Source organism: Brevibacterium sp. Z349TD_9 (assembly GCF_056173565.1).
The window spans coordinates 3,428,523-3,542,167 of sequence record NZ_CM149680.1 but is presented as its reverse complement, the minus strand read 5'-3'; the positions used below and the strand labels follow the sequence as shown (position 1 = coordinate 3,542,167).

Below are 113,645 nucleotides of genomic sequence, written 5' to 3'. Positions count from 1 at the left end.
GAGGACGAGCCCGCCCGCATACCCCATGCCCCAGCCGAATCCGGAGACCTTCCCGACGTTGTCCGGGGTGCTGATGCGGACCATGATGCCGTTGTAGGCCACCTCGGCGAACTCGAAGAAGACGCTGCCCACGGCGATGAGGAGGAGGCCCAGCCAGAGGTAGGCGGGGGAGTCGCGGACGAAGAAGAGGCCGAACATCGTCGCGACGACGATCGCGGTGTGGACGCCGAGCCACAGCTTGTGTCGGCCGCCGGCGTCGGCACGGGTGCCGACGGCGGGGGCGACGAGGGCGATGACGAGGCCCGCCGCGGCCAGCGACCAGCCGAGCGCGGACGATCCGGCCTCCTCCGTCGCGGCCACTCCCTTCGTCAGATACGGGGTGAAGACGAATGTGATGATCACGGCATTGAACGACGCCGAACCCCAGTCCCACAGGGCCCAGCTGAAGACGCCTCGGCGTGAGCTGGACGGGGATCTCGGGTATGCGCGCATGACGTCACTGTACTGAACCGAACGGTCGGTTCATGGTCGCCACATGGGAATTCGGTTGATGTTTGCCCAGGATTACGGCAAGGTGGAAAGTCGTTTGGACGCACCCGATACGAAGGACCACATGACTGATTCCCAGGCGGACACGACAGATTCGGCGGGCACTCCGCCGGGTGACGAGGAGCAGAACCACTATCTCTTCGGGGCACCCGATCCCGTCAGACTCCACCTGCCCGACAAGCTCCACATCGGCGAGGACGACTCGGACGAGGCGATCACGGAGAAGCTGCGCCGGCAGGGCGTGAAGATCGGCCGCGGCATGATCGCGCCGCGCGTCTTCTGGCCGGCGCTCATCGTCATCGTCGCCGTCGCCGTGCTCTCGATCGTCTTCCCGACCGGTGCCGGTGAGACCATCCTCGGCATCCAGTCGTGGATCGTCGCCGACCTCGGCTGGTACTACATGCTCGTCGTCGGAGCTTTCGTCGCCTTCGCGATCGTCGTCGGCGTGTCCAAGTACGGCAGGATCAAGCTCGGCAAGGACGACGACGAACCCGAGTTCGGCATCCTCTCGTGGTTCGCGATGCTCTTCGCCGCGGGCATGGGCATCGGCCTCGTCTTCTACGGCGTCGCCGAACCGCTCACCTTCGCCACCACCGGCGGCAAGCCCGGCTGGCCCGGCGGCGAAGTCGAGAACGCGCAGCTGGGCATGGCCCAGACCTTCGTCCACTGGGGACTGCACCCGTGGGCGCTCTACGCGGTGCTCGGCATGGCACTCGCCTACGCGATCCACCGCCGTGGTCGCCCGCTGTCCATCCGCTGGGCGCTCGAACCGCTGCTCGGCCGCTACGTCAAGGGCTGGGCCGGCGACCTCATCGACATCATCGCGATCTTCGGCACGGTCTTCGGCATCGCCACCTCGCTCGGCCTCGGCGTGCAGCAGATCTCCGCGGGACTCGCCCACATCGGCCTCGTCGGGGAGTACGACAACCTCTTCCTCGTCATCCTCATCGTCATCATCACCCTGCTCGCCACGTTCTCCGTGGTCTCGGGTGTGGGTGCCGGCATCAAGTGGCTCTCGAACATCAACCTCTCGCTGGCGGGCCTCCTGCTCGTCACCGTGCTCGTGCTCGGTCCCACGCTCTTCCTCTTCCAGAACTTCGTCGAGTCCCTCGGCGTCTACCTCGCCAATGTGCTCGGCATGACCTTCGACATCGGCGCCTACACCGGTGAGGAGGGTGCCGCGTGGAACGCCTCGTGGACCCTGTTCTACTGGGGCTGGTGGATCTCGTGGGCACCGTTCGTCGGCGTCTTCATCGCCCGCATCTCGCGCGGCCGCACGGTCCGTGAGTTCATCGCCGGTGTCCTCCTCGTGCCTTCGCTCGTCGGATTCTTCTGGTTCTCCGTCATGGGCGGAGCCGGCATCTACCGGCAGCTCTTCGGCGCGGGCGACCTCGTCGATCCCGAGGAGGGCGTCGTCGCCGAGCGTGTGCTCTTCGACGTCCTCGGCGGACTGCCGCTGGGCTCGGTGCTCTCGGTCATCGCGATCATCCTCGTGGCGATCTTCTTCATCACGTCCTCGGACTCGGGTTCGCTCGTCGTCGACATGCTCGCCTCGGGCGGTCACCCGAATCCGCCGATCTGGTCGCGTGTGCTCTGGGCTCTGCTCGAAGGTGCGCTGGCGATCGCCCTGCTCACCGCGGGCGGTCTCACGGCGCTGCAGGCGGGCTCGCTCATCACGGCGCTGCCGTTCAGCATCGTGCTCATCCTCGTCTGCGTCTCGACGCTCAAGGCGTTCGGCAAGGAGGCGAAGCGCACGGCTGCGATCGAGCGCGCCGCCGCCTACCGTGCGGTGGGCGAGCACCTCGCCGACGACTTCGACCAGTACCTCGGCGACATCGTCGACGAGCGCATCGACTACCAGATCACGCGCAGCCGCGGCCTCATCGAGCGCCAGCGCGACAAGGCAGCCCGTGGTGGTCGCGACGGCCGTGACAGCGGACCGGGTCGGGACCGTCACGACGGCGGGCCGGGCCGAGACGGATCGCACCGGGACGGCTCAGGGCGCCGGGACGGCAAGGAGGGCAAGGGCCTCCGCGACGCCGCCTGGAAGCTCAACCCGCGCAAGGACTCCGATTCCCGTCGGGACTCCGAGGACCGCAAGGATCGGTAGGGTCCCCGCCCGCGGGCGGTGAGCACAGCCCGCTCCCAGCGCCGGCGGCCGCGTGGATTCGTCCACGCGGCCGTCGGCGTCTCTGGTTGCTCGGGTCCCTCGGTCGCTCGGGTCCCTCGGCCGCTCGGGTCCCCAGTCCTTCGGCTCCCTCGGCCCCCGAGGAGGATCCAATCCGAAACCGGCGCCGATGTCGAACCGGTTCCTCCGCGGGAGGGCCCGGGCGGTCGGCCGACCGGAAGGCTGCGACCGCCTCGGCGGGGGTGCCCTAACTCGGCGAGGACGGGGCGGAAGCGGCCCCAAGCCGTGACCGGGGCGGGAGTGACCGAGTAGGCTGGAGGCACCTGACCGCGATCGCATCGACCAAGGAGCCCATATGCCCATTGCCAGCCCCGAAGTGTATGCCGAGATGATCGACCGGGCGAAGTCCCAGGGCTTCGCGTACCCGGCGATCAACTGCACGTCCTCGCAGACGATCAACGCCGCGATCCGCGGATTCGCCGAGGCGGGGTCGGACGGCATCGTCCAGCTCTCGACGGGTGGCGCCGAGTACATCTCCGGCCCGACGATCAAGGACCGGGTGCGCGGAGCGATCGCGTTCTCCGCCTTCGCCACCGAGGTGGCCAAGAGCTACGACGTCAACATCGCCCTCCACACCGACCACGCCCCCAAGGACGCCGTCGAGGCCTGGGTCAAGCCGCTGCTCGCGGCCTCGACCGAGCGCGTGAAGTCCGGCGGCCAGCCGTACTTCCAGTCGCACATGTGGGACGGTTCGGCCGTGCCGCTCGACGAGAACCTCGTCCTCGCCGAGGAGCTCCTCGAGCTCGCGGCCGCCGCGAACGCGATCCTCGAGATCGAGGTGGGCGTCGTCGGCGGCGAGGAGGACGGCGTCGAGAACGAGATCAACGAGCAGCTCTACACGACCGTCGAGGACGGACTCGCGACCGTCCGCGCGCTCGGCACCGGGGAGAAGGGCCGCTACCTCACAGCGCTGACCTTCGGCAACGTCCACGGCGTCTACAAGCCCGGCAACGTCAAGCTCCGTCCCGAGCTGCTCGGCGAGATCCAGGCCGCCGTCGGCAAGGAGGTCGGCAAGGACAAGCCCTTCGACCTCGTCTTCCACGGCGGTTCGGGATCGAGTGCCGAGGAGATCGCCGAGGCGGTCCGCCACGGCGTCGTGAAGATGAACGTCGACACCGACACCCAGTACGCGTTCACCCGCCCCGTCGCCGACCACATGTTCCGTCACTACGACGGCGTGCTCAAGGTCGACGGCGAGGTGGGCAACAAGAAGGAGTACGACCCGCGCTCCTACGGCAAGGCCGCCGAGGCGGGCATGGCCGCGCGCGTCGTCGAAGCCTGCGAGAACCTCGGCTCGGCGGGCACGAGCGTGAAGTGATCGCCCGGCACTGAGCCTCGACGGGCCCCGCACTGCAGATGAGCAGTGCGGGGCCCATCGGCGTTCGGGGGGGTGCGCGCAGGTGCGGCCGGAGCGCTGAGAGTCGCGGCCACCGGGACCCCGAACGCATGCGGAGACGACACGAGGTCCGGGACGCCGTTGTCCCGGACCTCGCTGGCTCTGTGCGGATCAGCCCTGCGGTACGCTCTCGCCGGCCTTCAGCCTCGCCCAGCGCTCCTCCCAGAACGTCGCATTCTTGATGCCGACGGCCTTGGGGTCGAACTCGGGGTCGAGGCCGAGCTTCTGCTGCCGCTCGAAGTCGCGGAGCAGCTTGAACGCCGGCTGCTGGAGGATGAGGATGCCCACGATGTTCAGCCACGCCATGGCACCGACGCCGATGTCGCCGAGCGCCCACGCATCGCTGGGGTTGTCGTTCATCACGCCGATGGCGACGGCGATGAGGATGAGCACCTGCAGCGCTCGCGTGCCGATCGTGAGGAAGACGGGGTTCTTGAACTTCCCGAGCAGGTAGACGAGGTTCGTCTCCGCCATGTAGTAGTACGCGACGATCGTCGTCAGTGCGAAGAGGAAGATCGAGACCGCGATGAAGCTCGCGCCGATGCCCGGGAGCATCGTGTCGAGGCCCGACTGCGGCCAGCCCTCGCCCGGAGTCGTCTCGAGGGCCTCGACGAGCTGCCCGCGACCGGAGCCGATGATCTCGCCCTCGGGGCTGAGCACCCGGTACATGCCGGTGGAGAGGATCATGAAGGCCGTGGCCGAGCACACGAAGAGCGTGTCGATGTAGACCGAACCGGCCTGGACGAGGCCCTGCTTGGTCGGGTGGGACACCTCGGCGGCGGCAGCGGCGTGAGGACCGGTGCCCTGACCGGCCTCGTTCGAGTAGATGCCGCGCTGGACGCCCCACTGGACGGCGAGGCCGATGATGCCGCCGAAGGCCGCATCGGGGGCCGAGTCGATGCCGAAGGCGGAGGTGAAGATGAGCTGGATGACGGGCACGATCTGGTCGGCGTTGATGAAGGTCACCGCGATCGCCGCGAGGATGTAGATGACGGCCATGAACGGCACGGCCAGCGACGCGAAGTGGGCGATGCGCTTGACGCCGCCGATGACGATGAAGGCCATGATGACGACGAGGGCGAGAGCCGTGACCCAGGTCGGCAGGTTCCACGCGTTCGTCACCGCACCGCCGATGGCGCGCGACTGGACGCCGGGCAGGAGGAAGGACATCGCGAGGACGGTGACGGCGGCGAAGACGAAGCCGTAGACCTTGAAGAACTTGCCGAAGCGTGTGAACTCGTACGCCTTCTCGAGGTAGAACGCCGGACCGCCGCGGTACTCACCGGTCTTCGGGTCCTTCTCCTTGTACGTCTGGCCCAGGGTCGACTCGACGTAGGAGGTCGAGGCGCCGAGGAGGGCGGAGATCCACATCCACACGACGGCACCGGGTCCGCCGAAGCCGATCGCCGTGGCGACGCCGGCGATGTTGCCGACGCCGACGCGTCCGGCCAGTGACATCGAGAGCGCCTGGAACGAGGAGACGCCGTCCTCGGAGCTCTTGCCGCGGAACATCTGGGTGAAGATGGTCTTGACCTTGCGGATCTGCACGGCGCGGGAGCGGATCGTGAAGTACACCCCAGCGCCGAGGCAGAGGTAGACAAGCCACGAGGACCAGATGATCCCGTTGATCCATTCGATGACTGCGGACACGTTCTTCCAATCGTTGATGCGTGGGTGGGTGCTGGCTGCGCGAGTCGGGCTCCCGACTCGAAGCGCTCACTTCGAAAGAAGGTTGTGGCTTCGCTGTGAGCCACCTCATAAGTGAAGCCCATTGTGAGCTGGGACGCAAATTGGCCGGTGAGGCCCGACAATCCGGGAAACTCTTGGTTGCGAAACGGTCTCAGTATCCCTCTCCGCGAGGCCGTTGGTTCACTATCTGGGACGGAATCCGTATGATGTGACGCGGATCTCTCCGAGCAAAGACGACACGGAGAGCACATGTGACAGAACAGGATCACAATGAAACGTCGAACCGGCATCAAGGTCGCTGCCATCGCTGCGGCCGGCGCCCTGCTTCTCTCGGCATGCTCGACCTCGACCACCGGCGGTGGAGGCGGCGGCGAGGACGGCGGCGTCCTCACGGTGGGCACGACGGACAAGGTCACCGTCCTCGACCCGGCCGGAGCGTATGACAACGGCACCTCTCTCGTCGAGCAGCAGGTCTACCCGTTCCTCCTCGCCTACAAGCCCGGCACCGCCGAGCTCAACCCGTCGATCGCGGAGTCGGCGGACTTCACGGATCCGAAGAAGTACGAGGTCAAGCTCAAGGACGGCCTCAAGTTCGCCAACGGCAACGAACTCACCTCCTCGGATGTGAAGTTCTCCTTCGACCGGCAGATCAAGATCCAGGACCCCAACGGACCGTCGTCCCTCCTCGGCGGACTCGAATCGGTCGAGACCCCCGACGACAAGACCGTCGTCTTCAACCTCAAGCGCGACAACGACCAGACCTGGCCGGGCGTCCTCGCCTCGGCGGCGGGACCGATCGTCGACGAGGACGTCTTCTCGCCCACCGAGCTCACCCCTGACCAGGAGATCGTCGACGGCAAGGCCTTCTCAGGCCCTTACGTCATCGACGGCTTCAAGTTCAACGAGCTCATCACGTACAAGGCGTACCCGGACTATCAGGGCTACCTCGAGCCGGCGAAGACCGACACCGTGCAGATGAAGTACTACTCGGACGCGAACAACATGAAGCTCGACGTCGAGAAGGGCACGATCGACGTCGCGTGGCGCTCGCTGTCTGCCACCGACATCGAGGATCTCGGCAAGAACGACGACCTCACCGTCCACAAGGGACCCGGCGGCGAGATCCGCTACATCGTCTACAACATGGACACGATGCCCTTCGGTAAGAAGACCGACGACACCGACGAGAAGAAGGCGCTGGCCGTGCGCCAGGCGATGGCCGACTCGATCGACCGTCAGGCCGTGGCCAGCCAGGTCTACAAGGACACCTACACCCCGCTCTACTCCTACGTCCCCGAAGGACTGCCGGGCGCGAACGAATCGCTCAAGTCCGCCTACGGCGACGGCAAGGGCGGCGCGGACGTCGAGAAGGCGAAGAAGACGCTCGAGGACGCCGGCGTGACAACCCCGGTCGAACTCAACCTCCAGTACAACCCCGACCACTACGGTCCCTCCTCGGGCGACGAGTACGCCCTGATCAAGGATCAGCTCGACAAGACCGGCCTGTTCAAGGTCAACCTCCAGTCGACGGAATGGGTCCAGTACTCAGAGGACCGCACGGCCGACGTCTATCCGATGTACCAGCTCGGGTGGTTCCCCGACTACTCGGATGCCGACAACTACCTCGTGCCGTTCTTCTACGACACGGATGAGACCCCGAGCTTCCTCGCCAACCACTACCGCAACGAGGAGATCAACAAGGAGCTCACCGATCAGGCGTCGATCGCCGACAAGGGCGAACGCGCCAAGGCGATCGAGGACATCCAGAACCAGCTCGCCGAGGAGCTGCCGACGCTGCCGTTGCTCCAGGGCAACCAGATCGCTGTCTCCGGCAAGGACGTGAAGGGCGTCGAGGACACCCTCGATCCCGCCTTCCAGTTCCGCTTGGCTCTGCTGAGCAAGTGAGCACTCCGACGCTCCGACCCGTGGCCGCCGGCAGGCGGCACGGGACCGAGCAGCGACGATCAGCCGGCTGACCGTCCCCGAGGTGCAGGTGTGACCCACCTGCACCTCGTGGCGCGTCCGCACCGAAAGACGAATCCCAAAGGAACCATGTCTGCAGCCATCAGCCAACCCGAGGCGGCCGAACCGACCGCAGCGGTGAAGAAGTCCTCCGGGACCGGACTGGGACGCTACGTCCTCATCCGCTTCCTCCTCATCATTCCGACGATCTTCATCCTCACCACCCTGGTGTTCTTCCTCATGCGGATCACCGGTGATCCGATCACCGCGGCCCTCGGCGGCCGCCTCACCCAGGACCAGCTGGCCGAACGCGTCGCCGCCGCCGGCTACGACCGCCCCATTCTCGTCCAGTACTTCGAGTACATGGGCAACCTGCTCCGCGGGGATTTCGGGACGACGATCTCCGACGGCCGCCCGGTCACCGAGATCCTCCTCACCTACGGTGCGGCCACCGTCGAACTCGTCTTCTACGCGCTCATCGTCGCCTTCATCATCGGCATTCCACTCGGCATGCTCGCCGCCTACAAGCGGGACAAGGCCCCCGACGCCGCGCTGCGCATCCTCGCGATCCTCGGTTACGCCACCCCCGTGTTCTTCGCCGGCATGATCCTCAAGCTCATCTTCGGCGTCTACTTCCCGATCCTGCCGGTGGCCGGTCGCGGCACGACGGAGACCGAGTACATCATGTCCGGAGTCGTCGGACCGACCGGCTTCTACATCATCGATGCGCTGCGGATCGGCAACTTCGAGGTCCTCGGCGACGTCCTCGCCCACGCTGTGCTGCCCGCGCTCGCGCTCGGCATCCTCACCGCCGGCGTCTTCCTCCGGCTCGTGCGCACGAACCTCATCGGCACCCTCGGCCAGCAGTACATCGACTCCGGACGCTCCCGCGGCATCTCCGAGTTCCGCCTGGTCACCAAGCACGCCTACCGGCCCGCGCTCATCCCGATCGTCACGGTCATGGGCATGCAGATCGCGCTCATGCTCGCCGGCGCCGTGCTCACCGAGACGACGTTCGAATGGAAGGGCATCGGCTTCAAGCTCGCCGAGTACCTCACGGCCCGCGACTTCGTCGCCGTCCAGGGCATCGTCGTCATGCTCGCCGTCATCGTGGCGTTCACGAACTTCATCGTCGACGTCATCGCCGCCTTCATCGACCCCCGAGTGAGGTACTGATGTCTGAGAACACAGAGAAGTTCGCCGAGGCGGCCCCCGGTTCCGGTGTCCCTGCCGTCGTCCTCGACGAGAAGGCGAAGAAGTCGTGGTGGACCCGTCTGCCCATCGTCTCCCACCTGCGGCAGTCCGTCGGACTGCAGCGGGGCATGCTCATCACCGGTCTCGTGCTCTGCGGGATCGTCCTCATCTGCGCGATCTTCGCGCCTCTCATCGCCCCCTACGGCTTCAACCAGCTCGGCACTGCGGAAGGGAACTTCGGGGCCACCCAGCCGCCGAGTCCTGAGCACATCTGGGGCACGACCGTCGGCGGCTACGATGTCTTCTCCCGGGTCGTCTGGGGTGCCCAGACCGCGGTCGCCGTCATTGTCGTCGCCGTCGCCGCCTCGCTCTTCGCCGGGGTCATCCTGGGGCTGATCTCCGGGTACCTCGGCGGGTGGCTCGACCGGATCCTCGTCGTCATCGCCGACGCCGTCTACGCATTCCCGACCCTGCTGCTCGCCCTCGTCATGGCGATCGCGATCTCCGGCGGGCAGTCGAGCGCGTGGGGCGGCATCGCTGCGGCGGCGCTGTCGATCACCGTCGTCTTCATCCCGCAGTACTTCCGCGTCGTCCGCGCGGAGACCCTGCGACTCAAGGCCGAACCGTTCGTCGAATCGGCGATCGTCCTCGGCGCGTCGAAGACGCGGATCATCGGCAAGCACATCTTCCGGAATGCGACGCGGACGCTGCCGCTCATCTTCACACTCAACTCGTCCGAGGCGATCCTCACCCTCGCTGGGCTCGGGTTCCTCGGATTCGGCATCGAACCCACCTCGGCGGCGGAATGGGGATACGACCTCAACAAGGCCCTGCCGGACGTCACCAGCGGTGTGTGGTGGACCTCGGTGTTCCCAGGTCTGGCGATCGTGCTCACCGTCCTCGGGATCACGCTCGTCGGGGAGTCGATGAACGACCTCAACGATCCGCGTCTGCGCGTGCGCAGGAAGGCGAAGACGAAGGCCGGTGCCGCCGGCGCCCGCGACTGGAAGGCGGAGGCCCGCGCATGAGCGGCAACGACAGGATGATGAAGACCCTCGACGGCGCTGACGGCGCGATCGAGACGCCCGGAAGCGCCCGCACCGTCGACGGCGGACAGCCCATCCTCGACGTCGATCACCTCGACGTCACCTTCTCCACCGACGCCGGCGACGTCCATGCGGTCAAGGACGTGTCCCTGGCCGTGAGCCCGGGCGAAGTGCTCGCGATCGTCGGAGAGTCCGGTTCAGGCAAGACGGTCACCGCACGGTCCATCCTCGGCCTCCTTCCGGAGACGGCGCAGCGGTCTGGGGCCGTCGTGCTCTCGGGCAGCGATGTGCTCGCCGTCAGCGCCGAGGAGCTGCGAGAGATGCGCGGGTCCGATGTCGCGATGGTCTTCCAGGAGCCGTCGACGGCGCTCAACCCCGTCTTCACGGTCGGATGGCAGATCGCCGAGGGACTGCGCGCCCACCACCGAAAGGCGAGCCGGGCCGAGCTCAAGGCGAAGGTCGTCGCAGCGATGGAGCAGGTGGGCATCCCCGACGCCGAGCACCGCTTCGACTACTATCCGCACCAGTTCTCAGGCGGACAGAAGCAGCGCATCGTCATCGCGATGGCGCTCGCCCTCGGTGCCAAGCTCATCGTCGCCGACGAGCCGACCACGGCTCTCGACGTCACGGTCCAGGCCGAGATCCTCGACCTGCTCCGCGAGCTGCGCGATGAGACGGGCACAGCGATCGTCCTCATCACCCACAACATGGGCGTCGTCGCCGACCTCGCCGACCGCGTGGCCGTGATGTACCGCGGCGACCTCATCGAGGTCTCGCCCGTGAAGACGCTCTTCAGCGACCCCAAGGAGCAGTACACCCGCGACCTGCTCGCGGCCGTGCCGAAGCTCGGCTCGACCGTCGTCGGCAGCCGCAAGGCCGCCGCGGCCGACCGGGACGCAGGAGACGGCCGGGACGCGGCGGACGACCGGGACGCCGTGGTTGACCGGGAACCGGGACCTGCGGCAGAGGAGGGGAGCTTCGGCACAACCGCCTCGGCGAGGAAGCGGGAACGGACGGCCGCCTCGGCGGGGGATTCCGTCGTCGTCGCAAACGGACTCGACATCGTCTATCCGGGTGGGCTGGGACGGCCGGACTTCCACGCGGTGAAGTCGGTGAGCTTCGAGATCCGCGCGGGCGAGGTCTACGGGCTCGTCGGCGAATCGGGGTCGGGCAAGACGACGATCGGGCGCGCGATCGCGGGTCTGACCAGGGCGAGCGGAGGCAGCCTTTCGGTGCTCGGGCATGAGATGGTCGGGTTCAGGGAGCGGTCGTTCCGGTCGATCCGCAAGCGCATCGGGTTCGTCTTCCAGGACCCGGCGGCCTCGTTCAACCCGCATCTGACGATCGGGGAGTGCATCGCGGAGCCGTTCGCGATCCACCGGCCGGAGTTGAGCGTGCGCGATCGCGGGGCCAGGGTGCTCGAACTCCTCGATTCGGTGCAGCTGCCGGCGGACTATGCCGGGCGCTACCCGCACGAGCTCTCGGGCGGTCAGCGGCAGCGGGCCTCGCTCGCGCGCGGTCTCGCGCTCGATCCCGAGCTGCTCATCGCCGACGAGCCGACCTCGGCCCTCGACGTGTCCGTGCAGGCGAAGGTGCTCGAGCTCTTCGTCGAGCTGCAGAACCGCTTCGACTTCGCGGCACTGTTCATCAGCCACGACCTCGCGGTCGTCGACATGCTCTCGGATCGCATCGGCGTGCTCTACCATGGCCGGCTGCTCGAGGAGGGCACGGGCGAGCAGGTGCTCGGGTCACCGAGCAACGACTACACGAAGCGGCTCATCGCCTCCCTGCCGGTGCCCGACCCGGTCGAGCAGGCGCAGCGGCGCGAAGCCGCCCGGCAGCTGCGGGCCGCGGCGGGGGCGTAGGCGTCCGGCAGTCCTTCGCGCGTTCGGCCACCCTGCGCGGGGTGGCCGAACGTCCGGAGGGGTGCCGCGGTGGAAACGCGCGAACCGGAGGGTTGCTGCCTGCCGCTACTTGCTCTCGGCGATGAAGTCGAGCATGCCCGCCTCGTTGACGGGCAGGGCGAGGAGGCGGTCGAGTTCGGCCTCATCGGCGTCGATGCCGACGATGCGCATCGCGTAGAGCGTGAATTCGCGTTCGATCTGGTCGGACTCGAGGCCGCCGCCGGGGCGGAACCAGATCGAGAGCGAATTGCAGATCGAGAGGATCGCCCGGGTCGCGAGCTGGGCGTGGCTGACGCGGAACTGGCCTGAGGCGATGCCCGCCTCGATGATGTCACCGAGCACCGCCCGCGCCTCGCGCTGCAGGGTCTTGATCCGGGCGGCGTTCTCGCCGTCGAGGCGCTCGGTGTCGCGCAGAAGCACGGTGGAGACGGAGACGTTGGCCATCCGGTAGCGGGAGAGGTAGCGGACCGAGACGGCGAGCTGGTCGACAGGGTCGTCGCCCACCTCGGCGACGACAGCACGTGAGTGGTCGATGTACCACGTGTAGGCGGTGTGGACGAGCTCGTACAGGGCTTCCTGCTTGGACGGGAAGTAGTAGTAGAGGGCGGAGAGACTCAGCCCCGCCGCCTGCGCGATGTCGCGGATCGATGCTCCGTCGAAGCCCTTCGTGGCGAACGTGTCGCGAGCCGAGCGGAGGATGTTGTTGCGGCCGTTCGTTGCTCTCACGGGACCTCGCTCCTCAATCATCGACGATCGAACAATCTTTCATGTGCCCCTCGACAATACCGCAGATCGACCCGCCTGCCGCGGTAGTCCCCGGGCAATCCGCGGCATCGGGCGCAACCCGCTCGCGGCCGCACCCTGCCCCCAACTCCACCCCGCACCCAACCGCACTCCGCCTTACCCGCACCCCGTCACCAACTGCGCAGTGACGAGGCTCACACCCTGGTCGCGGAATGATGCAAATTTCAACGACGTTGGGCATGGATGTGCCGCCCGAGTGCGGCACACCGATCGATCTGGGGCCGACCATCGGCCCTCCACCCGGTCGGTTCGGCTCAGCCGCGCACCACCGACCCGACAGCGAAGGACGTCCATGCTCACAATCGCCATCATCCCCGGAACCACCCGTCCCGGAGCCCTCAACCCGCAGGTCGTCCAGTGGGTCAGCGACCAGCTCGCCGGTCGCGACGACGTGACCGCCGAGGTCGTCGACTTCGGCGCCTTCGACCTCCCGCTCCTCGATAAGGTCATCCCGGCCGGTGCGAAGCGCTACGAGAACGCCCACACCAAGGCCTGGGGTGCGAAGCTCGACGAGTTCGACGCCTTCATCTTCGTCACTCCCGAGTACAACCACTCGATCTCCGGTTCCATGAAGAACGCCCTCGACTTCGTCGCCACCGAGTTCAACCACAAGGTCGCCGGCATCGTCAACTACGGCGCCGACAAGGGTGTGCGCGCCGCCGAGCACCTGCGCCACATCCTCGCGAACTACAAGGTCGCCGTCGTCCGCGACCAGGCCTCCTTCAGCATCTTCACCGACGTCGCCGACGGCACCTTCGCCCCGACCGAGGTCTCCGCGGCGCCGTTCGCCTCGATGGTCGACGACCTCGTCGCGTGGGGCGGTGCCCTCAAGGGCGTGCGCGAGGCACGCCAGTCGCTCACCGTCTGAGATCGATCGGCACCCTCGCCGAGGCGGCCGACCACGGTCGAGCGCCGCGTTCCGTCAGCGTGACGGCGGTCGTCGACCACGACCCGCAGCCCGTCTGCCCTCCCGGCAGGCGGGCTGCGCCGTCCTCCCGGCCTGGCCGGGGCCCATGCGCCCACCCCACCGTGACCTGGGCGACACCGCTGGGATACAGTCGAGCCAGTGAACGATCGCTCAGGTGCGATTTCGCCTGGGCGCCGCCCCCCCGCAGCGAAGGACACCCATGGAACTCACCGACACCGTCGCCCTCGTCACCGGCGGAGCCTCCGGGCTCGGCCGCGCCACCACCGAACGCCTGCTCGCCGCCGGTGCCCAGGTCGTCATGGTCGACCTCAACGCCGAGGTGGGGGAGCAGGTCGCGAACGAACTCGGCGACCGTGCCCACTTCGTCGCAGCCGACGTCACCGATGAGGCGCAGGTCCAGGCGGCCGTCGACACGGCGACCGGACTCGGATCGCTGCGCGTCGTCGTCAACTGCGCGGGCGTCGCGACCCCGGGCAAGCTCGTGTCGAAGAAGGGCCCGCTGCCCCTCGAGGCGTTCTCCAAGGTCATGGCCATCAACGTCGTCGGCACCATCAACGTCTGCCGCCTCGCCGCCGCCGCAATGCAGCAGGAGGAGCCCGTCGGCGAGGAGCGCGGCGTCATCGTCAACACCGCCTCGGTCGCGGCCTTCGATGGGCAGATCGGCCAGATCGCCTACTCCGCGTCGAAGGGAGCCGTCGCAGCGGTCACCCTCCCCATGGCCCGTGAGCTCGCCGCCTCCCTCATCCGCGTGGTGACGATCGCCCCGGGCATCTTCGAGACCCCGATGATGGCAGGCCTGCCCGCCGAGGCGCAGGAATCCCTCGGCAAGTCCGTGCCCCATCCCGCCCGGCTGGGCAGGCCCGCCGAGTACGCACAGCTCGTCGAGTCGATCGTGGAGAATCCCATGCTCAACGGGGAGATGATCCGCCTCGACGGCGCGATCCGCATGGCTCCGAAGTGAGCTGAGCCGACTCACGGCACCGAGCAGCGCGAGGCCGTCCCACGCACCGTGGGGCGGCCTCGGCGCATCTGCGCCCGGTCAGCGTGATTCGTTGACGAGGAGGGCGAGCTGCACCCGGGTGCTCACCTCGAGCTTGTCGAAGATGCGGGCCAGATGCGTCTTCACCGTCGCCGTGGAGACGAAGAGCGACCTGGCCACCTGCGCATTCGTCATCCCCTGGGCGACCGCCTCGGCGATCTCACGCTCCCTGGCGGTGAGCACGGCAAGGGGATCCGGACGCCGTTCACCGTCGTCTCCCCAGGTAAGGCCTCCCGTCGAGGCGGAGGATCCCGAGCGGTCGAGCAGGGAGTCGATGACACCGGGGGAGAGCGCCCGAGTGCCGCCGGCGGCCGCGCGGACGGCGTGGATGAGTTCGTCGGGCGGAGTGTCCTTGAGGAGGTAGCCGGCCGCGCCGGCGCTCAGCGCCCGGAGCACGAAGTCGTCGGTGCCGAAGGCGGTGAGGACGAGGACCTCGGGATGTGTTGCCTGCGCGAGGAGCGTGCGCGTGGCCTCGAGACCGTCCATGACGGGCATCCGCAGGTCCATGAGGATGAGATCGGGTGAGAATTCCCTGGCCAGGGCGATGGCCTCTTCGCCGTTGGCCGCCTCGGCGACGATGTCGATGTCCGGTGCGGCGCCGAGGAGGAGGCGCAGGCCCGAGCGCATGAGCGACTCGTCGTCGGCGATGATGATCCTGATCGTCACGGGCGCTCCTCGCCGGTCGATTCTGTGGGTGCGTCCTCGGGGGTCTGGGTATGCGTAGGAGTGCCGGACGGGCCGACGGCAGGCTGCGCCGATGGTTCGACCTCGGCGGGAGTAGCAAGCCCCGTTGCTGGGAGTGTCGCGCGGAGGACGAAGTCGTCTCCTCTGCTCACGGTCAGAGTCCCACCCATCGCCTCCATCCTCTCGCGCAGACCGAGCAGACCCAGCCCGGACCCGGTCACCAGTGATGACGGTTTCGCTGCTCCGGCCTCCGCCGCGGCTGCTCGGCGCGGGTTGCTCGCCGTGAGGACAAGCGTCTCGGGGTTCTCATCTGCGGCGACGGTGATCCGCAGGCGTTCGCCGGGGGCGTGCTTGACGGCATTGGTGATCGCCTCCTGGACGAAGCGGTAGATCGTCGTGCGCTCGAGGGCACCGAGCCCCTGCAGTGCGGCGGCGGACAGCGGCGGTCGGTAGTCGAGGGTGACGGTGTCCGCGCGGGTGCGGACGAGGCGGTCGAGGTCGGGGTCGACGACGGTGCCCTGGTCATCCCCGCGCAGCATCGTGAGCACTTCGCGGAGTTCGACGCCGGACCGGCGGGCGCTGCCGGCGATGAGGCGCGCACTCTCGCGCACGGAGTCGGCGTCGAGGTCTTCGCGCACGGACAGAGCGCCGGCGTACATCGCGATGACGCTGAGGTGGTGCGAGAGCGAATCGTGCATGTCGCGGGCGATGCCCCGACGCACCTCGGCGATCGCTCGCTGCTGCCGAGCCTGTCCACGCAGCAAGGTCTGGGCGGCGGAGTCGATGAAGCCCTGCTCTCGCGCCCCGCGGATGACGCCGATGACGACGATGATGGACAGTGACGAGAGGTTGAAGAGATAGACGGGCAGCTGGAAGCCGCCGAGTGCGACAGGCGTGATGACGTAGGCGCTCGTCAGCGCCGCAATCGACACGAGAAGTGTCGAGATTGTGAGCAGCCAGCTGCGCCGTGCGCACAACGTGATCATGAGAAGCCCCGACGAGGCGATGCCGAGGACGCCGATCGTCCCGAAAGCGACCCCGATAAGGCCGAGGGTGACGGCAATCCATCCTCCGGTGCGTCGTTGCAGCGATTCAACCGAACCATCCCGGTCGAGGAACTTCTCGCCGCCGCGTCCGCTCGCCGCCAGGAAGTCCCGCAGCTTCTCGGCTGCGAGGACTTTGGGCCGCAATGTCGAGCGCGGAACGGTCCGCCCGTCGAGCCAGAGGACGACGGGCAGACACGCGACGGAGATCGCCCCGAAAACGATGTGGATGGCGATCTCGACGTTCCGGCTGGCCTCGTCGACGTCGGGATCGTTCGGGTTGGACCAGTTGGCCGCAATGAGGCCGGCGACGATGAGCGCACCGATGACGAAGCAGATCGCCGTCCAGACGACGACGCGGATGACGCGATTGCGGCGATTGGTCAGGGGCACTCTTCGACGATACCTGGGCGACCACCTCGGCGGGGTCGGCCGAAAGGATGAAAGCGTTCATCCCGGCGGACGACTGTCGGAGCCGTTGGCGGCCGGAAGACTGACGGACATGAACCCTTCCTCCGCCCTGTCTCTGTCTCCGACGTACGTCCGTCAGCTGCATGATCTCCCGGGACACCGCTGGTACAAGCCGCTGCTCCTCACCCTCCTCGCCGCCGTGTACTACCTCATCCTCGTCGTCGCGGTCTTCCTCGCGTTCGGGATCTGGTGGGGGATCGGGGGCGCGGGTGACCTCGACGCCGTGAGCGACATGAACACGGTGACGGGTCTCGTCATCGTCCTCGTCTCCGTCATCCTCATGTGGCCGGCCCTCGAGCTCGCCATGCTCAGCATCTACCAGCGCTGGTTCTTCCCGCTCGCCTCCGTGCGCGTGAGCGCGAACCGAGAAGAGGCGGCGCCGATCGCAGCGGAGCCCGGCGGCATGCGGTGGCATCTGCTCGGCCGCTTCCTGCTGCTCGCGCTGCCGGTGTGGGCGGCCGGAGTCGTCGTCCTCGGCATCGTCTCTCCCGAGTCGGTCGCCCTCGACCCCGGCACCTCGTGGGACAGTCGACTCGCGCTCATGCTGGTCCTTGTGCTCCTCCTCGCGCCCATTCAGTCGATGAGCGAGGAGCTCGTCTTCCGTGGCCTGGCGATGAACGTCATCGGCAGCTGGCTGCGCAGCCCGTGGTGGGCGGTCCTCATCCCGGTGCCGTTCTTCGTCTTCGGCCACATCTACGATGTGCCCGGCCTCATCAGCATCGGGGTCTTCTCCGTCGTCATGGGTCTCCTCACCCTGTGGACGAGCGGCCTCGAGGCGGCGATCGCCTTCCACACGGTCAACAACCTCTTCGCCTTCGCTCTCGCCATCCTCACCGGTGCCGATCTCAACGCCACCGACGCTCCGCCGGCACAGGTCGCGGTCGCGATTGCAGCCCCGATCGTCTTCGCTCTCGTCGTCATCCTCGACGGCAGGCGCCGCGGACCCGGGTGGCGAGCACCCCGCGGGCAGCGCCGCTCACGCCGTGAAGCGGACTCCGGTGAAGTCCTTCCGCCACGCGGCGACGTCGTCGGCGATCTCCCGGAGGACCACCTCGGCGGGGGTGTCTGAGATCGATCCGGGATCCGCGGGAGTCCGGGCGGTGTCGAGGGCTCGGGCGATGTATCCGGCCAGCCGCGGCATGTCGGACACCGTCATGCCGCGCCGGACGATCTCCGGGGTGCCGAGGCGAATGCCGTTCTGATCGCCGGGCACCTCGGGGACGGGCAGGCCGATGCCCGAGGTGAGGATGCCGGCCTTCTCGAGCACCCGCGCACCCCGGGTGCCGCCGCCGAACGGTGCGGCCAGCAGGGCGAACTGGTGGGAGTCGGTGAACCCGCGTTCGCACTGGAAGGGGACGGCTCCCGCCTCGGCGAGGGCGTCGGCCAGGGCGCCCGCGCACGCCCGCATCTGCGAGGCGTAGTCGGTGCCGGTCGCGATCCAGTCGGCGAGGGTGACCCCGAGAGCCGCGACGGCCGCGGCATCGAAGTTCGCGGTCATGCCGGGGAAGGCGATGGCGTCGATGCGTTCGGACAGCTCCGCGTCGTTGCTGAGCAGGAGGCCGTGGGTCGGTCCGCCGAGGCTCTTGTACGTGCTCATCGACATGAGGTGCGCGCCTTCGTCGAGGGGGTTCGCCCATTGCCCGCCGGCGATCATCCCGCACAGGTGCGCGGCGTCGAAGAGGACGCGGGCGCCGACCTCGTCGGCGATCTCCCGGATCGTCGCGACGGGGTGCTCGAAGAGGTTGAGCGAACCGCCGATCGTGATGAGCGACGGCCGCACCTCGCGGGCGAGTGCTGCCAGCGCATCGACGTCGTAGCTGTAGTGGGCGACGTCGACGGGAGCCCCGACCGTGGTGAGGCCGTAGAGTCCCGCGGCCCCGGCGGCGTGATGGGTGACATGGCCGCCGATCGTCGCCGGGGAGGCGATGATCGTATTGCCTGGTGAGGAGGTCGCCATGAAGGCAAAGAGGTTGGCCATCGCTCCGCTGGGCACCCGCACCTCGGCGAAGTCGGCGTGGAAGAGGCAGGCGGCGAGCTCGGCGGTGATGACCTCGACCTGTTCGATGTGCTCGAGTCCCATCTCGTACTTCGCGCCCGCGTACCCGAGCGAGGTCCTCGACGCCGATCCTCCCGCCAGCAGTGCCGCCGCCCTGGGGTTGAGCACGTTCGACGCGGGATTGAGGTTGAACGCCTCCTCGTCGTGGAGGCGCTCGGAGGCCGCCATGAGGTCCTCGATCGTCTTCACGACCGTGGGCATTTGAGCGGCGCCGCCCTCGCCGAGGCGGTCGCCGGCGATCTCCTCGATGCGCGCACGGCTCTCGGTGGGGAGCCATGGGCGGGTCGTCTGGTGCACGGTGGGACTCCTTCGTCTCTGTGGTCCGGGGTTGCCGGCGGGGCCGCCCGCCGCGGCGCTGCGGCCTCGAGATCGATCCTAATGATCGCGGCGCACGCTAGGACCGGCCGATCGCTGAGAGTCCCGATAACGTATCTGTGCGAGAAATCGAACGATCATGGGCGGGCGGTGAGCACGCGACCCAGCGCGGCGGCCCCGCGCCCGCGACTTGAGGACGCGCAGTGTCGATCTGTGAGCCCAGAATCGACACTGAGGGTCCTCGACTCGACGGTGAGCCGCTTCGTTGCCGTGCGCTGAAGGCTCCTCATTGAGTGGAGTGCAGGAGGAGTGCCTGAGTGACATACTCGGATCATGGCGAGGACGTGGTTGTCCGTGGCGGTCGAACTCCTCGGCGGAAGAGGTCACGAGTTGTGGCCGCCGCCGGGTCGAACGTTCGCGGTCGGCCCGGCGCATACCTTCGATGACCTCGCCGACGCCATCAACACCGCTTTCGCGAGGTGGGATCGCGGACACCTCTCGCTGTTCGACCTCGCCGACGGGAACATCGTCACCGATGTCGAGTCGGGGATCGAGCTGGCCGATTCCACTGCGGGACCGACGAGCCGGGCATTCGACAGCGCCAGGGCGAAGGTGACAAAGCTCCTCAAGCCCGGAGACGTTTGCAGGTTCACCTTCGATCTGGGCGACCGATGGGTCCATCAGTGCACCGTGCACTCGCCCAAGATCGACCCCGCGATCACCCTCGGAATCGTCCCTGCGGCGCCGTTGCCCTACTGGGGGTGGGGCACCATTCCGGACCAGTACGGCCGGAGGACCGCGGACGACGACGGTTCAGGGAAGGTCCGTGAGCGGCCGAATCACCGACATCCCATGCTCGACTTCGCATGGCCGCACCACGAGGATCGTCCCCGCTGAGCCCGGACGCTCGACTTTTGGACCCCCAGTGTCGATCGGTGAGCTCAGAATCGACACTGCGCGTCCTCGACTCGACGGCGAACTCGGTATCTACCGGGCGACTCGGCCGCGGAGGCGCGTCCGGTGCCTACCGTGCGAAGCGGGTGCCGAGCTGCTTGACGATCGTCTCCGCCGAGCCCGGCACGGCCCACCGGTAGCCGGTGCCCGCCCAGAGGTGAAGGAGGTTCGGGTCACCCGAAGCCTTCGCCTCGGCGCGCAGGCCCTTCGTGAGGTGGTGCACGGCTGGGTAGGCGTCGAGGGCGACTTCGTCGAATTCGCGGACGAAGTCGTTGACGAGCGCACGAGCCGGGCGACCCGTGAACGCCCTGGTCAGGCCGGTCTCCGAGTACTTCTCCGCATCCTGGAGCGCGGCCCGATGCGGCGCCGAAGTGCCCGCCTCGTCGGCGAGGAGCAGCAGGGTCCCGACGACGACCGCGCTCGCCCCCGCATCGAGGAGCTCCCCGACCGCCTCGGCCCCGTCGACACCGCCGCCGGCCGCAATGGGCAGGTCCACCTCGGCGAGGATCTCCCGGACGAGATCAGCAGTCGGCCGATCCTCGATCTCGCGCGTCGGATCCGCGGTGCCCGAATGCCCGCCCGCACGCGGACCCTGGACGATGAGGGCGTCGACGCCGCGAGCAGCGGCCTCGCGGGCTTCGCCCACCGTCGTCACGGTGGCGACGACCTGGGTGCCGACCGCGTGGAGGCGGTCGACCACCTCGGCGGTGGGGAGGTTGAAGGTCATCGAGACCAAGGGCACGGGATGGGCGACGAGCCAGTCGACCTTCGCGTCATAGTGGTCATCGTCGTCGACGGGCTCGGTCTCGAGGGTGACTCCGTGCTCGGCGGCGAGAGGTTCGAGGGCGGTGGCGAAGCGGTCGAAGGCGGCGCGGTCGAGCGGCACCGGGTTCGGGGCGAAGAGGTTGACCCCGAAGGTCTCGGAGGTCTCGCGCATCCGCTCGACGAGCGGGGCGAGCGCCTCGGCGGTGAGGTAGCCGCCGGCGACGAAGGGGAAGCCGCCCGCAGCGGCGACGGCCGCGCTGAGTTCGGGGGTCGTCGTCCCGCCGGCCATAGGGGCGCCGATGATCGGCAACGGCGTTGTCTCGAAGGCGATGGTCATGGTGTCGACTCCTGACGTCGGGTGATGCCATCGTCTCATCCGAGCTGCCCCGCCGCAGGAATGGCCACCGGCCGGGACGGCTTCGGTTCAGTGTGGACGCTGGGGCGGGAAGAACGCCCGCGGAACTCAGCGTTCGACGAGTCGGGCGAGCGCCTCGGTGACGGTGCCCCATCCTTCGAAGAATCCGAGCTCCTCATGCAGGGCGCGCTGCTCGGGGCTGGCATGCCGGACGATGGCACGGTAGTCGGTTCCGAACTCGCTGTCGCCGAGGATGATCTCCGTCGTCATCGTCACGGGAGCGGGCTGCGCGGGATGCCAGGAGCTGTCGACAGCATTGGTGAAGACGAGACGCGAGTCCTCCTCGATGCGGAGGAAGACCGCGTCGACGTGCGAGGTGAAGGTCTGCCCGTCCTCGCTCATCCGGGTGACGAACGCGCCGCCGGGGCGGAGGTCGAGCGCGTCGACGCGGAGGACGAGTGGGGAGGGGATCCACCACTGGACGAGCTGCGCCGGATCGGTCCACGCGGACCAGACGGCCTGGCGCGGGGCGCGGATGATGCGTTCGATCAAGAGGTCGCGGTCGGGGTCGATGCCGGTGTCGAAGTCGGTATCGGGGCCGAGGCCGAAGTCAGGGGTCGAGGTCATGGCGTCTCCTTGGGGTGTGGGTGAGTGGTCGGGGAAGAGCGGTCGGCCGTGGAGGCAGGGTGGTCGGATGAGGCCGTTCGAGTAGATGAGTCGGGCGTCGAGATCCCGGTGACGAAGGCGTCGAGTCGGTCGGTGGCGGCCTCCCAGCTGCGTCTCTGGGTCTCCAGCCATCGGTCGACGACGGCGAGTCGGTTCTCGTTGAGCACACAGGTGCGTACCCGCCCGGTCTTGCGGGTCGTGATGAGCCCGCACGATTCGAGGGTGCGGACATGTTTGAGGAACGACGGCATCGACATGCTCAGTGGTTCGGCGAGTTCGCTGATGCTCGCCGGGCCGTGGCCGAGTCTGGCGACGACGGCGCGTCGGGTGGGATCGGCGAGTGCGGTGAACACCTCGTCGAGTTCCTCCGAATGATTAACCATGTGGCTAAGTATTGCACGGCGCGCAGGGAATGGGAAGGGCTGGGTCCACGAGTGGGCGCACCGCCTCGGTGAGGCGGATTCGCTGACCTCCCGATCCTCGGCTCGCTGTCGCTCCGCGGTGTGAAGCGGAACCCGTATGACGGTTCGTGACGGGAGAAGTCGCACACATGACGCTCGGTGACCTCACGGGACGCGGTCGGCTCCTCGCGCACCGTCGTCGACACAGACTGGTGGGACTTCGGCAGCCGCGTCGAAGGTCATCAGAGAGGAAGGATCTGCCGTGAGCTCACTCGACCGCAGCTCGACAGACCGCAGCGGAGTCTCGACCCGCTCGGTGCACGCCGGCGCCGCCCCGGAATCGCACACCGGTTCCGTCGTCGCCCCGATCTTCCAGACCTCGACCTTCGAGATGGACGTCCCGGGCGTGCCCCGGGCCGGCTTCGACTACGCGCGCACGGGCACCCCGAACCGCAGCGACCTCGAAGAGGTGCTGTGCAACCTCGAAGGGGCGGCGTACGCGGCGGCCGTGAACTCGGGAACGTCGGCCGAGGTCGCCGTGTTCTCCGCTCTGCTCGGTCCCGGCGACGAGATCATCATCCCCCGCGACGTCTACGGCGGAACGTATCGGCTGCTCAAGAATGAGTACGAGCGCTGGGGCGTCGTCATCCGCACCGTCGACCTCACCGACGCCGAGGCGCTGGAAACGGCGATCACCGACCGCACCGCGATCGTCTGGGCCGAGACCCCGAGCAACCCCGGCCTCGACGTCATCGACATCGTCGAGACCGCGCGCATCGCCCACGCCCACAATGCTCTCCTCGCCGTCGATTCGACGTTCGCGACCCCGTACCTGCAGCGTCCGATCGAGCTCGGCGCCGACCTCGTCATCCATTCGACGACGAAGTTCATCAACGGCCATTCCGATGTCATCGGCGGGGCCGTGCTCGCCGGTGACGGGCAGACCTGTCCCCGCGCCGCCGAGGTGATCGACCGTCTCACCAGCCACTTCGCATCCGTGGGGCTGGGGATCTCCCCCTTCGACGCGTGGCTGACCAGGCGCGGAATCAAGACCCTGCCCGTGCGCATGGCCGCGCACTGCGCGAACGCGCAGGCCGTGGCCGAATGGCTCGAGAACCGACCGGAGATCGCCGAGGTGTTCTACCCAGGACTGCCCTCACACCCGGGCCACGAGATCGCGAAGAAACAGATGAGCGGGTTCGGGGGAGTGGTCTCCTTCTCCACCGACACCGAGGAGCGGGCGCTCAAGCTCGTGCAGAGCACCGAGCTCATCACCCTTGCCGAGTCGCTCGGCGGGGTCGAGTCCCTCATCGACCACCCGGCGACGATGACGCATCTCGCCGTCGCCGACTGCGAGCTCAGCGTCTCCGGCCGCTTCATCCGCCTGTCGGTGGGCATCGAGGACATCGAGGACATCCTCGCCGACCTCGACGCGGCGCTGGCCAAGACGAACGCGTTCGCGGCGTCTGGCGAAGACGCCGCCAGCCGGTCGAAAGCGCAGGCGAAGACAGCTCCGGCCCCCGCACTCCAGATCGTCTAGCCGCCCGCCGGAGAGTCTGCGCCGCAATGCCGTCCGCGCCCGGCTCACCATCGCGAGCGCCGGTGCCCTGACGCCGGCCCCACGCACCCCACACCACGAGCGTCACGTCCTACGTCTGCACACGTAGGACATGGCGCTCGATGGATGAGGTGAATTGCTCAGGGTTGTGTGTGACGCTCCGGCGGCGAAGTGGCGCTCCAGGGAGGGCGTGATGTTCCAGGGGTCATTCGGAGTGGAGAGTGTGAGGCGGCCTGAACGCGCTCGACTTCAGGTCGATCTGGACAGGAAATCGCGTCGATTCTCTGCCCATTTCGCCCAGGAGACGCCGTAAGGGGTGGCGCGGAACGAAGGCCCAAGGAGCGGAAGCGCTCCAGCCCGGGGGAAAACCCGACTCGGTCGCGGCGGTCAACGTGCTGTCGCCCGGACACCCGCCCGCGTAGCGTATTCGGTATGAGTGAAAAGACCCCCGAGCATCCGCAGGAACCGGAGTCGACCGGCTCCACGCCTGCAGAAGCTCAGCACCCCCACGGCGACAGTGCGCCACAGGCCACCGAAGCCGGGCAGTTCCGCACCACCCCGCTCGACCTCGAGGTTCCCTTCACCACCCCGCGGCCCGGTTGGACCCACCCCGCCGAGGCGGCCGACGGTTCCGCGGACAGCGCTGAGTCACCGACTCGGGAGTACCCTCACACTCAGGCCTACGGTCCGTCGCGATCCTCCGTCGATGGCACCGGGCCGACTGCTCAGTATCCGCAGACCCAGGTGTTCGGCGGCAGCGCCGGCCTCGGCAACGATGTCAGCACCGGCGAAACCATGGGCGCCGGCAGTGCGGCAGGGACCGACTCAGCCGACCTCGCCTCTGGCGCTGAACCCACCCAGGTCTACGGGACGCCCGCGCAGACCTACATCAGCGCAGGGCACCACCCTGTCGAACCCGCACAGCCGATGCCGACACATCCGATGCCCGCCCGGCCGATGCCTCCGCGCGTCGAGCACGCGCGTCCTGACGCCGGCCGGCCTGGGTCGCGGTTCACGCAGTACGACAACGCCCCGCGCGGTGAGCATCCGGGCCAGCGCGGGCCCCATTCCGGCCCCAACCGCGGACCCCGCCGCGCCTCGGACCCCGGACCCTACGCGGCCCCCTTCCCCGGCCCGCACCCGGGGCAGGTCCGGCTCCAACCGCCGCGACCGCCTCGGCGGAAGAAGCCCCGACCGAACGACCTCGTCATGGTCCCGGTCACCGGACCCATGCCGCTGACCCGTACCGATGTCACCGACATCCCTCCGGAGGGCCCGATCGACTGGCCGAAGCGGCCGGTCGGCGTTGTCGGCGTCGCGAACCTCTTCCTCTCCGCGGTCATGGCCATCCTCTGGGCGTGGATCCCCGTCGGCCTCCTCATCACCGGCATCGGCGGCATCTTCGCCCTCGGCCTCGGCGTCCTCGCGCTCATCCTCTGGGTGCTCGTCCAGCAGGTCGCCAACGTCTTCGAACGCTACCGCGCCGAACTCGTCTACGACGACAGAATCCCGGTGCCGACGGTCCCGCGCAGCACCCGCGAATCCGGGTTCGCCCGCTTCCTCCACAACCGGTGGCTGCTCGTGTCCTCGGGCTCGTTCTGGCGCTCGACCGCCCACCACTACGTCAAGATGCTCCTCGGCCTCGCCGTCGTCGGCGGCACGATCACCGGCATCTGCGGCGGCATCCTCGGAGTCTTCTCGGCGATCAACCCCGACGGGATCCCCGGCCTCTTCTTCGGCGGCGGTGAGAGCGGCCTCGGCCGGGTCGGCGTTGCGATCGGCTCGCTCATCATCCTCGCCAGCTCGCTCGCCATCCTCTGGTTCGCCCCGTACCTCGACCGTGCGCTCGACCGCAGCCTTCTGCCGCCGGCCCGCACCGCCGCCCTCCAGGCCGAGGTCTCCGAGCTCGACCGCGCCCGCATGGCCGGGATCGATGCGGCCGCCGCTGAGCGTCTGCGCATCGAACGCGACCTCCACGACGGCGCCCAGCCCCGCCTCGTCGCCCTGACGATGACCCTGGGCCTGGCGAAGTCGAAGATCGACTCCGACCCGGAACGTGCCAAAGAGCTCGTCGCCGAAGCCCACGCCGAGGCGAAGGGCATCGTCAACGAACTCCGCCAGCTCGCCCGCGGAATCCATCCCGCCGTTCTCACCGACCGCGGTCTCGACGCTGCGGTCTCCGCGCTCGCCGGCCGCTCACCGATCCCCGTCGAGGTCGACGTCCGCCTCGGCGGTCGGATCGAACGCGAAGCCGAAGCCGTCGCCTACTTCGTCGTCGCCGAGTGCCTGACGAACATCGCCAAGCACTCCGGTGCCACCCAGGCCAAGGTCGTCATCGCCCCCACCGAGGCGGGAGTCGAGATCGTCGTCACCGACAACGGTCACGGCGGGGCCCGGATCGACCGGTCGGGTCGGCACACCGGCATCGCCGGTCTCGTCGACCGGGTCGAGGCCGCCCGTGGGACACTGAACCTGACCAGCCCCGCAGGTGGGCCGACTACCATCGTTGTGGAGGTGCCATGCGCATCGTGATCGCCGAAGACTCAGCCATCCTCAGGGCCGGACTCGAACGACTCCTCGTCGACGCCGGACATGAGGTCATCGCGGCCGTGCCCGATGCCAATGAGCTGCTGGCGACCGTGAATACGATGCCCCCAGACCTCGCCGTCATCGACGTGCGCATGCCGCCGACGTTCACCGACGAGGGCATCCGCGCCGCGGTCCTCATCCGCAAGCAGAACCCGGACGTCAAGGTCCTCGTCTTCAGCCAGTACGTCGAGGAGCAGTACGCCTCCGAACTCATCGCCGAGAACACCGGCGGGTTCGGCTACCTGCTCAAGGACCGCGTCGCCGATGTCGAGGACTTCCTCTCCGCCGTCGACGAGGTCGCCAAGGGCGGCACCGTCCTCGACCCCGAGGTCGTCTCCCAGATCCTCGTGCGCACCCGCAAGACCGACGGGCTCTCGACGCTCAGCCCCCGTGAGCTCGAGGTCCTCCAGCTCATGGCCGAGGGCAAGTCGAACGCCGCGATCGCCGGCACCCTCTTCCTCAGCGCCGGAGCCGTCGAGAAGCACATCAGCTCGATCTTCACCAAGTTCGGACTCACGGCGGACACCTCGGACAACCGTCGTGTCCTCGCAGTCCTCACATTCCTCGGAGCATAGAATGCCTGCCACCGTCCTCGTCAACCAGTCGGCCCGCACCGGACTGCGCGCCGTCCTCGTCATCGCCGCAGCGATCGTCCTGCTCATTCCGATCGCGATCAGCGTCGCCCACGGTGCCTCCCGGCTCGACTACACGAAGGTCGAGTCGAGTGAGCAGCTGGCCGCCTCGGCGAGAGACGTCCGCTTCTCCCTCGACACGGGAGCCTCGATCACGGTGAGGACGACCGATGCGGACACGGCGACGGTGACGATGACCGGGGTGGGTCCGCGCGATGACGTCCCGCAGCTGCGTGTCGAGGAGACCAACGGCGAATCGGTGGTCACCGTCGACGACAGGAAGGTCTTCGAGAACGCCCGCATCGACGTCGCCATCCCTAAGGCGACGTCGAAGGACACCAACCTCACGTTCGCCGGCGGCCTCGGCGAAGTCGACGTCCGGGGGGAGTTCAATGACGTCAAGGCCGACACCGACGCCGGGTCGGTCTCGCTCGAGGGCGACTTCGAGAAGGTGCAGACGACGACCGACTGGGGTCAGACCCGGTTCAAGGGCAGCTTCGGATCGATCGAGGCGAAGTCCGACGTCGGCACCCTCGAAGGCACCGACCTCAAGGTCCGCGACCGCGTCGACGCGACGACCTCGACGGGGTCGATCGACCTCGACTTCTCCAATGAGATGGTCCCGACCTCGGGAATCACGGTCAAGGCCGACGAAGGCAAGATCGATCTCCGTCTGCCCCGCCTCGACCTCGTCAAAGAGCATATGAGCGCCGAGGCGGCCGGCCCCGACGACGGGCGTGACGGTTCCGCCGATGACGGTGCCGAGGTCAAGGACCTCTTCTACCGGATCAACGCGACATCGAACCAGGGCAGCGTCGACCTCGCGAAGGACCTCGAGAAGTACGACGCGTCGAAGGATCCGAAGGACGCCGAAGGCAAAGCGGTCATCCCTGTCTCCGTCACCGCGGACACGGGCGCGATCACGATCGACCAGAACTGACTGAGCGGCGCGGCGGGCCACCGTTTTCGGCTCGACGACCGCAGCGCACGGTGCGACATCCGCCGCGCCCTGCTCGCCGGGCCACCGAAGGGAAGACAATGCAGGTCACGGTCTACGGAGCTACGGGAACCTTCGGCAGCCGACTCGTCACCCGGCTGCGGGCGATGGGGCATTCCGTGATCGCCGCCCACCGCGGGATCGGCGTCGACACGTACACCGGCGACGGGGTCACAGAGGCGGCGGTCGGCAGCGATGTCCTCGTCGACTGCGTCAACCTCCTGACGAACAACCGGCACCGGGCGCTCGACTTCTTCTCCCGCAGTGCGCGCTCGATCGCGTTGGCCGCGGCGGAGAATCCCGGTGCGGCGATGGTATGCCTGTCGATCGCCTTCAAACCCGCGGTCGCCGGATCCGCACTCTTCGGCTACTACCAGGGCAAGAACATGCAGGAGCGGGTCTACCGCAGGCTCGTGCCCGCCGACCAGCTCCTCATGTTCCGCTCGACCCAATGGTACGAACTCGCCGCGACGGCATCGGTGTCCGTCGGCCCGGTCGTCTTCGCCCCGAAGATGCGGGTGCGCGCCCTCGCCGCCGACGAAGCAGCCCGGATGATGGCAGAGGCGATCGAAGCCGGAGAGCGCGGCACCGTCGAGGTCGCCGGCCCCGAGATCAGCGACCTCGCCGCGATCGCCCGAGTCGTCGCCGAAGCGGAGGCGGGCCGCACCGGAGAACGGACCCAGGGCTCCGGCGTGAGGCGTCGGGGACGGACGCGGGCCCGCAAGGTCGTGCCCGTGCCGATTCCCGGACCGACGGCGGACGACGGCCTCATCCCCGAGTCGCCGAGGCTCTCGACCGTCACAGTCGACGAATGGCTTCGCACCCGGTGAGGTGATTCAGACGTACGGACCGATGAGGTGCCCGAGGACAGAGCCGTCGGGAACAGTGCCGTACTTGTAGCTGAGCTTCTGCAGAGGTGCGACGGCGGCGATGTCGGTGAGCGTACCCGGTCGCCAGGGCTGCATCATCGCCAGCTGGAGCAGATGCGCCGAGGTGGCCGAGAGCACCGGTGCTGCGTTCCACTGGCCGCGGGCTTCGGGCACGAGCACCTGGAGGACTTCGAAGATCCGGTGGTAGAGGAAGTAGTCGGGCAGGTCGTCGAAGTGGGTCCACCACTCATCGAGAGCGCGCCTCTGCAGGCCCAGCAGAACCGACTCCTTCTGCGAGGCGATGAACCAGTTCGCGATGGACAGCTTCGTCCACCGGGGGAAGATCGTTCCCGCACGGAGATAGCGGCGCTGCAGGTCATCGTCGAAGTTGTGTCCGACCCATGCCGTGGCGTCGAACCAGACGCCTCCATGCTCTTCGAGAATGCGGGTGCGGACGTAGTCGGAGAAGTGGGCCGGGCGCGAGTCCTCGAGGACCGCAGCGATCCGGTCGGGAACGTCGATGAGTTCACGGACCGATTCTCCGTCGAGCACACGCAGCGCGGGATACGATTCCCTGATGTTCGCCAGGCACGCCTGGACGAGCGGTGGGGCCGTGTCGATCGGAGTGTTCCAGTAGGTGAACACACGGTCGGAGGGCACCGGCATTCCGCGGTACCGACGCCGTGCGGAGGTGCGAGCGCGGGCGGCTGCGAAGATCGGCGGGTCGGCGGGCAGTCCGACACTGCGGCGCAGTTCTGGCAGGCGCGGCTGGAGCAGTCGGATGAGGCGCTCGTAGGTCTGCAGAGCCGCCACCGGATCGATCGTCGAGGCGAACTGCGAGGAGCGCTCGATCTGCGCCTGCAGCCCCGCCAGCACCTTCTCGGGCGTCGGGTCCTTCGTCAGTCTCATACCATCCTGCTTCCGCACATCGACCGTGGCCGACAAGGGCTGTTGTCCGGTCTGCTCTCTTCTCACCCTAGAGCAGGAGAGGCGTCTCCAGCCGGAATCGGCGGGTGAGGGGCGCGGGATCTCCGCCTCCCGCCGAGTAGGATGCGGTCGGGAGGTGGCCTGCATGGAATGGCACGAATACGGACTCGACGGTGTCGACGCCCTGCGCGTCGTCGTCTCCTGCGTCGTCTTCTACTTCGGCATCATCATCGTCGTCCGTCTCTTCGGGCAACGCGCCCTGGCGAGTCTCTCGAGCTTCGACCTGGCCGCGATCATCGCCCTCGGAGCCGTCGTGGGACGGGCGATCCTCGGCGACACCCCCACTCTCGTCGCCGGTGTCCTCGCCGTCGGGACGCTGCTCATCCTCCAGGCGGTGACCGGGCAGGCGCGGCGGAGCGCCCGCATCGAGGGCATCGTCAACAGTCCCGCGATCGTCCTCATGGCGGGAGAGGAGTTTCTCACCGACAACATGGCCCGCGCCCATGTCGATCGCGTCGAAGTGGTCTCGAAGCTGCGGATGGCAGGCATCCGAGAGCTCTCCGAGGTCGCGTGCGTCATCCTCGAACCCACCGGCCAGATCAGTGTGATCAAGCGCGGCAGGCCGATCGACCCGGCGCTGCTCGATGGTGTCGTCGGGGCGGAGCGCATCCCCCGATCGGACATCGGCTGAGACGACGACACCAGCCCGTCTGACCAGGCTCACTCTTCAGTTCTCGCGTCGTCGCCAGCGACCACCTCCTCGTCCTCCTCGAGCCCGAGCAGCCTGGCCCCGTTCTCCCAGAGCACCGCGCGCATCCAGTCGTCGCCGAGGTCGAGGCCGGCGAGCCCCGAGAGCTGATCGGCGTACGGGTAGGGGATGTTCGGGAAGTCCGAGCCGAGGACGACCTTGTCCTGGAGCGCCAGGAGTCGCTCACGGAAGGCGGGGGCCACCTCGGCGGGGTGGTTGAAGAACCCGGAGACGTACATCGTCGTATCGAGGTGGACCCCGCTGTGGGCCTCGGCGAGATCGGCGAACGCGTCGTACTCGGGCATGCCCATGTGGGCGATGACGAAGTTGAGGGCGGGAAAGCGTTCGAGCACCCGTGCCACCGCCTCGGGGCCGGTGAACTCGCCGGGCAGCGGCTTCGAACCGGCGTGGATGACGATCGGCACCTGCGCCTCCGACAGCGCCGCCCACGCGGGATCGAGGACACGGTCATCAGGAGCGAAGCCGCCGACCTGCACGTGGACCTTGAACAGCCGTGCCCCGGCCTCGAGGGCTGCGGGCACGTACTCGGCGGACTCCGGTTCGGCGTAGAGCGTTCCGCAGTGGACGACGTCCGGGTGGGCTGCGGCGAACTCCCTGTTCCAGTCGTTGAGCCACGCGGCCATACCCGGTCGGTGGGGGTAGGTGAGTGCCGGGATCCGGTGGAGGCCCCAGTCGCGGAGGATCCGCAGCCGGGTGTCGGTGTCGTGACGGTAGTGGATCGGCCACGGTCGACCGTAATGCGCCTCGGCGTCGTCGAAGTAGGACCAGACCTTGTCGAGCACATTCTGCGGGAGGAAATGGACATGGATGTCGGCCAGCCCCGGCAGATCGAGCGCCTCGACATACCCCGGGATCTCCGCATCGGTGCGGGGAGGAGCGATCATGGTCCCACCCTACGTCCCGGTACGGACACAGCCGGGCAGCGACGCGGATCCGTCCCACAGGCTGCGTCCAAACACCCGCCTTAGACTGCGGGAATGGAGTACACCGACCCGTTCGCGCTCGCCGTCCCGTCGCAGGCGCGGTCTCTCGGTCAGCCCCCGTTCTGGACGCCGGGTCAGGCCGTGACCTGGACGTACAGGCGCTTCGACTTCGATCGCGACCATATCGAGGTGCTCCGGCCGATGCGGGTCATCGAGGACGGACCCGACGGCGCGGCTCTGTGGATGCCCGGGGGCACCGAGGTCACCGACACCCGGATCGTCGGATGGGAGGGCTTCAACGCCCACGACGTCCCCCTCGACGTCCGCTTCCGCCCACCCGCCGAGGCACCCCGCCGGACCATGGTGCCCACCCGCTGGCAGGGGCACGGGGTCCTCAAGCTCGCCCCGCCGAACGTCCCGTTCTCCGTGTGGGTGCTCGTCAAACCCGCCGAGGCGGCCGACCCGTCCGCCGATCCCGTCCGGATCGAGTGGTACATCAACCTCGAGAGCACCCACCTGCGCACCGCCGAGGCGGTGTTCACCAGCGATCTCATCCTCGACATCACCTTCCCCGTCGCCGAGGAGCCGCTGCACCTCCCCGGTGGCCGTCTCAATGCGCGCGGAGCCGTCTTCAAGGACGTCCACGAGATCGCCGCGGCCGCGCAGTACGGCTACTGGCCGCCCGAATGGTCGGACATCGTCCGCGGCAACGGCAGCCTCGTCCTTGACCGGCTCGAGGACCACCGATGGGCGTTCGATCCCCGGTGGGCCGGCGTCGCCCGCGACCTCGCCGGGTTCGAACCGGGGGAGAAGCCGCGGTCCGGAACGGGGGAGAAGCCGCGGCTCGGCCCGACCACCTCGGCGGACACAATTTCTCCAGGTCAGCGGGAACATCGACGCATTCCCGCGGGTTGTTACGTAAGACCGGACCACCGCTGAGAGGACATCGCTATGGCCACGAATCACCGTATCCGCCTCAACTCGCGTCCCGTGGGGATGCCGACGGCTGAGAACTTCCTCCACGACGAGGTCCCCGTCGAATCCCCGGGTGAGGGGCAGGTTCTCCTGCGCACCCTCTACCTCTCCCTCGATCCGTACATGCGGGGGAGGATGTCGGACGCGAAGTCCTACGCGCGGCCGACGGAGATCGGCGAGGTGATGGTCGGAGCGACGGTGTCCGAGGTCGTCGAGTCGCGATCTCCGGAGTTCTCTCCCGGTGACATCGTCCTCGGCTACGGCGGGTGGCAGGAGTACTCGATCGAGGACGCCTCGCAGCTGCGCCGCCTCGACCCGGAGATCGCGCCCGTGAGCACGGCGCTCGGTGTGCTCGGGATGCCGGGGTTCACCGCGTACGCAGGGCTGCTCGAGATCGGCATGCCCAAGCCGGGTGAGACCGTCGTCGTCGCCGCGGCGACCGGTCCGGTCGGCTCGGTCGTCGGGCAGATCGCGAAGATCGTCGGGGCGCGGGCCGTCGGCATCGCCGGTGGGCCGGACAAGGTCGCCCACCTCAAGGAGCTCGGGTTCGACGTCGCCCTCGACCACCGCTCCCCGAACTTCAGGCAGGAGCTCGCCGAGGCGGTTCCCGAAGGCATCGACGTCTACTTCGAGAACGTCGGCGGTAAGGTCTTCGAAGCGGTCCTGCCGCTGCTCAACACGTTCGCCCGTGTGCCCGTGTGTGGTCTCGTCTCGAGCTACAACCTCACCGAACTGCCGCCCGGACCCGACCGCACGGGACTGCTCATGTCGACGATCCTGCGGCAGTCGCTCACGGTGCGCGGCTTCATCCAGAGCGAGTTCGTCGACCGCCTGGGCGAGCAGTTCCTGTCCGACATGCGCTCGTGGATCCAGGAAGGAAAGATTCGCTACCGCGAGGACATCCGCACAGGTCTCGATCGTGCACCGGAGTACTTCAACGAACTCCTCACCGGCGGGAACTTCGGGAAGATGGTCGTCGCCGTCGGCGAGCAGAGCCAGCGTTAGTCACGGGGTCCGGGACGGCTATGGAGCCGTCCCGGACACGGGGCGGGTTGTCTGCTGCGATCTCGACGAACGGCGTGGACATTGTGTTGGGAGCCCGGATTCGGCCGGAGATATCGAGGTGTGTACTCGTTCGGCCGCGAATGGGAGACTGAGACTATGGAACCGGCAATCAGATTCGACGAAGCCGCGATTGCGCGGATCTGCGCAGCTCGCGGAGTCGAGCGATTGCGCGTCTTCGGCTCCGCAGTCTCCGACCGGTTCGATCCAGAGTCGAGCGACCTCGACTTCATCGTGGATTTCGTTCCTGGGCGTGACAGCATGTTCGATGATTATTTCGGTCTGCTCGAAGATCTCTCAGCTCTCTTCGACCGGGAGGTGGAGCTGGTGGTCGGCCGAGCACTGAAGAATCCCTACTTCCGCGAATCAGCCCTGAGCGGCGCGCAGGAACTCTATGCGGCGTGAAACCTCTGCCTGGCTGTGGGATGCCCGCGAAGCGATCGATGCCATCGGCAGTTTTGTCGATGGCGTCGATGAAAGCGAGTTCACGCACAGTCTGCTCATCCGGTCTGCGGTCGAGCGGCAGCTCGAAGTGCTGGGTGAGGCGCTCAATCGGGTGCGCAGTGCAGATCCCGAAACGGCTGCATTGATCGCAGACATCCACCGGATCATCGCTATGAGAAACGTCATCGCTCATCAGTACGGTGAGATCGACTATGCGATCGTTTGGTCAGCCGTCAACGATCGCGTTCCGCAGCTCAGGTCGACGATTGCGGCTCTGCTCTCCGACTGAACCGTCTCACCGGAAGCGGGCGAACACCTCGGCGGGGTCGAGGCCGTAACTCAGCGCGAGGGTCAGCGCGATCCGCGCCTTCCTCGCATCGAGGATCCCGGCCGGGATGAGCCCGCCCTCGAGCAGGCCGATCTCCCCGCCGACGTAACCGTACGTGCGGGTCAGGCTCGCTCCCGACCCAGGTCGGGAGGCGAGGATGACCGGCATCTGCTCGCCGAGGCGGAGGACCGCGGGCACAAGATCCTCGGGGACGTGTCCGCCGCCGACTCCGGCGAGGACGAGGCCGGCGAAGCCTGCCTCACCGAGGCGGTCGAACGTCTCCGCCGGTTCCCCCAGTCCCACCTCGGCGAGGGCGACCGCCGCGAACGCGTCGGGTCGGGGGAGTCCTGCGAACGGCGAGGCCGCCGTGCGAGGGTGCGGCGCGTGGGGGAGACGGACGACGTCCTCACTGATCCACCCGATGGCGCCGAGCACCGGACCCGAGGAGAAGGCCGCCGTCGAGGACACGTGCGCCTTGCGGACATGATGCGGATCGTGGATCTCGTCGTTGAAGACGAGGGTGGCCGGCAGGTGCCGAGCCGACGGCGAGAGCGCGGTGAGCGCGGCGGCGCGGACGTTGGCGGGGCCGTCGGCGCCGGGCAGCGTCGGATTGCGCATCGCTCCGGTCACGGCGATCGGCGTGCCCGAGTCATTGAGCAGTGAGAGCGCGAAGGCCGACTCCTCGAGGGTGTCCGTGCCCTGGGTGAGCACGATGCCGTCCGCGTCGGTCCGCCGCGCGAGGTCGACGACATCGTGGAGCATGTCGAGGGTGACGTTCGCACTCGAGACCTGGGCGACCTGGGTGAAGTCGGCCTGGAGGTCAGGCCAGATCCGGTCGAGACCAGCGGCTGCGGCGATCTCGGCTCCGCTGAGCGCCGGAGCGACCCCACCGCTGCCGTCGGCGGTCGAGGCGATGGTTCCGCCGAGCGCGGCGACGAGCAGATGGAGTGGCGTATCAGGCATGACCCCGAGTCTAGCGAGGTGACGGAGGAGATCGGGATGCTGTGTCAGTCCCCGCTGTTAGCATCCACACATGGATCCGGACACCGTGCTCAGGCTCGCCCACGAGCAGGCGATGCAGTACCCGTCCGTCGTCGTCGACCACCCGTTCGGACCCGAGTACGCCGTATACAAGGTGCGGGGGAAGATGTTCATGATGCAGTACGAGCTGCGGGGCGTGCCGAGCATCAATCTCAAGATCGACCCTCTCGACGGTGAGGTCCTCCGTGACGCCTATGCGGAGATCGCACCCGGATACCACATGAGCAAGAAGCATTGGATCACCGTCGCCGGACGAGGCGATCCCGGCGAACAGGGCGAGACCAGCGAACAGGGCGAGACGGAGTCGAACTTCGACGCCGACCTTCTCCACGACCTCGTCCTCGAGTCCTATTGCCTGGTGGTGGCGAAGCTGCCGGTCAGGGACCGCCCGGTCGATCCGATGACCTTCGGAGGGCGAAACCAGGACTGAGATGTGGGACCTGTGATCTGGGACCCCGGATTGGCGTGCATTCGCGGCGGCCCGGACAATGGAGGTCATGTCTGCCCTGAGTTCCGCACTCGCCTACAAGCGACTGCTCGAGTCCGATGAGACTCTGCGCATGCTCCGGGCCGACCACCTTCCCGTGATGGCAGTGACCCTCGATGCCCACCTCGGCCGGCCGGGCACGCGTATGATCACCGAGGACCTCCATGAGAGCATCGACTCCGACCTCGAGGATCTGCGCGACCACTTCCCGCTCGGCACCCGCACCGCGAAGGCCTACTGCGACGACTGGCGGCGCGCGGGCATCCTCGTGCGGCGGCCGGCCACCTCGGCGCGCGGGGAGACCTACGAGCTCTCCGCCGCGGGCTTCGATGCGATCCGGATGCTCGAACAGCTGCGCACCCCACCGCAGACGGCGACCGAATCCCGGCTGGTCAGCCTCGCCCAGGCGGTGCGGCAGCTCGCGATCGACACCGACCCCGACAGCGCCCGCCGACTCGCCGCGCTCCACGCCGAACGCGACCGCATCGACGCCGAGATCGCCCGCGTCCGCCGCGGCGACCCCCGCTCGATCGTGCTCGACCGGCGCCGCGCCAACGAGCGCGTCGCCGACATCCTCCAGCAGGCCCAGGGCATGCCCGCCGACTTCGCGCGCGTGCGCGCCCGGTTCGAAGAGCTCAACCAGGACCTGCGGCTCTCGATCCTCTCCGCCGAGGACTCCCAGTCGAAGGTCCTCGACGAGGTCTTCCGCGGCGTCGACCTCATCGAATCCTCCGACGAAGGTCGGACGTTCGCCGCATTCTCCGCCCTCGTCCGCGACCCCGAGCAGGCAGCGGCCTTCGACGAGGACATCGCAGCGATCCTCGACCGCGACTTCTCCGCAGCCCTCACCCCCGAGACCCGCCGGTCCCTGCGCACCCTGATGCGGCAGATGAAGGACGGCTCCCGCGAGGTCTCCGACATCCTCACCGAATTCGCCCGCGGCCTGCGTCGCTACGTCCACTCCCACGAATTCCAACGCGACCGCTTCATGCGCTCCCTCCTCCAGGACGCGCTCGCCACCGCCGCCCCGGTCGCCGCCGTGCGGCGGCCCTACGACGACGTCGGCGTCGAACTCGAGCTCTCGAGCGTTCCCCTCGGCAGCCTCGGCGAGGTCATCCTCCACGATCCCGCCGAGTTCGACGCCGGAGACGAACTCGCCGAGGCGGGGGAGGCCGACGTCGACTTCGCCGAGCTCATCGCCATCGCCCGCGAGTCCGAGATCGACTTCGCCGAGCTCACCGACAACATCAACCGCGCCATCGCCGGGACCGACTCGGTCACCGTCGCCGAGGTGCTCGAGACCTACCCGGCCACGCAGGGCCTGGCCAGCGTCGTCGGCCTTCTCTCGCTCGCGAGCACCTACGGCACCGTCGATCCCGAGGCCAGGGAGAGGATCACCTGGTCCGGCGTCGACGGCGTCGACCGCCACGCCATCATCCGCCGCCACCGTTTCACCGAAGGCATCCGACTATGACAGACACCCCCGACACCCGCCTCGACGCCGACCGGCAGGCGACCGACAGCCCCGACGGACTGTGGACCGGGGACACGGGAACGCTCGGTGAGAACACCCGCCGAGTCCTCCTCGAACTCCTCAAGGGCCCCTACGTCTCGGGCACGCAGAGCCCGCAGCTGTGGTCCGCCCTCGTCACCGACGAGGCCCTCGTCCGTTCCCGCCTCCACGAGCTCTTCCTCGACCTTGTCATCGACAAGGTCGACGAGTTCGCCTTCACCCGCAAGGTCGTCACCGACGAACTCGACGTCCCGGCCGCCGTGCGCAGCGAACGCCTGACCTTCCTCGACACCGCGATGCTCCTCGTCCTGCGCCAGCTCCTCCTCGCCGCCCCCGGAGAACGCCGGGTCATCGTCGACCGCGACGAGGTCTACGAGCGCCTCGCGATCTACCGCACCGGCGACGAGTCGACCTTCCAGCGCAACCTCAACGGCGCGTGGGGACGGATGAGCAACCGCCTGCGCGTCCTCCACAAGGTCGGCGACGACCGCTTCGAGATCTCGCCGATGGTGAGGTTCCTCATCGACGAGGACCGCGTCCGCGAGCTCATCGACGTCTACGAACGCATCGCCGGCACCGGGGAGGCCGGCACCGCCGACACAGATACCGATGACCCCGCCGAGGCGGTCGCTGACACCCGGAACGCAGGCACCGGCGACCCCGCCACGAATGTCGCCCACGGAAAGGTCGACGCATGACCGAGGCCCTCTTCCCGCTCGACGCCGCCCTCATCGCCGACCAGGCCCGCGCCCGCGGGGCGCACCGGCCCGACGTCGGCAGCCAGTGGCGGCTCTCGGAGATCCAGATCGCGAACTGGGGCACCTTCGACTCCGACATCCACCGGATCCCCGTCTCCCACCGCGGCCATCTCATCACTGGACCCTCCGGCTCCGGGAAGTCCTCCCTCCTCGACGGCATCGCCGCCGTCCTCACCCCCGACAAGTGGCTGCGCTTCAACGTCGCCGCCCAGACCGCCGGCAGCCGCGTCGACCAGCGCAGCCTCGTCAGCTACGTCCGCGGGGCCTGGACGCGGACCGCGGACTCCGACGAGGACCGAGTGGTGAGCAAGTACCTGCGGCCCCGTGCCACGTGGAGCGGCATCGTGCTGCGCTACGACAACGGCTCCGACCGTCCGCTCACCCTGGCCCGGCTCTTCTTCCTCAAGGGATCGAGCACGACCGCGGCCGACCTCGCCGACGTGTGCCTGCTCGAACGCGCCGGCCTCGACCTCGCCGACCTCCAGCAGTACGCGCGCACCGGACTCGAGACCCGCAGACTCAAGGCCGATCACCCCGAGGCGGTCATCACCTCGAACGGCATGCACGCGAAGTTCTACGCCCGGATGCGCAAGGTCTTCGGCATGGCCAGCGATGCCGCCCTCCAGCTGCTCCACAAGACGCAGTCGGCGAAGAGCCTCGACAGCCTCGACCGACTCTTCCGCGACCACATGCTCGAGGTCCCCAACACCTTCGCCCTCGCCGACACGGCGGTGAGCGAATTCGGTGACCTCAAGGACGCCCACGACCACGTCGTCGAACTCCGTCGCCAACGCGACCACCTCCTCCAGCTGCGCGACGCCGCGACACGCTACGACTCGGCCCACGAGGCCGAAGCCCAGGCCGTCGCCCTCAACGACGCCCTCCTGCCGTTCCAGAAGCGCCGCGAGCTCGACGTCCTGCGCACCGAGCTGAGCGCCCGCAGCCGCGACCTCGTCGAACTCGAGGTTGCCGCCGATCGCGCCAAACGCGACTACGACACCGCCGTCGACGACTACGACCTCGCCCGCCGGGCCACCCTCGAACTCGGCGGCGCCGAAGCCGAGCACCTCCAGCAGCGCATCGCCACCGCCGAGACCGAACGGCGCGCCGTCGCCGACCGCTGGGCCGGCCTCGAACGCCGACTCGAACAGGCGGGCATCGACCACGCACCCACCTCGGCGGCCGAGTTCGCCGCACTCCAGGAGCAGATCGCCGCCGCCCTCGACGACGACTCCGAGAGCGGACCCAGCCACGCCGATCACGACCGCTTCTCGACGGCACGCCGTCGGGTCAGGGACCTCGAGGCCGAGATCGACTCGCTGCGGAAGTCCGGGTCGACCGTGCCCGGCAGCCTCCTCGAGATCCGCCGCGAACTCGCCGAGGGCACCGGCCTGAGCGAGAAGGCGCTGCCGTTCGCCGCCGAGCTCATCGAAGTCGACCCCGCCCACGCGCAGTGGACGGGAGCGATCGAACGCGTGCTCCGACCCTTCGCGCTCACCGTCCTCGTCCGGCAGGAGAACCTCGGCGCCGTCCGCTCCTGGGTCGACGCCCACCGGGTCAGGGGACGTCTCGTCTTCGAGGAGATCCCGGCCAAGGCTCCCAAGCCGCGACCCGCGAGCAGCGAGAAGTCCCTGGTCAACAAGATCGACGTCGCCGAATCGGGATTCGGCGAATGGGTCCGCTCGGCCCTGTCCGAACGCTTCGACGTCGTCTGCGTCGACCGTCCGGACGACCTCGACGACTACGCCCGCGCCGTCACCCTGGCCGGTCAGATCAAGTCCTCACGCACCCGATACGAGAAGGACGACCGGCGCCGCATCGACGACCGCAGCAACTGGGTGCTCGGCAACCGGGACGCCAAGCTCGACGCGCTCATCGACTCCCTCCGCGACGCGCAGACGGAGCTGGCTGCAGCCGAGGAGATCGTCCGCGCCGCGACCGCGGAGACCGCCCTGGCCAACCGCCGCAAGGGCATCCTCGCCGGCATCCGCGAACAGTCGTGGCGTGACATCGACACTGCCGGCGCCGAGGCGGCGATCACGGCGCTCGAGAAGCAGCTGAGCGACCTCGAGGCCGCCGACGGCGACCTCCAGCAGGCGATCGGCGCCGAACGTCGGGCCCGTGCGGCCAAAGAGTCCGCCGAGGCGCAGACCCGTGACGCCGACTATGCGCTGCGGCGGGCGAACGAGCAGATCAGCGACCTGCGTGCCGACATCGACCGCCTCACCGAGGACATCGACGCCGGCCGCATCCTCGAGGTCGACCCCGCCCTCGCCGACGCCCTCGATGCCCGCTTCGGGAAGGTCGAGGGCAGCATCGGCCGGGAGACCCTCGCCGAGGCGGGCCAGCAGGTGTCCCAGACCCTGCAGGCAGAGAAGGACCGCGCGCAGGCGGCGGCGAGCGAGGCCGGTCAGGCCGTGACCCGGTTGGCCGCGGAGTTCAAGGCGGCCTGGCCGTCGGTGGCCGTCCAGCTCACGGCCGAGGTCGCTGACCGCCACGACTACCTCGTCATGCTCGACGAGATCGAAGCCCACGGTCTGCCCGACCACGAGAACCGGTTTCGCGACCTCCTGCGCGAGCGCTCCCGCGACCTCATCGGGGAGCTCCTCAACGAGATCTACGCCGCCTCGCACGAGATCGAGGACCGGGTCGCCCCGATCAACTCCTCCCTCCTGCGCTCCCGATTCGACGAAGGCCGCTACCTCCGGCTCAAGGTCAAGACCCGCCGCAGCGAGACCGTCAACGCCTTCATCGCCGACCTCCGCCGGATCGTCGGCGGCGGCTGGAACGAAGACGACAGCGAGACTGCGGAAGAGAGGTACGCGACCCTCGCCGAGGTGATGCGCCGCTTCGCCTCGAGCGAGCACGTCGATCGGGTATGGCGGACCCAGTGCCTCGACACCCGACTGCACGTGAGCTTCCTCGCCGAGGAGATCGACGACCACGGCCGCGCGCACGCGACTTACGACTCGGGAGCGGCGATGTCCGGCGGACAGCAGCAGAAGCTCGTCATCTTCTGCCTCGCCGCCGCCCTGCGCTACCAGCTCGCCGACCCCGACGAGGCGATCTCGAAGTACGGCACGATCATCCTCGACGAGGCCTTCGACAAGGCCGATGCCCGGTACACGCGGATGGCGCTCGACGTCTTCCTCGAATTCGGCTTCCACATGGTGCTCGCGACCCCGCAGAAGCTGCTCCAGACGATCGAACCCTACGTCGGTGCTGCGACCTCGATCGAGAACCCGAGCCGGCAGAAGACCCTGGCCTCGACGATGGTGTGGGAGACCGGCGACGGTATCGGTGATGACTGAGGTGAGCGGCCGGTGACGATGGTATCCGTCGCCGAGGCGAAGGCGAAGGCCCGCAAGCGACTGCCGCCACGAAGAAGGACACCCCAGAATGAGCTCCACCATGAAGATCGGCATCGTCGGATTCGGGCTGCGAGCGGGACTGTGGCGCTACGCGCACTCGCCCGCGGACGGACACGAGGTGACGATCATCTGTGACATCAGCGAACGCGGTCGCAGAGACGCCGCAGACCGGATCCCCACGGCTGCGATCACCGACGACCTCGGCGACGTCCTCTCCGCCGGACTCGACGCCGTCCTCGTCCTCACCCCCGATCACGCGCACGCTCCGGTCGCGATCGCCTGCCTCGAGGCGGGGATCCCGACCTTCTGCGAGAAGCCGCTGGCGACGACGATCGAGGACGCCGACGCGATCCTCACCGCCGCCGCGAGGAACCGCGCGCGCCTCTACGTCGGCCACAACATGCGGCACATGCCGGCGATGCGGACGATGAAGGACATCATCGACTCCGGACGGATCGGCGAGGTCAAAGCGGTGTGGTGCCGCCATTTCGTCGGCCACGGCGGCGACTACTACTTCAAGGACTGGCACGCGGACAGGCGGAAGTCGACGGGACTGCTCCTGCAGAAGGGCGCCCACGACATCGACATCATCCACTGGCTGGCCGGTTCGTACACCCGTGTGACGGCGGCGATGGGCGCGCTCACGGTCTACGGGGACGTCGGCGATCGCGCCGACAACTCCGACAAGCGGATGGGGGACTGGTTCGACCTCGGCACCTGGCCCCCGGAGGAGCAGACAGGGCTCAACGAGACCATCGACGTCGAGGACATCTCGCAGGTGAACATGACCCTGCGCAGCGGGGCGCTGGCGAGCTACGAACAGTGTCACTTCACTCCCGACTACTGGCGCAACTACACGGTCATCGGCACCCGCGGCCGGATCGAGAACTTCGGCGACGGTGACGGCGACGAAATCGGCATCTGGGACCGTCGGCACTACGGCTCGGCACCCCCGGACGAGACGGTCGTTGTCTCCGGCGGCGACGGCGGGCACGGGGGCGCGGACCCGCTCCTCATCGCCGAGTTCCTCCGCTTCGCCCGCGAGGGCGGACCCACGGAGACCTCACCCGTGGCGGCCCGGGAAGCCGTCGCCGTCGGCTGTCAGGCGACCGCTTCCCTGCGTAAGTGCGGATCGGCGCTGCCCGTTCCGCCTCTCGACCCCGAGGTCGCCGACTACTTCGCGCGCGGGCAGGTCTGAGCACCGCCTCGGCGAGGGGCCGTCGAGCCGCGTTTGAATTCCTCTGAACTTCCTGTGAACATGAGGTGTCTGGTTCATGAATAGAAGGGGAATCCGTGGGAGCGCGACTGGGATCTGGTCTGGGGTAGCTGGCAGCGCCGAGCCCGGCACCGCGGCTTTCTGAGAACGAGGTCGCCCGCCGCTATCCTCGCCTCCGGGCGCAGGTGTTCATGGGGATCTTCGTCGGCTATGCGGGCTTCTACCTCATCCGCAACAACGTGCCGCTGGTGGGCAGCCTGCTCATCGATGAAGGCCGGATGAACTCCGTCGGGCTGGGGATCATCGCCAACGCCGCCCTCATCGCCTACGGGTTCTCGAAGTTCTTCTCCGCGATCGTCTCCGACCGCTCCAATGCCCGCCTCTTCCTCCCCATCGGCCTCGCTCTCTCGGCGGTCGCGAACCTCCTCATCGCCTGGGTGCCCTGGCTGTCGTCATCGATCGCGGTGTTCGCGATCGTCATGTTCGTCAACGGCTGGGTGCAGGGCATGGGGTGGCCTCCCAGCGGGCGCGTCCTCGTGCACTGGTTCTCCACGAGCGAGCGCGGCATCAAGACCTCGATCTGGAACGTCGCCCACAACGTCGGCGGATTCTTCGTCGGCGTCCTCGCCGCTCTCGGGCTCCAGCTCACCGGCGACGACTGGCGTTCTGTGTTCTGGTTGCCGGCGCTCGTCGCCCTCGTCGTCGCGCTCTTCGCCTTCCTCATGATCCGCGACACCCCGGAATCGCAGGGCCTGCCGCCGATCGAGGAGTACCGGGACGACCCGGCGAAGGTCGAGGCCGCCGCCGAGGAGCGCGAATCCCTGAGCACGTGGCAGACGATCGAGAAGTACGTGCTGCGCAACCGGACGATGGTCCTCCTCGCCCTGGCCAACGTCTGTGTCTACGCGCTGCGTTACGGCATCCTCACCTGGACGCCGGTCTATCTCTCCGAAGTCCGCAATGCCAGCCTCACCGGAGGCATCGCCGGCTTCTCGCTGTTCGAACTCGCGGGCATCGTCGGCACGATCCTCTGCGGGTGGCTCTCCGACAGGGTCCTCCGCGGCAACCGCTCGATCACGGGCATCGTGTTCATGCTCGCAGTCGCCGCCGCGACTGCCGTGTACTGGCTGGCCCCTGCCGATGCACCCCTGTGGATCCCGTTGGCGACGGTGACGGTCATCGGCGGCCTCATCTACGGCCCGGTCATGCTCATCGGACTCCAGGCCCTCGACCTCTCCCCGCGGCACGTCGCCGGAACGGCGGCCGGGTTCACCGGACTCTTCGGGTACGTCCTCGGGGCGACGATGGCCTCGAGCGGGGTGGGACTCGTCGTCCATCACTTCGGATGGAACCTCACATTCGCGCTCCTCATCGCGCTCTGCCTCATCGCGGTCGTGTTCCTCGCGATCATCAACCGGGACGAGAAGCAGTCGATCGCCGAGCGCGAGGCGCACACGATGAGCGCCTGACAGCCTCGGCGGGATAACGCCCCCTGACAGCCTCGGCGGAACGGGGGAGTCAGCCCCACCTCGGCGGGCACGCATTCCCACCTCGCCGCGGCAGCCCCTCTCTCGCACCTCGAACCCAGCACAGCGGTGGCAATGAACCTTGCCGCTGTCGCGGTGTGACCGACGGAACTCTCCCTGCCGCAGAGCGAGGTCTAGACTGGCACCAGCAGTCCATGCCTCACACCGGGGCGCAGACCAGGGCTCCGGTGGCCGTGTCCCAACCGAAGGAGCACCATGCCCACCGTCGCCAGGAACATCGTCGACACGCTCGTCGCGAGCGGGGTCAAGCGAGTCTATGGGATCCCCGGGGACTCGCTCAACGGATTCACCGACGCCCTGCGGGTCAACCCCGAACTCGAATGGGTCCACGTCCGCCACGAAGAGGGCGCGGCATTCGCCGCCAGCGGTGAAGCGGCGCTGACCGGCGAGCTCGCCGTGTGCGCCGGCAGCTGCGGACCCGGCAACCTCCACCTCATCAACGGCCTCTACGACGCCCAGCGCTCCCGGGTGCCAGTGCTCGCGATCGCCGCGCACATCCCCAGCGAGGAGATCGGGTCGAACTACTTCCAGGAGACCCACCCGACGGAGATCTTCCGGGAGTGCAGCGTCTACGCCGAGCACGTCGCCCACCCCTCGCAGATGCCCCGCCTCCTGCGCATCGCGATGCGCGAGGCGATCGAGAAGCGCGGCGTGGCCGTGCTCGTCATCCCCGGCGACGTCGGTCTCGCCGACATCGACGCCGAGGCGGAGGAGATCTCCTTCTATCCCTCCCGCGTCATCCCGGCTGAGACCCTCATCGAGGACGCCGCGGCAGCGCTGAACAGCAGCAGGAAGGTGACGATCCTCGCCGGTGCCGGCACCGAGGGCGCCCATTCCGAACTCATCGCTATCGCCGACGCCCTTCAGGCTCCGATCGTCCATTCGATGCGGGGCAAGGAGTTCGTCGAGTACGACAACCCCTTCGACGTCGGCATGACCGGCCTGCTCGGGTTCTCCTCGGGCTACCATGCGCTGAAGTCGTGCGACACCCTCCTCATGCTCGGCACCGACCTGCCCTATCAGCAGTTCTATCCCGACGAGGCGACCGTCATCCAGGTCGATGTGCGCGGATCCCAGATCGGCAAGCGGACGAAGGTCGACATCGCGCTGACCGGAACCGTCGCCGATACGGTCAACGCCCTGCTCCCGCTCATCCGGACCGGACGCAGCAGCTCGTTCCTCAAGACCGCGACGAAGCACTACGCGAAGACCCGCAAGGAGCTCGATGAGCTCGCGACCCCGTCGAAGCGGACCATCCACCCGCAGTACCTGACGAAGCTCATCGACGAGGCGGCCACCGACGACGCGGTCTTCATCCCCGATGTCGGCTCACCAGTCGTATGGGCGGCGCGGTACCTGACGATGAACGGCAGGCGCCGCCTCATCGGCTCCTTCAGCCACGGATCGATGGCCAACGCCCTGTCCCAGAGCGTCGGAGCGCAGGCTGCCTATCCGGGCCGTCAGGTCATCGCGCTCGCCGGCGACGGTGGGCTCGCGATGTTGCTCGGCGAACTCATCACACTCACCCAGAACGACCTGCCCGTCAAGGTCGTTGTCTACAACAACTCCTCGCTCAACTTCGTCGAGCTCGAGATGAAGGCGGCCGGATTCGTCACCTTCGGCACCGACCTCGAGAACCCGAACTTCGCGACGATCGCCGAGGCGGTCGGCATCAAGGGCTACCGCGTCGAGAAGTCGAAGGACCTGCCAGCGGTCGTCACCGAGTTCCTCAACCACGACGGGCCCGCGGTCCTCGACGTCACCACCGAGCGCCAGGAGCTCTCGATGCCGCCGTCGATCACCGTCGAGCAGGCCAAGGGCTTCGCGCTCTACGCGATCCGCACCGTGCTCTCGGGCAAGGGCGACGAGCTCATCGACCTCGCAAGGACCAACGTCCGCCAGCTCTTCTGAGCCGGGGCGAGCGTGGCCTGCGTGCGGGGCGCGTCGAGCCCACGAGTCGAGGACGCTGAGTGTCGATTTCAGCGTCACGAATCGACACCGGGCGTCCATAACTCGGTTGGGCAGAACTCGGTTGGGAAGCACGTTCGTGGGGGCGGTGCCGTCGCGGAGGAGAGTCACCTGCGTGCGGGTGGCGCTCCAGGTGCGGAGCGCCCGCGAGCCCGCGAGTCGAGGACGCTGAGTGTCGATTTCAGCGTCGCGAATCGACACTGAGCGTCCTCGACTCTGTCTGTTCCCCGCGCCGCCTCGCCGCCTCGCCGCCTCGTCGCCTCGCCGCCCCTCGCCGCCTCGCCGCGGCGCGGACGGCCCCTCGCCGCGCGGACCCTCAGCCCAGCGGGTAGTCCTTCAGCGCCGAGGCGGTCGCCAGGGCCGCGGTCATCGCCTCGTGGCCCTTGTCTTCGCGTGAGCCCGGGAGTCCTGCGCGGTCGCGGGCCTGCTCATCGTTGTCGCAGGTGAGCACGCCGAACCCGACAGGCTTGCCGGAGTCGAGGGCGACGCGGTTGAGGCCGTCGGTGGCGGCCGAGCACACATAGTCGAAGTGGGGTGTGCCCCCGCGGATGACGACGCCGAGCGCGACGACGGCATCGAAGTGCTTCGCGACCCGGGCCGCGGCGACCGCGAGTTCGAAGCTGCCGGGCACGCGGATGAGCGTCGTCTGCGCGCCGGCGTCGGCAGCAGCGCGCTCGGCACCTGCGATGAGGCCGTCCATGACCTCGGTGTGCCAGGAGGCGGCGATGATCGCGACGGTGAAGTCACCTGCGGTCACGGTGATGTCGGGTGCGCCGGAGTGCGCCATGGGTGAGTCTCCTCTGTGAGTGTGAGTGTGAGTGTGGGTGTGCGTGTGATGGTCGGGAGGTTCAGCCGGAAGCGTCCGCCTGCCGGTCGCGTCCGCCCGCCTGCCCCGCGCGGTGCGGGGCAGCCCGGGCGGTCGCGTTCAGCCGGCCAGATGCAGGGTGTGGTGCATCCGCGTCTGCTTCGTCGCGAGGTACTTCGCGTTCTCTGGCCGTGCTGGGATCTCGAGCGGCACAACCTCCTCGACGGTGATCCCGAGCGCCTCGAGCGCCTGGGTCTTCGTCGGATTGTTCGTGAGCAGGCGGATCCGTGTCAGGCCCATCGCGGTGAGGATCGCTGCCGCCGCCCGGTAGTCGCGGGCGTCGTCGCTCAGGCCCAGGCGCAGGTTCGCATCGACGGTGTCGAGGCCGGAGTCCTGGAGCGCGTACGCGCGGATCTTGTTGCTCAGCCCGATCCCGCGCCCCTCGTGTCCGGTGAGATAGACGACGGCGCCGCCCTCTTCAGCGATCGTGCGCATCGCCAGATCGAGCTGCTCCCCGCAGTCGCAGCGGTGCGAACCGAAGACGTCCCCGGTCATGCACTCCGAATGGACCCGCACAAGGGGAGCCTGATCGTCGCCCAGCTCCGTGTACACGCCGAGGTGGTCCTGACCGTCGACGGTGAACGCGCGGGCCGTGAAGCTGCCGTACCTCGTCGGCAGCGGCACCTCGTCGGACGCGTCTGCGGCGAGCATCTCCGCGGGCCGCAGCATGGCCGGGGCCCCGGTGAGGGCGGCGTCCGCGAGCGGAAGATCGTCCGCCGCGCCATCGCTCTCCTTCGCCTCGACCTCGCCGAGGTGGTCGATGAGCTGTTCGATCGAGACCATGACGAGCCCGTTCTCGGTCGCGAACTTCCGCAGGGCGTCGAAGCGCATCATCGCCCCGTCGTCGTGGACGACCTCGGCGATCATCGACACCGGGCGGGCGCCGGCGAGACGCGCGAACTCGACTCCGGCCTCGGTGTGGCCGGGACGTTCGCGCACACCGCCGTCCTTCGCGATGAGAGGGAACACGTGACCGGGGCGGGAGATCGTCTCCGGGTCCGGGTCGGCGGCGGCGAGCACTCGCCCGGTGAGCGCCCGCTCCTCGGCGCTGATGCCGGTGGTCACGCCGACGGCGTCGCAGCTGATCGTGTAGGCCGTGCCCTTGGGATCCTCGTTGTCGGTGACCATGGGCGGCAGGCGCAGCGCCTCGGCGCGGGCAGCGGTCATCGGTGCGCAGACGACGCCCGAGCTGTGGCGGACGATGAAGCCCATCGTCGCTGAGTCGGCGAACTCGGCGGCGATGATGAGGTCGCCTTCGTTCTCCCTGTCCTCATCGTCGACGACGACGATCGGACGGCCCGCTGCGATCGCGGCGACCGCCTCGGGGATCGTGTCGAGGAGTCCGGCGCCCGGAGCGCCGCCTGCGCCCGGAGCGCCCCCGGTGTTTCGCACGCTCCCGGTGCGCGGCGATGGCCCTGCGGCCTGAGCCGCAGCGGTGGTCGGTGAGGTCTCAGTCATGATCGACTCCTCGGTCGGTGGTGGGTGCTGTCGCCGGGGCGAACGAAAGCAGCCGGGCGGTGTACTTGGCGATGACGTCGACCTCGACGTTGACGGGGTCGCCAGTGCGGATGCCGCCGAAGGTCGTGTGTGTGAGCGTCGCGGGGATGAGGCCGACCTCGACCCACGCCTCGGCGAGGCTGGGCTCCGAGACGGCGGTGAGGGTGAGGGAGACGCCGTTGAGGGCGATCGAGCCCTTGACCGCGGTGAACGGGGCGAGCCGGGCGGGGATCCCGATCCGCAGGGTCGTCCACTCCGCGTGGTCGGTGCGCGCGATGACCTCACCGAGGCCGTCGACGTGGCCTTGGACGACATGGCCGTCGAGGCGACCGCCGGCGACGGTGCACCGTTCGAGGTTGACGGGGTCACCGGGGGTCAGGGCGCCGAGGCCGGTCAGCCGCAGGGTCTCACCCATGACCTCGGCGACGAAGCGGCCGGTCTCGGCGGCCGTGCCGTTCTCGTCCTCGACGATCGAGGTGAGGCAGACGCCGTCGACGGCGAGCGATCCGCCGGGGCCGAGGTCGGCGACGACGTCGCCGGCGTCGATCGTGAGGACGGCCGAGTCCTCGTGGCGCGCCACGTCAACGACGGTGCCGAGTCCTTCGATGATTCCGGTGAACACTGATGCCTCCTGTGCGTGAGGTGGGTCGATGGTGATGGGGGCGAGGAGGCTCATCGGCCTCCCGTCGTGAAGTGGAGGAGGACGTCGGGGCCGAGCCGGGCGACCGCGGGGATGTCGGTGTCGTCGGGGACGAGGCCGACCGCCTCGGCGAGGGTCGCGATGTCGAGGCCGGCGATGCTCGGCAGGCCGGGACCGAGGAGGACGGGAGCCTGATAGCAGAGCACCTCGTCGACGGCGTCGGCGGCGAAGAAGGCTCCGAGCACACGCGGCCCGCCCTCGACGAGGAGGTGGCGGACACCGCGGTCGTGGAGCTCGCGCAGGGCAGCGGCGACGTCGTGGGTGCGCAGGTGCACGGTCGCGGGATTGGCTGCCAGCGTCGAGCCTGCGGGCAGGTCGCTGAAGCCGAGGACGACGGGCACGGGTTGGGAGTCGAGGAGCTCCCCGTCCTCACCGCGCGCGCTCAGGCGCGGATCGTCATCGCTGACCGTGCCGGTGCCAATGAGGATCGCGTCGACCTCGCCGCGCAGACTGTGGGCATGGATGCGCGAGGCCGCCGAGGTGATCCACTGACTCGTCCGGTCCGCGGCCGCGACCTTCCCGTCGAGGCTCTGCGCGATCTTCGCCGTGACGAAGGGACGGCGCTCGGCGGTGGCGCGGTGCCAGCGGGCGTTGAGCTCAGCCGATTCCTCGGCTCGCAGTCCCGAGCGGACCCGGACCCCCGCCTCGGCGAGGATCTGCCCGCCGCCACCGACCTCCGTCGTGTCGGGGAGGGCGAAGACGACCTCGGGGATCCCGGCGTCGCGGATCGCCTCCGTGCACGGTCCGGTCCGGCCCGTGTGCGAGCAGGGTTCGAGGGTGACGAAGAGCGTCGACGTCGTGAGATCGAGGCCCGCGCCCCGGGCGGCGGCGATCGCGTCGACCTCGGCGTGAGCGGTCCCCGCGCCGAGGTGGCGACCGGTCACCGTTCGTCCCTCGGCTGCGCGGATGGTCGCTCCCACGAGGGGATTGGCTCCACGGCGGCCGTCGCGTGCGGCCGTGAGCGCAGCGGCCATCGCCGCGTCATCGGTGGGCGGTGCGCCCATAAGAAAACCTCCCGAGCCTTGGCCGGGAGGGAGGAGCGTGGTCGCCGATCACGGGTGTCGGTCTCGAGCGCTCTCACGCACGGACACGACGACCGCGGTCGTCCTGTTCCTCCCATCCAGACTTTTACTGTCGGTCTCGGAATTCCACCGAGTCGGCCGATCGCACTGCTGCGCTCGGGTCGCGGACTGTCACCGCCGGCACGGAATTTCACCGTCCCCGGAACATGTTGCGATCAGGCTAGCACGCCGGGGCTCGCGACGTCTGTGATGTCCGTCATGTGGCCGACGCCCCCGCCGAGGTGGGTGCGGGGTGAGGTGGCAGGCGCGGTGAGGTGGGTGCGGGGAGAGGGGGCGAGCCGGGACCGTGCGTGGTACGCGGTTGCATAGTTACATAACCAAGGTATATAAACGAGTTATGGAAGATGTGGATCCGGAGAAGATCGTCCGCGGACTGGTCGTCGTCTCCTCGCGGCTGACCAGGGCGTTCCGACGGCTCATCGGCAACGAGAGCGAGCTCGTCACCCTGCGAGCCCTCGCCGTCGTCGAGCAGTATCAGCCCGTGCGGGTCGGTCACTTCGCGCAGGGCTACCTGTCCTCGCAGCCGGCCGCGACGAAGCTCCTCGGACGGTTGGAGAGCGAAGGGCTCGTCGTGCGTGAGGCGAGTGACACGGACAGGCGGGCGTCTCAGTTCTCGCTCACCGAGGCGGGACGGACACGCCTGGCGACGAACCGTCAGATCATGACCGATCAGATGGTCCCCTACTTCGAGTCGCTCACCGCCGAGGAGCGCATGAGCGTCTATCGGGCCCTCGAACTCGTCGGCGACTACCTCCGCAACGAGCACCCCGTGGGCACCGACGACTCCGCCGAGGCCGACGGCGGGGGTGAGGCCGACGACCCTGTCGGACCGGACCCGGGTAGCGCCTCGGCGGGGAATCCGGACCCGGGAACCGCCTCGGCGGGGGACCCGGACTCCAGAGCCGCCTCGGCGGGGGAGTCCCACGAATGACGCCGCACGCACGTGCAGGCGGACGGGCGGACGGCTCCCCGATCCTCCATCGACCAGACAGCGAACACCGAACGAAAGGACGAACGGGCGAAACGATGAGCGCGACGAACGAAACCAAGCAGGACAGCGAGACGGCGTCGATACTGCGGCAGCCGAAGGCGGTGTGGGCGGTGATCTTCGCCTGCGTCATCGCCTTCATGGGCATCGGGCTCGTCGACCCGATCCTCCCCGCGATCTCCCGTGAGCTCAACGCGACGCCGGCGCAGTCGATGCTGCTGTTCACGAGCTACCTGCTCATCACCGGCGGGGTCATGTTCTTCACGAGCTTCGCCTCCTCCCGCATCGGGACGAAGACCACTCTCATCATCGGGCTCGTGCTCATCATCGCGTTCTCGGCACTCGCCGGCCTCTCCGGCAGCGTCGACCAGATCATCGGCTTCCGGGCCGGATGGGGACTCGGCAACGCCCTGTTCCTGTCGACGGCTCTGGCGGCTGTCGTCGGCGCAGCCGCCGGCGGCGCGGACAAGGCGATCATCCTCTACGAGGCGGCTCTCGGACTGGGGATCGCGACCGGTCCGCTCATCGGCGGCCTGCTCGGCGGCATCTCATGGCGCGGCCCGTTCTTCGGCACCACGGCGCTCATGGCCATCGGACTCATCGCGATCATCGTGCTCCTGCCGAACCCGAAGTCGGAGGGGTCGGCGATCAAGGACGATGCGGTACCGGTTCATCTCAGCGCCACGTTCCGCGCCCTTGCCCATCCCGGGATCCTCGTCATCGCGATCTCGTCTCTGCTCTACAACTTCGCGTTCTTCATCCTCCTCGCCTACAGCCCCTTCCCGGTCGAGGCGGCGGCTGAGCGGATGGGCGTCGAGAACTTCGGAGCGATGGGACTCGGCTACGTCTTCTTCGGCTGGGGAATCTGCCTCGCGATCACCTCGGTGTTCGGCGCACCGGTGCTCACCCGGCACTTCAAGCGGCGCGCGACTCTCATCATGGTGCTCGTCGTCATGGCGGCGCTACTGGTCGCCATGTGCTTCCTCGTGACCTCGTTCGTCGGGCTCATCATCTGCGTCGTCGCCGCCGGCCTCGTGCTCGGCCTCCTCAACACCGTGTTCACGGAATCGGCGATGGAGGTCAGCGAGCTGCCGCGACCGGTCGCATCAGGTGCGTATTCGGGCGTGCGATTCATCGGCGGAGCGATGGCGCCGATCGTGGCAGGCACGGTCTCGGAGAGCATCGGGGCCGGAGCGCCTTACCTCTTCGGTGCCGCCTCCGTGGTGCTGGCGATCCTCGTCATCGCCTTCGGATGGAAGGCGCTGAGGCGCATCGACGGACACCTCGAGGAATCACCGGTCGACGAGGCTTACGCTCTCACCGGAGGCGATGCCTGAACCTGCGTCGGCGGACGGGGCGCGCTCCCGCGTTCACGGTCTGACCTGGGACTTCGGCTCTCGAGAGGAGACTCTCGGGGGCCGAATCCGTCTGCGGCCGACGACGGCGGTGGTCTGCTGTGGCAGATTCGGAACACTTCCTTGTGCTCATCCTGAGTGTCAGGTGCAAGAATGGTGTTCGCAGAGACCGCGCGGATCGATCCCGAACCGTGCGGCCCACCCCTCAACCAGGAAGCCATCATGACTTACGACGCGAACAGCGCATACGGTTCCGGAAGCCCTCTGAGCTCGGACCTCGACGGCGCCAAGAGCCCCGATGACCTCTCCCGTCCCCTCTACGGTGCGACCTTCGGCCAGGCCGTGCGCCGCTTCTTCAAGAAGTTCTCCGTCTTCTCCGGACGCGCGTCCCGCAGCGAGTACTGGTTCGCCTACCTCTTCACGGCGCTCCTCATGCTCGTGCCGACCGTCCTCTACGTCATCGGCATCTCGATGGTGACGGCCACGGCGGCATCGTCGTCGTACTCGCCCTACGGCACGCCGACCGCGGAGCCCTCGGCCGGTGGCGCGACGCTCGCACTCATCGGCGGCATCCTCATGATCATCGTCATGCTCGCCCTCATCGTGCCGACGCTGGCCATCAGCTGGCGCCGACTCCACGATGCGAACCTCGCCGGACCGTTCTGGTTCCTCAGCTTCATCCCCGGCGTCGGCGGCCTCATCGTGCTCGCCCTCATGCTTATGCCCTCGAAGCCGGAGGGTCGTCGCTTCGACGTCTGAGCCACCGGCTGACGCAGTCGCGATCCGTCGCTGACTGCGCGGCGACGACCGGCCTCCGCGGAGACTTCCGCGGAGGCCGGTCGTCTGTCGTCTGCCCCGGGTGCGGTGGCGGCTCGTCTCACGAAGCACCGGCGGCCTGCCATCGGACCCCTCGCGTCACGACCTTTGGACCACGGCAAGCCGTTCGAGCCGCGCCACGCCCCTCGCGTCATCGTGCGCCGTTCGCGGCACGCCGCACCCTTCGCGTCACGACGCACCGGTAGCGCCGAATCATCCTTGCCGCTTCGCACGCCACCCCCGCAGCGTCACGTCCTCCGCTGGCACCGGTGCGACGAAGCGCTGCGGGTGTGGGATGCGTTTCCGCGCCGACGGAGAGGCCGCCTCACTGGCTGCGTGCGGCGTCTGTGCGGAGGCGGCGGTGCGAGTGTCGAGGCGGCAATGTGGGATTGGAGACATCTGCGTCGATTCCGGGTCGATTCTCAGACTCGCGTCGTATAGTTACCTATGAGTAATTTGACGATTTCGAGCCGCAGCCGCGTCAAGGCCCCATGTTTGCCGTAATGTGCAGATGACCGGAACGGCATCCGCGGAGCACTGGGGGCGGAGGCCGGAACGGCGGGACGCGGATCCGAGCGTTCGCGACAGTCGGCCGCCCGTCCGGGTGGCCGCGAGCAAGTGACCAGCCACAACGGAGCCGGGCCGCAACAGCAGCGGCCGACCGCAGAAGAGACCGACCACGACGGCAGAGCCGCACCATGGACCGGCGGTGCGGCAGGGGAGTCGGACCAGCGCCCGCGGAGAGGTGAGGGAGCACAGACATGCAGAGCGATTCGCACACGCTCGCCGAGGAGACGGACACCGGCACTGCGGCCGTGCGCCTGCACGACTGGGGGATGTCGGGCAAGCGCGGACCCGTCTTCTCCGACATCGACCTCGTCGTCCCACCCGGGTCGCTCGCGATCATCCGCGGTGCGGCCGGCTCGGGCAAGACCTCGCTGCTCCTTTCGATCGCCGGACGGATGCGCGTCGACGAGGGCGAGGGCTTCGTCTTCGACCTCGACATCCGCAAGCAGGCGAGAGCCGTGCGCGGGAAGGTCTCGATCGGCCACGTCGCCGGCCTGACCGATCTCGAGAACGACTTCACCGTCGCCCAGCACATCGCCGAGCGCCTCATCATGCTCCAGCCCTGGTACAAGCCGTGGGTGTCGAAGAAGTCCCTGCGAGAGGTCATCGACCTCATCAAGGAGACCTTCGACTCCGCCACCGAGGTGATCGGCCGCCTCCCCGCCGACACGTTCACCTCCAGCGACGCCAAGAGCGCGGACTTCCTCGTCGACGACGACGGCGACACGTTCGTCTCCGAGCTCAGCGAGCTCCAGAAGTTCCTCCTCGAGTTCGGACTCGCCTCCCTGGCGCAGGCCCCGGTGATCGTCGTTGACAACATCGACTTCCTGCGCGAGCGCGAGGATCGTGCCCGGGCGTGGGCGGCTCTCCTCATCTACCAGGAGCTGCGCCGCAAACGCGACCCCGAGAAGCCGCTCACGCTCATCGTCACCTGCGAGGACTCCGCGGAGATCGACCTCGCCTTCGACCAGCTCTCGACCGAGGTGCACCCCACCTCGGTGACCGAACTCAACCTGACCCCTTAGCACCTCCGCCGTCGCGGACTCGGATCCGCGAAGCACCGACGGCACACGGATTCTCTTGAAGGTGATTCTTCGATGTTCTCTCTTCCATGGCTCGAGCTCACACGGTTCAAACGACACACGATCACGCGCCTGGCGATGATCGTCGTCGCCGTCATCCCCGCGATCTACGGCGGCCTCTACCTCGCCTCGAACTGGGACCCCACCAACCACCTCGACCGCCTGCAGGCGGCCGTGGTCAACGAGGACACCGGCGCCGAGAAGCCGAACTCCGATGGCGAGCGGCTCAATGCCGGCGACGAACTCGTCGACAAGATCACCCCGAAAGGCGAGGGCGGCTTCGACTGGCAGGAGACGTCCGCGCAGGAGGCCAAGGACGGCCTCGCCGAGGGCAAGTACTTCGCGATCCTCGAGATCCCCTCGAACTTCTCCAAGCGCCTCGTCTCCACCGGCGGCGACGATCCGGAGCAGGCGGGGCTCGAGCTGCGCACCGACGATGCGCACAGCTTCATCGTCGGTCAGCTCTCCGGCACCGTGCTCGCCGAGATCAAGGCGGGTCTCAACGAGACGACGACCTCGGAGTACGTCTCCCAGGTCTACGTCGGCTTCAATGACATCCACTCGTCGATTCAGAAGGCAGCCGACGGCGCCTCCGACCTCCACGACGGTGCCGTCGAACTCCATGACGGATCGGGCAAGCTCGCAAAGGGCGCCCACGACCTCGACAAGGGCGTCGGGGATCTGCAGAAGGGCATCGGCGACCTCGACGACGGGGCAGGGAAGCTCGCCAAGGGCAGCGGTGACCTCGCGACCGGCGCGGACACGCTCGCGAAGGGCACCGGCGATGCCGAATCCGGTGCGAAGAAGCTCGCGAAGGGAGCCGGTCAGGTCGCCGAGGGCACCGGGCAGCTGCGCGACGTCGCCGATGGCGCGACCGACAAGGCCGAGAGCCTGAAGAAGAAGGCCGATGACCTCACCGAGAGCGCACGGCCGAAGCTCGACCAGGCCGAAGAGGACCTCGACTCCGCGCACTCGAAGGTCAGCGGCAGCGTCGACGATCGGATCGAACAGCTGCAGAGGGACTACCCGGACGACCCGAACGTCGAGAAGCTCGCCGAGGAGGTCGGTGCCCTCGGTGACGACCTCGACTCGGCGCATGAGCGGGCCTCGAAGGCCGCCGACGAAGCGCGGGGACTCGAGAAGCCGGTCAAGAACGCCGTCGACGATGTCATGGACAAGATCCGCGAGGCCGACAAGAAGATCGGTCAGCTCGACGACGGCGCCCAGCAGGTCGCCGACGGGGCGAACGACCTCCACTCAGGACTGGTCAAGCTCGACAAGGGCGCGAACGACCTCGCGAAGGGCGCAGGCGACCTCCATGACGGTGCCGTCGCCCTCAAGGACGGCACGGCGAAGGCGAAGGACGGCGTCGGCCAGCTCAAGGACGGCTCATCGCAGCTGGCCAAGGGGGCCACTGACCTCGATGAGGGCGCGGGCAAGCTCGACGAGGGCTCGGGTGAGCTCTCCGACAAACTCGCCGAGGGCGTCAAGCAGATCCCGACGTATGACAAGGACGATCGGGAGAAGCGCTCCGACGTCGTCGCCGTCCCCGTCGACGCGGAGAAGGTGAAGAACAACGCCGTGAGCACCTACGGGGAAGGACTTGCCGCCTTCTTCATCTCGCTGGCACTGTGGATCGGCGGCATGATCACCTATATGGTGCTCAACGCCATCCCTTACCGTGCGCTCGCCTCGACGGCGAAGTCGAACCGGATCGCGTGGGCGGGATACGTGCCGGGACTGCTCTTCGGCATCGCCCAGGTCGCGGTGCTCTACGGTGTGCTCTGGTTCGCCCTCGACTTCTCCGCCGGCGCGTGGCTGGGGACCCTGGTCTTCTCCATCCTCGTCGCCGCATGCTTCCACTCGGTCCATCAGCTGTGCGTGGCCGCACTCGGAGGCGTCGGCAGGCTCATCGCGCTTGTCCTGCTGATGATCCAGATCGCCTCGGCAGGAGGCACCTATCCGGTGCAGACCGCGCCGGAGATCTTCCAGATCATCTCGCCGTTCCTGCCGATGACGTACGCGGTGACCGGTCTGCGCACGCTCATCGCCGGCGGCGACCTGTTCATCGCCGTGCAGGCGGCTGGAGTGCTGCTGCTCATGACGGTGATCTGTCTGCTCGCAACCGTGCTCGTGTGCAGCCGCAAGCGCATGGTGACGCTCACGCAGCTCCACCCGAGCCTGTCGCTCTAGGCGCATGGCGGCGCGGAACCGTCGCCAGGCTCAGCCTCACCCGGTTCCGTGACACCTCACTCCTCGTCGAAGTATCGGGTGTAGCGCCGCGGGTCGTCGAGGAATCGCCGCCAATGGGCGACCATGTCGAGGTCGTCCCACGTCGAGTCCCGGATTCCCCACTCGCCGAGCTCGACGACGCGGGCCCCCTCGGCGCTCGCGAGCACGGGGGAGTGTGTCGCCATGACCGTTTGCAACCCGGCGCGTTCGCGCTCGCGGATGAGCTGCAGGAGGGTGAGCGACGCTGTGAAGGAGAGTGCGCTCTCGGGCTCGTCGAGGATCCACAGGCCGAATTCAGTGAATCTGCCGGTGAGCAGGTCGACGAACATCTCTCCGTGAGACCGACGCGCCATCTCGTATCCGCGCATCGCGCCGATTTCCATGAGGTGGGCCATGCTCTCGTGCATCGTCTCCGCGCGGAGGAAGAATCCGGTGCGGTTGGTCGTCGCGCCTTTGACGACCTGCAGATGCTCGGTGAGCGCGGGAGCCTCCTCGGCGTGCTCGCGCACCTCCCACGCGGTGCCGCCGCCGTGGGGGAGGTCGAGTGCCGTCGCGATCGCCTCGATGATCGTCGACTTCCCCGACCCGTTCTCACCGACGAGGATAGTCGTCGCCTCGAACTCGAAGCCGCCAAGCAGATCGCGCACCGCGGGAATGGCCGCCAACCAGGCCGGCAGGTCCGGCGGGGAGTGGGCATGGGCGGCGACCGACCGCAGGGGGAGACCGACTCGGGGATCCATGACACCGAGGTTAGCGTCGAGGACTGACACGGCCCCCACCTCGGCGCCTCGGCGCCCGGCTGGCAAAGCGGCAGGTGTCTTCCGGAGGCGGATCCGGTTCGAAAAGCGACGCCGATTCGCACCGGATCCTCCTCGGGAGCGACCCCGCGCCGCCATCCCACCTCGGCGGGGTCCCGCCCCTACCCGAGCGCCAGCCGCACGGCGAGGGACCACCGCCCCTACCCGAGTGCGAGCCGCACGGCGAGGATGACGAGGACGACGGCGATGACGACGTCGAGGACCTGCCACACCCGGGGACGGGCGAGGTGGGTCGAGGCCGACCGAGCGCCGAGCCCGATGCCGAGGAACCACGTCACCGACCCGAGCATCGCGCCCAGAGTGAACGGCAGCACCCCGCCGGGACCCTGCTGGTTGGCGAGATTGCCGAGCATGACGACGGTGTCGAGGTAGACGCCGGGGTTGAGGAACGTCAGCGCGAGCGTCGTGGCGATGACTCCGCGCAGACTCCGCGCCTCGGCATCGGCCTTGAGCCCACCGGCCTTCCGCGCCGAGCGCAGGCTCGTGAACGCGAACCACAGCAGGTACGCGACCCCGAGCCACCGGAGGACCTCGAGCGCCCAGGGGGCGAGGAGGACGATCGCCCCGATCCCCACCGCGCCGGCGCCGATGAGGAGGATGTCGGCGACGATGCAGATCGTGAGCACGGCGCCGAGGTGCTCGCGCCGGATCCCCTGTCGGAGCACGAGCGCATTCTGCGGCCCGACTGCGATGATGAGCGACCAGCCCGCGAGGAGACCGGTGAGGAGATGGGTGAGCATGATGCCAGACTAGGACGCTCTCCATGTGAAGAAAAGCAAGTTTATCTGCACTTGATGCAGAATAGCTTCATGAACATCGAGCATGTCCGCGCCCTCGCCGCCGCCGTCGACGAAGGCACCGTCGAAGGGGCCGCATTCGTCCTTCGGATCACTCCCTCGGCGGCGAGTCAGCGCATCCGGGCCCTCGAGTCCCGCCTCGGCCAGGTCCTCATCCGGCGGACGAATCCCATCACCGTCACCGAGGCGGGCACCGCGGTCCTCCGGTACGCCCGCCAGGTCGAGCTCCTCGAATCCGAGGCCATGGACCGCCTCCACGGGATCGCCGCCGACGCCGACCCGCGGGCGCCCGGCGTCCTGCGCGAGCCGACAGTGCTGCGGATCGGGCTCAACGCCGATTCCCTGGCGACGTGGTTCCGTCCTGTCTTCGCCGAGGTGGCCGCCTGGGACGATGTCGTCATCCGCCTCGATGTCGCCGACCAGGACAAGGTCATGCCGCTGCTCACCTCCGGTGAGGTGCTCGGCGCGATCGCCTCGACCGGGGCGCGCACGTACGGCACGCGCGTCCAGCGACTCGGCGCGATGCGCTACGTCGCCGTCGCCGCTCCCGCACTCCTCGACAGGCACGGCTGGACGCAGCGCGAGGGGTCGTCAGGTCCCTTCGCCGAGGTGGACCTCGCGTCCCTGCCCATGGTCAACTTCGGCAGGGACGACGACCTCCAGCTCGCCTTCCTCAAACGCAACGGCATCAGGCAGGTGCCGCCGATGTCGGTCGTGCCGAGCTCGACCGAATTCGCGACCGCCGTCGTCGCCGGCGTCGGCTGGGGGATGATCCCCGTCCTCCAGCTTGCCGACATCGACGCCGAACTCGTCCCGATCACTGCGGATCCGAGCGTCGACGTCCCCCTCTACTGGCACCACTGGAAGCTCGCCTCGGACAAGCTCTCCCGCCTCACCGAGGCGCTCACGAGGGCCGCCGCGCACATGCGGTGAGGGAGGGCCGCCCCACATGTGTTGCGGGGTCGGTCGCCTCGGCGGGGAACCGCATCCGACCAATCGTGGACCACGCATGACCGGCCGACGGCCGCCCCGCCTCGGCGGGGGACAGCGTCAGTCGAGGATCTTGGCGATCGTCCACCTGACGGTGTCATGGACGGTCTCGACGGTCATGCGTTCGGGCGTGATGATCGAGTGCAGGGCCATGCCGTCGATGGCGGTGAAGAGGAGCGTCGCACTCGGGGCCACCTCGGCGGGGTCGATGTGCCCTTCGTCGGCGAGGATGCCCAGCCAGCGGTGAAGGCTGTCGTAGGTGATCTCGTGGCCGTATCGAAGGAGTTCGTGGGACCCTTCGCGGGGATCGGGCCCGAGCGCGTTGAGGTGCATCTTGAACCACGTCTCGAGCTGGATGTCCCTGAGTTCGTCGTTGATGAGGAACTGCGCGCAGACCTCGTAGAGGCGCTCGGCGGGATCGATGCTCGAGTCGGTGATCGCGAAGTCCTGGACGACCGTCTGCATCGAGCGCCGTGCGACCTCCTGGTAGAGGGCGTTCTGGGTGGGGAAGTAGTGCCGCAGGGTCGAGGCTCCGATGCCCGCCTCCTTGGCGATCGTGCGCACGCTCAGTTTCGCCTCGCCAGGCGGAGCGGACTCCGCGAGGCGGATCGCCGCCTCGATGATCTCATCGCGTCGGGACATCGGCTCTCCTCTCCACGGCGTCGTCGCTCCGCTCATCCTATGTATAGTACAGTGTACTAGTACAGCGTACTACAGACGATTCGACCGACCGCGCCGCAGATGCGGAACCGCACAGATGGGAGCTTCACCATGATCGAGAACATCCAGAGCTTCGCCGACTCGTTCCCCGACTGGCTGCAGTGGCTGGGGGTGATGATCGTCTCGGCGATCCCGTTCGTCGAGTCGTACTTCGGTTCTGTCATCGGGGTCGCGATCGGACTGGGTCCGGTCGTCGCGATCCTCGTCGCCGTCATCGGCAACGTCATCTCGATGCTCGCGTTCGTCTACGGTGCCGGAGCCCTTCGCGACAAGGCGACGAAGAACCGGGAGAAGGAGACCTCGCCGAGGCGGCAGCGCATCAAGCGCATGTTCGACCGGTTCGGCGTCCCCGGGGTCTCCCTGCTCGGCCAGACCGTCCTGCCCTCGCAGATCACCTCGATGGCGATGGTGAGCTTCGGAGCGAATCGCAACACCGTCGCCGTCTGGCAGATCATCTCGATCATCCTCTGGGGCGTGCTCTTCGGAGTCCTCGCCACCCTCGGAGTCAACGTCGCCCTCCGGTGAGAGTCCCCCCGTCGCCCGAAGTCCGGCGTTCCCGGCCCGGAAGCGCCGAGGCGGGGGCCGTGTCAGTGCCCCCGCCTAGACTGGGCGCATGACGGAGAACAGCCTGCTCACCGACTTCGACGCCGACGCACGGACCGTGCTCGCCGAACTCACGGGCAACCCGAACGCCGAGTTCCGCGACGGTCAGCTCGAGGCGATCCGCGACCTCGTCGTCGGCCGCAGGCGCGTCCTCGTCGTCCAACGCACCGGCTGGGGCAAGTCCGCCGTCTACTTCGTCGCCACCCGCCTCCTCCGTGCCGCCGGCGGGGGTCCGAGTCTCATCATCTCCCCGCTGCTCGCCCTCATGCGCGACCAGATCGCCGCCGCCGAGCGGGCCGGGGTCCGGGCGGCGACGCTGAATTCCTCGAACGTCACCGAATGGGACGACGTCCTCGACGAACTGCGCGCCGGCAGCCTCGACGTCCTCCTCATCTCCCCGGAACGGCTGAACAACCCGCAGTTCCGCGACGAGGTGCTGCCCCAGCTCATGCGCTTCCTCGGCCTCATCGTCGTCGACGAAGCCCACTGCATCTCCGACTGGGGGCACGACTTCCGCCCCGACTATCGACGGATCGGCCACATCCTCTCAGAGCTCCTCGGGGACACCCCTGTGCTCGCGACGACGGCGACGGCGAACTCCCGCGTCGTCACCGACGTCGCCGAACAGCTCGGTGACGACACGACCGTCGTCCGCGGGGAGCTCGCCCGCGACTCCCTGCGCCTCGGCGTCCAACCCGGCCTCGACCCCAGCGCGCGGATCGCGTGGCTGGCCTCCCACCTCGGCGACTTCACCGGATCGGGCATCGTCTACACGCTCACGGTCTCCGCGGCCGAGGACATCACCCGGATCCTGCGCGACCAAGGCCACGAAGTGCGCGCCTACACGGGGCGGACGGACGCAGAGGAGCGGGCCGAACTCGAGCAGATGCTCAAGGACAACCGGCTCAAGGCGCTCATCGCCACCTCGGCGCTGGGGATGGGATTCGACAAACCCGACCTCGGATTCGTCGTCCATGTCGGCGCGCCCTCCTCGGCCGTCGCCTACTACCAGCAGGTCGGTCGCGCCGGTCGCGCCACCGAATCCGCCGACGTCCTCCTCCTGCCCGGGGCCGAGGACACGGAGATCTGGGAGTACTTCGCGACCGCGTCGATGCCGAGCCAGTCCGATGCGAACGCCGTCCTCACCGCCCTCGCCGAGGCGGACGGCCCCCTGTCCGTCGCCCGCTTGGAGACGCTCGTGGGGACGAAGCGGACCCGACTGCAGCTGCTGCTCAAGACCCTCGAGGTCGAGGACGCCGTCGAGAAGGTCCGCGGCGGGTACGTCTCCACCGGCCGAGGCTGGACCTATGACCAGGAGCGCTACGAGAAGGTCGCCGAGGTGCGCGGCGCCGAGGCGCAGGCGATGCTCGACTACGAGTCGACCGGTGCCTGTCGGATGGAGTTCCTCATCCGCCAGCTCGACGACCCGGATCCGCGCCCGTGCGGACGCTGCGACAACTGCGCCGGGGTGTGGTGGTCGACGGAGATCACGGAAGCCAGCCGCCAGGACGCGGCCGGGACGCTCCACCGGATCGGGCTGCCGATCGAAGCGCGGAGCACGTGGCCGTCGGGGATGGCGAACATCGGGGTCTCCCTCAAGGGCCGGATTCCCGCCGACGAGCTCGCCGAGGAGGGACGCGTCATCGCGCGCCTGAGCGATCTCGGCCAGGGGCAGGTGCTGCGGGAGTTCCTCGCCCCCGATGCTCCCGATGCCGAGGTTCCGTCGCAGATCGGGAAGTGGTGCCTGCAGGTGCTCGGCGAATGGGACTGGGCGGTCCGCCCCGAGGTCGTCGTGTCGATCCCGAGCGCGCGGCGCCCGGTCACGGTGCGCTCACTCGCGGCGAACCTCGCCTCGGCGGGACGGCTGATCGACGGCGGTGAGCTGCTCCAGGTCCACGACCACGGCACTCCCGACGTCAACAGTGCCTTCCGCGTCAAAGACCTCCATGACGCGTTCGTCGTTCCCCCTGAGGTCGCCGAGGCGGTCGCCGGCAAGGCGGTCCTCCTCGTCGACGACGAGATCGTCTCCCGGTGGACGATGGCGATCGCCGCCCGTCAGCTGCGACTGGCCGGTGCTGCCGCGGTGCTCCCGTTCGCCCTGGCGATGCGAGGGTGAACGGGAGCACCGCGCACTGAGCCCTCTGTGGCGTGCGCTGAGCCCAGTGCTGTGGGCTTCTCGCTCAGAGGTCCTGGTGCAGCTGGAACGTCGCGCCCTCGGGATCGGCGACGGTCGCGATGCGGCCGAACTCCGAATCCTCGGGCCCGTCGAGCACCTTGCCGCCGAGTTCGACGATCTTCGCCGTCGCGGCATCGACGTCGGCGACGTTGAAGTACGTGCGCCAGTACGAGTTCGAGACCCACTGGCTGGCGTCGCAGATGCCGGCGACTGCCTTCTCGTTGCCGCCGTTCGTCGCGTACTTGATGTCCTGGCCCTCCATCTCGATGAGTTCGAAGTCGAAGGCGTCGACGTAGAACTCGCAGGCGGCGTCGTAGTTCGTCGTCATGAGTTCGAACCACACGGGCGTACCAGGAACGAGCGGAGTCTCGAAGCCGGTGAACTCATCCGCCTGCCACATGCCGATCGGTGCCCCCGTGGGGTCGACGACGACGGCCATCTGCCCGAGCGGTCCGACCGCCATCGGCCCGACGACCTCGTGTGCGCCGTCGTTGACGGCCTTCTTGAAGGTGTGGTCAATGTTCTTCGTGTTGAGATACGTCGACCATGCGGTCGGCATCGACGGCTCCGGGGTGCCGTCCATGTTCATCGCGCGCATGAACCCGGCGACGTCGACTCCGTCCTTGCGGGCAATATGGTAGTGACCGAAGTCAGGACCCTGGTCGACGATCTCCCAGCCGAAGAGCTCCTCATAGAAGCGCTTCATCCCGTCGAAGTCCTGACAGACGTAGTCGATCCAACAGGGCTGACCTTCGCGTGCATTCTCAGGCATAGCATCTCCTCGTTGTGGTGCTGCGGGTGGTTGAAGGGGCGGTGCGTTCTGGGGTGGCGACGGATCACCGTCGCCGAGGTGGGGGATCAGTGCCAGGCCCGCGTGACCTCGGCGAACTGCGGGCGCAGGGCCGCCTGGAGCAGCGGGCCGAAGGACACGCGCTTGACGCCGATCTCGGTGAGCTGGGCGAGACCGAGTCCGTCGGGAATCGCCCCGTCGACCGGCTTCGCGGTGACGTTGAGCGGTAGGGGCACCTCGGCGACGACGCGCTTGAGGGTCTCGGTGTCGGGCATCGCGACGGGGTAGACGGAGTCCGCACCCGCCTCGGCGCACAGCTGGAGGCGACGGATCACCTCGGCGGTGGGGTCGTCGAATCCCTCTGGGGACTTGAAGACGTCGGTGCGGGCGTTGATGACGACGTGGACGCGCTGGGCGTCGGCGGCCCGGCGGAGGTCGCCGATGTACTCGGCATGCTCCTCGGCGGTGCGGAGACGACCGGCGCTGTGGACGGAGTCCTCGATGTTGACGCCGACGGCACCGGCCTCGAGGAGACCGGCGATGAGATCGGGTGCAGGCGTGTCATAGCCGGATTCGAGGTCGGCGCTGACGGGGACGTCGACGGAGGCGGTGATCCGGGCGATCCCTGCGAGCGCGTCCTCGAGGCGCATGTTCTCCCCGTCCGCCAAGCCGAGGGAGTCGGCGAGTGGGTGGGAGCCGACGGTCAGGGCGGTGAACCCGGCGTCGACCATGGCGTTCGCCGACCAGGCGTCCCACACGGTGGGCAGGACGACGGGTTTCGCCTGGTGGTGGGCGTCGAGAAGGGCGGCGGCGCGGTCCGCGAGCACAGAGAGGTCTGTCATGGTCCCCACTGTTGCACCACTTGCCCTGAACGCGCCAGCACTATCACCCATTCACCCGAAGAATTCAGAATCACCCGAGGTGGGAGGGAAGACCCCGCGACTTGAGGACCCGCAGTGTCGATCTTCGCGCGCATAATCGACACTCCGGGTCCTCAAGTCGAGGGCAACGGGGGCAGCAGGGCGCCCGCCTCCTCGCGGCGGGTGCTGGTCACTCTGGACAGGGTTCCGGCCCGAAGATCTGCCTGAAGTGACCAGTGCCCGTGGGTGGTCAGAGACGCGGGGTGCGCGGGGGGACCTCGCGGCGGTCGCCGGTGGCCTCGAAGGCGGCGGCGAGGGCGATGAGCGCCGAGTCGTCCCAGCCGCGGCCCGCGATCGTCAGCCCGACGGGGATGCCGGTGTCGGCCATCGTGCCCATCGGCACCGTCACCGACGGGATCCCGAGATGCCTGGGCACGAGGTTGCCGTTGGCCACCCACGTGCCGTTGCGCCAGCCGAGGTCGGCGGAGTCCTCGTCGACGTCCATGTCGGCGGGTCCGACGTCGGCCATCGCGGGGAAGATCACTGCGTCGAGGCCGTTCTCATCCATCCACGCCTCGAGGTCGACCCGCCGGCTGAGTTCGAGGCCGTGGACACCCTCCTCGAGGTGCGGGATGTCCGTCATCGCGGCATACGGGTGCTCCCGCACCTGTGCCGGGTATTCGGCGATGTCGTCGTCGAAGCCGGTGTAGCGGTCGGGCAGCGCACCCTCGGGGTGGGGGAAGATGAGGGCCCCGTCCACCTCGGCGAGCGAGCTGAGGTTCGGGTCCCCGTTGGCTCCGAGGAAGTCGTCCCACGCCCATGCGGAGAGGTCGACGATCTCCCGCTGCAGGTACTCGGGGCTCACCAGGCCGCGGGTTGCGATCGTCGGGGCCCCGGGGCGGTCGCCCTCGTAGTTGCTCACGACGGGGAAGTCGGTCTCGACGACCTCGGCGCCGGCGGCCTCGAGGTCACGCCGTGCCGCCTCCCACAGGGCGATGACCGAATCGCGGGTGACGACGCGCTCACCCGTGGGTCCGCCGATGCCGCCGTCCGGGTTCGTCCCGGCCTCAGGGTCGGCGTTGATGTACATTGTCGGCACGCCGAGGCGCTTGCCGTGAAGCGTCGACTCCGCGGCTGCGCGGTCGGTGGGCAGCAGCGAGGCATACGAGTCGGGGCGGACCGCGGAGGCCGCGGGGATCTCCACCCACGGCTGCACCCGCCAGAAGTCCCCGCGGGTCTGCTCGTCGTCGGCGACGATGACGTCGAGGACTTCGGCGAGGTCGGCCATCGTGCGGGTGTGGGGGACGACGACGTCCATCGTCGGCACGAGCGGCCAGTTCCCGCGCACCGAGATCACCCCGCGCGACGGCGTGTAGGCGATGAGCGCGTTGTGCGAGGCCGGCGCCCGACCCGAGGACCAGGTCTCCTCCCCGAGGCCGAACGCCCCGAAGCTCGCCGTCGTCGCCGTCCCCGACCCGTTCGACGACCCCGAGGCGAAGGCGCTGGTCAGCCAGTCGGCGTTGTAGGGGCTCTCGGCGCGGCCGTAGAGTCCGCGCTGCATGCCGCCGTTGGCCATGGGCGGCATGTTCGTCAGGCCGAGGCAGATCGCCCCGCCCGCGCGCAGCCGCTCGATCGTGAACGCATCCTTCTGGGCGATGAGATCGGCGAAGGCCGGGGAGCCCGAGGCGACCGTGAGCCCGGTGACCATGTAGCTGTCCTTGGCCGTGTACGGGATCCCGTCGAGGGGGCCGAGCGTCTCCCCGCGGGCGCGCCGCTCGTCGGAGGCGACCGCCTCGGCGCGGGCCTCGGGGTTGGCGACGATGACGGAGTTGAGCTTGGTCTCGGTGTCGGGTCCGTCGTACGCGGCGATCCGCTCGAGGTAGGCGTCGACCAGGTCCGCCGAGGTGGTCTCCCCGGACTCGAGCGCCTCGCGCAGGGTCGCGATGGAGGCCTCGACCACGTCGAACTTCGTCATTCTCGTGCTCCTTCGGTGGGTGGGACGGTGACCGCCCGGTGGGTGGGACGGTGACCGCCCGAATGGGTGGGCAGCGGCCGCCTAAGGTGCGGGCAGCGGCCGCCACACGTGCGGGCGATGGGTGCCCCACCAGTATCGCCCACGCACGCCGAGGCGGGCCTACGATTTCCGTCGCCACTGATCCCGAGGCTGCAAGAGAACCTGTCAGAACGACGTCGGGCGGATCGGGACCGCCGAACGGATCAGGACCCCCGAACGGGCCGGGACGTAGGATCGCACTATGTCTCTGCGCGCCATCATCCTCACCGGAGGTCGCTCGAGCCGCTTCGCCGGAGTGCACAAACCCGGGGTCGAGCTCGCCGGCCGGACTGTCATCTCCCGCATCCTGGCGACCGTCCGCGACGCGGATCCCCTCGCCGAGGTGGTTGTGGCCGGACGTGCCGATGGACTCGACGCCGAGGAGGCGGAGACCGTTGCGATCGTGCGGGAACGGCCGGAGTTCGCCGGGCCGCTGGCGGGGATCGCCGTCGCCGATGCTTCCTCGGCAGCCGAGCGCGCCGACATCACCCTCGTCATCGCCGGCGATATGCCGATGGTCACCGCGAACCACATCGCCGACCTCATCGAGGAGTGCGCCCGGACCGGACGTCCCGTGACCGGCACCGACGACCGCGGCAAGGCTCAGTTCCTCTGCGCGGCATGGCCGAGCCGATTGCTGCGCTCGCGCCTCAAGGAGATCGGCGATCCGACGGACAAGGCGGTGAAGCTCCTCTTCGCCGAGGGTGAACCGATCGTCATCGACGTCGACCCGGGCGTCGTGCTCGACTTCGACACCGCCGACGAGCTCGCCCGGGTCCGGTCTCGATTCGACGGAGACTGATCGGCCCCCACCCGGCGGCCGGCCATCCGGTCGCCCCTCGCCGGAGGAGCATTTCCGCAGGTCGAAGACGGGGGAAAACACCCCTGTGGTCCCGACCGCGCGCCCCTAGGATCGAACCGTGAGCACCACCTGAGACTACGCCGACATCTCCCATGAAGGGATCTCTCCCCGGAGGAGCATCCCCCATGAGGGGGAGGCGAATGACAACTTTCGGGGGACGCGCCACGCCTGCCGAGCCTGAGAGACTGAACTCGTTCGTCCGACGAACGCCGCCCTCGACCTGCGCACCGGTCGCCTCGTCCGGTCGCCTCGCACCCGACCGCGTCGTCCCCGATCGCCCGCACCGCAGCCCATCGGCGCCACCCTGCGCCCGAAAACCGGAGGAACCCGTGTCCCAGCTGACCAGGATGAGTCTGAAGAACCGTCTCATCGTCGGACTGCTCACCCTCGTCATCGCCGTCTTCGGCGTCGTGGCGACGACCTCGCTCAACCAGGAGACGATGCCGTCGGTCGACCTCCCGGGCACGACGGTGCAGGCGACGATCCCCGGCGCCTCACCCGAGGTCGTCGAGGAGACAGTGACGAAGCCGCTGGAGACGGCCCTCGATTCCGTCGGCGATCTCGAATCGGTGCAGACGACCACCTCGGCGGGGATGATGTCGGCCTCCGTGACGTGGCCGTTCGGCAAGGACTCGGAGAAGATGGCCGACTCCGTCCGGTCCGCCGTCGACGGGGCGAAGGCGAATCTGCCGGCCGACGCCGAGGTGGAGGTCCTCTCCCAGCAGATCGACGACTTCCCCGTCGTCATGTTCGCCGTCTCCGGCGGGGACCCCGCCACCCTCGGCGACCGCCTCGAGACCGACCTCGTCCCCGAACTCCAGGCCATTGAGGGCGTGGCGAGCGTCGACGTCTCCGGACAGACCGAGCAGCGGGTGAACATCGCCTTCCGCCCCGACGACGTCAACGACAAGGGCGTCGTCACCGCCTCCGTGCCCGACGAGCTCAAGGGGGCGGGCACCGTCGTGCCCGCCGGGCAGAGCGCGCAGGGGGAGACCGCGATGGCCGTCGAGGTGGGCACGCCCGTCGACGCTGTCGAGCAGATCGAGAACACCCCGATCCGCACCGCCGACGGCACTGTCCTGTTGAAGGACGTCGCCGACGTCTCCCTCGACGCGGTCGAGAAGACCTCGCTCTCGCGCGCCGGAGGCAAGGACTCGGTGACCGTGTCCGTCGTCAAGGGCCAGGACGACAACGTCGTCGAGGTCTCGAACCGGGTGGCCGAGGTCCTCGCCGCCTCGCAGTCGACGCTCGGCGACGACGTCGAGTTCACGACGATCTTCGACCAGGCACCGGAGATCGAGAAGTCGATCAAGGACCTCTCCGTCGAAGGCGGCCTCGGCCTCCTCTTCGCCGTCCTCGTCATCCTCGCGTTCCTCGGCTCGTTCCGCTCGACCGTCGTCGCCGCGATCTCGATCCCGATGTCGCTGCTCATCGCGATGATCGGCCTCATGGTCGGCGACTACACCCTTAACATCCTCACCCTCGGCGCGCTGACGATCGCCGTCGGCCGCGTCGTCGACGACTCCATCGTCGTCATCGAGAACATCCGCCGCCGTCAGGGCACCACGGAGCTGACGATCCCGGACATCGTCGCCTCCGTCCGGCAGGTCGCCGGAGCGATCACCGCCTCGACGCTGACGACGGTCGCCGTCTTCCTCCCCATCGCCTTCGTCGACGGCATCGCCGGGCAGCTCTTCCGCCCGTTCTCCGTCACCGTCACCCTTGCCCTCCTCGCCTCGCTGCTCGTCGCCCTGACGATCGTGCCCGTGTTCAGCTACTGGGTGCTGCGGCGCAGCCCCAAGCCGCTGTCGCCGAAGCGGCAGGCCGCCGCCGACGAGCGCTACGAGGCGTGGGTCGCACGCCAGGAGGCGAAGTCGCAGCGCCGGGCCGAGCGCCGGCAGGCGAAGATCGAGAGGAAGAACGCCAAGCGCGCCGAGAAGGGCAAGGAGCTCCTCCCCGCCGCCACGGTCGTGCCCGCCCCGCGTCCCGTGCCCGGCGAAGGGGAGGCCTCGGACCGCATCGACCGTCTCCAGCAGCGCGGACTGCCCGCGATCCTCGCCGCCCTCCGCCACCCGTGGCGCACCATCGCCTTCTCCGTCGTCGTCTTCATCGTCACGATGATGCTCGCGAGCTTCCTCAAGACCGACCTGCTCGGCTCCGCGGGACAGAACTCGCTCTTCGTCACCCAGACCCTGCCAGCCGGTGCCTCCCTCGAGGCCAGCGATGCGGCAGCGAAGCGGGTCGAAGAGGTCCTCGGTGCCGACGGCGACGTCGAGACGTACTCGTCGACGGTCAACGGACCCGAATCGGGGGCCGAGAACAGCTTCAACGTCACCCTCGCCGAGGACTCCGACGGCCAGGCCGCGATCACCCGGATCCGCAGTCAGCTCGAGGGCCTCGGTGACGACGCCGGCGAAATCGAGGTCCAAGGCGCCGGCGGCGGCGCGAACGAGGACGTCGAGATCACGCTCTCGGGCTCCGACCTCGGCGCCCTGCGCAAGGCCGCGGATGCCGTGACGGCGTCGATGGCCGAGTCGACGGGGGTGGCGACCGCCCGCAACGACCTCGCCTCCGACCAGCCGATCATCCAGGTCGACGTCGACCGGCAGAAGGCCGCGGACTACGGCTACAGCCAGGCCGAACTCGGTCAGGCGATCGCCGCCGCTCTCCACGGCACCGAGGCGGGCACAATCACCCTCGAGGGGGAGGAGCGCGACATCTTCATCGCGCCGACGAACCCCGACGCCTCACCCGATGAGATCCGTGCGCTCGAACTGCCCGTGACCGAGGTGCAGACGAAGAACGCGCAGGAGGACGCAACCGACCGGATCAAGGAGGAGACCGACGCTCGGGCCGAGCGCGCCCAGCGCAGGGCCGAGGACGATGCGGCCGAACAGCTCGACGCCGCCCGCGAGGCCCGCGACACCGCCGCCGACCAGCTCGAGGAGGCCAGGCAGGCGCTGCGCGACGTCGAGAACCCGCCCGCGCCGAAGAGCCCGGGTGAGATGCGCCAGGACCAGATCGACCAGGCCCGTGAGGGCGTCGAGGCGGCGGAGAAGGGTCTGCGCGAGGCCAATCAGGCCATCGACGACCTCATCGACGGTCAGGCCGAGCAGCGTCAGTCCCAGGCCGAGGACGAGCGGCTGGCCGACGAGCAGGAGGCGATCACCGACATCAAGGGCGATCCCATCACCGTCGACGAGGTCGCCGAGGTCAGGGAGACGACGACGCCGGCGACGATCACCCGCGCCGACGGCAACCGTCAGGTCACGGTCTTCGCGACTCCGGCCGAGGGTCAGCTCGACGCGGTCAACGCGGCCGCCCAGCAGCTGACGACGACGATGGATCTGCCGGCCGGGGTGAGTTTCGACGTCGGCGGTGCCAGCGCCGAACAGGCCGAGTCCTTCGCCCAGCTCGGATGGGCGATGCTCGTGGCGATCGTCCTCGTCTTCCTCGTCATGATCGCGACGTTCCGCAGCTTCGTCCAACCGCTCATCCTGCTCGTGTCGATCCCCTTCGCCGCGACCGGTGCCGTGCTCCTTCTCCTCGCCACGGGCATTCCGTTGGGCATCCCCTCGCTCATCGGCCTGCTCATGCTCATCGGCATCGTGGTGACGAACGCGATCGTCCTCATCGACCTCATCAACAAGCTGCGCGACCACGGCATGGGCCTCGAGGACGCGATCGTCCACGGCACCCGACTGCGCCTGCGCCCGATCCTCATGACGGCGGCGGCGACCGTGTTCGCGCTCATCCCGATGTCGCTCGGGCTCACCGGGGGCGGGGTCTTCATCTCGCAGCCGCTGGCCGTCGTCGTCATCGGCGGGCTCACCTCGTCGACGGTGCTCACCCTCATCCTCGTCCCCGCGCTCTACCTCCTCGTCGAACGGCGCAAGGAGCGGGGTGCCGCGCGTCGAACCGAGAAGGCCGCCCGGAAGCAGGAGGCCGAACAGGCGCGGATCGAGGAGGAGACCGCCGAGGTGGTCGGCCGGCACGCGGGGGAGTGACAGACCAGCCCGGCTCGGGCTCCCGCCGAGGCGGTCCTGGGCGGTCCCGTCCTGTCAGCCGTCGGTGAGTGTCGGCAGCGCCTGCGCGGCGGTGAGGATGTGCTCCTCCGTCAGCTGCGCGGCGCGGCCGGCGTCCCCGGCGGCGATCGCATCGCGGATCGCGTGGTGCTGGGCCTGCAGGGTGGCCATGAGCTCGGCCGGGTCGTCGACGGCGCGGAAGGCTGCGAGGATCGGGCGGCGCAGTGAGCTGCGGATCGCCCCGGTGAGGTCGGAGAAGAGCTGGTTGCCCGTCGCCTGGGCGATGGCGACGTGGAAGTCGGTGTCGGCGTCGTTGAACACCTCGAGACTGATGCCGGGGGTGTCCATGATCGCCAGGGTCGCGTGAAGGCGAGCGAGGTCGTCATCGCTCGCCTGCGCCGAGGCCAGCGCCGCGCTCGAGCGCTCGAGCTGGATGCGCGTCTCGATGACCTCGTCGACGCTGAAGTTCGTCAGCGCGACGTGGAGGCGGAGGAAGCGGGTGAGTGCCTCGCGCGGCAGGGAGGCGATGAATGTCCCGGCTCCCCGTCCCGAACCGCCGCTCGAGCGGATGACGCCGAGGCTCTCGAGCACCCGCAGCGCCTCGCGCACGCTCGCCCGGCTGACCTTGAGGCTGGCGGCGAGTTCGCGTTCGGCGGGCAGGGGATCGCCGACGGCGAGCGAACCGGCCATGATCTGCTCCTCGATCGCGTCGATGACGAGCTCGTGGGTGCTCGGCCTCGTCACCGGCCTCCACTCCGGGCTCTGGGTCGCCGCCGCGGCCTCGGCCGCCGCACCTGCCGTGCCGCCGGCTGCCTTCTCGCTCATCCCGTTCCCTCCTCGGCGCTCGCCGCCTGTCCGCCGGTCGCTTGTCGCTCGCTGCCTGCTCGCCGTCGCCCGACATCTCGCGACGGCAGTACCACAGCAACCCGTGCACCCTTGACGGTCTTCCGCATTCGGTCCTATGCTCAGATTAATGGTCTGACCTCATGAATGTCATACGTCAGACCGGCGGCCCTCTCAGCGCCCGGCGCATCCCCGAGCACGGCACCTCGCAGAACGAAGGAGTCCCATCCATGGTCAAACGGCAGATCCCCAAGCCCGCGGAGATCTTCGAGCTGATGAAGTTCAAGAAGCTCGAACTCGACCCGAAGAAGCGCCGCCTCGACGCGGCGCTGACGATCGAGGACCTGCGCAGGATCGCGAAGCGGCGCACGCCCGCCGCGGCCTTCGACTACACCGACGGCGCGGCCGAGGGCGAGATCTCGATGGACCGCTCGGTGCAGGCGTTCGAGGACATCGAATTCCACCCCTCGATCCTGGGCGACGTCTCCCACGTCGACACGACGACGCAGATCCTCGGCGGCAGCTCGGCCATGCCGTTCGGCATCGCCCCCACCGGCTTCACCCGGCTCATGCAGACCGAGGGGGAGATCGCCGGCGCCTCGGCCGCCGGCGAGGCGGGCATCCCCTTCACGCTCTCGACGCTCGGCACGACCTCGATCGAGGACGTGCGGGCAGCCAACCCGTATGGACGCAACTGGTTCCAGCTCTACGTCATGCGCCAGCGCGAGATCTCCTACGGACTCGTCGAACGCGCCGCGCAGGCCGGATTCGACTCCCTCTTCTTCACCGTCGACACACCGGTCGGCGGGGCCCGGCTGCGCGACGTCCGCAACGGCTTCTCGATCCCCCCGCAGCTCACCCCGAAGACCGTCCTCAACGCACTCCCGCGGCCCTGGTGGTGGTGGGACTTCCTCACGACCGAGAAGCTCGAGTTCGCCTCTCTGTCCGAGACCGGGGGCACCGTCGGCGAGCTCATCGACTCGGCGATGGATCCGACGATCGACTTCGACGACCTCGCGACGATCCGCGGGATGTGGCCCGGGAAGTTCGCCGTCAAGGGCGTCCAGACCGTCGCCGATGCGAAGCGGCTGGCCGACCTCGGCGTCGACGCCATCGTCCTGTCCAACCACGGCGGTCGACAGCTCGACCGGGCACCCGTGCCCTTCGAACTCCTCCCAGAGGTGGCCCGTGAGGTCGGTGACGACGTCGAGATCATCATCGACACCGGCATCCGCAACGGTGCCGACATCGTCGCCTCCCTCGCCCTCGGCGCGGACTTCACGCTCATCGGCCGCGCCTACCTCTACGGACTCATGGCCGGCGGCCGCGCCGGCGTCGACCGGACGATCGCGATCCTCCGCGAGCAGATCGAACGGACGATGAAGCTCCTCCAGGTCTCGACGGTCGCCGAACTCGAACCGAGCCACGTCACCCAGCTCTCGCGCTTCTCCCGCGCGGACCGGGCCGCCGTCGACGACGTGCAGCGCGAACTCGGCTGAGGCCGGGGCGCTGTCCCCGCTCAGCGACCCAGCGAGGAGGATCCGGTGCGAGATCGGCGTCGATGTCGCACCGGATCCTCCTCGCCGACGTCGTCCGACCGGGGCGCCGTGTCGGGCACGGGCGCTGACCCCGGCCTCGCCGAGGCGGTCACCCCGTCTGGTAGAGATGTTCGGGGCGGCCCGTGCTCCCGTACTGGAGGGTGACAGTGACCGCCCGGGACTCGGCGAGCTTCGCGAGATGCCGCTGTGCGGTCGCGCGGGAGGCCCCGACCGCCTCGGCGATCTCCACCGCCGTCATCGGCTGCTTCGCGGCCTCGAGCGCATCGAGGATCCTGCTCGTCGTCGACGACCGTGTGCCCGACGCCGACCCCGTGCCGGAGGACGAGGCGTCGTGGAGGGTCCGCAGGAGGCGGTCGAGATCGGCCTGCTGCACCCGGTCGCGCTCCCAGTAGCGGCGATACCGGGCGTAGCGGCGTAGGAAGGACTGGAGGTGCTCGGCGGAGAAGGGTTTGACGATGTAGGTCAGGGCGCCCGCGCGCAGCGCCGAGCGGACGGTCTGCGGATCGGCGACGGCGGAGAGCACGGCGGCATCGACCTCGGTCTCGCGAATGAGCTCGACGCCCGTGCCCTCGGGCAGGACGTAGTCGGCCAGCAGCAGGTCGACGTCCTGCTCGGCGAGCACGGTCCGCGCGGTGCGCAGATCCTGGACCGGATCGAGCGCCCGGAAGCCGGGAACGTCATTGACATACTGCGCGTGGATCCTGCCCACGTAGAAGTCGTCGTCGAGCACGAGCACATCGATCATCAGCTCACTCCTTCTCTGTCTCGTCGGCGCGCGGCACGGTCGTGTCGTCTGTGCGCGGCGGTTTCTCGTCGTCCTCGATGAGCACCCCGGGCAGGCGCATGCCGAAGCTCGCCCCGCCGAGGTGAGGGTCGTGTCCGTCGACGAGCCACACCCGACCGTCGTGACGGTTCGCGACCCGGCGGCACAGGGCGAGTCCGAGACCGAGCCCGTGGATCGGTCCGGCGCCGTCGTCTGACCGGTCCCCGCCATCTGCGCGTTCGCCGGCACCTGTGGTCTGCGCATCGCCGCTCACGCCCTCGTCGAAGATCCTCTCGGCGTCGGCCGGATCGATGCCCGATCCGGTGTCGGTGACGAGCCCGTGGAGCTCCCCGTCGGCACCGAGGAGTTCGACCTCGACGAGGTCGGAGACGGGCGGGCGTGCGGCGGCCTCCTCGCCCGAGGTGCGGCGGCGGACGACGGCGCGCACGGCATTGTCGATGAGGTTGCCGAGGACGAGCGTGACGTCCTCGGGGTCGGTGACCCTGCCGATCACGAGGGAGTCGGGGGCGACCCGCAGGGTCACACCCGCCTCGGCGGCGGTGGTGCCCTTCGCCTCGAGGACCGCACGGAGGTACGGGTCGGTGATCGGGTCGAGGCCTTCGACGGGGGCGGCCAGGGGGCCGGTGCCGAGGATCGACTCGAGGTAGCTGCTCGCCTCATCGGTCGCGCCGGTGTCGACGAGGCCGAGCACGGTGTGGAGACGGTTGGCGAACTCATGGCGCTGGGCGCGCAGGGCATCGGCCATCGCAGTGACGGATTCGAGCTGTCGGGCCATGGTGAGCATCGTCGTCTCGTCGCGCAGCGTGACGACGCCGCCGACGGAGACGCCGTCCCGGCGCACGCGCACCGCTGTGGCGAGCAGGATCTTGTCTCCGACAGTGATCCGCCGGCGCAGGGCACCGTGCTCGGGGGCCTCGGCCATCATCGTCCGGATCGACACCGGCAGGTCGTCGACGACGCCCTCGCGGGAGTCGACGATGTCCTCGCGGACATCGGCACCGTCCTGTGGGGGAGCGGCTGCGTCGCCTGGAGAGTCCGTGTCCGAGCTGTCCGTGCCGGTGTCGTCGGCCGCCTCGGCGAGGAGGTCCCGGGCGGCGGCGTTGCTCAGGGTGAGCTCCCCGTCGGAGTCGAAGCCGAGGACGCCGTCGTCGAGTCCGCGCAGCACCGCCCCCTGGTCGCGGGCCATCTCGGCGAGCTCCTCGGGACCGACGCCGAGGGTCTCCCGGCGCAGGCGCCGCCCGAGGGTGATCGACGCGAGGACCCCGATGCCGAGGGCGAGGACGGAGACGGAGCCGAGGGCTGCGAATTCGCGGCGGAGGTCGGCGTTGAGCACCGAGGTGTGGATGCCGACCGACACCTCGCCGACGACCGTGCCGTCGCCGGTGGACGAGTAGATGGGGACCTTCGCCCGGACCGTGCTCCCGAGCGTGCCGACCTCCTGGGTGACGGATTCACGGCCCGCGAGCGCCTCGTCGGGCGAGGTCGAGACCGGCTTGCCGATGAGGTCGGGGTTTGGGTGGGTGAGCCGGATCCCGCGGTCGTCGGTGATGACGGCGAACTGGATGCCCGAGCGGTCGCGCAGCTCCCGGGTGATCGCGCGCAGCGAATCGGTGATCTCCTTCGCCGGCATCGGGTCGCGGGCCTCCGAGGCCCGGGTCGATCCCTCCCGCACCTCCGGCGCCGAGGCGAGTGCCCGGGCGGTCGCGAGCGCCTCGGTCTCGCTGACATCGGTCACCGCGCGCGCCGCCATCCACGCGAACACGCCTGTGACCAGGGCCAAGGTCGCCACGATGACCGCGAGCTGGCTGACCAGGACACGGCGGGAGAAGGCTCGAGATGAGCGGGACACCTCTCCACATTAGCCACCACTGAGCAGAATGAGCAAAAGTGGCAGAACAGGCAGAACGCGATCAGTGCACTTAAGCGCGCGGCGATGATCGCCTCGGGTCTAGCGTGTATCCCGCATCACAAACGCCTTCGAAGGAGAAGTCCGTGCTCGTCATCCTCGGATTCGCGATGATCGTCGTCTTCATGACGCTGATCATGACCAAGCGACTCTCGCCGATCCTGGCACTCATCATCGTCCCGACCATCTTCGGTCTCTTCGCCGGTGCCGGCCTCGGCATCGGCGAGATGGTCATGGACGCCATCGCCTCGATGTCGTCGACGGCTGCCCTGCTGCTCTTCGCCATCATCTACTTCGGCATCATGATCGACGTCGGACTCTTCGACAGGCTCGTCGAGTTCATCCTCCGCATCGCCGGCAACGACCCGGTCAAGGTCGTCCTCGGCACCGCGCTGCTCACCGGTGCCGTCTCCCTCGACGGCGACGGGTCGACGACGTTCATCGTCGTCACCGCCGCGATGCTGCCGATCTACCAGCGCCTCGAGATGTCCCCGGTCGTCCTCACCTGTGTGGCCGGCCTCATCAACGGCACCCTCAACATCGTCCCGTGGGGCGGGCCGACGGCCAGGGCCTCCTCGGCGCTGCAGATCGATGCGAACGAGATCTTCGCCCCCATGGTTCCTGCGCTCGCCGCCGGGCTGCTCGTCTGCTTCGTCTTCGCGTACTTCCTCGGACTCTCCGAGCGTCGCCGGCTGGCGAAGAACGGCGTGACCTGGGTCGAGGACCGCACGAAGGGCTTCGGCCGCAAGCGCGAACTCGTCGGCGCCGTGGCGCGCTCATCCTCCGGGGCGGGTGCCGTGGCAGGTCCGACCGGCACCGGCGCCACGGGCGGCACTGGCACCGGCTCGGGCACCACCGGCACCGGAGCGAAGACCTCCGTCGGCGGACCCGACGACGGTGCCGACGAGGACACGGAAGCCGCCTCGGCGAGCTCCCTCACGGACACCGCACTCGACCCCCAACCGTCCGACGCTGCGGCCGAAGCTGTTCTGGTTCAACCTCTCGCTCACGCTCGCCGTCATGGTCATGCTCGTCCTCGACGTCCTGCCGCTGCCGTACCTGTTCATGATCGCCATGGTCATCGCGCTCATGGTCAACTTCCCGAAGATCAAGGACCAGCAGGCCGAGCTCGCCTCCCACGCCTCGGCGATCATCGCCGTCGTCGCCATGGTCATGGCCGCCGGCGTGCTCACGGGCATCATGAGCGGCACCGGGATGGTCGATGCGATGGCCGCATGGCTCGTCGACGTCATCCCGTCCTCGATGGGACCGTACATGGCTGTCATCACCGGTCTGCTCTCGATCCCGATGACGTTCTTCATGAGCAACGACGCGTTCTACTTCGGGATCCTCCCGGTCCTCGCCGAGACCGCCGCGCACTACGGGATCTCGGCCGCCGACATGGCCCGGGCGTCGATCACCGGTCAGCCCGTGCACATGCAGTCGCCGCTGGTGCCCGCGATCCTCCTCCTCGTCTCTCTCGCCGGCGTCGACTTGGGCGACCATCACAAGAAGGTGCTGTGGCGGGCGCTGCTCGTCTCGCTCGTCATGCTCGCCGTCGGTGTGCTCATCGGCGTCATCGCCATCGGATAAGGGGCCGTCATGACCGATCTCTACTCGACTCCCCGTGACCGTCGTCCTGTCCCGTCCCTGCAGGTGGCGGCCTCGGCCGGCATCGCCGAGGCGGAGCGCACCGTCGTCCTCGCGCTGCGTCTCGATGCGCCGGAGACCGTTCTCGACACCGCGCTGCGCATGGCCCGGTTCGAGAAGGCGGCGCTGCGGGTCGTCGTCTTCTCCTCCGACAGTCCCGCGGGCCCGCTCGACAATGATCCCGCCCAGATCACCGAGCTCGTCGACGCCCTCAGCTCCGCGGGCGTCGAGTTCGAGGTCCTGCGCGCCGAGGCGGACGTCGCCTCCCAGGTCATCGACCTCGCCGAGGGGTGGACGGCCGAGCTCATCGTCATCTCCACCCGGCGGCGCTCGGCGGTGATGAAGCTGCTGCTCGGCTCGAGCGTCCAGCGCGTCATCCTCGAGGCGAGCTGCCCGGTGGTCGTCGTCAAGTAGGGGAGCGGTTGGCTCCCAAACTCTGAATTCTAAAGTCTTCCTTGTGCTCAGTAACTGACAAACGAGGGAGTTGGATGTTAGCGAGCTTGGTTGTTTCGAGACGCTTAGCGAGCGTCTGCGCAATGAGTACAACCGTGCTGGGCCAGAACTAGTATTTGTTTGATTTCGACCGGTTGCACCGCCAGCACAGAGTTTGCAGGTTCTCAATCTCCGAGAGCCCACCTTTGGAGATCGGCTTGATATGGTCTACTTCGAGCAAAAGGTGGGGCTCTGCTGCGAGCGAGACTGAACAATAGCGACATGTATGGTTGTCTCGACGCTTGATGAAGCTTCGGAGACTTGCCGTCATCAGCGCTCTCTGACCGGCAGCGCTCTTCTTGAACTTGAGCTTTTCGTCGATGCGTTCAATCAGGGCGTCAACTGTTTCCGAATTGAGCGTGATCGTAGTGCGCTGTGAACTGTTTCCACCAGCGCTGACGTACTCAAACGCATAGACCGGGTACGGGACGGTCACGGGTGAGACCTCGACTCCCATCTGCGCATTGAATTCATCTGCGAAGTACTTGAGGATGAAATCTGGCGGATTGATCGACCTGCGAATGCTCGCCTCGCGCATGCGCAGATTCTCAATAGCCGACTCCAGGCGAGATATATCGTTCCCGAGCCGTTCTGCGTCCTCCAGGCTCTCTTCGTCGACAGACACTTCGAAGTACTTCATCAGATACTTGATCGGGTCCCCGCTGGCATTGCGCACAACCTGCAGCGAACAGTTGTGGACGTGACCCGATTGATAGTCGGCGATGTTTCTGTCGCGACGGTAGTTATGGTGACTTGTGTTCTCAAATGTTGCCAAATGTGCGTGGCGGCCTGTGCCAGACACGCCTAGATCGAACGACCCTTGCTGACGGATCTCGGACGTATAGTTCGAGACCGCGTTGTGCTCTGCTACGAATGATGACAACGCCTGCTTGTGGGCTTGAAACTCCTCGCTGGCAAAGTACCTATTCTTGCGAATGTTGCGCACGACCTTGGGGATGATAACCGCGCCTGCCCAGATGATCGCAATAGCAAGCGCAAGTGGCCAGAACTGGACCACAAGGAAAACCGCCACGATCAGTGCGACAAGAACAATGATGACTGGCATAACTAGACGAGCTCCTTTGCGGCTTGGTCGAGGGGCTGCTCAGGAATCGTTGTCGACTCGTCAACGTTTGCGCTGCCCGTTCACATTAGAAGTGTAGTCATTACCCCTGACGCGTAGGTATGAACTGAGCAGAGTGCTGAGTTCTCCGAAGACGGCTTGCTCTCAGTCTGCGATTTGGGCCGAGCGCGCAATGACTCGCTGTTGAACCGACTTGCGTCGTGACGGTCGAGAGGAGCGGCGATGTCAAGGCGTCGAAGCAACATGGGGCTCGCCGGCGAGCAGTCGAGCGAATGCCTCGGTGGGCGTGAGATAGCCCAGTCGGCGGCGGGGTCGATTGTTGATCTCCTCGGCGATGGTGGTGAGGTAGGGCTGGTGATCGGGGATCACCGTGCCCTTGGGCAGATACTCCCGGTAGAGCCGGTTCGTGTTCTCGTTGCTGGGCCTCTGCCAGGGCGAGTGGGGATCGGCGAAGTAGACCGGCATCGCCGTGGCCAGGGAGACCTTCGCGTGCTGGGCCATCTCGCTGCCCTGGTCCCACGCCAACGATGCCTTCATCATCTCGGGCAGGTCGTTGAAAAACTCGATGACCGCGTCAGCGGTTGGCTCGGCGTGTTTCGAGGGCAGGGCCAGCAGCCCGGTGAACCCGCTCATCCGCTCCACCAGCGTCGCCGCGCACGAGGTGCCGTTCTTCCCGATGATCAGGTCACCCTCCCAGTGCCCCGGCACCCGACGCTGGGCGGCGTCCTCACCTCGCTCCGCGATCGGGACCATACCTACGATTGGGCCACCGCGCGTCCGCCCGGTCGTACGTGGTCGGCGCTTGGTCCGCTTGGACTGCAGGAAGATGCCCTTGCGGGCGAGCTCACCCTTCGGGATTGCGTAGATGTACTGGTAGATAGCCTCACCGGAGACGGTTCGGCCGCGTGCGTCAGGAGAGTTCGCCATGCGTTCAACGGTCGGGTCTGTCGCCTCCAGACGCAACCGGCCCGCTATCTCGTTCGGCGTCCAGGACGCGGCCAGGTCGGCGTCCACCCTCGCCTGCAGCACCGGATCCCCCGCGACCTTCCGCTGCTGCGGGCGAGCTCGCCGACGCTGCGCTCTGACGTCTGCGGTCACGGCCTGGTAGCCGCGGGTCTTCGTCGAGTTCCGGTGAAGCTCCCGCGAGATCACCGACGGGCAACGCCCCAGGTGACGGGCGATCCTCCGCACCGACCAGCCCGCTTTCGAGGCCGCCGAGATCTCCGACCTGTCGCTGAACGACAACCCCACCCGCGCCATCTGCACACTCCACCGATCAGACCCCCGCCGACCGGGAGTGTTGCTTCGACGCTATGACACCACCAGCTGGCGAACTTGGCCAAGAGAGTGGGTGTATGAGTCGACCCGATCTTCAAAGCGGTCAGCCGCCAAGCGGCACCGTGCTCGTTCGTTGCAATGCTGGAGTGGCACTGCTTGCTAATGAATTCGCGGGTGGCCGCAGGCGATTCCTAAGGCAGCTCTTGCAGACGAGCATCTTCGATTTCCGGTGGCTTCCCTTGAGCGAGTGCAGGTTCGGAAGTCGGCGAACTGTGACTTGGGGGCGACGCCGACAGTTGGGAAATCACCTCTGAGTGGGCGCAGGTTCGTATCCTACTAGGTGCGTTCGCGCTCGAAGGCATAGCTCGAGCGTCTTTGTGCCGCAACGGTGCCTCGGAAGAACTCCTCGAAAAAAATTCTCCAGATGCGGAATAACCCGTCGCTCTAGAAAGTTGAGTCTAGTGTACGCAACTTTTACAGGCGGGGATTGACGATCTCAGCCGCGAAGAGAATACTTGAGTCCATCAGACTCAATGCGGACGGCGGTCCGACGAGGCGACACCGGGAGGCAGCTCCCGGAACGGCTTCCGAGGACGACCGCACGCATTCAGCCCGAGCCGACTCTGAGAGTTAAGGAGAAACGATATGGCACGTGCAGTTGGAATCGACCTCGGAACCACGAACTCCGTCGTCGCCGTCCTCGAGGGCGGTGACCCCAAGGTCATCGCGAACATGGAAGGCGGTCGCACGACCCCGTCCGTCGTCGCAGTCAACAAGAACGGAGACTCCCTGGTCGGCGAGATCGCCAAGCGCCAGGCCGTCACCAACGTGAAGAACACCGTGGCGTCCGTCAAGCGCCACATGGGCACCGACTGGGACACCGAGATCGGCGGCAAGAAGCTCACCGCTCCCGAGGTCTCCGCGCGCATCCTGCAGAAGCTCAAGCACGACGCTGAGGAATACCTCCAGGAGAAGGTCACCGACGCGGTCATCACCGTCCCGGCCTACTTCAACGACGCTGAGCGTCAGGCCACGAAGGACGCCGGTGAGATCGCCGGCCTCAACGTCCTGCGCATCATCAACGAGCCCACCGCCGCCGCTCTGGCCTACGGCCTCGAGCGCGGCAAGGAAGACGAGCTAATCCTCGTCTTCGACCTCGGCGGCGGTACGTTCGACGTCTCGCTGCTCGAAGTCGGCAAGGACGATGACGGCTTCTCGACCATTCAGGTCCGTGCGACCTCCGGCGACAACCGCCTCGGCGGTGACGACTGGGATCAGCGGATCGTCGATTGGCTGGTCGAGCAGGTCAAGAACAACTACGGCGTCGACCTGACCAAGGACTCGACGGCGATGCAGCGTCTCAAGGAGGCCGCTGAGCAGGCGAAGAAGGAGCTCTCGTCCGCGACGAGCACCAACATCTCCCTCCAGTACCTCTCGATGAGCGAGAACGGTCCGATCCACCTCGACGAGACCCTCACCCGGGCGAAGTTCGAGGACCTCACCAAGGACCTCCTCGAGCGCACGAAGGCCCCGTTCCACGCGGTGATGAAGGATGCCGGCGTGTCCGTCAAGGACATCGACCACGTCGTCCTCGTCGGTGGTTCGACCCGTATGCCCGGTGTCACCCAGGTCGTCACCGAGCTCACCGGAGGCAAGGAGCCCAACAAGGGCGTCAACCCCGATGAGGTCGTCGCGATCGGCGCCGCCGTCCAGGCCGGTGTGCTCATGGGCGAACGCAAGGACGTCCTCCTCATCGACGTCACCCCGCTCTCGCTCGGTCTCGAGACCAAGGGCGGCGTGATGACGAAGCTCATCGAACGCAACACCCCGATCCCGACCAAGCGCTCGGAGACGTTCACCACGGCTGAGGACAACCAGCCCTCGGTGTCGATCCAGGTGTTCCAGGGTGAGCGCGAGTTCACTCGCGACAACAAGAACCTCGGCACCTTCGAGCTCACCGGCATCGCGCCGGCTCCGCGCGGAGTCCCGCAGATCGAGGTCGCGTTCGACATCGACGCCAACGGCATCGTCCACGTCTCGGCCACCGACAAGGGAACCGGCAAGGAGCAGTCGATGACGATCACCGGCGGCTCGGCCCTTCCCAAGGAGGACATCGAGCGCATGGTCCGTGAGGCCGAGGAGCACGCGGAAGAGGACAAGAAGCGCCGTGAGGCCGCTGACGTCCGCAACAACGCGGAGAACCTCGCCTACCAGACCCAGAAGCTGCTCGACGACAACGCCGACAAGCTGCCTGAGGACGTCAAGTCGGAGATCCAGTCCGACGTCGACGCCGTCAAGGAAGCTCTCAAGGGCGAAGACGACGACGCGGTGAAGAAGGCGTTCGACACCCTCACCGAGAAGCAGCAGAAGATCGGCGAGGCGATCTACGCACAGCAGGAAGCCGGCGCCGGTGCTGCCGGCGGAGCCTCCGACCAGGGCGGCTCCGATGCCGGAACGGGCGCTGACGACGATGTCGTCGACGCCGAGGTCGTGGATGATGAGGACGAGGAGAAGAAGTAATGACCACCGAGGGCAACGATCCGTCGTCCGAGGAGCCACGCTTCACCTTCCATGACAAGCGCCGGGTCGATCCGGACACCGGTGAACTCCGTCCCGAGGCCGACGCCGAGTCGGCCTCGGGGGCCGGGGAGGGACAGGACACCGAGGAAGTGTTGGCCGATGCCAGCGACCTCGGAGTCGACATCCCCGCCGATGCCTCGGGGCTGAACGACACCGAGGCGGCCGCCGAGCCGGGTGGGGCCGAGCCCGCTCCCGGGTCCGAGGCCGCCGCCCACCTCGCCGATCTCAAGCGGATCAACGCGGAGTACGCCGCCTACCGGATGCGTGCCGACCGCGAACGAGAGCGGGCGGCAGCGGGCGGGACGATCAAGGTCGTCGAGGCCTTGGTCCCCGTCCTCGACGAGGTGCGTCTGGCGCAGGAGAACGGCGACGTCTCCGGGCCCTTCGAGGCCCACGTGAACAAGCTGCTCGACGCGCTGGCCAAGGTCGGCGTCGAACAGTACGGCGCCGTCGGCGACGAGTTCGATCCGCGGCTGCATGAGGCCCTCATGCAACAGCCGTCGGACGACGTTGAGGTGCCGACGGTCTTCATGGTCATGCAGCCGGGCTACCGCATGGGTGATCGCATCATCCGCGCGGCCCGCGTCGGCGTGCAGCAGCCGGAGGACTGAGGATCCCGACCCCGCCGAGGTGGGACCGCTTCCCAGCGTCCGTGAGCGGACACTGGGACGAAGGAACCGCCTCGGCGACGGTCCGGAGTCTCCGGGACGCACACGTTGTCCGGGGGCTGCGGATTGTGAGCAGACAGATGAGGGAAACGATGACAGAGCCGAGGCCAGGTGGCAGCGGCACGACGAAAAGGACAAGGAAGAAGGGAGGTGCCAGATGAGTACCGGACCGCAGAATGACTGGTTCGAGAAGGACTTCTACAAGACCCTCGGCGTCTCCAAGGACGCGACGGACTCCGAGATCAAGAAGGCCTACCGCAAGCTCGCGCGGAAGTACCATCCGGACGCGAATCCGGGGGACGCCGAGGCGGAGGCGAAGTTCAAGGAGATCGGACAGGCCCACCAGGTGCTGTCGAACAAGGAGTCGCGCGAACAGTACGACCAGGTCCGCGCGATGGGCAGCGGCGCCAGGTTCAGCGCCGGTGCCGGTGGTGCCGGCGGCGGAGGCGGGTTCGACGACGTCTTCTCCGACCTCTTCGGAGGCGGCGGTCGCACGCGCACACGCACGACCTACTCGCCCGGCGGCGGAGGCTTCGGCGGCGGATACGGCGACGTTCCGCCCGACCTCGCCGATCTGCTCAACGGCTTCGGCGGCGGTGCCTCCTACGGCGGCTACGGTGACAGCGGATTCGGCGGCGGCTACTCGCCCCCGGTCAAGGGCGGGGACATCAAGTCCTCGACCAATCTCAGCTTCACCGAGGCTGCCAACGGTGCCTCGGTCAAGCTGAAGATGCCGAACGGGAAGCCGCTGACCGTGCGCACCCCGATCGGGGTCAAGGACGGGCAGAAGATCCGTCTGGCCGGCAAGGGCAAGGCGAGCCCGAACGGCGGAGAGCCCGGCGACGTCATCCTCACGGTCCACGTCAAGCCGCACCCGGTGTTCACCCGCGACGGCGACAACCTGCGGATGGACCTGCCGGTGAGCTTCGACGAAGCGGCCCTCGGGGCCGAGGTCAAGGTGCCCACGCTCGGCGGACAGCCCGTCAAGGTGAAGATCCCCGCGGGCACGCCCTCGGGTCGGACCCTGCGCGTGCGCGGCAAGGGCGTGCAGACGAAGAAGGGCACGGGCGACCTGCTCGTAACCGTTGAGATCGTCGCCCCGAAGAACCTCTCGAAGGAAGCCAAGGAAGCGGTCGAGGCCTACAAGGCGGCGACCGAGTCCGAGGATCCGCGAGCCGGCCTGCTCGATCGGGCCAAGGCGAGCTGAGGCGGCGGGGCACCATGCAGTTCTCTCAGAGTGCGGCGCTCTACGTCATCTCCGTGGCAGCGGAACTCGCGGGCATGCACCCGCAGACCCTGCGGCAGTATGACCGGATGGGCCTCGTCACCCCGCAGCGGACGGCCGGCAAGGGCCGCCGCTACTCGGGGCGGGACATCGCCAAGCTGCGCCTGATCCAGCATCTCTCCCAGGACGAGGGCGTCAACCTCGTGGGGATCAAGAAGATCATGGAGATGCAGAACCAGATCGACGCCCTCCGGAGCCGGAACCAGGAGCTCGAGGAGGAGGCCCTCGCCCAGGCGGAGGCACGCGAGCGGGATGCCCGCGTGTTCGCCGCCGGGTCGAGGGGCGACGTCGTCTCGATCGCCCGCGGCCGGCGGCCGAAGGTGTCGCCGGAGTCCGGGACCGGAGCCGTGGTGCTCTACGACGACTTCCGGGCCCGGAGGGTGTGAGCGCCTGGCGGCGACGCGGCGCCGAGCGTCGGGCGGCGCCGGGCGTGAGCGAACAGGGGTGGCTGAGGCCGCCCCTTTTCTCATGCCCGGGGTGTTCCTCCGCGGCGTCGGGCGACCAGTGGCGTCGCTTCGAGCCGCATCCGCGCGCTGCCAGCTGGTTTGAGTCGGTTTTCGCCCGATGAGTCTGTTCACGCACCGACCGATCGGGCGAAAACCGACTCATTTGCGTGTGCGCGGGTCGGAGCGGCGCTCGGTTCCTGTGGCTCTGCCTGCAGGAAGCCCCTGAGCGCAGCCGATGTCCGCGGCTGCTCCCACAGCCACCACTGGCCACTGCGCGGACCTGTCCGCGAGATGAAACTATGGTCTCGAAACATGGACGAAACTCAGTCGACACGCACCGAAACAATCGCCTGCCAGGATGGGCGATGTTGGGATCGGGCGCGACTGAGAGGGCCACCATGAAAGAGACATCGGCGACACCGCCGCCGGGCAGCAGCGAGGCGAAGACCGCGGCGCGGGAGAGCCTCGAGGACTACACGCTGCGCTTCGCCCCGCGCTCCTACCGGACTTGGGCGCCGGCCGTCGTCGCGACGAGTGCGCTCGGCGGGATCGCCTACCTCGCGGACTTCTCGATCGGCGCGAGCATCGGACTCGCCCACGGTACGGCGAACGGGATCCTCGGCATCCTCACCGCGGCGATCATCATCTTCCTCACCGGGTGGCCGCTCGCGTTCTACGCCGCCCGCTACAACCTCGACCTCGACCTCATCACTCGCGGGGCCGGATTCGGCTACTACGGCTCGGTCATCACGAACATCATCTTCGCGACCTTCATCTTCTTCGCCCTCGAGGGCTCGATCATGGCGCAGGGACTCTACCTCGGCCTCGGGATACCGCGCCCGATCGGCTACCTCCTCTCCACGGTCATCATCTTCCCGCTCGTCATCTTCGGCATGAAGGCCCTCGCCCGGCTCCAGGTCTCAACGACGCCGCTGTGGCTCGTCCTCATGGTCGTGCCCGTCGGCTACCTCATCGCCTTCCAGCCCGACTCCGTGAGCTCGTTCTTCGCCTACCAGGGCGAGAGCGGGGAGAGCGCGAACTTCGCCTCGGCGATGCTCGCCGCCGGCGTCTGCCTCTCCCTCATCGCCCAGATCGCCGAGCAGATCGACTACCTGCGCTTCATGCCGCCGCGCACCCCGGCCAACCGTCGCAGCTGGTGGACCGCGGTCATCCTCGCCGGTCCCGGCTGGGTGATCTTCGGGGCGACGAAGCAGATCATCGGCATGTTCCTCGCCGTCTACCTCATCGCCAACGTCCCCGGAGCGACGCGCTTCGCGACCGAACCCGTCCAGCAGCTGCTCGCCACCTACGAGCAGATGATGCCGCAGTGGCTCGCGCTCCTGCTCGCCGTCGTCCTCGTCGTCATCTCGCAGGTGAAGATCAACGTCACCAACGCCTACTCCGGCTCGCTGGCCTGGACGAACGCATACACGCGGATCACCAAGCGCTACCCGGGACGGATCACCTTCCTCGTCGTCAACCTCCTCTTCGCGCTCGCGCTCATGGAGCTGAACATGTTCGACTTCCTCAACGCGATCCTCAGCTTCTACGCCAACCTCGCGATGTCGTGGATCTGCGTCGTCGCCGCCGACATCGCGATCAACAAGTACGTGCTCGGGCTCTCCCCGAAGACCCCGGAGTTCCGCCGCGGGATGCTCTACGACTGGAACACCGTCGGAGTCGTCTCCCTCGTCCTGTCCGGAGGAGTGTCGATCGCGATCTACTTCGGGGCCTTCGGCGCCGCCGTCCAGCCGTTCTCGCCGCTCTTCGCCGTCGGCATCGCGATCATCGCGACCCCGCTCATGGCGATCCTCACCCGCGGCCGCTACTACCTGCGCCGCCGCGACGACGGCATCGACGTGCCCATGCTCGACGACCACGGCAACCCCACCGACGCCACCCTGTGGTGCCACGTCACGGAGATGGAGTTCGAGCGTCCGGACATGATCGCCTCGGCGAAGCGCGGACCCAACGGTGAGACCCTCTACCTCAGCTCACTGGCACTGTCGACCGACCGCCTCGGCGAACACGTCCTGCCGGCCGACCCCGTGCGGGAGCGCTGATGCACTTTACTCCGGGCGACACGGAGAAGCTGCTGCTGTCGGTGGCCGGGATGATCGCCCGCGACCGGCTGGCGCGGGGAGTGCCCCTCAACCACCCTGAGGCCATCGCGCTGCTGAGCACGTGGGTCATCGAGCGCGCCCGCGAGGGGGCGAACGTCGAGGAGCTCATGGTCACCGGACGCGAGGTGCTCACCAGGGACGACGTCATGGACGATGTGCCGCCCATGCTCCACGACGTCCAGGTCGAGGCGACCTTCCCCGACGGGCGCAAGCTCGTCACCATCCACAACCCCATCGACTGACAGGACCACCCATGGCAGGGACGAGAGACCACGGGCCCGGGGCCGTACGGGTGCGCGAAGGCATCCGCGTGCTCAACCGGCGCAGCGCCCCCGACACCGGCACCGTGACCATCGAGAACACCGGCGACCGGCCCGTGCAAATCGGATCGCACATCCACCTGCCCGACGTCAACGACGCCCTGTCCTTCGATCGCCGAGGCGCGACCGGGTTCCGTCTCGACGTCCCCGCGGGGACGTCGGTGAGGTTCGAACCGGGGGCCTCGCGGACCGTGGCGATCGTCCGCCTCGGCGGGCGCAAGCGTGTCCCCGGCCTGCAGATCCGCGAGGAGGCAGCCGCCGCCGAGGCGGCGCGAAGTGACGAGGGTTCGTCCCCCGACGCGGGGGAGTCCGGCACCGAGGCGGGGGAGGGCTGATGGTCGAGATCTCAGCCCAGCGCTACGCCGCGCTCTTCGGTCCCACGGCCGGGGATCAGGTCCGCCTCGGCGACACCGATCTGTGGATCGAGATCGAGGAGGACCGCACCTTCGGCGGGGACGAAGCGGTCTTCGGGGGCGGGAAGTCGATCCGCGAATCGATGCTCCAGGGCACGACGAGCCGGGCCGAGGGTGCGCCGGACACCGTCATCACGAACGTCATCGTCCTCGACTGGTGGGGTGTCATCCGCGCCGATGTCGGGATCCGCGACGGCCGGATCACAGCGCTCGGCCGGGCCGGCAACAGCGACATCGCCGACGGTGTCGACCCCAACCTGGAGATCGGCGCCACGACCGACATCATCTCCGGAGAGGGGCGCATCCTCACCGCCGGGGGCATCGACTCCCACGTCCACCTCCTCTCGCCCTCGCAGATCCACGAGGCGCTCGCGACCGGCATCACCACCGTCGTCGGGGGCGGTACAGGACCGTCAGAGGGGAGCAAGGCGACGACGGTCACCCCCGGGGCGTGGCACCTGGGCAGGATGCTGCAGGCCCTCGATGCCCTGCCGGTCAACGTGCTGCTGCTCGGCAAGGGGAACACGATCTCGGGGGAAGCGCTCGCCGAACAGGCACTCGGCGGGGCGGCCGGCTACAAGATCCACGAGGACTGGGGTGCCACCCCGGCGGCGATCGACGCAGCCCTGCGCGCCGCAGGCACCCACGGACTCCAGGTGGCCCTCCACTCGGATTCGCTCAACGAATCCGGCTTCGTCGAATCGACGATCTCCGCGGTCGCCGGGCGCAGCATCCACGCCTTCCACGTCGAAGGCGCCGGCGGCGGACACGCCCCGGACATCCTCTCCATCGCCGCACTCGAGAACATCATCCCCGGGTCGACGAACCCGACGCTGCCGCACACCGTCAACACCGTCGCAGAGCACCTCGACATGCTCATGGTCTGCCACCACCTCAACCCGAGCGTGCCCGAGGACCTCGCGTTCGCCGAATCCCGGATCCGCGCGACGACGATCGCCGCCGAGGACGTCCTCCACGACATGGGTGCCCTGTCGATCACGTCCTCGGACGCGCAGGCGATGGGCCGGATCGGGGAGGTCATCACCCGCACGTGGCAGGTCGCCCACACGATGAAGCACTGGCGGGGCCGCCTCGGCGAATCCCCGCCGGCCGACAACGAACGCGCCCGCCGCTATGTCGCGAAGTACACGATCAACCCGGCCATCGCCCATGGTGTCGATGAGCACATCGGGTCGATCGAGGCGGGGAAGATGGCCGACCTCACCCTGTGGGACCCGCGCTTCTTCGGCGTCCGACCCGATCTCGTCATCAAGGGCGGGACGATCGCGTGGGCGGGGCTCGGCGATCCGAACGCCTCGATCCCGACCCCGCAGCCGGTGCTCATGCGCCCGGCCTTCGGAGATGCGATCGGGGCGGCGACCTCGGTGTCGTTCGTCGCTCCCGCGGCGGTCGAGGACGGGTTGCGCGAGAGGCTCGGGCTCCGGCGCCGGCTCGTCGCCGTCCGGCCGACACGGGAGATCGGGAAGAAGGACATGCGCAACAACGACATCCGCCCGGCCATCGACATCGACCCGGACACGTTCGCGATCGCTATCGACGGTGAGCTCGTCACCGCGGCACCGGCGACCGCCCTTCCGCTCACCCAGCTCTACCAGATGTTCTGATGGACAGCTCGATGAACGGTGGTTGCGGCGCTGCTGGAGCGCCCGGGGCCGCCTCGGCGACCCTCATGATGCTCCTTGCCGACGCCCGCCTGCCGGCCGGTGCCCACGTGAGTTCGAACAGCGTCGAAGCCGGGCTGTGGCAGGACCTCACCCCCGCCGAGGTGCCGGCGTACATGCGCGCCCGAATGCGCACGGTCGTCCGCGTCGAGGCCGGTGCCGCCGTCGTCACCCGCCATGCCGTCCGCAGGTCCGCCAGTGCAGACAGCGACGGCCGGCCGGACTTCTCCGACGACCTTGCTCAAGCACTCGAGTCGATCACCGAGGAATGGGCGGCCCGCACCCCCAGTCCCGCACTGCGGGAGATCGCCGAGGTGCTCGGGGCCGGGCTGCGCCGCGTCGCCGTCGTCCTGTGGCCGCAGCTGGCTGGCGTGCTGCCCCGCCGAGGGTGTCCGCGTCCCCTTGTGCTCGGTGCCATCGCCGCCGTCGCCGAGGTGTCGGCAGCCGACCTCGTGCGCATCGTCGCGTACGACGACGCGCAGACCGTCGCCGCTGCGACTCTCAAACTCGAACCGATGGACCCGATCTGGGCCACCGGTTGGGTGCTCGAGGCGTGCACCGCCATCGAGTGCTCCGTCGCCGACCTGGCGACGCTCACCGTCCCGGCAGCGATCCCCGCTGCCGGGGCACCGCTCATCGAGGACTGGGCAGAGATCCAGTCCGCACTTCCGAGGAGGCTGTTCCGTGCCTGAGTTCCCCACCCCACACCGGGCCCTGCGCCTGGGCGTCGCCGGGCCCGTCGGCACCGGCAAGAGTTCGCTCATCGCGATGATCTGCCGCGCGCTCGCCGCCGAGATCCGCATCGGCGTCATCACCAACGACATCTACACCGACGAGGACGCGCGCCTGCTCCGGGCCGCCGGGGTCCTCGAACCCGAGCGGATCCGCGCGATCGAGACCGGCGCGTGCCCGCACACCGCGATCCGCGATGACGTCACCGCCAACCTCGCCGGTGTCGAGGAATTGGAAGCCGACTTCGATCCTCTCGACCTCGTCCTCGTCGAATCCGGCGGCGACAACCTCACCGCGACGTTCTCCCCGGCGCTCATCGACGCCCAGATCTTCGTCCTCGACGTCGCCGGCGGCGGTGACGTGGCCCGCAAGGGCGGGCCGGGAATCGGTCGGGCCGACCTCCTCGTCGTCAACAAGACCGACCTCGCCCCCTACGTCGGTGTCGACGTCGAGCTGATGATCTCCGACGCCGAGGCGGCACGGGAGGGAGCGCCGGTCCTCGGGCTCTCGCGTCTCGACGAGGAATCCGTGGCCCACCTGCGCACGTGGCTGCTCGACCTGCTCGAGAAGCATCGGGCCGGTGCCCATGAACCGCAGGATCCGGGCCCGATGGCACCGCACTTCCACGCCGATGAGGACGGCGGATACATCCACTCCCACGCGGACGACGAGCACGAGCACGAGCATGCACTCAGTCACGCCGAGACTTCCGGGACGGGGACTGCCTCGCCGGAGTCCGGGTCGGAGCAGCCCGAGCCCGCGGTCGCGGACGCCCGGGGATGACCCTCATCGCGGTCGAGCAGGTCGCCGGCCGCGACCTGCCTCAGCTGCGTCTCACGCCGGGTCTCATGCAGCCGCGGCTCATCTCCCGCGCGGCAGGCGGGCGCGCGCATGTCGCGATCGTCGCCGGGGGAGCGGCCCTGCTCGGCGGGGATACGGTGTCCCTCGGGATCCGAGTCGGTCCAGGGTACAGTCTGCTCATCGAGGACGTCGGCGGGACAGTCGCCTATCCCTGTCGCGATGTCGACTCCCGGCGGGACGTCGACATCGACGTCGCCGACGGCGGCAGCCTGATCTGGGAGACGTTTCCGTTCGTCGTCGCCTCGGGTGCGCGCGTGCGGCGCTCGACCCGGGTGCGCTTCGGGGCCGGTGCCACGGTCTGCCTGCGGGAGACGCTCGTGCTCGGGCGATCGGGAGAGCACGGTGGGGCGATCACCGGCGCCACCGAAGTCCGCGACACGACTGGTGCACCGTACTTCGTCGAGGAACTCGCCATCGACGGGAGCGCTCCGGAACCGGGAGTGATGGGAGCTGCCTCGGTGCTCGACACCGCGATGCTCTTCGGCCGGCGCAGCGACACGGATGCACGCGGCGACACGGACGGGCACGGTCGAATCCTCCACCTCGCCCGGCCAGGAGCGATCGCGCGAGCAAGCGGGACGCACACCCACGACGCGCACGTCGACGCCGTGTGGGAGGTGTGGACGAAAGCGACCACGACCGGTGACGACTCGACCGTCTCCAGGCGGAGAGTTCCACAGACGACACCAGCCCAGCACACCGACCCAGCGATGACAGACGACACCAGTCCAGTGACGACAAACGACTCAGCCCAGCGATGACAGTCGACAGCACACCGACGACAAGGGAAAGAGGGACGGAGCGATGAGCACGACAGCAGAGAAGAGCACCTCGGCGAGCAGGACGGAGGAGGCAGCAGCCGCCAGAGGATCGCGCCGAGCCCGAGTTCCTGCCATCGTCGTTGCGGCGCTCGCGGTCACGGGAATCGGGCTCGTGCTCGCCTCGACGAGCGAGATCGGTCATGCGGCGGCGTGGGGTCTGGCGGCAACCGCCGTGCTTCTCGGTGCCAGGCACGCCTTCGACGCCGACCATATCGCCATCATCGACAACGTTACCCGCCGGCTTGCGGTCGCCGACCACACGAGACTCCGCGGCGGTGCAATCGGATTCTGGTTCGCTCTCGGCCACTCGAGCGTCGTCATCGTCACCGCCGCCTTCGTCACCGCCGGGGCCGCTGCCGTCCGCCGCCTCGTCGAGAGCGAGGATTCGGGGGTGCGGGAGGTCCTCGGCATGTGGGGACTGACATTCGCGACCTGCGTCGTCGGCATCTTCGGGATCGTCAACCTCGTCGCGTTCGTCCGTCTCCTGCGCCGCCGCCCAGGGGACGCGGCAGCGGAAGGGTCAGCCGCCTCGGCGAGTCGGGGTCCGATCTCCATGATCTTCTCCCGCCTCATCGACACCGTCGACCGACCGACGCGTATGTATCCGGTCGGGCTGCTCTTCGGCCTCGGATTCGACACGGCTGCGACGATCGGCCTGATGATCGCGGCAGGCACTACGGCGGCGAGCACCTCACCCCTGCTCGCGCTGTCCCTGCCCCTGCTCTTCGCCGCGGGCATGGCCGCCTGCGACACCGGCGACAGCGTGATGATGGCGCGCCTCTACCGGTGGGCGGCCGGGGACGGCGGGCGGTTCCGGAGGTACAACCTCATCGTCACCGGACTCTCGGTGCTCATCGCCGTGGTCGTCGTCATCGCCGGCATCGCCGAGGTGGGGGCGGAGACGGCAACGTTTGCCCTGCCAACGCTCAACACCGAGTACCTCGGGTTCGTCGCCACCGGTGTCTTCGCCCTCATCGCCGTCGTCGCGCTCGTCGTCGCCCGCAGGCGCGCAGTCGGGTGACGGGTGAACGTCGCTCGAATCACAGCCAATGCGCGGCGAAGCCGGTCTGTTCCGGTGCGACGTCGTTCTTGAGGACCCAGTCGTCTGTGTAGTCGCCGGTGAACTGCCGTCGTGCGCGAAGGGGAGCATCGGTGAAGAGCCCTGAGAGGCGCTCATGCACACATGTTTCGACCTGGGGCCAGTCTGCCTCGGTGAGGAAATCTGCCGAAGGCACGATGAGAGGAGGAAGCGGACTGAATCCCGTGTAGGCCAGCGTGCCGTGCAGAAGGCCGAAGAGGAGATCGATCGGATCGCCGCTGATCCCGCGAGGGGTCAGAGCTCCCGGCCGATCGCCGGCGGTAACGATGACGAGTGCAGGCCGACCGCTGAATGGGCCGTTCTCGAATCGCAGACGCATGCCTGTGCGCGGGTCTGTGCCGAATGCGAACCCGCTGGTGAACACACGATCGAACCAACCCTTGAGGATGGCGGGCATGCCGTACCACCACAGCGGGAACTGCAGGACCAGAGCGTCGGCGGAACGAAGCCGGTCCTGTTCAGTCGCTACGTCCCCGGGCAGGCGCCCCATGGTGAATGCTCGTCGAACCTCGCCGGTCGCATCGAATCGGGTGGGCAGCACAGCGTCATCGGACTCGAACTGCTCACGTCGCAGCACCGGGTCCCACCCCATCGCATACAGATCGACCTCATCGACGGTGTGCGATTGAGCCGTCACTGCCGCGATCCCCGTCCGGCGTATCGAACCGTTGAGCGAGAGAGGTTCAGGGTGTGCACTAACCCAGAGCACCCGTGCAGATTCGTCCATGGCTCTATGGTGGAAGGAAGAAGTCAGTCGGCACCAGTACGGACATTTCTGTCCCTGGCTTCCATCAGGACCGCAAACGGCGCCACGGAGACGGCCCGGAACCGGGAGGGCAGAGTGCGAGGGAAAGTTCGAGTGGCTCTGGAGACCTGCCCCGCCGAGGTGGTCGTGGCAGTCCTCGGTGGCACGTGGAAGATCACAGTGGTGAAGTCGATGATCGACGGCCCGATCCGCTTCGGCCAGCTCCAAAGGGCTGTGCCGGGAGTGAACCGGAAGACATTGACGCGGCAGCTCGCCGAGCTCGAGGCGGACGGGGTGGTGCAGCGAACCGATCACGGGGAGTCTCCACCGCGAGTCGACTATCGTCTGACCGGTCTCGGTAGCGCTCTCATCCCGGTCATCGCCGAAATGGAGAGATGGGGCGGCACCTACGCCGAATCGCGTGACGACCTCGGGTAGGAGACCGGCCGGCCGCGCCGATATAGGGCGTTCCGGGCCGGTTGTCGACAGCCTGCCACCCCGACAGACGACAAGAGGCGTTCCGTCCGAGACCCTGAGGGAATCGGACTGAACGCCTCTGTCTGTGTCAGCAGCTCAACCGTTCGATCACCGGATCGGCCTGGCTAAGGGTGGCCGGTCCGTCTGAGATCGGCTGAGCTGACGATCTCTGCTCGGCTCAGATGTCCGAGGGGGAGAGGGCGGCCGACCGGCGGCGCTTCGTCATGGTGACGACTGCGCCGCCGACGAGGAGGAGTGCTGCTCCGGCGGCGAGACCGCCGAGCTCCATGCCGGTGCGGGGGAGGTCTCCGCCTCCGGTGCCGTTGCCATTGCCGCCATCGTCGTTGCCGCCATCGCCGCCACCGGCGTTGGGGTCGGCCTCGACGGAGAACTTGCCGGTGAGTTTGTCGTCGCCGCAGGTGACGGTGACGCTGTAGTCGCCGGTGTAGGCGTTCGGGTTCGACTTCGAGGTGCCGTAGACGGTGACGTCGGCTTTGCCCTCGTCGTCGGCCTGGACGGTCCGGTCGAACGCAGTGACGTTCGTGTTGCCCTCGGGGTTGACGAGGAAGCGGACGTCCTCACCGGGCTCGCAGTTCTCGACGGCGAGCTTGACGCCCTTCTTCTCGTTGACGAAGTCCTGCGGAGTGACCGACTCCGGGGAGATGATGAGCTTGGCGTCGGCCGCCGGCGTCGTCGGATCCTCGGTCGGATCGTCGGTCGTGTCCTCGGTGATCGTGAATTCGAGGGCCTCGGTCTCCTTGCCGGACTCGTCATCGATGAGGACGAGGGTGTACTTGCCGGGAGTCGCCGACCCCTCGGCGAGGATGAACGCGCCCGAGATTTTGCCGTCCTTGTCGGCCTTGAGCGGTTCGTTGGCCTGAGTGTCGGCCTGCGGGCCGGCCTGAGAGCCGGCAGGGCCGCCGGCGAAGCTCACGGTGCCGCCGGGGGTGAAGCCCTCGCCGGTGAATTTGAGTCCGTCGGTGCTGATCTCGGAGACCGTGATCGTCTTCGTTGCCAGCGTCGCCTTGGGGTCGACGACCGGAGCGGTCGGCTCTTCGGTGTCGTCCTCGATGACGGTGAACGAGGCGGGGATGTCCTGGGTCTCTTCGCCGCGCTTGACCGTGACGGTGAAGTCGATGGGACCGGCGGGAATCGCGGAAGGATCGTCGACAGTGCTGAAGATGGTGTATTCGAAGCTGCCTCCCTCAGCCTCGCCGACATCTCCGGTGAGATCATCCGAGACCTTGTCACCGGCTTCGAGGCCGGTCACCGTGACGACAACGCCCTTGTCCTTGTTGTTGAGGTCGGTCTGCGAGATCTTCTGCGGTGACACGGAGACCTTCGCCGCGATCTCCGTCTGCGAGTCGGCGCCGCTGTCGGCAGGCTGTCCGCCATCGGAGGGAGCCTGGACTCCGGTGCGGGCAAATGCGTCGCCTCCGCTCGGAGCGGCGATGACGGGGGATGCGGCGAGGCCGGTGATGGCGAGGGCCACCACAGGCGCGAGCACGAGCTTCTTCATTGTGTTCCTTCGGGGACGAGGGGGTGGAGCGATTCCGAAAGTAACAGTAATGAAACATTCACGACGCACATAGTTTAGAACGTTTTGGTCAGCCCTTTTCGAGCAATCCCGCTTCGGCAAGGAGCCCGACCCCGGCGCGACCCGTCTTCCGCGACCCGTCTTCCGCGACCCGTCTTCTGAGACTGCAACACGCCTTCTGAGACAACAGGCCTTGACTCCGAGGCCGTCGGTGTTTAACTGAGTGCTATGACTGGAGACTCAACGATCAAGAAGGCCGCTGACAAGGCCGATGATGCGGCGACCAGCGCCGCGGACAGCAAGTGGTTCGAACGCGCGGCCAGAGTCGGCTTCGTCGCCAACGGACTCGTCCACATCATCCTCGGAGCCACCTCGGTGGGACTGGCGCTGGGGCGCGGGGGAGAGGCCGAGCAGTCCGGCGCGATGCAGCAGATGGCCGCCCAGCCGTTCGGCATGGTTCTGCTGTGGCTGTGCATGCTCGGCTGTGCGCTGTTGGCACTGTGGAACCTCATCAACGCCTTCTTCGGCACCGCGTCGCTGCGCGGCCATGGCTCGAGCGACCCGCGGGACAAGGACGGCCGGAGCAACTGGAAGGAGTTCGTCCTCGCGATTGCCCAGGGCATCGCGTACGCGGCAGTGGCCGTGCTGTTCGGAAAGTTCGCCTTCGGACAGGGATCGGACTCCGGGCAGTCCTCGTCGCAGGCGAGCTCGACGCTTGCGCAGGCACCGGGCGGCATCCTCCTGCTCATCCTCATCGGTGCCGTCATCGCCGTCATCGGCATCGTCTTCTGCGTCAACGGCATCCGTCGGAAGTGGAAGGACGACGTCCGCCCGCCGAGGTCGCGCGCCGTCGGCAAGCTGCTGACGGTGACCGGCGTGGTCGGCTACCTCGGCAAGGGCGCGACCCTGCTCGCGGTCGGCATCCTCGTCATCGTCTCCGGCGTGGCCGGAGACCCGGAGAAGTCAACCGGTGTCGACGGGGCTCTCAAGGCGATGCGCGATCAGCCCTTCGGCAGCATCCTGCTGCTCTGTGTGGGCGTCGGGCTCGTCCTCTACGGCGTCTTCCTCTTCCTCCGCGCGCGATATGACAAGATGGATTGAGCCGTCGGCGATTCCGAGAGCAGGACTGACCATGTCCTGCCCTCGGTCACCGCACGCCCGCACGATACGACCTGCAACGCACCGCTGAGAGGGAAGGTTCTGGAATGGCTGGAAGACGGATCGGCATCGTTTGGAATCCCGCGAAGACTGAGAAGGACGACCTGGTGGCGGCGTTGCCGGACGATCCAGACCTCTCGGTCTCCTGGTACGAGACTGAGGAGGACGACCCCGGCAAGTCAGCGGCGGAGCAGGCCATCGCCGATGGCGCCGAGGTGGTCATCGCCGCCGGCGGCGACGGCACCGTCCGTGCAGTGGCCGGCCACCTCGCCGAGACTGGGGCGAACGTCGACCTCGGCATCGTGCCGCTGGGCACCGGCAACCTGCTCGCCCGCAATCTCGAGGTGCCGCTCAACGATCTGGAAGCCGCGATGGATCGGGCGATCACGGGCACCCCGCAGAGCATCGACATGGGCTGGGTCGAGATCACCCTCCCCGACGGCAACGAGCACCAGCCCTTCGTCGTCATGGCCGGCTTCGGCATCGACGCCCACATGATCACCGAGACCAACGACGACCTCAAGGACAAGGCGGGCTGGCTCGCCTACGTCGAGTCGCTCGGCCGCGCCGTCTCTGCCAGCGACGTCATGGAGATCAAGCTCTCCCGCCCGGGCGAGCAGATCGACGACGAGTCGGCACACACTCTCATCGTCGGCAACTGCGGCACCCTCCAGGGAGGCATCACCCTGCTGCCCGACGCGGATCCCGCCGACGGCGAGCTCGACGTCCTCGTCCTCAAGGCCGACGGGGTCACCGGCTGGCTCGACACGATGAAGAACATGGTCTGGGACAACGGCCTGCGCCGGATGATGTCGAAGGACGACTCCGCCCAGAGCAGCGACACCGCGATCCATCAGCGCGTGACCTCACTGACCATCGAACTCGAGAAGCCCCGGGTCGTCGAGGTCGACGGCGACGAGCTCGGCGAGACGGAGAGGATCGAGGTGAGCATCGCCCCGTCCGCCCTGCGGGTGCGCTGAGCAACCGCACCCCCGCCGAGGCGATCGTCCCTTGAGCCGGTCCCCGGCCTCGCCGAGGCGGTGGTCCCGATCCCGGATGTGACTGTGGCCCCGACAGAAGTCGGGGCACAGTCGTGTGTCGGAGTGAAGCGCTCAGAGCTCGGTCGGAGCCTGTCCGGCCTTCGCCCGACGCATGGTCATCGCCACGGCGACGCCGCCGACGAGGAGGAGCGCGAGTCCGCCGGTGAGCCCACCGAAGTCGGCGCCCGTGCGTGGCAGCTGGCTTCCGCTGACGTTCCCGGTTCCCGCGGTCCCGCCGGCGTTCGCGCCGGAGGTCACGGAGAACTCACCCGTGAGCGTGTCATCGCCGCAGGTCGCCGTCACCGAGTAGTCGCCCACGTAGGCCTGGGTCCGCGAGGAGGTGCCGAAGACGTTCACCGAGGCGGTGCCGGTCTCATCGGCGGTGAGTGTCTGGTCGAACGCGGTGACGTCCGAATTGCCCTTGGGGGTGACGACGAAGCGGACGTCAGTTCCCGGTGTGCAGTCGCTGACGGTCAGGGTCACGCCCTTGTCCTTGTTCGCGAAGTCGCTCGCGTCGATCGTCTTCGGAGACACGGTCAGGGAGGCCTGAGCCTGATCAGCGGTGAGCGTGAACTCAGCTGAGGAGAACTGCTCCTCACCGCTGGCGATGGCGATGTAGTCGCCCGGCTTGATGTCGTCGGTCTCGGTCGGACGAATGACGCCGGAGACGACGCCCTCGTCCGAGACTGTGAGATCGTCTTCCGAGTAGATCAGCTGGTCGACGTAGAAATTCTCGGCGTCGAACTTCGCTGCCGCCGCGAAGGCGATCTCGCCGGGTGCGAATCCGGTGCCCGTGAAGGCGATGCCCTTCCTCTTGAACTCCGAGACGCTCATCGAGTTGGTGGCCAGCGAGAGCTCGCCTTCCTGGAAGTCCTCGTAGTCCTCCTCGGTGATCGTGAAGCGGCCGGGGAACTCCTGCGGCTCCTGATCCGCACGCTCGACGGTGACGGTGAAGTCGACGACCTGCGCTTCGACGATCTCCTCGGCATCATCGAAGTACTCGAATTCGACGGTGGAACCCTTGGCCGTCTTCGTCTCGCCGGTGAGCGAATTCGTCACGACGTCGTCCTTCTCGAGCCCGGAGACGGTGATGGTGACTCCGTCCTCCCAGAAGTCGAAGATGTCGACGGTGCTCGGGTCGACCGTGACGGTGGCCTCGATCGGCGCCGAGGCGGGAGCGGTCTCCTCTTCGGCCCCGTCCGTGGACTCGTCGGCGGCAGGGGTCTCGTCCTCTGCCGGTGACGGTGCGTCCGGGGTTCCGGTTGCCGGGGCGTCATCGCCCGAGCTCGATCCCTCCGAGGGAGTCGGGTCCTCTGCCGGGGCGTCATCGCCCGAGCTCGATCCCTCCGAGGGAGTCGGGTCCTCTGCCGGGGCGGGTTCGGCCGGAGCGGGGTCATCGGTGGTCGCTGCATCGTCCGCTGGCGCGGCGTCGTCAGTCGCCACGGCGGTCTCAAGGTTCTCAGCGGCCGCGCCCGCAGCGGAGTAGGCGCTGTCTGCGGCGGCGGTGTCGGCGAGTGCAGGCGTCGCGCCGAGTCCGGCGATCGCCAGGGCGAGCGCGGGGATGAGCGCAAGTTTCTTGGGCATGGAAGGAGGCGGTCCTCTCAGGGGATTGTCAGATAACTACAGAAGCATATCCGGGCGGATAAGCCGTTTCTGTCACGGACTGATCACGTTTTCCGGGCATGCGAGAGGGCCGGGAGTTCGATCGAACTCCCGGCCCTTGTGTCGCGTCCGCCGCTCCGGTGCAGGCTGGCTTCCCTCAGGCTCTGCCTGTCCCGTCCGGTGGATCAGTGCTTCAGATGTACGACGGAGAGAAGTCGCCCTTCTTCCGGCGCATCGTGATCGTCACCGCGGCACCGCCGACGAGCAGGAGGAGTGCGCCTGCGGCGAGGCCGTCGAGTTCGACACCCGTGCGGGGCAGGTAGTTTCCGCTTCCGCTGCCGCCGTCGTTGCCCCCGGCACCGCTGCCGTTGTCACCGCCGCCGTCGCCTCCGCCGGCGTTGGACCCGGCCGTGACCTTGAACGATCCCTTGAGCGAGTCATCGCCGCAGGTCGCCGTGACCGAGTAGGAGCCGACATACGCCGAGGCGTTCGATGAGGTTCCGAAGACCCGGACCCAGGCTTTGCCGTCCTTGTCGGCTTTGACCGTTCGGTCGTAGGCGGTCACTCGCGAGTTGCCATCGGCGGTGACCATGAAACGGACATCCGAGCCGGGCTTGCAGTCCTTGACCGAGAGCTTGACGCCCTTCTTCTCGTTGATGAAGTCAGCGGCCTCGATCGACTTCGGGGTGACCGTCAGGGACGCCTCGGCGGGGGCTTCGGTCTTGTCGTCGATGACGGTGAATTCGCCCTTGAGGTCCTTGGACTCCGTGCCCTCTCGGTCGATCGTCACGGTGAACGGGACCTTGCCAGGCTCGATGCTGTCCGGGTTGCCCTCGTAGTAGAGGGTGAAGGTGTAATCACCGTCTTCGGTGACCGTGTAGGTGTCGTCGCTCAGGGAGTTGGTGATGATGTCCCCTGCCTTCACGCCGGAGACGGTGACCTTGACGCCCTTGTCCCTGTTCGCGAGATCTCCGTGGGGTCGACCTTGAGGGTAGCCTCGATCGGCTCGACGGCATCGTCTTCGACGACGGTGATCTCGCCCTTGAGTTCCTTCGACGCGGTGCCTTCGCGGTCGATCGTCACGGTGAACGGGACTGTGCCCGGATCGAGTTCTTCCGGCTCGCCCTTGTAGTAGATGGGGATGACGAGTTCTCCGTCAGACTTTGCCGTCACAGCCTTGCCTGTGAGGGAATCGGTGACCTTGTCGCCTTCCTTGACCCCGGAGACGGTGACCTTGACGCCCTTCTCCTCGTTCGCGAGGTCCTCGGCGGTGATCTCCTTGGGGTCGACCGTGAGGGTTGCTTCGATCGGCTCGACTGGTTGGTCATCGACGGCCTTGACGTTGACCGTGCCCGAAAGCGTCTCAATCCCGGCGGCGCCCTGGTAGTCGATCGTGAATGGAAGCGGGCCGTCCTCGAGGTCTTCGGCGTTGCCGTCGTAGAAGAGATTCAGCGTCGCGGTCGAGCCTGCGGCTTCGACGGAGTCACCGGCGAGCCCGTTGAGCGGGGTGAGGAGATCACCGGTCTCGAGGCCTGTGACCGTGACGGTGACGCCCTTGGAGGGGTCAGCAAGATCCTCGGCTGCGATCTCGCCCTGGGGGACGACGAGCACAGGATCGGCCTGCTGTTCGGGCGCCTCTTCGGTGGGATCGTCAGTGGGTTCCTCCGAGGGCTCGGTCGAGGGCGACGGTGAGGAAGACGGCGTCGGCGCAGGCGGAGGAGTGGTCTCCTTCTTCGCCGGTTCAGGAGCCGACTTCTTCGCGTCGTCCTTCTCCTCCGCGGCCTCCTTGGCCTTCTTCTCCTCGGCAGCCTTCTCGTCCGCCTTCTTCTTGGCAGCCGCCTTGGCGTCGGCCTTCTTCTTGGCCTCGGCCTTCTCTTCGGCTTCCTTCTTCTCCGCGGCCTTCTTGGCGGCGGCTTCCTTCTCGGCCTTCTCCTTCTCCGCCTTCTCCTGCTCAGCGGCCTTGGCTTCAGCCGACTGAGTCGAAGGGGTTTCGGCGGCGGCGACCGGTGCGGCGACGAGTCCGGTGAACGCGAGGGCGACAGCCGGCGCGAGGATGATCTTCTTCATTGGAGTGCCTTCTATCTATATGTGAGGGGGTGCACATCTGGAAGTCATCCTAGGTACAGGGAATTATCAGAACTATTTTTGTAACTTTTGTTCGAGTGGCATTCCGGTAACACTTTGGTGAATGCCGTCACATGTTCGCGACCATCCCGTGACCTACCGGCGGGTAGTGTCGACCCACAGGTGACGCGCCGCCGGCAACGCCCGCCGACCCGCCTCACTTCTCGGTCGGCCCGCCTCACACGGGCCAGACTTCGGCCCTGATCTCCTTGCGCTGATCGGTCGTCGGCACCTTGACGGTGATCGCCGACGGCAGGATCCCCATCGCGAGGTACTTCGTCGTGCCCGCGGGGTCCCCGTCGAGCTGGACCTCGAGTTCGTCACGGGATTCGATGACGACGTTGTGGCACTTGCGGATGTCGGTGTGCAGGCCGTTGCGGGTCTTGCGGCCGATGATCGAGGCGGCGACACCCACCCATTGGCCGAGGTTCTTCGGGCTGACGACGAGGACGTCGAGGAGGCCGTCGTCGATGACCGCCTCGGGCAGCAGCTGGATCCCGCCCTGGAGCTTGCCGCAGTTGCCGCCGATGACGGACCGCACCCGTGCCGAGACCCGATAGTCGTCGTCATAGGTGATCTTGACATGGCTCGGGCGCCCCACCAGCGTGCGCGAACCGGCTTCGAGGTACGCAAGCCAGCCGAGCCTGCTCTTCGCGTTCGCGGTGGTCTTGGCCATCACCTCGGCGTCGAAGCCGAGCCCGGTCATGACCATGAACACGTGACGGTCCCCGCCCCTGCTGATCTGCGCCACCCCGACGTCGACGTCGCGGTTGCGGCCCCACAGGGCGATCCGGATCGCCCATTCGGGTTTGTCGAGCACGAGGTCGAGGTTGCGGGCGAGGAGATTCCCCGTGCCCATCGGGATGATCCCCATGGGTGTCGCCGTTCCGGTGAGCGCCGAGGCGACCGCGCGGATCGTGCCGTCCCCGCCGGCGGCGATGACGACGTCGACCCCGGCTTCGAGGGCCTCGTTGGCGGCCCCTTCTCCGGCGTCCTCGAGGGTGGTCTCGAAGATGAGCGGGGGAGCCCACCCCTCGAACCGGCAGATCGCCTTCGCCGTCGCCGCGATGTTCTTCGCATTGGCCTTCGTCGGATTGATGACGAGGGCTGCCCGGTAGCGGTCTGCCGGCACTTCCTCCATGCCGGCAGGGGCATGGTTGTTCGAGAAGCGATGAAGGCGGCGCAGGACCCGGCGTCCGCCGTTGCGGGCGCCGAGGAGATAGGCGGCGACGACGGTGACGAGGAACCCTGGGATGAGCAGCCACAGGATGGCGGGGTCCAGGTCAAGGGTCATGGCACAAATTTACTCCGGTGCACCTGAGTGGAGGCCGAACGGTCGAAATGTCGAAATGACTGCGCGCCCGTTAAGCTGAGACGGTGATCGATCTAGTGCTGCTCAGAGAAGACCCGGACCTGTTCAAGGCGTCGCAGAAGGCCCGCGGGGCCTCCGTCGAGCTCGTCGACGAGGTCCTCGCCGCGGACTCCGCGAGGCGCGCGGCCATCACGGCGTTCGAGGACGCTCGCGCCGACCAGAAGGCCTTCTCCTCTCAGATCGCGAAGGCGTCGAAGGACGAGAAGCCTGCCCTCATCGCCGAGGGCAAGGAGAAGTCGGCGAAGGTCAAGGCCCTGCAGGCGGAGTCGGAGGAGGCCTCGTTCGCCTTCGAGAGCCTCGCGGCGAAGCTGCCCAACCTCATCATCGACGGCATCCCCTCCGGCGGTGAGGAGAACTTCGTCACGCTCAAGACCGTCGGTCAGCCGCGGGACTTCGCAGCGGAGGGCTTCGCACCCCTCGACCACCTCGCCCTCGGCGAGGAGCTGAAGGCCATCGACACGGCCCGGGGCACGAAGGTCTCCGGCGCGCGGTTCCACTACCTCACCGGCTTCGGCGCGAAGCTCGAGATGGCGCTGCTCAACCTCGCTCGCGACGTCGCCGAAGAGGCGGGCTTCAGCCCGACGATCACCCCGACGCTCGTCAAGCCCGAGGTCATGCGCGGCACCGGGTTCCTCGGCGAGCACGCCGATGAGGTCTACCGCCTCGAAGCCGACGACCTCTTCCTCGTCGGCACCTCCGAGGTGCCGCTGGCCGGGTACTACATGGACGAGATCATCGACCTCTCCGACGGTCCGCTGCGCTTCGCCGGCATCTCCTCGTGCTACCGCCGGGAGGCCGGCTCGTACGGCAAGGACACCCGCGGCATCATCCGCGTCCACCAGTTCCAGAAGGTCGAGATGTTCTCCTACGTCGAGGTCGAGGACGCCGAGGCCGAGCACGAGCGCATGCTCTCCCTGCAGGAGAAGATGCTCCAGCTGTGCGAGCTGCCGTACCGGGTCATCGACGTCGCCGCCGGCGACCTCGGCGATTCCGCGGCACGGAAGTACGACTGCGAAGCCTGGGTGCCGACGCAGGAGACCTACCGCGAGCTCACCTCGACGTCGAACTGCACGACGTTCCAGGCCCGGCGCCTGCAGATCCGCGAACGCCACGACGGTGCCACGCGTCCGGTCGCCACGCTCAACGGCACGATGGCGAACACCCGGTGGCTCGTGGCGATCCTCGAGAACCATCAGCAGGCGGACGGATCGGTCACGGTCCCCGAAGCCCTGCGCCCCTACCTCGGCGGAATGACTGCTCAGGGACCGGAGGGTCCGCGATTCTGAGCAGCGCAGCCCCTGCCGGTCAAGGAGAACCATTGCCCGCACACCTCATCGCGCTCGACGTCGACGGCACGATCATCGACTACGACGGCACCCTGTCGGAAACGGTGCGACGGGTGCTCCTCGACCTCGCCGAGGCGGGTCACCACCTCGTCATCTCGACCGGCCGTGCCCTGCCGGGTGCGCTCGAGCTCGTCCACGCCCTCGGCCTGACCGAAGGCTACGTCGTGTGCTCGAACGGCTCGGTCGTCGTCAGGCTCGATCCCTCGCTGCCGTTGGGCTGGGAGATGCACAACGTCGTCTCGTTCGATCCCCGCGCGGCTCTCGAACGGATGCGCGAGGTCCTGCCGGGTGCCCTCTTCCTCGTCGAGGATCCTGACCTCCACCGCTGGGCCTCCGGGGCGTTCCCGCCCGGTGAGCTCGCCGAGTCCGACACCCTCGACATCGTGCCCTTCGACGAGCTGCTGGAGAAGCGGGCGACCCGCATCGTCATGCGCGACGTCAACGGCACTGCGGAGGAGTTCGCCGCCGCGGTCGACCGTCTCGGCCTCCACGAGGTGAGCTACTCGGTGGGATGGAGCAACTGGCTCGACATCGCCCCGGATGGAGTGTCGAAGGCCAGCGGCCTCGCCCTCGTCGAGGACGAGCTCGGCATCGACCATGCGCTCACCGTCGCTGCTGGCGACGGACTCAATGACATCGAGATGATCGAGTGGGCCGCCCACGCGATCGTCATGGGGCAGGCGAAGGACGAGCTCAAGGTCCTCGCGAGCGTCGTCACCGACCCCGTCGAGGACGACGGCCTCGCGGTCGCCCTCGTCGACCACTTCGATCTCGATCCGGCTGTGCTCGACACCGAGGGGTCGACCCAGACCCGCCCGTAGGGTTGCCGAGAGAAGAGGTCAGCGGGCGGGGAGGGCGTCGAGCATCGCCGTGAGGTAATGGGCGACGCCGTCGTCCTCGACCGCATCGGTCACGGCGTCCGCGGACTCCTTGACGATGTCGAGGGCGTTGCCCATCGCCACTCCGTGCCCGGCCCAGGAGAGCATCTCGATGTCGTTGGGCATGTCCCCGAAGGCCATCACCTGCTCCTGCCCCACGCCGAGGTGGTCGCACACCGACTCGAGCGTCTTCGCCTTGGTGATTCCGCGGGGTGCGAGTTCGACGAGGCCGTTGACGGGGTCGGAGAACGTCGCGTGGCATGAGCGGGTGACGAGCGGGCCGAGGAGATCGTGGAGGGCGGCGGAGTCCTCGGTGCCGAGGCTGACGAGGATCTTGACGACGTCGCGGTCGGCGATCTCACCGATGTCTCCGATGACGGTGGCGTCCCGCGGAGAGCGTGTTGCGAAGCCGTCGTCGATGAAGAGCCCGGTGAGGGTCTCGAAGGCGAAGTGCGCTTCGGGGTGCTCGCCGGAGATCGCAGAGACGATCTCGACCACCTCGGCGTGGCCGAGGGTGTGGGCGTCGACGACGGATTCGGAGGCGATGTCGTAGACGACGGCGCCGTTGAGGCACACGACCCGGCCGAGGTCGGGGATCTGTTCGGCGATCGGGGCAAGCCAGCGGATCGGTCGGCCGGTGACGAGGACGAAGGGGATGCCCTCGCGCTGGCAGCGGTGGATCGCGTCGATCGTCGCCTCGGAGATCGGCTGCCAGTCGAGCAGCAGCGTCCCGTCGATGTCGCTGGCGACGAGCCCGAGGTCGAAGTCGGCGGGCAGCCGGCGGTGCCCGCTCATCGGCTCTCCGCCTCGGCGATGGTCCGCTGGGCGCGGTCGAGGAGGTCGGCGGCGTCGGAGATGTAGCGGTCGGTCGCGGCGGCGGCCGAGGACAGAGCGGGTCCTTGGGCGGTCTCCGCGCGGACCATCGAGGCGGCGAGCACCGCCTCGGCGACCTTCGCCGACGCCCGCGTGAGGACCTCAGGGGTGTCCCCGACCTCCACCCGGACGTGCCCGGGCACGACCTGGTCCTCGATCGGCCAGCGGGCGTGGAGTCGCTCGGTGAGCTCATCGATCCGGGTGGCCAGGTCGTTGAGCCGATGGGTGCCGGTCATGATGAGCTCCCTCGCCGAGGCGGCCGCCTGGTCGGCATCGACCGTGCCGATCCCGGCGGGCCCGGGTTCGTCCGTGCCGGTGGCAGAGGGGGCGGCCTCGTGGATCGCGACGGCAGTGGCGTAGTAGCGGTCGACGGCGCGGAGGAAGCGGTCGTGGTTGTGCCGCCACAGCCCGGTGCCGAAGCGCTTGTCGGGTCCGCGGGAGCGGAAGGAGAGGAGCTTCTTCACAGATAGTTGCCGGTTCTGCGTCTGTCCTCCTCGGACTCGGGTCCGGCAGTCGTGCCGGGACCGCCCGCGCCGGGAGGTACGATCCCCGGAATCCGACCGCGTCCGCCGCCGTCCTGCTGGGCCATGGCCTGCTGCGCCATGATCGCGGTCTGGATGCCGTGGAAGAGGCCTTCGAGCCAGCCGACGAGCTGAGCCTGGGCGACGCGCAGCTCGGAGGCCGAGGGCGGGCCGTCGGTCGAGTCGAAGGGGCGGGCGAAGCGGTCGAGCTCGGCGACGAGCTCCGCGGAGATCCCGTCCTCGAGGTCGTCGATCGCCTGACGGTGGATCTGTGCGAGGCGTTCGCGGCCCTTCTCGTCGAGCTCGGTGCCGCGGACCTCTTCGAGGAGCTGCTTGACCATCGTGCCGATGCGCATGACCTTCGCGGGCGAGGAGATGTCGGGTTCCTCATCGTCCTCGTCGGCTCCGGCACGGTCGGCCGCCTCGGCGCTGTCCGGGGCAGGAGGCTGGGGCGACGGCGGCTGGACCGCGTCGGCCGATGCCGGCTGGGCCGCCTCGGCCGCGGTTGCCGGTGCGTCGGCATCCGGTCGGGCGGCCGTTGTCGACTGCCCGTCGTCGGGGCCGGCAGGGTCGGCGGGGGACGGGGACGGCTGCACCGCCTCGGCGGGGGATTCGGTCGGTGGCACCGCCTCGGCGGGCCGGTCGTTCTCAGCGGACGTCGGACGCTCGGTCATGGTCGCATTCCTTCTTCCCCTCGTGGCTGGGTCCCGTGGCCGCCCGTGGCTGCGGCGGTCCCTGCGCCCCCGGCGGCGGTGCCGTCGACCGTGAGGAGGACCTTGCCGATGTTCGCGCCGTCCTCGAGGATGCGGTGGGCGCGGGCCGCCTCGGCGAGGGGGACGGTGTCGAAGATGATCGGGCGGATGTCCCCTGAGATCACGGCCGGCCAGAGCTGGTCGCCCACCTCGGCGATGATCGTGGCCTTCTGCTCGGCAGGGCGGGCGCGCAGGGTCGTCGCGGTGATCGTCTTCCGGCCCGTGAGCAGGGTGCTGAGGTCGAGGTCGGCGGTCGTCCCGCCCTGGAGGCCGATGATGACGAGACGGCCGTCGGTCCGCAGCGCGCGGATGTTGCGCTCGAGGTACTTCGCTCCGATGATGTCGAGGATGACGTCGGCCCCCGTCGTGCCGTCGGGGTGGACGCAGATCTCGTGGACGCGTTCGGCGAAGTCCTCGGTGCGGTAGTTGATGACGGCGTCGGCGCCGAGGTCGCGGCAGAACGCCGCCTTCTCCTCGGAACCGACGGTGACGACGATCTTCACGCCGAGGAGGTTCGCGACCTGGATCGCGGCGGTGCCGATCCCGGATCCGCCGCCGTGGACGAGGAGCCACTCGCCGATGCGGATGCGGCCGCGGCCGACGACGTTCGAGTAGACGGTGGCGAGCACCTCGGGCAGGGCCGCCGCGGCGGTGAGGTCGTAGGTGTCGGGCACCGGCAGGAGCTGGGCCGCGGGGACGGCGACCTCCTCGGCGTAACCGCCGCCGGAGAGGAGGGCTGCCACCCGGTCGCCGACGTTCCACCCGGTCACCTCGGCGCCGAGGGCGGTGATCGTCCCGGAGATCTCGAGCCCGGGGATGTCGGTGGCGCCGGGCGGCGGGTTGTAGAAGCCCTGGCGCTGGAGGAGGTCGGCACGATTCACCCCGGCGGCGTGGACTGCGACGAGGACTTCGTCGGGCGCGATCTCGGGAGTGGGCACTTCGGTCAGCTTCAGGGACTCGGGATCACCCGGGACGGGAATCGTGATGGCGCGCATGGGACCACTCTAGTCCGTGGAGCGGACAGCGACAGGGGCACCTGCAGTGAATCCGATGAGCGAATCGTGGGTGGGCGCCTCACCTCGGGTCGCCGGCGGCACCCGCCTCCGACGGCGGACGATGACGAGCCTTGAACCGTGCCTTCTTCTCCCGATTGCCGCACGTGTTCATATCGCACCAGCGGCGGCTGCGGCTGCGGCTCGTGTCGAAGAAGGCGGCCCGACACGTGGGGGACGCGCAGAGTGCGAGCCTGCCGCCCCGCTCCCCGGAGAGGATGGAGATCGCATCGGCGGCGATGACGCTCAAGGCGTCGGCGACGGTGGGAGGGGGGCCGAGCTCCCACCGACGCTCACCACTCTCCAGGAGCACGGGAGCGGCCCGTCCGCTCCGGCTCCGGTCGTTGATCGTCGCGAGCGCCGAGGCGGGAAGCGGGTCCCCGAGTGCTGTGGCGGTGGCGGCGAGGTGGATGGCCTCCCGCAGCTCGCGGGCGAGGTCGAGTTCGTCGTCCGTGCACGTCTCGACGTCGAGACCGGAGATCGAGAGCCACGCGAGCAGGCGGTCGGGAGTGCGGATGCGCTCGATCCGATCGCCCTGGCGTTCCGAGAGTGTGCCGGTGAAGCTCGTCGCCAGAATGGCGCCGAGCCGGAAGTCCAGTCGTCCCTCACTCATGCAAACACCCTAACTGGGGAGAGGCCGTCGGCGCGGTGACGGCAGATGACTGTCGACGGTTGTGCCGACGCCGCCACCATGATAGAACCGTCTTAGCTGGTTCATCGATGAATCCGGCGGCAGACCGCGACGTTCGGGAGGTCTCATGTCTCTCCACTGCACCACTGCTTCGAGTACGGCCGAAGTGCAGCCCTTCTCGGCACCGGCGTTCGATGCCGACCTAGACGACCTGCGGGCCCGACTGACGGCAGCCCGACTGCCCGAACGGGAACCGACCGACCCGGCGGCCACCGGCGCCGATCGGTGGGCGCAGGGCGTCCCCCTCGCCGATCTCACGGAGCTGGTCGCGTACTGGCAGGACGGCTACGACTGGCGCAGCTTCGAGTCGCGGCTCGACAAGATCGGCCAGTTCCGCACGGACATCGACGGCCTCGACATCCACTTCCTCCATCATCGTTCTCCCCGTCCCGACGCCGTGCCGCTCGTCATCACCCACGGCTGGCCGGGCAGCGTCGCCGAGTTCGTCGACATCATCGACGCGCTCGCCGATCCCAGCGACCGCGGCGCTCCGGCCTTCCACGTCGTCGCGCCCTCGCTGCCGGGGTTCGGCTTCAGCGATCGCCCGACCGCGACGGGGTGGGGAACGGAGGCGATCGCCTCGGCGTGGGTCGAGCTCATGTCCCGCCTCGGTTACGATCGCTTCCTCGCCCACGGCGGGGTCTGGGGCGGAGTGGTCACAACGATCCTCGGCGGCCGGTTCCCCGAGCACGTCATCGGGATCCACTCGACGTTCGCCGAGGCGCCGCCCGGGCTCAGCATCGAAGGCCTCACCGACGCCGAGCGGAGCTGGGTCGAGGACCACCGCGACTTCTGGCTCGCCCGTGCGGGGTATGCGAAGGCGCAGGCGACAAGCCCGCAGACGGTCGGCTACGGGCTCGTCGACTCACCGGTCGGCCTGCTCGCGTGGATCCTCGACAAGTTCGCCGAGTGGTCGGACACCGACGACAGTCCGTTCGAGACGATCCCGCGCGACCGGGTCCTCGACAATGTCACCCTCTACTGGCTGACGCGGACGGGTGCCTCGGCGGCGCGGATCTACGCCGAGAGCCACGATTCGCTCGATCCGCAGCTGCGCGTCGACGTACCCGCGGCGATGACGATGTACCCGGTCGACGTCTCCTCGAAGTGCCCGCGCCCGGGGGCCGCACAGCGGTACCGCCAGATCGTGCGATGGCGCGAGCCGGTCAGGGGCGGTCACTTCCCGTCGCTCGAGATGCCGGAGCGCTTCGTCCATGACCTCCGGGCAGGGCTCGCGGCGGTGCTGGCGGCCGAGCGCTGACGTCGCGGGCCTGGGCTGCCGGGCGCTGACGATGCGGTCGCCTCGCCCCTCGGCCGCGAGTCGGATCCTGCCTACGCGAAGAGCCGGAACAGCGGGGAGTTCTGGTGGACGCGCTCGATCTCGATCTGCGAGGACTCCATCCGCTCGAGGAGGCCGGGCAGATCCTCGGCGGCGCCGAGCTGGATGCCGACGAACGCCGGTCCCGTCTCCCGGTCGGAGCGCTTGACGTACTCGAAGAGCGCGATGTCGTCGTCGGGTCCGAGGATCTCATTGAGGAAACGGCGCAGCGCTCCCGGCTCCTGCGGGAAGTCGACGATGAAGTAGTGCTTGAGGCCTTCGTGGACGAGCGAGCGCTCGAGGATCTCCGGGTAGCGGGAGAAGTCGTTGTTCCCGCCCGAGACGAGGCACACGACCGTCGCCCCGGGTTCGACGACGATCGGCCTGCCTGACCCCGCGGCCCCGACTGCGGCCGAGGCCAGCGCCCCGGAGGGTTCGGCGATGATGCCGTCGACCTGATACATCTGGAGCATCTCGGAGGCCACGGCCCCTTCGGCCACGGGCCGGACGTCGACGCCGAGGTCGGAGACGATCTCGTAGGTGATGTTGCCGGCGCGTCTCACGGCGGTGCCGTCGGCGAACCGGTCGATGTTGTCCAAGGTGACGGGGTGCCCGGCCTTGAGTGCGGCGATCATCGAGGCGGCACCGGCGGGTTCGGCGCCGATGATCTTCGTGTTCGGCATGTGCTCAGCCGCGTAGGCGGCGATCCCGGCGATGACGCCGCCTCCCCCGACGGGCACGATGATGGCGTCGGGGTGCGTCTCGAGCTGACCTGCGATGTCGACGGCCACGGTGCCCTGCCCGGCGATCGTGCGGCGGTCGTCGAACGCGGAGACGAGGAGGGCGTCATTGCGGTCGGCGAACCGGTGCGCGAGCGCCGAGGCGTCGTCATAGGTCGACCCGGAGATCTCGATCGTCGCCCATTCCCCGCCGAAGTGGCGGATGCGCTCGACCTTCTGTTTCGGCGTCGTCTTGGGGACGAAGATCGTCCCCCGGATCTCGAGCTGCCTGCACGCGAGCGCGAAGCCCTGCGCGTGGTTGCCCGCCGAGGCGCAGACGACGCCGCGGGCGCGTTCGTCCTCGTCGAGCTGGAGCATGAAGTTGAAGGCGCCGCGGATCTTGTACGACCGCACGGGCTGGAGGTCTTCGCGCTTGAGGTAGACCGTGGCCCCGGTCGCGGCGGAGAGCCGCTCCGAAATCTGGAGCGGAGACGTGATCACGGAGTCGGCGATTCGCGCAGCGGCCGCTTCGACCTCGTGCGCGAGTGTCTGC

Annotated in this window: 97 protein-coding genes, 1 pseudogene and 1 riboswitch (2 of these 99 cut by a window edge); of the genes and pseudogenes, 58 read left to right on the top strand and 40 right to left on the bottom strand. The window is 68.2% G+C overall.

Annotation, left to right across the window (positions count from 1 at the left end; genetic code table 11):
- A protein-coding gene (locus AC0VYB_RS16345; protein WP_259863017.1) for an MFS transporter crosses the window boundary here: on the bottom strand, positions 1–492 show its 5' end (the start). Its footprint begins 828 nt before the window's first position; only the first 492 of its 1,320 coding nucleotides appear in the window; its start codon is at positions 490–492; the stop codon falls past the left edge of the window.
- 121 nt (positions 493–613) lie between these two features.
- On the opposite strand from AC0VYB_RS16345, the gene AC0VYB_RS16340 reads away from it, so the two are divergent.
- Positions 614–2,659, top strand: a complete 2,046-nt coding sequence (locus AC0VYB_RS16340) for a BCCT family transporter (protein WP_475384851.1) — start codon at positions 614–616, stop codon at positions 2,657–2,659.
- A gap of 373 nt (positions 2,660–3,032) precedes the next feature.
- The gene (gene fbaA, locus AC0VYB_RS16335; RefSeq protein ID WP_475384850.1) at positions 3,033–4,055 is read left to right on the top strand and encodes a class II fructose-bisphosphate aldolase; all 1,023 of its coding nucleotides are present in this window, start codon (positions 3,033–3,035) and stop codon (positions 4,053–4,055) included.
- A 189-nt stretch (positions 4,056–4,244) separates the two neighbouring features.
- Here fbaA and AC0VYB_RS16330 read toward each other — a convergent pair whose 3' ends face one another.
- Entirely contained in the window at positions 4,245–5,783 is a 1,539-nt protein-coding gene (locus tag AC0VYB_RS16330) for an alanine/glycine:cation symporter family protein (RefSeq protein ID WP_475384849.1), read from the bottom strand.
- Positions 5,784–6,092: 309 nt separating this feature from the next.
- On the opposite strand from AC0VYB_RS16330, the gene AC0VYB_RS16325 reads away from it, so the two are divergent.
- The 4 genes from AC0VYB_RS16325 to AC0VYB_RS16310 all read left to right on the top strand — a co-directional run bounded on the left by AC0VYB_RS16325 (position 6,093) and on the right by AC0VYB_RS16310 (position 11,889).
- Positions 6,093–7,727 (top strand): ABC transporter substrate-binding protein, encoded by a 1,635-nt coding sequence (locus tag AC0VYB_RS16325; RefSeq protein ID WP_063249646.1) that lies wholly within the window; start codon positions 6,093–6,095, stop codon positions 7,725–7,727.
- A gap of 147 nt (positions 7,728–7,874) precedes the next feature.
- On the top strand, positions 7,875–8,960 hold the full coding sequence (locus AC0VYB_RS16320) for an ABC transporter permease (protein ID WP_009378817.1): 1,086 nt from the start codon (positions 7,875–7,877) through the stop codon (positions 8,958–8,960).
- Positions 8,960–10,006: an ABC transporter permease gene (locus AC0VYB_RS16315; RefSeq protein WP_223289893.1), complete on the top strand. Its 1,047-nt coding sequence runs from the start codon at positions 8,960–8,962 to the stop codon at positions 10,004–10,006. Before AC0VYB_RS16320 ends, AC0VYB_RS16315 begins: the two co-directional genes overlap by 1 nt.
- A complete protein-coding gene (locus AC0VYB_RS16310; RefSeq protein WP_227007140.1) occupies positions 10,003–11,889 on the top strand; it encodes a dipeptide ABC transporter ATP-binding protein in 1,887 nt (628 codons plus the stop codon). Before AC0VYB_RS16315 ends, AC0VYB_RS16310 begins: the two co-directional genes overlap by 4 nt.
- A 105-nt stretch (positions 11,890–11,994) precedes the next feature.
- On the opposite strand, the gene AC0VYB_RS16305 is transcribed toward AC0VYB_RS16310, so the two are convergent.
- On the bottom strand, positions 11,995–12,654 hold the full coding sequence (locus AC0VYB_RS16305) for a TetR/AcrR family transcriptional regulator (RefSeq protein ID WP_009378823.1): 660 nt from the start codon (positions 12,652–12,654) through the stop codon (positions 11,995–11,997).
- Between the two features lie 370 nt (positions 12,655–13,024).
- Here AC0VYB_RS16305 and AC0VYB_RS16300 point away from each other — a divergent pair, with 370 nt between their 5' ends.
- A complete protein-coding gene (locus AC0VYB_RS16300) occupies positions 13,025–13,600 on the top strand; it encodes an NADPH-dependent FMN reductase (RefSeq protein WP_475384848.1) in 576 nt (191 codons plus the stop codon).
- Between the two features lie 259 nt (positions 13,601–13,859).
- Entirely contained in the window at positions 13,860–14,621 is a 762-nt protein-coding gene (locus tag AC0VYB_RS16295; RefSeq protein WP_119296667.1) for a 3-hydroxyacyl-CoA dehydrogenase, read from the top strand.
- Positions 14,622–14,699: 78 nt separating this feature from the next.
- On the opposite strand, the gene AC0VYB_RS16290 is transcribed toward AC0VYB_RS16295, so the two are convergent.
- Together AC0VYB_RS16290 and AC0VYB_RS16285 are read right to left on the bottom strand one after the other, a co-directional pair.
- Positions 14,700–15,365: a response regulator gene (locus AC0VYB_RS16290; RefSeq protein ID WP_063249650.1), complete on the bottom strand. Its 666-nt coding sequence runs from the start codon at positions 15,363–15,365 to the stop codon at positions 14,700–14,702.
- Positions 15,362–16,819: a sensor histidine kinase gene (locus AC0VYB_RS16285; protein ID WP_063249651.1), complete on the bottom strand. Its 1,458-nt coding sequence runs from the start codon at positions 16,817–16,819 to the stop codon at positions 15,362–15,364. The genes AC0VYB_RS16290 and AC0VYB_RS16285 overlap by 4 nt, the downstream gene beginning before the upstream one ends.
- Positions 16,820–16,928: 109 nt before the next feature.
- Between AC0VYB_RS16285 and AC0VYB_RS16280 the strand changes: the two genes are divergently transcribed.
- Complete coding sequence (locus tag AC0VYB_RS16280; RefSeq protein WP_475384847.1) at positions 16,929–17,966, top strand: lysostaphin resistance A-like protein; 1,038 nt, start codon at positions 16,929–16,931, stop codon at positions 17,964–17,966.
- Here AC0VYB_RS16280 and AC0VYB_RS16275 read toward each other — a convergent pair.
- Complete coding sequence (locus AC0VYB_RS16275; protein ID WP_201671917.1) at positions 17,874–19,250, bottom strand: serine hydroxymethyltransferase; 1,377 nt, start codon at positions 19,248–19,250, stop codon at positions 17,874–17,876. The two genes, AC0VYB_RS16280 and AC0VYB_RS16275, sit on opposite strands and share 93 nt — an antisense overlap.
- Positions 19,251–19,601: 351 nt before the next feature.
- On the opposite strand from AC0VYB_RS16275, the gene AC0VYB_RS16270 reads away from it, so the two are divergent.
- Complete coding sequence (locus tag AC0VYB_RS16270) at positions 19,602–20,165, top strand: IS1096 element passenger TnpR family protein (protein ID WP_063249654.1); 564 nt, start codon at positions 19,602–19,604, stop codon at positions 20,163–20,165.
- Positions 20,166–20,292: 127 nt separating this feature from the next.
- Here the strand turns inward: AC0VYB_RS16270 and AC0VYB_RS16265 are convergent, their stop codons facing one another.
- The 3 genes from AC0VYB_RS16265 to AC0VYB_RS16255 form a co-directional block, all read right to left on the bottom strand.
- Positions 20,293–21,324 (bottom strand): nitronate monooxygenase, encoded by a 1,032-nt coding sequence (locus AC0VYB_RS16265; RefSeq protein ID WP_119297078.1) that lies wholly within the window; start codon positions 21,322–21,324, stop codon positions 20,293–20,295.
- A gap of 126 nt (positions 21,325–21,450) precedes the next feature.
- Positions 21,451–21,969 carry an SRPBCC domain-containing protein gene (locus AC0VYB_RS16260; RefSeq protein WP_131248287.1) on the bottom strand — a complete coding sequence of 173 codons (519 nt, stop codon included), beginning with the start codon at positions 21,967–21,969 and terminating at the stop codon, positions 21,451–21,453.
- Entirely contained in the window at positions 21,966–22,391 is a 426-nt protein-coding gene (locus AC0VYB_RS16255) for an ArsR/SmtB family transcription factor (protein ID WP_119297077.1), read from the bottom strand. Before AC0VYB_RS16255 ends, AC0VYB_RS16260 begins: the two co-directional genes overlap by 4 nt.
- A gap of 280 nt (positions 22,392–22,671) precedes the next feature.
- Here AC0VYB_RS16255 and AC0VYB_RS16250 point away from each other — a divergent pair, with 280 nt between their 5' ends.
- From AC0VYB_RS16250 to AC0VYB_RS16230, 5 genes are all read left to right on the top strand, one after another.
- A complete protein-coding gene (locus AC0VYB_RS16250) occupies positions 22,672–23,949 on the top strand; it encodes a trans-sulfuration enzyme family protein (RefSeq protein ID WP_101623442.1) in 1,278 nt (425 codons plus the stop codon).
- A gap of 450 nt (positions 23,950–24,399) precedes the next feature.
- Positions 24,400–26,499, top strand: a complete 2,100-nt coding sequence (locus AC0VYB_RS16245; RefSeq protein ID WP_101623443.1) for a sensor histidine kinase — start codon at positions 24,400–24,402, stop codon at positions 26,497–26,499.
- Positions 26,487–27,131 (top strand): response regulator transcription factor, encoded by a 645-nt coding sequence (locus AC0VYB_RS16240; RefSeq protein ID WP_009378844.1) that lies wholly within the window; start codon positions 26,487–26,489, stop codon positions 27,129–27,131. Before AC0VYB_RS16245 ends, AC0VYB_RS16240 begins: the two co-directional genes overlap by 13 nt.
- Before the next feature lies 1 nt (position 27,132).
- A complete protein-coding gene (locus tag AC0VYB_RS16235) occupies positions 27,133–28,128 on the top strand; it encodes a DUF4097 family beta strand repeat-containing protein (RefSeq protein WP_475384846.1) in 996 nt (331 codons plus the stop codon).
- Between the two features lie 98 nt (positions 28,129–28,226).
- On the top strand, positions 28,227–29,015 hold the full coding sequence (locus AC0VYB_RS16230; protein WP_101623445.1) for an SDR family oxidoreductase: 789 nt from the start codon (positions 28,227–28,229) through the stop codon (positions 29,013–29,015).
- Positions 29,016–29,021: 6 nt separating this feature from the next.
- On the opposite strand, the gene AC0VYB_RS16225 is transcribed toward AC0VYB_RS16230, so the two are convergent.
- Positions 29,022–29,963 (bottom strand): capsular polysaccharide synthesis protein, encoded by a 942-nt coding sequence (locus AC0VYB_RS16225; protein WP_063249661.1) that lies wholly within the window; start codon positions 29,961–29,963, stop codon positions 29,022–29,024.
- 163 nt (positions 29,964–30,126) lie between these two features.
- Here AC0VYB_RS16225 and AC0VYB_RS16220 point away from each other — a divergent pair, with 163 nt between their 5' ends.
- Positions 30,127–30,672, top strand: coding sequence for a DUF421 domain-containing protein (locus tag AC0VYB_RS16220; protein ID WP_063249663.1), 546 nt, complete (start codon positions 30,127–30,129; stop codon positions 30,670–30,672).
- A gap of 29 nt (positions 30,673–30,701) precedes the next feature.
- On the opposite strand, the gene AC0VYB_RS16215 is transcribed toward AC0VYB_RS16220, so the two are convergent.
- Positions 30,702–31,634 (bottom strand): amidohydrolase family protein, encoded by a 933-nt coding sequence (locus tag AC0VYB_RS16215; protein WP_063249664.1) that lies wholly within the window; start codon positions 31,632–31,634, stop codon positions 30,702–30,704.
- A gap of 93 nt (positions 31,635–31,727) precedes the next feature.
- On the opposite strand from AC0VYB_RS16215, the gene AC0VYB_RS16210 reads away from it, so the two are divergent.
- From AC0VYB_RS16210 to AC0VYB_RS16195, 4 genes are all read left to right on the top strand, one after another.
- On the top strand, positions 31,728–32,612 hold the full coding sequence (locus AC0VYB_RS16210) for a ribonuclease FAU-1 family protein (RefSeq protein WP_063249665.1): 885 nt from the start codon (positions 31,728–31,730) through the stop codon (positions 32,610–32,612).
- A gap of 12 nt (positions 32,613–32,624) precedes the next feature.
- Complete coding sequence (locus AC0VYB_RS16205) at positions 32,625–33,653, top strand: NADP-dependent oxidoreductase (RefSeq protein WP_101623446.1); 1,029 nt, start codon at positions 32,625–32,627, stop codon at positions 33,651–33,653.
- A gap of 156 nt (positions 33,654–33,809) precedes the next feature.
- Positions 33,810–34,115 (top strand): nucleotidyltransferase family protein, encoded by a 306-nt coding sequence (locus AC0VYB_RS16200; RefSeq protein WP_040341888.1) that lies wholly within the window; start codon positions 33,810–33,812, stop codon positions 34,113–34,115.
- Complete coding sequence (locus AC0VYB_RS16195; protein ID WP_009378863.1) at positions 34,105–34,443, top strand: HepT-like ribonuclease domain-containing protein; 339 nt, start codon at positions 34,105–34,107, stop codon at positions 34,441–34,443. Before AC0VYB_RS16200 ends, AC0VYB_RS16195 begins: the two co-directional genes overlap by 11 nt.
- A gap of 6 nt (positions 34,444–34,449) precedes the next feature.
- Here the strand turns inward: AC0VYB_RS16195 and AC0VYB_RS16190 are convergent, their stop codons facing one another.
- Positions 34,450–35,445, bottom strand: a complete 996-nt coding sequence (locus AC0VYB_RS16190) for an asparaginase domain-containing protein (protein WP_009378864.1) — start codon at positions 35,443–35,445, stop codon at positions 34,450–34,452.
- Positions 35,446–35,515: 70 nt separating this feature from the next.
- Here AC0VYB_RS16190 and AC0VYB_RS16185 point away from each other — a divergent pair, with 70 nt between their 5' ends.
- The 7 genes from AC0VYB_RS16185 to poxB all read left to right on the top strand — a co-directional run bounded on the left by AC0VYB_RS16185 (position 35,516) and on the right by poxB (position 46,326).
- Positions 35,516–35,953, top strand: coding sequence for an MmcQ/YjbR family DNA-binding protein (locus AC0VYB_RS16185; RefSeq protein ID WP_009378865.1), 438 nt, complete (start codon positions 35,516–35,518; stop codon positions 35,951–35,953).
- A 67-nt stretch (positions 35,954–36,020) separates the two neighbouring features.
- Positions 36,021–37,484 carry a DUF3375 domain-containing protein gene (locus AC0VYB_RS16180; protein WP_278373151.1) on the top strand — a complete coding sequence of 488 codons (1,464 nt, stop codon included), beginning with the start codon at positions 36,021–36,023 and terminating at the stop codon, positions 37,482–37,484.
- Entirely contained in the window at positions 37,481–38,221 is a 741-nt protein-coding gene (locus AC0VYB_RS16175; RefSeq protein ID WP_009378870.1) for a DUF4194 domain-containing protein, read from the top strand. The genes AC0VYB_RS16180 and AC0VYB_RS16175 overlap by 4 nt, the downstream gene beginning before the upstream one ends.
- Entirely contained in the window at positions 38,218–41,592 is a 3,375-nt protein-coding gene (locus AC0VYB_RS16170; RefSeq protein WP_475384845.1) for an ATP-binding protein, read from the top strand. Before AC0VYB_RS16175 ends, AC0VYB_RS16170 begins: the two co-directional genes overlap by 4 nt.
- A gap of 88 nt (positions 41,593–41,680) precedes the next feature.
- Positions 41,681–42,850: a Gfo/Idh/MocA family protein gene (locus tag AC0VYB_RS16165; protein WP_162909132.1), complete on the top strand. Its 1,170-nt coding sequence runs from the start codon at positions 41,681–41,683 to the stop codon at positions 42,848–42,850.
- 209 nt (positions 42,851–43,059) lie between these two features.
- Positions 43,060–44,337, top strand: coding sequence for an MFS transporter (locus AC0VYB_RS16160; RefSeq protein WP_201671919.1), 1,278 nt, complete (start codon positions 43,060–43,062; stop codon positions 44,335–44,337).
- A gap of 273 nt (positions 44,338–44,610) precedes the next feature.
- On the top strand, positions 44,611–46,326 hold the full coding sequence (gene poxB / locus AC0VYB_RS16155; RefSeq protein WP_131248295.1) for a ubiquinone-dependent pyruvate dehydrogenase: 1,716 nt from the start codon (positions 44,611–44,613) through the stop codon (positions 46,324–46,326).
- Positions 46,327–46,699: 373 nt separating this feature from the next.
- Here the strand turns inward: poxB and ribH are convergent, their stop codons facing one another.
- From ribH to ribD, 4 genes are all read right to left on the bottom strand, one after another.
- Entirely contained in the window at positions 46,700–47,170 is a 471-nt protein-coding gene (gene ribH / locus AC0VYB_RS16150) for a 6,7-dimethyl-8-ribityllumazine synthase (RefSeq protein ID WP_009378882.1), read from the bottom strand.
- A 138-nt stretch (positions 47,171–47,308) separates the two neighbouring features.
- Complete coding sequence (ribA, locus tag AC0VYB_RS16145) at positions 47,309–48,706, bottom strand: GTP cyclohydrolase II (RefSeq protein WP_095375463.1); 1,398 nt, start codon at positions 48,704–48,706, stop codon at positions 47,309–47,311.
- A complete protein-coding gene (locus AC0VYB_RS16140; RefSeq protein ID WP_164672054.1) occupies positions 48,699–49,421 on the bottom strand; it encodes a riboflavin synthase in 723 nt (240 codons plus the stop codon). The genes ribA and AC0VYB_RS16140 overlap by 8 nt, the downstream gene beginning before the upstream one ends.
- Positions 49,418–50,449, bottom strand: a complete 1,032-nt coding sequence (gene ribD, locus AC0VYB_RS16135; protein WP_040341895.1) for a bifunctional diaminohydroxyphosphoribosylaminopyrimidine deaminase/5-amino-6-(5-phosphoribosylamino)uracil reductase RibD — start codon at positions 50,447–50,449, stop codon at positions 49,418–49,420. Before ribD ends, AC0VYB_RS16140 begins: the two co-directional genes overlap by 4 nt.
- Positions 50,450–50,549: 100 nt before the next feature.
- A riboswitch (FMN riboswitch) is annotated at positions 50,550–50,678 on the bottom strand.
- Between the two features lie 186 nt (positions 50,679–50,864).
- Between ribD and AC0VYB_RS16130 the strand changes: the two genes are divergently transcribed.
- The 5 genes from AC0VYB_RS16130 (at position 50,865) to AC0VYB_RS16110 (ending at position 57,528) form a co-directional block, all read left to right on the top strand.
- Entirely contained in the window at positions 50,865–51,458 is a 594-nt protein-coding gene (locus AC0VYB_RS16130; RefSeq protein ID WP_009378895.1) for a MarR family winged helix-turn-helix transcriptional regulator, read from the top strand.
- Between the two features lie 95 nt (positions 51,459–51,553).
- Positions 51,554–52,852, top strand: coding sequence for an MFS transporter (locus tag AC0VYB_RS16125; protein WP_009378897.1), 1,299 nt, complete (start codon positions 51,554–51,556; stop codon positions 52,850–52,852).
- Between the two features lie 171 nt (positions 52,853–53,023).
- The gene (locus AC0VYB_RS16120; RefSeq protein WP_009378899.1) at positions 53,024–53,629 is read left to right on the top strand and encodes a DUF805 domain-containing protein; all 606 of its coding nucleotides are present in this window, start codon (positions 53,024–53,026) and stop codon (positions 53,627–53,629) included.
- Between the two features lie 818 nt (positions 53,630–54,447).
- Positions 54,448–55,278 carry an ATP-binding cassette domain-containing protein gene (locus AC0VYB_RS16115; protein WP_095375466.1) on the top strand — a complete coding sequence of 277 codons (831 nt, stop codon included), beginning with the start codon at positions 54,448–54,450 and terminating at the stop codon, positions 55,276–55,278.
- 72 nt (positions 55,279–55,350) lie between these two features.
- Positions 55,351–57,528, top strand: a complete 2,178-nt coding sequence (locus AC0VYB_RS16110) for a YhgE/Pip domain-containing protein (protein WP_095375467.1) — start codon at positions 55,351–55,353, stop codon at positions 57,526–57,528.
- 56 nt (positions 57,529–57,584) lie between these two features.
- Here the strand turns inward: AC0VYB_RS16110 and AC0VYB_RS16105 are convergent, their stop codons facing one another.
- Both AC0VYB_RS16105 and AC0VYB_RS16100 read right to left on the bottom strand, forming a co-directional pair.
- Entirely contained in the window at positions 57,585–58,307 is a 723-nt protein-coding gene (locus AC0VYB_RS16105) for an AAA family ATPase (protein ID WP_063249700.1), read from the bottom strand.
- A gap of 218 nt (positions 58,308–58,525) precedes the next feature.
- Positions 58,526–59,125, bottom strand: a complete 600-nt coding sequence (locus AC0VYB_RS16100) for a LysE/ArgO family amino acid transporter (protein ID WP_063249677.1) — start codon at positions 59,123–59,125, stop codon at positions 58,526–58,528.
- 69 nt (positions 59,126–59,194) lie between these two features.
- On the opposite strand from AC0VYB_RS16100, the gene AC0VYB_RS16095 reads away from it, so the two are divergent.
- Positions 59,195–60,115, top strand: coding sequence for an ArgP/LysG family DNA-binding transcriptional regulator (locus AC0VYB_RS16095; RefSeq protein ID WP_009378909.1), 921 nt, complete (start codon positions 59,195–59,197; stop codon positions 60,113–60,115).
- A 117-nt stretch (positions 60,116–60,232) separates the two neighbouring features.
- On the opposite strand, the gene AC0VYB_RS16090 is transcribed toward AC0VYB_RS16095, so the two are convergent.
- A complete protein-coding gene (locus AC0VYB_RS16090) occupies positions 60,233–60,814 on the bottom strand; it encodes a TetR/AcrR family transcriptional regulator (RefSeq protein WP_063249679.1) in 582 nt (193 codons plus the stop codon).
- A gap of 129 nt (positions 60,815–60,943) precedes the next feature.
- Between AC0VYB_RS16090 and AC0VYB_RS16085 the strand changes: the two genes are divergently transcribed.
- Together AC0VYB_RS16085 and AC0VYB_RS16080 are read left to right on the top strand one after the other, a co-directional pair.
- On the top strand, positions 60,944–61,417 hold the full coding sequence (locus AC0VYB_RS16085; protein WP_009378912.1) for a hypothetical protein: 474 nt from the start codon (positions 60,944–60,946) through the stop codon (positions 61,415–61,417).
- An 88-nt stretch (positions 61,418–61,505) separates the two neighbouring features.
- On the top strand, positions 61,506–63,611 hold the full coding sequence (locus AC0VYB_RS16080; RefSeq protein ID WP_475384844.1) for a RecQ family ATP-dependent DNA helicase: 2,106 nt from the start codon (positions 61,506–61,508) through the stop codon (positions 63,609–63,611).
- Positions 63,612–63,675: 64 nt separating this feature from the next.
- Here AC0VYB_RS16080 and AC0VYB_RS16075 read toward each other — a convergent pair whose 3' ends face one another.
- From AC0VYB_RS16075 to AC0VYB_RS16065, 3 genes are all read right to left on the bottom strand, one after another.
- On the bottom strand, positions 63,676–64,443 hold the full coding sequence (locus AC0VYB_RS16075; protein WP_009378918.1) for a VOC family protein: 768 nt from the start codon (positions 64,441–64,443) through the stop codon (positions 63,676–63,678).
- Between the two features lie 86 nt (positions 64,444–64,529).
- Positions 64,530–65,303, bottom strand: coding sequence for an isocitrate lyase/PEP mutase family protein (locus AC0VYB_RS16070; protein WP_475384843.1), 774 nt, complete (start codon positions 65,301–65,303; stop codon positions 64,530–64,532).
- Between the two features lie 268 nt (positions 65,304–65,571).
- The gene (locus AC0VYB_RS16065) at positions 65,572–67,296 is read right to left on the bottom strand and encodes an amidase (RefSeq protein WP_009378920.1); all 1,725 of its coding nucleotides are present in this window, start codon (positions 67,294–67,296) and stop codon (positions 65,572–65,574) included.
- Between the two features lie 280 nt (positions 67,297–67,576).
- Here AC0VYB_RS16065 and mobA point away from each other — a divergent pair, with 280 nt between their 5' ends.
- Both mobA and AC0VYB_RS16055 read left to right on the top strand, forming a co-directional pair.
- Positions 67,577–68,176, top strand: coding sequence for a molybdenum cofactor guanylyltransferase (gene mobA, locus AC0VYB_RS16060; RefSeq protein ID WP_009378921.1), 600 nt, complete (start codon positions 67,577–67,579; stop codon positions 68,174–68,176).
- Positions 68,177–68,583: 407 nt separating this feature from the next.
- Positions 68,584–72,243, top strand: coding sequence for an efflux RND transporter permease subunit (locus AC0VYB_RS16055; protein WP_009378925.1), 3,660 nt, complete (start codon positions 68,584–68,586; stop codon positions 72,241–72,243).
- Between the two features lie 54 nt (positions 72,244–72,297).
- On the opposite strand, the gene AC0VYB_RS16050 is transcribed toward AC0VYB_RS16055, so the two are convergent.
- Positions 72,298–73,086 carry a FadR/GntR family transcriptional regulator gene (locus AC0VYB_RS16050; protein WP_009378926.1) on the bottom strand — a complete coding sequence of 263 codons (789 nt, stop codon included), beginning with the start codon at positions 73,084–73,086 and terminating at the stop codon, positions 72,298–72,300.
- A 248-nt stretch (positions 73,087–73,334) separates the two neighbouring features.
- Here AC0VYB_RS16050 and AC0VYB_RS16045 point away from each other — a divergent pair, with 248 nt between their 5' ends.
- The gene (locus AC0VYB_RS16045; RefSeq protein WP_009378927.1) at positions 73,335–74,603 is read left to right on the top strand and encodes an alpha-hydroxy acid oxidase; all 1,269 of its coding nucleotides are present in this window, start codon (positions 73,335–73,337) and stop codon (positions 74,601–74,603) included.
- A 148-nt stretch (positions 74,604–74,751) separates the two neighbouring features.
- Here the strand turns inward: AC0VYB_RS16045 and AC0VYB_RS16040 are convergent, their stop codons facing one another.
- The 3 genes from AC0VYB_RS16040 to AC0VYB_RS16030 form a co-directional block, all read right to left on the bottom strand.
- On the bottom strand, positions 74,752–75,408 hold the full coding sequence (locus AC0VYB_RS16040; RefSeq protein ID WP_009378928.1) for a response regulator: 657 nt from the start codon (positions 75,406–75,408) through the stop codon (positions 74,752–74,754).
- Between the two features lie 4 nt (positions 75,409–75,412).
- The gene (locus tag AC0VYB_RS16035; RefSeq protein WP_009378929.1) at positions 75,413–77,296 is read right to left on the bottom strand and encodes an ATP-binding protein; all 1,884 of its coding nucleotides are present in this window, start codon (positions 77,294–77,296) and stop codon (positions 75,413–75,415) included.
- Positions 77,297–77,366: 70 nt separating this feature from the next.
- Positions 77,367–77,642 carry a hypothetical protein gene (locus tag AC0VYB_RS16030; RefSeq protein WP_373270474.1) on the bottom strand — a complete coding sequence of 92 codons (276 nt, stop codon included), beginning with the start codon at positions 77,640–77,642 and terminating at the stop codon, positions 77,367–77,369.
- On the opposite strand from AC0VYB_RS16030, the pseudogene AC0VYB_RS16025 reads away from it, so the two are divergent.
- Positions 77,524–78,946 (top strand): annotated as a pseudogene (locus tag AC0VYB_RS16025) (CitMHS family transporter). The gene AC0VYB_RS16030 and the pseudogene AC0VYB_RS16025 sit on opposite strands and share 119 nt — an antisense overlap.
- A gap of 9 nt (positions 78,947–78,955) precedes the next feature.
- Positions 78,956–79,417 (top strand): universal stress protein, encoded by a 462-nt coding sequence (locus tag AC0VYB_RS16020; protein WP_009378930.1) that lies wholly within the window; start codon positions 78,956–78,958, stop codon positions 79,415–79,417.
- A 148-nt stretch (positions 79,418–79,565) separates the two neighbouring features.
- Here AC0VYB_RS16020 and AC0VYB_RS16015 read toward each other — a convergent pair whose 3' ends face one another.
- Positions 79,566–80,561, bottom strand: coding sequence for an HNH endonuclease (locus AC0VYB_RS16015; protein ID WP_009381314.1), 996 nt, complete (start codon positions 80,559–80,561; stop codon positions 79,566–79,568).
- 243 nt (positions 80,562–80,804) lie between these two features.
- Positions 80,805–81,839, bottom strand: a complete 1,035-nt coding sequence (locus AC0VYB_RS16010; RefSeq protein WP_009381402.1) for an IS30 family transposase — start codon at positions 81,837–81,839, stop codon at positions 80,805–80,807.
- 663 nt (positions 81,840–82,502) lie between these two features.
- Between AC0VYB_RS16010 and dnaK the strand changes: the two genes are divergently transcribed.
- From dnaK to AC0VYB_RS15950, 12 genes are all read left to right on the top strand, one after another.
- Entirely contained in the window at positions 82,503–84,377 is a 1,875-nt protein-coding gene (gene dnaK / locus AC0VYB_RS16005) for a molecular chaperone DnaK (RefSeq protein WP_040342593.1), read from the top strand.
- Positions 84,377–85,048 (top strand): nucleotide exchange factor GrpE, encoded by a 672-nt coding sequence (locus AC0VYB_RS16000; protein ID WP_095376393.1) that lies wholly within the window; start codon positions 84,377–84,379, stop codon positions 85,046–85,048. The genes dnaK and AC0VYB_RS16000 overlap by 1 nt, the downstream gene beginning before the upstream one ends.
- 214 nt (positions 85,049–85,262) lie before the next feature.
- Positions 85,263–86,312, top strand: coding sequence for a DnaJ C-terminal domain-containing protein (locus AC0VYB_RS15995; protein ID WP_009381311.1), 1,050 nt, complete (start codon positions 85,263–85,265; stop codon positions 86,310–86,312).
- 14 nt (positions 86,313–86,326) lie between these two features.
- Positions 86,327–86,776, top strand: coding sequence for a heat shock protein transcriptional repressor HspR (locus AC0VYB_RS15990; RefSeq protein WP_009381310.1), 450 nt, complete (start codon positions 86,327–86,329; stop codon positions 86,774–86,776).
- Positions 86,777–87,234: 458 nt separating this feature from the next.
- Positions 87,235–88,899 (top strand): purine-cytosine permease family protein, encoded by a 1,665-nt coding sequence (locus AC0VYB_RS15985; protein WP_475384842.1) that lies wholly within the window; start codon positions 87,235–87,237, stop codon positions 88,897–88,899.
- Complete coding sequence (locus AC0VYB_RS15980) at positions 88,899–89,201, top strand: urease subunit gamma (RefSeq protein ID WP_095376391.1); 303 nt, start codon at positions 88,899–88,901, stop codon at positions 89,199–89,201. The genes AC0VYB_RS15985 and AC0VYB_RS15980 overlap by 1 nt, the downstream gene beginning before the upstream one ends.
- Positions 89,202–89,212: 11 nt before the next feature.
- Positions 89,213–89,614 carry an urease subunit beta gene (gene ureB, locus AC0VYB_RS15975; RefSeq protein WP_095376390.1) on the top strand — a complete coding sequence of 134 codons (402 nt, stop codon included), beginning with the start codon at positions 89,213–89,215 and terminating at the stop codon, positions 89,612–89,614.
- Positions 89,614–91,317 (top strand): urease subunit alpha, encoded by a 1,704-nt coding sequence (locus AC0VYB_RS15970; RefSeq protein WP_095376389.1) that lies wholly within the window; start codon positions 89,614–89,616, stop codon positions 91,315–91,317. Before ureB ends, AC0VYB_RS15970 begins: the two co-directional genes overlap by 1 nt.
- Positions 91,318–91,328: 11 nt before the next feature.
- Positions 91,329–92,066, top strand: coding sequence for an urease accessory UreF family protein (locus AC0VYB_RS15965; RefSeq protein ID WP_095376397.1), 738 nt, complete (start codon positions 91,329–91,331; stop codon positions 92,064–92,066).
- Positions 92,059–92,889, top strand: a complete 831-nt coding sequence (ureG, locus tag AC0VYB_RS15960; RefSeq protein WP_095376388.1) for an urease accessory protein UreG — start codon at positions 92,059–92,061, stop codon at positions 92,887–92,889. Before AC0VYB_RS15965 ends, ureG begins: the two co-directional genes overlap by 8 nt.
- Positions 92,886–93,728 (top strand): urease accessory protein UreD, encoded by an 843-nt coding sequence (locus tag AC0VYB_RS15955; RefSeq protein ID WP_475384841.1) that lies wholly within the window; start codon positions 92,886–92,888, stop codon positions 93,726–93,728. Before ureG ends, AC0VYB_RS15955 begins: the two co-directional genes overlap by 4 nt.
- Positions 93,729–93,771: 43 nt before the next feature.
- A complete protein-coding gene (locus tag AC0VYB_RS15950) occupies positions 93,772–94,809 on the top strand; it encodes a HoxN/HupN/NixA family nickel/cobalt transporter (protein WP_475384840.1) in 1,038 nt (345 codons plus the stop codon).
- A 19-nt stretch (positions 94,810–94,828) separates the two neighbouring features.
- On the opposite strand, the gene AC0VYB_RS15945 is transcribed toward AC0VYB_RS15950, so the two are convergent.
- The gene (locus tag AC0VYB_RS15945; protein WP_475384839.1) at positions 94,829–95,614 is read right to left on the bottom strand and encodes an NAD(P)H-dependent oxidoreductase; all 786 of its coding nucleotides are present in this window, start codon (positions 95,612–95,614) and stop codon (positions 94,829–94,831) included.
- Between the two features lie 132 nt (positions 95,615–95,746).
- On the opposite strand from AC0VYB_RS15945, the gene AC0VYB_RS15940 reads away from it, so the two are divergent.
- Positions 95,747–96,070 (top strand): winged helix-turn-helix transcriptional regulator, encoded by a 324-nt coding sequence (locus AC0VYB_RS15940; RefSeq protein ID WP_232254122.1) that lies wholly within the window; start codon positions 95,747–95,749, stop codon positions 96,068–96,070.
- A 217-nt stretch (positions 96,071–96,287) separates the two neighbouring features.
- Here AC0VYB_RS15940 and AC0VYB_RS15935 read toward each other — a convergent pair whose 3' ends face one another.
- Positions 96,288–97,628 (bottom strand): hypothetical protein, encoded by a 1,341-nt coding sequence (locus AC0VYB_RS15935; RefSeq protein ID WP_475384838.1) that lies wholly within the window; start codon positions 97,626–97,628, stop codon positions 96,288–96,290.
- Positions 97,629–97,874: 246 nt separating this feature from the next.
- Here AC0VYB_RS15935 and AC0VYB_RS15930 point away from each other — a divergent pair, with 246 nt between their 5' ends.
- Both AC0VYB_RS15930 and AC0VYB_RS15925 read left to right on the top strand, forming a co-directional pair.
- Positions 97,875–98,747, top strand: coding sequence for a DUF1206 domain-containing protein (locus tag AC0VYB_RS15930; protein WP_063250598.1), 873 nt, complete (start codon positions 97,875–97,877; stop codon positions 98,745–98,747).
- Positions 98,748–98,851: 104 nt separating this feature from the next.
- Positions 98,852–99,784 (top strand): diacylglycerol/lipid kinase family protein, encoded by a 933-nt coding sequence (locus tag AC0VYB_RS15925; protein WP_009381297.1) that lies wholly within the window; start codon positions 98,852–98,854, stop codon positions 99,782–99,784.
- A 132-nt stretch (positions 99,785–99,916) separates the two neighbouring features.
- On the opposite strand, the gene AC0VYB_RS15920 is transcribed toward AC0VYB_RS15925, so the two are convergent.
- From AC0VYB_RS15920 to AC0VYB_RS15905, 4 genes are all read right to left on the bottom strand, one after another.
- The gene (locus AC0VYB_RS15920; protein ID WP_063250597.1) at positions 99,917–101,428 is read right to left on the bottom strand and encodes a hypothetical protein; all 1,512 of its coding nucleotides are present in this window, start codon (positions 101,426–101,428) and stop codon (positions 99,917–99,919) included.
- A 211-nt stretch (positions 101,429–101,639) separates the two neighbouring features.
- Positions 101,640–102,371: a hypothetical protein gene (locus AC0VYB_RS15915; protein WP_063250596.1), complete on the bottom strand. Its 732-nt coding sequence runs from the start codon at positions 102,369–102,371 to the stop codon at positions 101,640–101,642.
- On the bottom strand, positions 102,368–103,513 hold the full coding sequence (locus AC0VYB_RS15910; protein WP_063250595.1) for a hypothetical protein: 1,146 nt from the start codon (positions 103,511–103,513) through the stop codon (positions 102,368–102,370). Before AC0VYB_RS15910 ends, AC0VYB_RS15915 begins: the two co-directional genes overlap by 4 nt.
- 235 nt (positions 103,514–103,748) lie before the next feature.
- Positions 103,749–104,864, bottom strand: a complete 1,116-nt coding sequence (locus AC0VYB_RS15905; protein ID WP_101623459.1) for a diacylglycerol/lipid kinase family protein — start codon at positions 104,862–104,864, stop codon at positions 103,749–103,751.
- Between the two features lie 83 nt (positions 104,865–104,947).
- Here AC0VYB_RS15905 and serS point away from each other — a divergent pair, with 83 nt between their 5' ends.
- Positions 104,948–106,228: a serine--tRNA ligase gene (gene serS, locus AC0VYB_RS15900; protein WP_040342538.1), complete on the top strand. Its 1,281-nt coding sequence runs from the start codon at positions 104,948–104,950 to the stop codon at positions 106,226–106,228.
- A gap of 32 nt (positions 106,229–106,260) precedes the next feature.
- Entirely contained in the window at positions 106,261–107,109 is an 849-nt protein-coding gene (locus AC0VYB_RS15895; RefSeq protein WP_095376383.1) for an HAD family hydrolase, read from the top strand.
- A gap of 18 nt (positions 107,110–107,127) precedes the next feature.
- Here the strand turns inward: AC0VYB_RS15895 and AC0VYB_RS15890 are convergent, their stop codons facing one another.
- The 5 genes from AC0VYB_RS15890 to AC0VYB_RS15870 form a co-directional block, all read right to left on the bottom strand.
- Positions 107,128–107,961 (bottom strand): Cof-type HAD-IIB family hydrolase, encoded by an 834-nt coding sequence (locus AC0VYB_RS15890; protein WP_009381115.1) that lies wholly within the window; start codon positions 107,959–107,961, stop codon positions 107,128–107,130.
- Positions 107,958–108,503: a hypothetical protein gene (locus tag AC0VYB_RS15885; RefSeq protein WP_009381114.1), complete on the bottom strand. Its 546-nt coding sequence runs from the start codon at positions 108,501–108,503 to the stop codon at positions 107,958–107,960. Before AC0VYB_RS15885 ends, AC0VYB_RS15890 begins: the two co-directional genes overlap by 4 nt.
- Positions 108,500–109,234 (bottom strand): proteasome activator, encoded by a 735-nt coding sequence (locus AC0VYB_RS15880; protein ID WP_009381112.1) that lies wholly within the window; start codon positions 109,232–109,234, stop codon positions 108,500–108,502. The genes AC0VYB_RS15885 and AC0VYB_RS15880 overlap by 4 nt, the downstream gene beginning before the upstream one ends.
- Positions 109,231–110,307, bottom strand: a complete 1,077-nt coding sequence (locus tag AC0VYB_RS15875) for an NAD(P)H-quinone oxidoreductase (RefSeq protein ID WP_063250613.1) — start codon at positions 110,305–110,307, stop codon at positions 109,231–109,233. Before AC0VYB_RS15875 ends, AC0VYB_RS15880 begins: the two co-directional genes overlap by 4 nt.
- A gap of 79 nt (positions 110,308–110,386) precedes the next feature.
- Positions 110,387–110,977: a CGNR zinc finger domain-containing protein gene (locus AC0VYB_RS15870; protein ID WP_095376382.1), complete on the bottom strand. Its 591-nt coding sequence runs from the start codon at positions 110,975–110,977 to the stop codon at positions 110,387–110,389.
- A 145-nt stretch (positions 110,978–111,122) separates the two neighbouring features.
- On the opposite strand from AC0VYB_RS15870, the gene AC0VYB_RS15865 reads away from it, so the two are divergent.
- The gene (locus tag AC0VYB_RS15865) at positions 111,123–112,316 is read left to right on the top strand and encodes an epoxide hydrolase family protein (protein WP_475384837.1); all 1,194 of its coding nucleotides are present in this window, start codon (positions 111,123–111,125) and stop codon (positions 112,314–112,316) included.
- A gap of 71 nt (positions 112,317–112,387) precedes the next feature.
- Here the strand turns inward: AC0VYB_RS15865 and ilvA are convergent, their stop codons facing one another.
- Positions 112,388–113,645 carry the 3' portion of a threonine ammonia-lyase IlvA gene (gene ilvA, locus AC0VYB_RS15860; RefSeq protein WP_223289898.1) on the bottom strand. 29 nt of this gene lie beyond the right edge of the window, so the window shows 1,258 of its 1,287 coding nt (coding positions 30–1,287); its start codon lies off the right edge, out of view; it ends in the stop codon at positions 112,388–112,390.

Excerpts from the sequence above, each read along its gene's own strand:
- AC0VYB_RS16045 (WP_009378927.1), top strand. The coding sequence starts at position 73,335 with ATGGTCAAACGGCAGATCCCCAAGCCCGCGGAGATCTTCGAGCTGATG.
- AC0VYB_RS16160 (WP_201671919.1), top strand. The coding sequence starts at position 43,060 with ATGGGGATCTTCGTCGGCTATGCGGGCTTCTACCTCATCCGCAACAAC.
- AC0VYB_RS16100 (WP_063249677.1), bottom strand. The coding sequence starts at position 59,125 with ATGCTCACCCATCTCCTCACCGGTCTCCTCGCGGGCTGGTCGCTCATC.
- AC0VYB_RS15910 (WP_063250595.1), bottom strand. The coding sequence starts at position 103,513 with ATGAAGAAGATCATCCTCGCGCCGGCTGTCGCCCTCGCGTTCACCGGA.
- ureB (WP_095376390.1), top strand. The coding sequence starts at position 89,213 with ATGGCAGGGACGAGAGACCACGGGCCCGGGGCCGTACGGGTGCGCGAA.
- AC0VYB_RS15870 (WP_095376382.1), bottom strand. The coding sequence starts at position 110,977 with ATGAGTGAGGGACGACTGGACTTCCGGCTCGGCGCCATTCTGGCGACG.
- ribH (WP_009378882.1), bottom strand. The coding sequence starts at position 47,170 with ATGGCGCACTCCGGCGCACCCGACATCACCGTGACCGCAGGTGACTTC.
- AC0VYB_RS15890 (WP_009381115.1), bottom strand. The coding sequence starts at position 107,961 with ATGAGCGGGCACCGCCGGCTGCCCGCCGACTTCGACCTCGGGCTCGTC.
- AC0VYB_RS16140 (WP_164672054.1), bottom strand. The coding sequence starts at position 49,421 with ATGAGCCTCCTCGCCCCCATCACCATCGACCCACCTCACGCACAGGAG.
- AC0VYB_RS15935 (WP_475384838.1), bottom strand. The coding sequence starts at position 97,628 with ATGAAGAAGCTCGTGCTCGCGCCTGTGGTGGCCCTCGCCATCACCGGC.
- AC0VYB_RS16010 (WP_009381402.1), bottom strand. The coding sequence starts at position 81,839 with ATGGCGCGGGTGGGGTTGTCGTTCAGCGACAGGTCGGAGATCTCGGCG.
- poxB (WP_131248295.1), top strand. The coding sequence starts at position 44,611 with ATGCCCACCGTCGCCAGGAACATCGTCGACACGCTCGTCGCGAGCGGG.
- AC0VYB_RS16215 (WP_063249664.1), bottom strand. The coding sequence starts at position 31,634 with ATGATCGCTCCTCCCCGCACCGATGCGGAGATCCCGGGGTATGTCGAG.
- AC0VYB_RS16120 (WP_009378899.1), top strand. The coding sequence starts at position 53,024 with ATGGTGTTCGCAGAGACCGCGCGGATCGATCCCGAACCGTGCGGCCCA.
- AC0VYB_RS16185 (WP_009378865.1), top strand. The coding sequence starts at position 35,516 with ATGGATCCGGACACCGTGCTCAGGCTCGCCCACGAGCAGGCGATGCAG.
- AC0VYB_RS15965 (WP_095376397.1), top strand. The coding sequence starts at position 91,329 with ATGAACGGTGGTTGCGGCGCTGCTGGAGCGCCCGGGGCCGCCTCGGCG.
- AC0VYB_RS16040 (WP_009378928.1), bottom strand. The coding sequence starts at position 75,408 with ATGATCGATGTGCTCGTGCTCGACGACGACTTCTACGTGGGCAGGATC.
- AC0VYB_RS16280 (WP_475384847.1), top strand. The coding sequence starts at position 16,929 with ATGAACCCTTCCTCCGCCCTGTCTCTGTCTCCGACGTACGTCCGTCAG.
- AC0VYB_RS15905 (WP_101623459.1), bottom strand. The coding sequence starts at position 104,864 with ATGACCCTTGACCTGGACCCCGCCATCCTGTGGCTGCTCATCCCAGGG.
- fbaA (WP_475384850.1), top strand. The coding sequence starts at position 3,033 with ATGCCCATTGCCAGCCCCGAAGTGTATGCCGAGATGATCGACCGGGCG.
- AC0VYB_RS15880 (WP_009381112.1), bottom strand. The coding sequence starts at position 109,234 with ATGACCGAGCGTCCGACGTCCGCTGAGAACGACCGGCCCGCCGAGGCG.
- AC0VYB_RS16085 (WP_009378912.1), top strand. The coding sequence starts at position 60,944 with ATGATCGAGAACATCCAGAGCTTCGCCGACTCGTTCCCCGACTGGCTG.
- AC0VYB_RS16095 (WP_009378909.1), top strand. The coding sequence starts at position 59,195 with ATGAACATCGAGCATGTCCGCGCCCTCGCCGCCGCCGTCGACGAAGGC.
- AC0VYB_RS16245 (WP_101623443.1), top strand. The coding sequence starts at position 24,400 with ATGAGTGAAAAGACCCCCGAGCATCCGCAGGAACCGGAGTCGACCGGC.
- AC0VYB_RS16165 (WP_162909132.1), top strand. The coding sequence starts at position 41,681 with ATGAGCTCCACCATGAAGATCGGCATCGTCGGATTCGGGCTGCGAGCG.
- AC0VYB_RS16125 (WP_009378897.1), top strand. The coding sequence starts at position 51,554 with ATGAGCGCGACGAACGAAACCAAGCAGGACAGCGAGACGGCGTCGATA.
- AC0VYB_RS16200 (WP_040341888.1), top strand. The coding sequence starts at position 33,810 with ATGGAACCGGCAATCAGATTCGACGAAGCCGCGATTGCGCGGATCTGC.
- AC0VYB_RS16065 (WP_009378920.1), bottom strand. The coding sequence starts at position 67,296 with ATGACGAAGTTCGACGTGGTCGAGGCCTCCATCGCGACCCTGCGCGAG.
- AC0VYB_RS16315 (WP_223289893.1), top strand. The coding sequence starts at position 8,960 with ATGTCTGAGAACACAGAGAAGTTCGCCGAGGCGGCCCCCGGTTCCGGT.
- AC0VYB_RS16175 (WP_009378870.1), top strand. The coding sequence starts at position 37,481 with ATGACAGACACCCCCGACACCCGCCTCGACGCCGACCGGCAGGCGACC.
- AC0VYB_RS16240 (WP_009378844.1), top strand. The coding sequence starts at position 26,487 with ATGCGCATCGTGATCGCCGAAGACTCAGCCATCCTCAGGGCCGGACTC.
- AC0VYB_RS15920 (WP_063250597.1), bottom strand. The coding sequence starts at position 101,428 with ATGCCCAAGAAACTTGCGCTCATCCCCGCGCTCGCCCTGGCGATCGCC.
- AC0VYB_RS16130 (WP_009378895.1), top strand. The coding sequence starts at position 50,865 with ATGGAAGATGTGGATCCGGAGAAGATCGTCCGCGGACTGGTCGTCGTC.
- AC0VYB_RS16075 (WP_009378918.1), bottom strand. The coding sequence starts at position 64,443 with ATGCCTGAGAATGCACGCGAAGGTCAGCCCTGTTGGATCGACTACGTC.
- AC0VYB_RS16210 (WP_063249665.1), top strand. The coding sequence starts at position 31,728 with ATGGAGTACACCGACCCGTTCGCGCTCGCCGTCCCGTCGCAGGCGCGG.
- AC0VYB_RS15925 (WP_009381297.1), top strand. The coding sequence starts at position 98,852 with ATGGCTGGAAGACGGATCGGCATCGTTTGGAATCCCGCGAAGACTGAG.
- AC0VYB_RS16170 (WP_475384845.1), top strand. The coding sequence starts at position 38,218 with ATGACCGAGGCCCTCTTCCCGCTCGACGCCGCCCTCATCGCCGACCAG.
- AC0VYB_RS16270 (WP_063249654.1), top strand. The coding sequence starts at position 19,602 with ATGGCGAGGACGTGGTTGTCCGTGGCGGTCGAACTCCTCGGCGGAAGA.
- AC0VYB_RS16105 (WP_063249700.1), bottom strand. The coding sequence starts at position 58,307 with ATGGATCCCCGAGTCGGTCTCCCCCTGCGGTCGGTCGCCGCCCATGCC.
- AC0VYB_RS15985 (WP_475384842.1), top strand. The coding sequence starts at position 87,235 with ATGAAAGAGACATCGGCGACACCGCCGCCGGGCAGCAGCGAGGCGAAG.
- AC0VYB_RS15945 (WP_475384839.1), bottom strand. The coding sequence starts at position 95,614 with ATGGACGAATCTGCACGGGTGCTCTGGGTTAGTGCACACCCTGAACCT.
- AC0VYB_RS16225 (WP_063249661.1), bottom strand. The coding sequence starts at position 29,963 with ATGAGACTGACGAAGGACCCGACGCCCGAGAAGGTGCTGGCGGGGCTG.
- ribD (WP_040341895.1), bottom strand. The coding sequence starts at position 50,449 with ATGGGCGCACCGCCCACCGATGACGCGGCGATGGCCGCTGCGCTCACG.
- AC0VYB_RS16000 (WP_095376393.1), top strand. The coding sequence starts at position 84,377 with ATGACCACCGAGGGCAACGATCCGTCGTCCGAGGAGCCACGCTTCACC.
- AC0VYB_RS16180 (WP_278373151.1), top strand. The coding sequence starts at position 36,021 with ATGTCTGCCCTGAGTTCCGCACTCGCCTACAAGCGACTGCTCGAGTCC.
- AC0VYB_RS16320 (WP_009378817.1), top strand. The coding sequence starts at position 7,875 with ATGTCTGCAGCCATCAGCCAACCCGAGGCGGCCGAACCGACCGCAGCG.
- mobA (WP_009378921.1), top strand. The coding sequence starts at position 67,577 with ATGTCTCTGCGCGCCATCATCCTCACCGGAGGTCGCTCGAGCCGCTTC.
- AC0VYB_RS16070 (WP_475384843.1), bottom strand. The coding sequence starts at position 65,303 with ATGACAGACCTCTCTGTGCTCGCGGACCGCGCCGCCGCCCTTCTCGAC.
- AC0VYB_RS16230 (WP_101623445.1), top strand. The coding sequence starts at position 28,227 with ATGCAGGTCACGGTCTACGGAGCTACGGGAACCTTCGGCAGCCGACTC.
- AC0VYB_RS15995 (WP_009381311.1), top strand. The coding sequence starts at position 85,263 with ATGAGTACCGGACCGCAGAATGACTGGTTCGAGAAGGACTTCTACAAG.
- AC0VYB_RS16030 (WP_373270474.1), bottom strand. The coding sequence starts at position 77,642 with ATGATGGCGAAGAGCAGCAGGGCAGCCGTCGACGACATCGAGGCGATG.
- AC0VYB_RS16055 (WP_009378925.1), top strand. The coding sequence starts at position 68,584 with ATGAGTCTGAAGAACCGTCTCATCGTCGGACTGCTCACCCTCGTCATC.
- AC0VYB_RS15950 (WP_475384840.1), top strand. The coding sequence starts at position 93,772 with ATGAGCACGACAGCAGAGAAGAGCACCTCGGCGAGCAGGACGGAGGAG.
- AC0VYB_RS15865 (WP_475384837.1), top strand. The coding sequence starts at position 111,123 with ATGTCTCTCCACTGCACCACTGCTTCGAGTACGGCCGAAGTGCAGCCC.
- AC0VYB_RS16020 (WP_009378930.1), top strand. The coding sequence starts at position 78,956 with ATGACCGATCTCTACTCGACTCCCCGTGACCGTCGTCCTGTCCCGTCC.
- AC0VYB_RS15980 (WP_095376391.1), top strand. The coding sequence starts at position 88,899 with ATGCACTTTACTCCGGGCGACACGGAGAAGCTGCTGCTGTCGGTGGCC.
- AC0VYB_RS16090 (WP_063249679.1), bottom strand. The coding sequence starts at position 60,814 with ATGTCCCGACGCGATGAGATCATCGAGGCGGCGATCCGCCTCGCGGAG.
- AC0VYB_RS16050 (WP_009378926.1), bottom strand. The coding sequence starts at position 73,086 with ATGAGCGAGAAGGCAGCCGGCGGCACGGCAGGTGCGGCGGCCGAGGCC.
- AC0VYB_RS16015 (WP_009381314.1), bottom strand. The coding sequence starts at position 80,561 with ATGCCAGTCATCATTGTTCTTGTCGCACTGATCGTGGCGGTTTTCCTT.
- AC0VYB_RS16340 (WP_475384851.1), top strand. The coding sequence starts at position 614 with ATGACTGATTCCCAGGCGGACACGACAGATTCGGCGGGCACTCCGCCG.
- AC0VYB_RS15875 (WP_063250613.1), bottom strand. The coding sequence starts at position 110,307 with ATGCGCGCCATCACGATTCCCGTCCCGGGTGATCCCGAGTCCCTGAAG.
- AC0VYB_RS16195 (WP_009378863.1), top strand. The coding sequence starts at position 34,105 with ATGCGGCGTGAAACCTCTGCCTGGCTGTGGGATGCCCGCGAAGCGATC.
- AC0VYB_RS16300 (WP_475384848.1), top strand. The coding sequence starts at position 13,025 with ATGCTCACAATCGCCATCATCCCCGGAACCACCCGTCCCGGAGCCCTC.
- AC0VYB_RS15990 (WP_009381310.1), top strand. The coding sequence starts at position 86,327 with ATGCAGTTCTCTCAGAGTGCGGCGCTCTACGTCATCTCCGTGGCAGCG.
- AC0VYB_RS16260 (WP_131248287.1), bottom strand. The coding sequence starts at position 21,969 with ATGACCTCGACCCCTGACTTCGGCCTCGGCCCCGATACCGACTTCGAC.
- AC0VYB_RS16205 (WP_101623446.1), top strand. The coding sequence starts at position 32,625 with ATGGCCACGAATCACCGTATCCGCCTCAACTCGCGTCCCGTGGGGATG.
- AC0VYB_RS16310 (WP_227007140.1), top strand. The coding sequence starts at position 10,003 with ATGAGCGGCAACGACAGGATGATGAAGACCCTCGACGGCGCTGACGGC.
- AC0VYB_RS16220 (WP_063249663.1), top strand. The coding sequence starts at position 30,127 with ATGGAATGGCACGAATACGGACTCGACGGTGTCGACGCCCTGCGCGTC.
- AC0VYB_RS15930 (WP_063250598.1), top strand. The coding sequence starts at position 97,875 with ATGACTGGAGACTCAACGATCAAGAAGGCCGCTGACAAGGCCGATGAT.
- AC0VYB_RS16080 (WP_475384844.1), top strand. The coding sequence starts at position 61,506 with ATGACGGAGAACAGCCTGCTCACCGACTTCGACGCCGACGCACGGACC.
- AC0VYB_RS16110 (WP_095375467.1), top strand. The coding sequence starts at position 55,351 with ATGTTCTCTCTTCCATGGCTCGAGCTCACACGGTTCAAACGACACACG.
- AC0VYB_RS15955 (WP_475384841.1), top strand. The coding sequence starts at position 92,886 with ATGACCCTCATCGCGGTCGAGCAGGTCGCCGGCCGCGACCTGCCTCAG.
- AC0VYB_RS16190 (WP_009378864.1), bottom strand. The coding sequence starts at position 35,445 with ATGCCTGATACGCCACTCCATCTGCTCGTCGCCGCGCTCGGCGGAACC.
- AC0VYB_RS16235 (WP_475384846.1), top strand. The coding sequence starts at position 27,133 with ATGCCTGCCACCGTCCTCGTCAACCAGTCGGCCCGCACCGGACTGCGC.
- dnaK (WP_040342593.1), top strand. The coding sequence starts at position 82,503 with ATGGCACGTGCAGTTGGAATCGACCTCGGAACCACGAACTCCGTCGTC.
- AC0VYB_RS15970 (WP_095376389.1), top strand. The coding sequence starts at position 89,614 with ATGGTCGAGATCTCAGCCCAGCGCTACGCCGCGCTCTTCGGTCCCACG.
- AC0VYB_RS16295 (WP_119296667.1), top strand. The coding sequence starts at position 13,860 with ATGGAACTCACCGACACCGTCGCCCTCGTCACCGGCGGAGCCTCCGGG.
- AC0VYB_RS16255 (WP_119297077.1), bottom strand. The coding sequence starts at position 22,391 with ATGGTTAATCATTCGGAGGAACTCGACGAGGTGTTCACCGCACTCGCC.
- AC0VYB_RS16115 (WP_095375466.1), top strand. The coding sequence starts at position 54,448 with ATGCAGAGCGATTCGCACACGCTCGCCGAGGAGACGGACACCGGCACT.
- AC0VYB_RS16265 (WP_119297078.1), bottom strand. The coding sequence starts at position 21,324 with ATGACCATCGCCTTCGAGACAACGCCGTTGCCGATCATCGGCGCCCCT.
- ribA (WP_095375463.1), bottom strand. The coding sequence starts at position 48,706 with ATGACTGAGACCTCACCGACCACCGCTGCGGCTCAGGCCGCAGGGCCA.
- AC0VYB_RS16325 (WP_063249646.1), top strand. The coding sequence starts at position 6,093 with ATGAAACGTCGAACCGGCATCAAGGTCGCTGCCATCGCTGCGGCCGGC.